The 109,601-nt window shown below is 64.9% G+C and carries 113 protein-coding genes, 3 tRNA genes and 3 pseudogenes (1 of these 119 running past the window's edge); 59 read left to right on the top strand and 60 right to left on the bottom strand.

Going from position 1 to position 109,601, the window contains the following annotated elements; all coding sequences use genetic code 11:
- A protein-coding gene (locus K3172_RS14650; protein WP_221591366.1) for a ferredoxin:protochlorophyllide reductase (ATP-dependent) subunit N crosses the window boundary here: on the bottom strand, positions 1-934 show its 5' portion. The gene continues 347 nt to the left of window position 1, outside the view; only the first 934 of its 1,281 coding nucleotides appear in the window; its start codon is at positions 932-934; its stop codon lies off the left edge, out of view.
- Positions 931-1,458: a 2-vinyl bacteriochlorophyllide hydratase gene (gene bchF / locus K3172_RS14645; protein WP_221591364.1), complete on the bottom strand. Its 528-nt coding sequence runs from the start codon at positions 1,456-1,458 to the stop codon at positions 931-933. Before bchF ends, K3172_RS14650 begins: the two co-directional genes overlap by 4 nt.
- A 210-nt stretch (positions 1,459-1,668) precedes the next feature.
- On the opposite strand from bchF, the gene K3172_RS14640 reads away from it, so the two are divergent.
- The 7 genes from K3172_RS14640 to K3172_RS14610 all read left to right on the top strand — a co-directional run bounded on the left by K3172_RS14640 (position 1,669) and on the right by K3172_RS14610 (position 8,203).
- Entirely contained in the window at positions 1,669-2,550 is an 882-nt protein-coding gene (locus K3172_RS14640; RefSeq protein ID WP_221591362.1) for a cobalamin B12-binding domain-containing protein, read from the top strand.
- 15 nt (positions 2,551-2,565) lie between these two features.
- On the top strand, positions 2,566-3,987 hold the full coding sequence (gene ppsR, locus K3172_RS14635) for a transcriptional regulator PpsR (protein ID WP_221591360.1): 1,422 nt from the start codon (positions 2,566-2,568) through the stop codon (positions 3,985-3,987).
- 67 nt (positions 3,988-4,054) lie between these two features.
- Positions 4,055-4,960 (top strand): chlorophyll synthase ChlG, encoded by a 906-nt coding sequence (gene chlG / locus K3172_RS14630; RefSeq protein WP_221591358.1) that lies wholly within the window; start codon positions 4,055-4,057, stop codon positions 4,958-4,960.
- Positions 4,957-6,264, top strand: a complete 1,308-nt coding sequence (locus tag K3172_RS14625) for a BCD family MFS transporter (protein WP_221591356.1) — start codon at positions 4,957-4,959, stop codon at positions 6,262-6,264. Before chlG ends, K3172_RS14625 begins: the two co-directional genes overlap by 4 nt.
- Positions 6,261-7,457, top strand: a complete 1,197-nt coding sequence (locus K3172_RS14620; RefSeq protein WP_221591354.1) for a geranylgeranyl diphosphate reductase — start codon at positions 6,261-6,263, stop codon at positions 7,455-7,457. Before K3172_RS14625 ends, K3172_RS14620 begins: the two co-directional genes overlap by 4 nt.
- Positions 7,454-7,936, top strand: coding sequence for a TspO/MBR family protein (locus K3172_RS14615; RefSeq protein ID WP_221591352.1), 483 nt, complete (start codon positions 7,454-7,456; stop codon positions 7,934-7,936). Before K3172_RS14620 ends, K3172_RS14615 begins: the two co-directional genes overlap by 4 nt.
- Positions 7,937-7,945: 9 nt before the next feature.
- Complete coding sequence (locus K3172_RS14610; RefSeq protein ID WP_221591350.1) at positions 7,946-8,203, top strand: hypothetical protein; 258 nt, start codon at positions 7,946-7,948, stop codon at positions 8,201-8,203.
- Positions 8,204-8,222: 19 nt separating this feature from the next.
- Here the strand turns inward: K3172_RS14610 and pufC are convergent, their stop codons facing one another.
- From pufC to K3172_RS14560, 10 genes are all read right to left on the bottom strand, one after another.
- Positions 8,223-9,287, bottom strand: a complete 1,065-nt coding sequence (pufC, locus tag K3172_RS14605) for a photosynthetic reaction center cytochrome PufC (protein ID WP_221591348.1) — start codon at positions 9,285-9,287, stop codon at positions 8,223-8,225.
- Positions 9,284-10,258 (bottom strand): photosynthetic reaction center subunit M, encoded by a 975-nt coding sequence (gene pufM, locus K3172_RS14600; RefSeq protein ID WP_221591346.1) that lies wholly within the window; start codon positions 10,256-10,258, stop codon positions 9,284-9,286. Before pufM ends, pufC begins: the two co-directional genes overlap by 4 nt.
- Before the next feature lie 14 nt (positions 10,259-10,272).
- The gene (gene pufL / locus K3172_RS14595; protein ID WP_221591345.1) at positions 10,273-11,097 is read right to left on the bottom strand and encodes a photosynthetic reaction center subunit L; all 825 of its coding nucleotides are present in this window, start codon (positions 11,095-11,097) and stop codon (positions 10,273-10,275) included.
- Between the two features lie 101 nt (positions 11,098-11,198).
- Complete coding sequence (pufA, locus tag K3172_RS14590) at positions 11,199-11,384, bottom strand: light-harvesting antenna LH1, alpha subunit (protein WP_221591344.1); 186 nt, start codon at positions 11,382-11,384, stop codon at positions 11,199-11,201.
- Positions 11,385-11,452: 68 nt separating this feature from the next.
- Positions 11,453-11,608 (bottom strand): light-harvesting antenna LH1, beta subunit, encoded by a 156-nt coding sequence (gene pufB / locus K3172_RS14585; RefSeq protein WP_147090368.1) that lies wholly within the window; start codon positions 11,606-11,608, stop codon positions 11,453-11,455.
- A 130-nt stretch (positions 11,609-11,738) separates the two neighbouring features.
- The gene (gene bchZ / locus K3172_RS14580; protein WP_221591343.1) at positions 11,739-13,190 is read right to left on the bottom strand and encodes a chlorophyllide a reductase subunit Z; all 1,452 of its coding nucleotides are present in this window, start codon (positions 13,188-13,190) and stop codon (positions 11,739-11,741) included.
- Positions 13,187-14,710, bottom strand: a complete 1,524-nt coding sequence (gene bchY, locus K3172_RS14575) for a chlorophyllide a reductase subunit Y (protein ID WP_221591342.1) — start codon at positions 14,708-14,710, stop codon at positions 13,187-13,189. Before bchY ends, bchZ begins: the two co-directional genes overlap by 4 nt.
- A gap of 3 nt (positions 14,711-14,713) precedes the next feature.
- The gene (locus tag K3172_RS14570) at positions 14,714-15,700 is read right to left on the bottom strand and encodes a chlorophyllide a reductase iron protein subunit X (RefSeq protein ID WP_221591341.1); all 987 of its coding nucleotides are present in this window, start codon (positions 15,698-15,700) and stop codon (positions 14,714-14,716) included.
- Positions 15,697-16,632, bottom strand: coding sequence for a chlorophyll synthesis pathway protein BchC (gene bchC, locus K3172_RS14565; RefSeq protein WP_221591340.1), 936 nt, complete (start codon positions 16,630-16,632; stop codon positions 15,697-15,699). Before bchC ends, K3172_RS14570 begins: the two co-directional genes overlap by 4 nt.
- A gap of 118 nt (positions 16,633-16,750) precedes the next feature.
- Entirely contained in the window at positions 16,751-17,884 is a 1,134-nt protein-coding gene (locus tag K3172_RS14560) for a methyltransferase (protein WP_221591339.1), read from the bottom strand.
- A gap of 61 nt (positions 17,885-17,945) precedes the next feature.
- Between K3172_RS14560 and crtD the strand changes: the two genes are divergently transcribed.
- Entirely contained in the window at positions 17,946-19,505 is a 1,560-nt protein-coding gene (gene crtD / locus K3172_RS14555) for a 1-hydroxycarotenoid 3,4-desaturase CrtD (RefSeq protein WP_221591338.1), read from the top strand.
- Positions 19,506-19,528: 23 nt separating this feature from the next.
- On the top strand, positions 19,529-20,341 hold the full coding sequence (locus K3172_RS14550) for a hydroxyneurosporene dehydrogenase (RefSeq protein ID WP_345725674.1): 813 nt from the start codon (positions 19,529-19,531) through the stop codon (positions 20,339-20,341).
- On the opposite strand, the gene K3172_RS14545 is transcribed toward K3172_RS14550, so the two are convergent.
- From K3172_RS14545 to K3172_RS14525, 5 genes are read right to left on the bottom strand one after another with little or no spacing between them, the layout of a single operon-like run.
- On the bottom strand, positions 20,291-20,476 hold the full coding sequence (locus K3172_RS14545) for a hypothetical protein (protein ID WP_221591336.1): 186 nt from the start codon (positions 20,474-20,476) through the stop codon (positions 20,291-20,293). The two genes, K3172_RS14550 and K3172_RS14545, sit on opposite strands and share 51 nt — an antisense overlap.
- 2 nt (positions 20,477-20,478) lie before the next feature.
- Positions 20,479-21,366, bottom strand: coding sequence for an alpha/beta fold hydrolase BchO (gene bchO / locus K3172_RS14540; protein ID WP_221591333.1), 888 nt, complete (start codon positions 21,364-21,366; stop codon positions 20,479-20,481).
- Positions 21,363-23,039, bottom strand: a complete 1,677-nt coding sequence (locus K3172_RS14535; protein WP_345725673.1) for a magnesium chelatase subunit D — start codon at positions 23,037-23,039, stop codon at positions 21,363-21,365. Before K3172_RS14535 ends, bchO begins: the two co-directional genes overlap by 4 nt.
- Positions 23,036-24,037, bottom strand: a complete 1,002-nt coding sequence (gene bchI / locus K3172_RS14530; RefSeq protein WP_221591331.1) for a magnesium chelatase ATPase subunit I — start codon at positions 24,035-24,037, stop codon at positions 23,036-23,038. Before bchI ends, K3172_RS14535 begins: the two co-directional genes overlap by 4 nt.
- A 49-nt stretch (positions 24,038-24,086) precedes the next feature.
- Positions 24,087-25,364: a DUF3422 domain-containing protein gene (locus K3172_RS14525; protein ID WP_221591329.1), complete on the bottom strand. Its 1,278-nt coding sequence runs from the start codon at positions 25,362-25,364 to the stop codon at positions 24,087-24,089.
- A gap of 195 nt (positions 25,365-25,559) precedes the next feature.
- Between K3172_RS14525 and K3172_RS14520 the strand changes: the two genes are divergently transcribed.
- From K3172_RS14520 to K3172_RS14495, 6 genes are all read left to right on the top strand, one after another.
- The gene (locus K3172_RS14520; protein ID WP_221591328.1) at positions 25,560-26,975 is read left to right on the top strand and encodes a TolC family protein; all 1,416 of its coding nucleotides are present in this window, start codon (positions 25,560-25,562) and stop codon (positions 26,973-26,975) included.
- The gene (locus K3172_RS14515) at positions 26,972-28,738 is read left to right on the top strand and encodes a type I secretion system permease/ATPase (RefSeq protein WP_345725672.1); all 1,767 of its coding nucleotides are present in this window, start codon (positions 26,972-26,974) and stop codon (positions 28,736-28,738) included. The genes K3172_RS14520 and K3172_RS14515 overlap by 4 nt, the downstream gene beginning before the upstream one ends.
- Positions 28,735-30,111, top strand: coding sequence for an HlyD family type I secretion periplasmic adaptor subunit (locus K3172_RS14510; protein ID WP_247718256.1), 1,377 nt, complete (start codon positions 28,735-28,737; stop codon positions 30,109-30,111). Before K3172_RS14515 ends, K3172_RS14510 begins: the two co-directional genes overlap by 4 nt.
- Positions 30,112-30,186: 75 nt before the next feature.
- On the top strand, positions 30,187-30,561 hold the full coding sequence (locus tag K3172_RS14505; protein ID WP_221591326.1) for a hypothetical protein: 375 nt from the start codon (positions 30,187-30,189) through the stop codon (positions 30,559-30,561).
- 4 nt (positions 30,562-30,565) lie between these two features.
- Entirely contained in the window at positions 30,566-31,141 is a 576-nt protein-coding gene (locus tag K3172_RS14500) for a TIGR04282 family arsenosugar biosynthesis glycosyltransferase (protein ID WP_221591324.1), read from the top strand.
- Positions 31,138-31,860, top strand: a complete 723-nt coding sequence (locus K3172_RS14495; protein WP_221591322.1) for a glycosyltransferase — start codon at positions 31,138-31,140, stop codon at positions 31,858-31,860. The genes K3172_RS14500 and K3172_RS14495 overlap by 4 nt, the downstream gene beginning before the upstream one ends.
- On the opposite strand, the gene K3172_RS14490 is transcribed toward K3172_RS14495, so the two are convergent.
- Positions 31,857-32,861, bottom strand: a complete 1,005-nt coding sequence (locus tag K3172_RS14490; RefSeq protein WP_282098642.1) for an SDR family oxidoreductase — start codon at positions 32,859-32,861, stop codon at positions 31,857-31,859. The genes K3172_RS14495 and K3172_RS14490 overlap by 4 nt on opposite strands.
- 87 nt (positions 32,862-32,948) lie before the next feature.
- Between K3172_RS14490 and K3172_RS14485 the strand changes: the two genes are divergently transcribed.
- Genes K3172_RS14485 through K3172_RS14475 form a run of 3 tightly spaced genes read left to right on the top strand, consistent with a single transcriptional unit; the run spans position 32,949 to position 35,916 of the window.
- Positions 32,949-34,367, top strand: coding sequence for a dihydrolipoyl dehydrogenase family protein (locus K3172_RS14485; RefSeq protein WP_221591320.1), 1,419 nt, complete (start codon positions 32,949-32,951; stop codon positions 34,365-34,367).
- Complete coding sequence (locus K3172_RS14480; protein ID WP_221591318.1) at positions 34,367-35,353, top strand: radical SAM protein; 987 nt, start codon at positions 34,367-34,369, stop codon at positions 35,351-35,353. The genes K3172_RS14485 and K3172_RS14480 overlap by 1 nt, the downstream gene beginning before the upstream one ends.
- A 47-nt stretch (positions 35,354-35,400) precedes the next feature.
- Positions 35,401-35,916: a DUF421 domain-containing protein gene (locus K3172_RS14475; RefSeq protein WP_221591317.1), complete on the top strand. Its 516-nt coding sequence runs from the start codon at positions 35,401-35,403 to the stop codon at positions 35,914-35,916.
- Here K3172_RS14475 and K3172_RS14470 read toward each other — a convergent pair.
- Positions 35,913-36,599, bottom strand: a complete 687-nt coding sequence (locus tag K3172_RS14470; RefSeq protein WP_221591315.1) for a queuosine precursor transporter — start codon at positions 36,597-36,599, stop codon at positions 35,913-35,915. The genes K3172_RS14475 and K3172_RS14470 overlap by 4 nt on opposite strands.
- A 148-nt stretch (positions 36,600-36,747) precedes the next feature.
- Between K3172_RS14470 and K3172_RS14465 the strand changes: the two genes are divergently transcribed.
- From K3172_RS14465 to K3172_RS14455, 3 genes are all read left to right on the top strand, one after another.
- Positions 36,748-38,067 (top strand): NupC/NupG family nucleoside CNT transporter, encoded by a 1,320-nt coding sequence (locus K3172_RS14465; RefSeq protein ID WP_221591313.1) that lies wholly within the window; start codon positions 36,748-36,750, stop codon positions 38,065-38,067.
- Between the two features lie 11 nt (positions 38,068-38,078).
- A complete protein-coding gene (locus K3172_RS14460; RefSeq protein ID WP_221591312.1) occupies positions 38,079-39,020 on the top strand; it encodes an isopenicillin N synthase family dioxygenase in 942 nt (313 codons plus the stop codon).
- 258 nt (positions 39,021-39,278) lie between these two features.
- Positions 39,279-41,903 carry a TonB-dependent receptor gene (locus K3172_RS14455; protein WP_221591311.1) on the top strand — a complete coding sequence of 875 codons (2,625 nt, stop codon included), beginning with the start codon at positions 39,279-39,281 and terminating at the stop codon, positions 41,901-41,903.
- 94 nt (positions 41,904-41,997) lie between these two features.
- On the opposite strand, the gene K3172_RS14450 is transcribed toward K3172_RS14455, so the two are convergent.
- A complete protein-coding gene (locus K3172_RS14450) occupies positions 41,998-44,742 on the bottom strand; it encodes an ATP-binding protein (RefSeq protein ID WP_221591310.1) in 2,745 nt (914 codons plus the stop codon).
- A 130-nt stretch (positions 44,743-44,872) separates the two neighbouring features.
- Between K3172_RS14450 and K3172_RS14445 the strand changes: the two genes are divergently transcribed.
- Positions 44,873-45,595: a TonB family protein gene (locus K3172_RS14445; RefSeq protein WP_221591309.1), complete on the top strand. Its 723-nt coding sequence runs from the start codon at positions 44,873-44,875 to the stop codon at positions 45,593-45,595.
- On the opposite strand, the gene K3172_RS14440 is transcribed toward K3172_RS14445, so the two are convergent.
- From K3172_RS14440 to K3172_RS14415, 6 genes are all read right to left on the bottom strand, one after another.
- On the bottom strand, positions 45,588-48,143 hold the full coding sequence (locus tag K3172_RS14440; protein WP_221591308.1) for an HWE histidine kinase domain-containing protein: 2,556 nt from the start codon (positions 48,141-48,143) through the stop codon (positions 45,588-45,590). The two genes, K3172_RS14445 and K3172_RS14440, sit on opposite strands and share 8 nt — an antisense overlap.
- Positions 48,140-48,682, bottom strand: a complete 543-nt coding sequence (locus tag K3172_RS14435) for a biliverdin-producing heme oxygenase (protein WP_221591307.1) — start codon at positions 48,680-48,682, stop codon at positions 48,140-48,142. Before K3172_RS14435 ends, K3172_RS14440 begins: the two co-directional genes overlap by 4 nt.
- A gap of 154 nt (positions 48,683-48,836) precedes the next feature.
- A complete protein-coding gene (locus tag K3172_RS14430) occupies positions 48,837-49,148 on the bottom strand; it encodes a polyhydroxyalkanoic acid system family protein (RefSeq protein WP_221591306.1) in 312 nt (103 codons plus the stop codon).
- On the bottom strand, positions 49,148-49,903 hold the full coding sequence (locus K3172_RS14425) for a hypothetical protein (RefSeq protein WP_221591305.1): 756 nt from the start codon (positions 49,901-49,903) through the stop codon (positions 49,148-49,150). The genes K3172_RS14430 and K3172_RS14425 overlap by 1 nt, the downstream gene beginning before the upstream one ends.
- Positions 49,904-49,907: 4 nt before the next feature.
- Positions 49,908-51,116 carry a toxic anion resistance protein gene (locus tag K3172_RS14420; protein ID WP_221591303.1) on the bottom strand — a complete coding sequence of 403 codons (1,209 nt, stop codon included), beginning with the start codon at positions 51,114-51,116 and terminating at the stop codon, positions 49,908-49,910.
- Between the two features lie 141 nt (positions 51,117-51,257).
- Complete coding sequence (locus K3172_RS14415; RefSeq protein WP_221591302.1) at positions 51,258-53,012, bottom strand: fatty acyl-AMP ligase; 1,755 nt, start codon at positions 53,010-53,012, stop codon at positions 51,258-51,260.
- A gap of 132 nt (positions 53,013-53,144) precedes the next feature.
- On the opposite strand from K3172_RS14415, the gene K3172_RS14410 reads away from it, so the two are divergent.
- The 4 genes and pseudogenes from K3172_RS14410 to K3172_RS15785 form a co-directional block, all read left to right on the top strand.
- Entirely contained in the window at positions 53,145-53,726 is a 582-nt protein-coding gene (locus tag K3172_RS14410; protein WP_221591300.1) for a regulatory protein RecX, read from the top strand.
- Positions 53,696-54,211, top strand: a complete 516-nt coding sequence (locus tag K3172_RS14405) for a DUF192 domain-containing protein (protein ID WP_247718255.1) — start codon at positions 53,696-53,698, stop codon at positions 54,209-54,211. Before K3172_RS14410 ends, K3172_RS14405 begins: the two co-directional genes overlap by 31 nt.
- Positions 54,212-54,272: 61 nt before the next feature.
- On the top strand, positions 54,273-54,671 hold the full coding sequence (locus tag K3172_RS14400) for an NADH:ubiquinone oxidoreductase subunit NDUFA12 (RefSeq protein ID WP_221591299.1): 399 nt from the start codon (positions 54,273-54,275) through the stop codon (positions 54,669-54,671).
- Between the two features lie 2 nt (positions 54,672-54,673).
- Positions 54,674-55,075 (top strand): annotated as a pseudogene (locus K3172_RS15785) (DUF2155 domain-containing protein); the annotation flags it as partial.
- A 35-nt stretch (positions 55,076-55,110) separates the two neighbouring features.
- Here K3172_RS15785 and aat read toward each other — a convergent pair.
- On the bottom strand, positions 55,111-55,905 hold the full coding sequence (aat, locus tag K3172_RS14390; protein ID WP_221591298.1) for a leucyl/phenylalanyl-tRNA--protein transferase: 795 nt from the start codon (positions 55,903-55,905) through the stop codon (positions 55,111-55,113).
- A gap of 85 nt (positions 55,906-55,990) precedes the next feature.
- Here aat and K3172_RS14385 point away from each other — a divergent pair.
- Both K3172_RS14385 and K3172_RS14380 read left to right on the top strand, forming a co-directional pair.
- Positions 55,991-56,066: transfer RNA gene (locus K3172_RS14385), tRNA-Trp, on the top strand.
- Between the two features lie 54 nt (positions 56,067-56,120).
- Complete coding sequence (locus K3172_RS14380; RefSeq protein WP_221591297.1) at positions 56,121-57,008, top strand: LOG family protein; 888 nt, start codon at positions 56,121-56,123, stop codon at positions 57,006-57,008.
- Positions 57,009-57,015: 7 nt separating this feature from the next.
- Here K3172_RS14380 and thiD read toward each other — a convergent pair whose 3' ends face one another.
- From thiD to glmM, 3 genes are read right to left on the bottom strand one after another with little or no spacing between them, the layout of a single operon-like run.
- Entirely contained in the window at positions 57,016-57,813 is a 798-nt protein-coding gene (gene thiD, locus K3172_RS14375; protein WP_221591543.1) for a bifunctional hydroxymethylpyrimidine kinase/phosphomethylpyrimidine kinase, read from the bottom strand.
- Positions 57,810-58,034: a DUF1272 domain-containing protein gene (locus K3172_RS14370; protein WP_221591296.1), complete on the bottom strand. Its 225-nt coding sequence runs from the start codon at positions 58,032-58,034 to the stop codon at positions 57,810-57,812. The genes thiD and K3172_RS14370 overlap by 4 nt, the downstream gene beginning before the upstream one ends.
- Positions 58,034-59,371 (bottom strand): phosphoglucosamine mutase, encoded by a 1,338-nt coding sequence (gene glmM, locus K3172_RS14365; RefSeq protein ID WP_221591295.1) that lies wholly within the window; start codon positions 59,369-59,371, stop codon positions 58,034-58,036. Before glmM ends, K3172_RS14370 begins: the two co-directional genes overlap by 1 nt.
- A 173-nt stretch (positions 59,372-59,544) precedes the next feature.
- Between glmM and K3172_RS14360 the strand changes: the two genes are divergently transcribed.
- Positions 59,545-60,156 (top strand): superoxide dismutase, encoded by a 612-nt coding sequence (locus K3172_RS14360; RefSeq protein ID WP_221591294.1) that lies wholly within the window; start codon positions 59,545-59,547, stop codon positions 60,154-60,156.
- Positions 60,157-60,219: 63 nt separating this feature from the next.
- On the opposite strand, the gene K3172_RS14355 is transcribed toward K3172_RS14360, so the two are convergent.
- The 3 genes from K3172_RS14355 to K3172_RS14345 all read right to left on the bottom strand — a co-directional run bounded on the left by K3172_RS14355 (position 60,220) and on the right by K3172_RS14345 (position 62,237).
- On the bottom strand, positions 60,220-61,395 hold the full coding sequence (locus K3172_RS14355) for an AI-2E family transporter (protein ID WP_221591293.1): 1,176 nt from the start codon (positions 61,393-61,395) through the stop codon (positions 60,220-60,222).
- A 63-nt stretch (positions 61,396-61,458) separates the two neighbouring features.
- Complete coding sequence (locus tag K3172_RS14350) at positions 61,459-62,067, bottom strand: sigma-70 family RNA polymerase sigma factor (protein WP_221591292.1); 609 nt, start codon at positions 62,065-62,067, stop codon at positions 61,459-61,461.
- Positions 62,067-62,237 carry a NepR family anti-sigma factor gene (locus tag K3172_RS14345; RefSeq protein ID WP_221591520.1) on the bottom strand — a complete coding sequence of 57 codons (171 nt, stop codon included), beginning with the start codon at positions 62,235-62,237 and terminating at the stop codon, positions 62,067-62,069. Before K3172_RS14345 ends, K3172_RS14350 begins: the two co-directional genes overlap by 1 nt.
- A gap of 180 nt (positions 62,238-62,417) precedes the next feature.
- Between K3172_RS14345 and K3172_RS14340 the strand changes: the two genes are divergently transcribed.
- Complete coding sequence (locus tag K3172_RS14340) at positions 62,418-64,109, top strand: CHASE domain-containing protein (RefSeq protein WP_247718253.1); 1,692 nt, start codon at positions 62,418-62,420, stop codon at positions 64,107-64,109.
- A gap of 84 nt (positions 64,110-64,193) precedes the next feature.
- Here the strand turns inward: K3172_RS14340 and K3172_RS14335 are convergent, their stop codons facing one another.
- Positions 64,194-64,985, bottom strand: a complete 792-nt coding sequence (locus tag K3172_RS14335) for a response regulator (protein WP_221591290.1) — start codon at positions 64,983-64,985, stop codon at positions 64,194-64,196.
- A gap of 185 nt (positions 64,986-65,170) precedes the next feature.
- On the opposite strand from K3172_RS14335, the gene K3172_RS14330 reads away from it, so the two are divergent.
- Entirely contained in the window at positions 65,171-65,875 is a 705-nt protein-coding gene (locus K3172_RS14330; protein ID WP_221591289.1) for a Crp/Fnr family transcriptional regulator, read from the top strand.
- A 244-nt stretch (positions 65,876-66,119) separates the two neighbouring features.
- Here the strand turns inward: K3172_RS14330 and K3172_RS14325 are convergent, their stop codons facing one another.
- Complete coding sequence (locus K3172_RS14325) at positions 66,120-66,551, bottom strand: response regulator (protein ID WP_221591287.1); 432 nt, start codon at positions 66,549-66,551, stop codon at positions 66,120-66,122.
- Between the two features lie 117 nt (positions 66,552-66,668).
- On the bottom strand, positions 66,669-67,826 hold the full coding sequence (locus K3172_RS14320; RefSeq protein ID WP_221591286.1) for a GNAT family N-acetyltransferase: 1,158 nt from the start codon (positions 67,824-67,826) through the stop codon (positions 66,669-66,671).
- Between the two features lie 160 nt (positions 67,827-67,986).
- Between K3172_RS14320 and K3172_RS14315 the strand changes: the two genes are divergently transcribed.
- On the top strand, positions 67,987-69,081 hold the full coding sequence (locus K3172_RS14315; RefSeq protein ID WP_221591285.1) for a fatty acid desaturase family protein: 1,095 nt from the start codon (positions 67,987-67,989) through the stop codon (positions 69,079-69,081).
- A gap of 99 nt (positions 69,082-69,180) precedes the next feature.
- On the opposite strand, the gene K3172_RS14310 is transcribed toward K3172_RS14315, so the two are convergent.
- From K3172_RS14310 to K3172_RS14275, 8 genes are all read right to left on the bottom strand, one after another.
- Entirely contained in the window at positions 69,181-69,441 is a 261-nt protein-coding gene (locus K3172_RS14310) for a hypothetical protein (RefSeq protein WP_221591284.1), read from the bottom strand.
- A 63-nt stretch (positions 69,442-69,504) separates the two neighbouring features.
- Positions 69,505-70,023 carry a GNAT family N-acetyltransferase gene (locus tag K3172_RS14305; protein ID WP_221591283.1) on the bottom strand — a complete coding sequence of 173 codons (519 nt, stop codon included), beginning with the start codon at positions 70,021-70,023 and terminating at the stop codon, positions 69,505-69,507.
- Complete coding sequence (gene lptG, locus K3172_RS14300) at positions 70,020-71,117, bottom strand: LPS export ABC transporter permease LptG (RefSeq protein WP_221591282.1); 1,098 nt, start codon at positions 71,115-71,117, stop codon at positions 70,020-70,022. The genes K3172_RS14305 and lptG overlap by 4 nt, the downstream gene beginning before the upstream one ends.
- A gap of 9 nt (positions 71,118-71,126) precedes the next feature.
- Positions 71,127-72,359, bottom strand: coding sequence for an LptF/LptG family permease (locus K3172_RS14295; RefSeq protein ID WP_247718251.1), 1,233 nt, complete (start codon positions 72,357-72,359; stop codon positions 71,127-71,129).
- Positions 72,360-72,443: 84 nt separating this feature from the next.
- The gene (locus K3172_RS14290; RefSeq protein WP_221591516.1) at positions 72,444-72,950 is read right to left on the bottom strand and encodes a DUF427 domain-containing protein; all 507 of its coding nucleotides are present in this window, start codon (positions 72,948-72,950) and stop codon (positions 72,444-72,446) included.
- Between the two features lie 4 nt (positions 72,951-72,954).
- Entirely contained in the window at positions 72,955-73,317 is a 363-nt protein-coding gene (clpS, locus tag K3172_RS14285; protein ID WP_221591280.1) for an ATP-dependent Clp protease adapter ClpS, read from the bottom strand.
- A gap of 206 nt (positions 73,318-73,523) precedes the next feature.
- Positions 73,524-74,342 carry a phasin family protein gene (locus K3172_RS14280; protein WP_221591278.1) on the bottom strand — a complete coding sequence of 273 codons (819 nt, stop codon included), beginning with the start codon at positions 74,340-74,342 and terminating at the stop codon, positions 73,524-73,526.
- 107 nt (positions 74,343-74,449) lie between these two features.
- Entirely contained in the window at positions 74,450-76,327 is a 1,878-nt protein-coding gene (locus K3172_RS14275; RefSeq protein WP_221591277.1) for a PHA/PHB synthase family protein, read from the bottom strand.
- Positions 76,328-76,462: 135 nt separating this feature from the next.
- On the opposite strand from K3172_RS14275, the gene K3172_RS14270 reads away from it, so the two are divergent.
- The 7 genes from K3172_RS14270 to K3172_RS14240 all read left to right on the top strand — a co-directional run bounded on the left by K3172_RS14270 (position 76,463) and on the right by K3172_RS14240 (position 81,437).
- Positions 76,463-77,647: an LL-diaminopimelate aminotransferase gene (locus K3172_RS14270; RefSeq protein ID WP_221591275.1), complete on the top strand. Its 1,185-nt coding sequence runs from the start codon at positions 76,463-76,465 to the stop codon at positions 77,645-77,647.
- Positions 77,648-77,740: 93 nt separating this feature from the next.
- Positions 77,741-78,460, top strand: coding sequence for a winged helix-turn-helix domain-containing protein (locus tag K3172_RS15590; protein ID WP_345725671.1), 720 nt, complete (start codon positions 77,741-77,743; stop codon positions 78,458-78,460).
- A gap of 25 nt (positions 78,461-78,485) precedes the next feature.
- Positions 78,486-79,280, top strand: a complete 795-nt coding sequence (locus tag K3172_RS14260) for a crotonase/enoyl-CoA hydratase family protein (RefSeq protein ID WP_221591272.1) — start codon at positions 78,486-78,488, stop codon at positions 79,278-79,280.
- An 84-nt stretch (positions 79,281-79,364) separates the two neighbouring features.
- A complete protein-coding gene (locus K3172_RS14255) occupies positions 79,365-79,799 on the top strand; it encodes a hypothetical protein (RefSeq protein ID WP_221591270.1) in 435 nt (144 codons plus the stop codon).
- A 104-nt stretch (positions 79,800-79,903) separates the two neighbouring features.
- A complete protein-coding gene (locus tag K3172_RS14250; protein ID WP_221591268.1) occupies positions 79,904-80,212 on the top strand; it encodes a hypothetical protein in 309 nt (102 codons plus the stop codon).
- The gene (locus K3172_RS14245; RefSeq protein WP_221591267.1) at positions 80,209-80,757 is read left to right on the top strand and encodes a hypothetical protein; all 549 of its coding nucleotides are present in this window, start codon (positions 80,209-80,211) and stop codon (positions 80,755-80,757) included. Before K3172_RS14250 ends, K3172_RS14245 begins: the two co-directional genes overlap by 4 nt.
- 62 nt (positions 80,758-80,819) lie before the next feature.
- Positions 80,820-81,437 carry a hypothetical protein gene (locus tag K3172_RS14240; protein ID WP_221591265.1) on the top strand — a complete coding sequence of 206 codons (618 nt, stop codon included), beginning with the start codon at positions 80,820-80,822 and terminating at the stop codon, positions 81,435-81,437.
- Between the two features lie 112 nt (positions 81,438-81,549).
- On the opposite strand, the gene K3172_RS14235 is transcribed toward K3172_RS14240, so the two are convergent.
- The gene (locus K3172_RS14235) at positions 81,550-82,329 is read right to left on the bottom strand and encodes an acyl-CoA thioesterase (RefSeq protein ID WP_221591512.1); all 780 of its coding nucleotides are present in this window, start codon (positions 82,327-82,329) and stop codon (positions 81,550-81,552) included.
- Between the two features lie 124 nt (positions 82,330-82,453).
- On the opposite strand from K3172_RS14235, the gene K3172_RS14230 reads away from it, so the two are divergent.
- From K3172_RS14230 to K3172_RS14195, 9 genes and pseudogenes are all read left to right on the top strand, one after another.
- Positions 82,454-82,527, top strand: a tRNA-Cys gene (locus K3172_RS14230).
- A 20-nt stretch (positions 82,528-82,547) separates the two neighbouring features.
- Positions 82,548-82,623 (top strand) — tRNA-Thr (locus tag K3172_RS14225).
- A 202-nt stretch (positions 82,624-82,825) separates the two neighbouring features.
- Positions 82,826-83,050 (top strand): annotated as a pseudogene (locus tag K3172_RS15840) (Arm DNA-binding domain-containing protein); the annotation flags it as partial.
- A gap of 36 nt (positions 83,051-83,086) precedes the next feature.
- A pseudogene (locus tag K3172_RS15835) lies at positions 83,087-83,350 on the top strand (phage integrase central domain-containing protein); the annotation flags it as partial.
- A gap of 48 nt (positions 83,351-83,398) precedes the next feature.
- Positions 83,399-84,103 carry a tyrosine-type recombinase/integrase gene (locus K3172_RS14215; protein WP_425594715.1) on the top strand — a complete coding sequence of 235 codons (705 nt, stop codon included), beginning with the start codon at positions 83,399-83,401 and terminating at the stop codon, positions 84,101-84,103.
- Positions 84,104-84,294: 191 nt separating this feature from the next.
- Positions 84,295-84,663, top strand: coding sequence for a response regulator transcription factor (locus tag K3172_RS14210; protein ID WP_221591260.1), 369 nt, complete (start codon positions 84,295-84,297; stop codon positions 84,661-84,663).
- A gap of 32 nt (positions 84,664-84,695) precedes the next feature.
- Positions 84,696-85,685, top strand: a complete 990-nt coding sequence (locus K3172_RS14205; protein WP_221591258.1) for a YaiO family outer membrane beta-barrel protein — start codon at positions 84,696-84,698, stop codon at positions 85,683-85,685.
- A complete protein-coding gene (locus K3172_RS14200) occupies positions 85,682-86,707 on the top strand; it encodes a HEAT repeat domain-containing protein (RefSeq protein ID WP_221591256.1) in 1,026 nt (341 codons plus the stop codon). Before K3172_RS14205 ends, K3172_RS14200 begins: the two co-directional genes overlap by 4 nt.
- Positions 86,704-88,137, top strand: coding sequence for a glycosyltransferase family 2 protein (locus K3172_RS14195; RefSeq protein WP_221591255.1), 1,434 nt, complete (start codon positions 86,704-86,706; stop codon positions 88,135-88,137). The genes K3172_RS14200 and K3172_RS14195 overlap by 4 nt, the downstream gene beginning before the upstream one ends.
- Here K3172_RS14195 and K3172_RS14190 read toward each other — a convergent pair.
- From K3172_RS14190 to K3172_RS14140, 11 genes are all read right to left on the bottom strand, one after another.
- Positions 88,134-88,412 carry an Hpt domain-containing protein gene (locus K3172_RS14190; RefSeq protein WP_221591253.1) on the bottom strand — a complete coding sequence of 93 codons (279 nt, stop codon included), beginning with the start codon at positions 88,410-88,412 and terminating at the stop codon, positions 88,134-88,136. The two genes, K3172_RS14195 and K3172_RS14190, sit on opposite strands and share 4 nt — an antisense overlap.
- The gene (locus K3172_RS14185) at positions 88,409-88,777 is read right to left on the bottom strand and encodes a response regulator (RefSeq protein WP_221591252.1); all 369 of its coding nucleotides are present in this window, start codon (positions 88,775-88,777) and stop codon (positions 88,409-88,411) included. Before K3172_RS14185 ends, K3172_RS14190 begins: the two co-directional genes overlap by 4 nt.
- Entirely contained in the window at positions 88,774-90,897 is a 2,124-nt protein-coding gene (locus K3172_RS14180) for an ATP-binding protein (protein ID WP_221591251.1), read from the bottom strand. Before K3172_RS14180 ends, K3172_RS14185 begins: the two co-directional genes overlap by 4 nt.
- Positions 90,898-91,491: 594 nt before the next feature.
- Complete coding sequence (locus tag K3172_RS14175) at positions 91,492-92,172, bottom strand: trypsin-like serine peptidase (protein ID WP_221591250.1); 681 nt, start codon at positions 92,170-92,172, stop codon at positions 91,492-91,494.
- Positions 92,173-92,250: 78 nt separating this feature from the next.
- Entirely contained in the window at positions 92,251-92,562 is a 312-nt protein-coding gene (locus K3172_RS14170) for a hypothetical protein (protein WP_221591249.1), read from the bottom strand.
- The gene (locus K3172_RS14165) at positions 92,562-93,047 is read right to left on the bottom strand and encodes a MarR family winged helix-turn-helix transcriptional regulator (RefSeq protein ID WP_221591248.1); all 486 of its coding nucleotides are present in this window, start codon (positions 93,045-93,047) and stop codon (positions 92,562-92,564) included. The genes K3172_RS14170 and K3172_RS14165 overlap by 1 nt, the downstream gene beginning before the upstream one ends.
- Positions 93,044-93,466: a JAB domain-containing protein gene (locus tag K3172_RS14160; RefSeq protein ID WP_221591247.1), complete on the bottom strand. Its 423-nt coding sequence runs from the start codon at positions 93,464-93,466 to the stop codon at positions 93,044-93,046. Before K3172_RS14160 ends, K3172_RS14165 begins: the two co-directional genes overlap by 4 nt.
- A 155-nt stretch (positions 93,467-93,621) precedes the next feature.
- Positions 93,622-94,059: a hypothetical protein gene (locus K3172_RS14155; protein WP_221591246.1), complete on the bottom strand. Its 438-nt coding sequence runs from the start codon at positions 94,057-94,059 to the stop codon at positions 93,622-93,624.
- Between the two features lie 39 nt (positions 94,060-94,098).
- Positions 94,099-94,434, bottom strand: coding sequence for a hypothetical protein (locus K3172_RS14150; RefSeq protein ID WP_221591245.1), 336 nt, complete (start codon positions 94,432-94,434; stop codon positions 94,099-94,101).
- Between the two features lie 36 nt (positions 94,435-94,470).
- Entirely contained in the window at positions 94,471-94,980 is a 510-nt protein-coding gene (locus tag K3172_RS14145) for a helix-turn-helix domain-containing protein (protein WP_221591242.1), read from the bottom strand.
- 43 nt (positions 94,981-95,023) lie between these two features.
- A complete protein-coding gene (locus K3172_RS14140; RefSeq protein WP_221591240.1) occupies positions 95,024-95,194 on the bottom strand; it encodes a hypothetical protein in 171 nt (56 codons plus the stop codon).
- Positions 95,195-95,366: 172 nt separating this feature from the next.
- Here K3172_RS14140 and K3172_RS14135 point away from each other — a divergent pair, with 172 nt between their 5' ends.
- Together K3172_RS14135 and K3172_RS14130 are read left to right on the top strand one after the other, a co-directional pair.
- Entirely contained in the window at positions 95,367-95,663 is a 297-nt protein-coding gene (locus K3172_RS14135; RefSeq protein WP_221591238.1) for a hypothetical protein, read from the top strand.
- 574 nt (positions 95,664-96,237) lie between these two features.
- Positions 96,238-96,582: a hypothetical protein gene (locus K3172_RS14130; protein WP_221591236.1), complete on the top strand. Its 345-nt coding sequence runs from the start codon at positions 96,238-96,240 to the stop codon at positions 96,580-96,582.
- Positions 96,583-96,709: 127 nt separating this feature from the next.
- Here the strand turns inward: K3172_RS14130 and K3172_RS14125 are convergent, their stop codons facing one another.
- Both K3172_RS14125 and K3172_RS14120 read right to left on the bottom strand, forming a co-directional pair.
- Positions 96,710-97,390 (bottom strand): hypothetical protein, encoded by a 681-nt coding sequence (locus K3172_RS14125; protein WP_221591234.1) that lies wholly within the window; start codon positions 97,388-97,390, stop codon positions 96,710-96,712.
- Complete coding sequence (locus K3172_RS14120; protein WP_247718262.1) at positions 97,387-97,830, bottom strand: RNA polymerase sigma factor; 444 nt, start codon at positions 97,828-97,830, stop codon at positions 97,387-97,389. The genes K3172_RS14125 and K3172_RS14120 overlap by 4 nt, the downstream gene beginning before the upstream one ends.
- A gap of 128 nt (positions 97,831-97,958) precedes the next feature.
- Here K3172_RS14120 and K3172_RS14115 point away from each other — a divergent pair, with 128 nt between their 5' ends.
- Together K3172_RS14115 and K3172_RS14110 are read left to right on the top strand one after the other, a co-directional pair.
- Positions 97,959-99,182, top strand: a complete 1,224-nt coding sequence (locus K3172_RS14115) for a S8 family serine peptidase (RefSeq protein WP_221591233.1) — start codon at positions 97,959-97,961, stop codon at positions 99,180-99,182.
- Between the two features lie 102 nt (positions 99,183-99,284).
- The gene (locus K3172_RS14110; protein WP_221591232.1) at positions 99,285-100,136 is read left to right on the top strand and encodes a hypothetical protein; all 852 of its coding nucleotides are present in this window, start codon (positions 99,285-99,287) and stop codon (positions 100,134-100,136) included.
- Between the two features lie 271 nt (positions 100,137-100,407).
- On the opposite strand, the gene K3172_RS14105 is transcribed toward K3172_RS14110, so the two are convergent.
- Positions 100,408-101,802 (bottom strand): alpha/beta hydrolase, encoded by a 1,395-nt coding sequence (locus K3172_RS14105; RefSeq protein WP_221591231.1) that lies wholly within the window; start codon positions 101,800-101,802, stop codon positions 100,408-100,410.
- A 167-nt stretch (positions 101,803-101,969) separates the two neighbouring features.
- On the opposite strand from K3172_RS14105, the gene K3172_RS14100 reads away from it, so the two are divergent.
- From K3172_RS14100 to K3172_RS14085, 4 genes are all read left to right on the top strand, one after another.
- Positions 101,970-103,397, top strand: coding sequence for a serine hydrolase domain-containing protein (locus K3172_RS14100; protein ID WP_221591230.1), 1,428 nt, complete (start codon positions 101,970-101,972; stop codon positions 103,395-103,397).
- A gap of 247 nt (positions 103,398-103,644) precedes the next feature.
- Positions 103,645-104,157, top strand: coding sequence for a pyridoxamine 5'-phosphate oxidase family protein (locus tag K3172_RS14095; RefSeq protein ID WP_221591229.1), 513 nt, complete (start codon positions 103,645-103,647; stop codon positions 104,155-104,157).
- A gap of 74 nt (positions 104,158-104,231) precedes the next feature.
- Positions 104,232-105,242 carry an amidohydrolase family protein gene (locus tag K3172_RS14090; RefSeq protein ID WP_221591228.1) on the top strand — a complete coding sequence of 337 codons (1,011 nt, stop codon included), beginning with the start codon at positions 104,232-104,234 and terminating at the stop codon, positions 105,240-105,242.
- Between the two features lie 649 nt (positions 105,243-105,891).
- The gene (locus tag K3172_RS14085; RefSeq protein WP_221591227.1) at positions 105,892-106,062 is read left to right on the top strand and encodes a hypothetical protein; all 171 of its coding nucleotides are present in this window, start codon (positions 105,892-105,894) and stop codon (positions 106,060-106,062) included.
- 910 nt (positions 106,063-106,972) lie between these two features.
- Here the strand turns inward: K3172_RS14085 and K3172_RS14080 are convergent.
- The gene (locus K3172_RS14080; protein WP_221591226.1) at positions 106,973-107,782 is read right to left on the bottom strand and encodes a ParB N-terminal domain-containing protein; all 810 of its coding nucleotides are present in this window, start codon (positions 107,780-107,782) and stop codon (positions 106,973-106,975) included.
- Between the two features lie 197 nt (positions 107,783-107,979).
- Between K3172_RS14080 and K3172_RS14075 the strand changes: the two genes are divergently transcribed.
- The 3 genes from K3172_RS14075 to K3172_RS14065 form a co-directional block, all read left to right on the top strand.
- Complete coding sequence (locus K3172_RS14075; protein WP_221591225.1) at positions 107,980-108,237, top strand: DUF3489 domain-containing protein; 258 nt, start codon at positions 107,980-107,982, stop codon at positions 108,235-108,237.
- A complete protein-coding gene (locus K3172_RS14070; RefSeq protein WP_221591224.1) occupies positions 108,230-108,634 on the top strand; it encodes a DUF2924 domain-containing protein in 405 nt (134 codons plus the stop codon). The genes K3172_RS14075 and K3172_RS14070 overlap by 8 nt, the downstream gene beginning before the upstream one ends.
- A partial coding sequence (locus K3172_RS14065) for a recombinase family protein (RefSeq protein WP_221591223.1) occupies positions 108,634-109,601 on the top strand: 968 nt, incomplete at its 3' end. The genes K3172_RS14070 and K3172_RS14065, both read left to right, overlap by 1 nt.

Here is a 109,601-nt window from a genome sequence, read left to right as displayed (position 1 = left end):
CTTCGAGCTGCGAATCGGGCAGGAAGGTGATCCGCTTGCCTGCGAGCCGCTCGCGGCTGTGTTCGATCGCCCGCTTGGCGCGTTCGCGGCCGGGCGCGATGACGCGGTTGAAGTGCATTTCGTCAATGCCGAAGGCGAGCGCGGCGGCGTGGAGCCAGTCGGTCGTGCCTTCCGCACCGAAGGGGAAGAGTGCTTCGAGCCGCTGCGCCCCGCGATCTTCGAGCGCGCGCGCAGTCTCGGTCAGGAACGGCTGGGCGAGGAGGTAGCGCGTGTCCGGGCCGACGGCGGGCAAATCGGCGGCTTTGCGCGCCGGAAGCACGCCGACCCGCGCGATACCGAGTTCGGCGAACAGGCGCAGGAACTGGTCCTCGACGATGTCGGGGAGCGTGCCGACGATCAGGAGTTCGCCGGCCGAGCCACGAGCCAGGGTCGGCATCTCGGGCACCAGTGCAGCGAGGCACGCATCTTCGCCTTCGGTGAAGGTCGTCTCGATGCCGCTGCCCGAATAGTTGAGTATGCGGACCCGGTGGGCATGTTTCGCGCCGAGTCGCTGCGCCGCCTTGGCGAGGTCGAGCTTGATCACTTCCGACGGACAGGATCCGACGAGGAACAGCGTGCGAATCTCCGGTCGGCGGTCGAGCAGGCGGGTGACGACGCGGTCCAGCTCCTCCTGGCAATCGGCCATGCCGGCAAGGTCGCGCTCCTCGATGATCGCCGTGGCGAAGCGCGGCTCGGCGAAGATCATCACGCCGGCGGCGCTCTGCAGCAGGTGGGCGCAGGTGCGCGATCCGACGACGAGGAAGAAGGCGTCCTGCATCTTGCGATGCAGCCAGACGATTCCGGTGAGCCCGCAGAAAACCTCGCGCTGGCCGCGCTCGCGCAGGACCGGCGCGCGATCGGCGCCGCTGGCGGGGACAGGGGCGAGGGGGGTCATGCCGCCACCAGCGGCTGGGCCGCCTGCAGGCGTGCGGCGCGCAGCTTCAGCAGGAATTGCCCGGCGTTGACGACATAGGAGGCATAGGCGGCCAGCGCGACGAACATGCGTTGCTCGACCGAGCCGTAGCCGCCGAACAGCATCACGAGGTAGAGCGTGTGCAGACCCAGCACGAGCATGGAGAAGACGTCTTCCCAGAAAAACGGCCGGGCGAACAGCCAGCGGCCGAAGACCTCCTTCTCCCAGATCGAGCCGGTGACCATGATCGTGTAGAGGACCAGAGTCTTCACGATTACCGACAGGTCGGCAGCCACTTGGCCATCGCCGGTCGAAAGGTAGCGCAGGACGAGCGCCAGGCTGATCAGGAAGACGAGGAACTGTAGCGGGGCGAGCACGCCCTGAACGATGGTCCAGCGCGACTCGTCACGACGTCGGCGCTCCTCCGGTGTGTAGAGCGCCTGTGCCTGTGTCCCACGACCGGGGTTTTCCTCTCCGGACGAGGGATGCTGTCCATCCCCTGCCATCGCTAGCGTTTTACCTCCGCTGGACTGAAGGCAGACTACGCCCGCTTTTGAGCAAGTGTCAATCAATCTTGACGTTCAATAAAATTGACAGCCCGGGGTTTGCCACAGGTCATTGAAAGGCCTAGGGTCTCCTGACCTGCGTGAAACGACTCGAAAACATGTCCACTCAGGTTGACGCGATCCGCGCCGGTTCCAGACGGGGAGTGCTGGATGGCCAAGGACTATACTGACGGAGTATCGGCGCTCCGCACCGACACGGCGTTCAACGCCGCCCACGCAACTCGCCACAGTTCGACACATGTCTCGCTCGGAGGATTGGTGGAGGGTGAGATCATCCCCCGGCTGCTGATGGCGCATCGCGACGATTGCCCGCGGGCGGCCATGTGCGCGCCGAACGGTGGAGCACCCGGCTGTGCGATCGATTGCCAAGAGGCGGCGCGCTTCGCCGTCCTCCCGCTTCGGCTAGAGGCAGACGAATTGCTTGCCGAGGTCGAGACATTCCTCGAGCGCGGCGTTCCGGTTCAGACGATCCTTGTTGACCTGCTGGCCCCTTCGGCCCGTCGCCTCGGCGAATTGTGGGAGGACGACGCCTGCGATTTCGTCGAAGTCACCATGGGCCTGTGGCGCCTGCAGGAAGTAATGCGCGTGGTCGCTCTGCGCTCCCCGCCGGTGACCCGTGCGGTCGAGACGGTGCCGACCGCCCTGTTCGCCCCCATGCCAGGGGATCAGCATAGTTTCGGGGCGCTGATGGTCGAGGAAATCTTCGCCCGCGCCGGCTGGCAGAGTGAGGTCCTGTTCGAACCGAAGCGGCAGGAGCTCCTCGCGATTCTGGGCGAAAGAGCTTTCGACCTCGCAGGATTGACCGTCACGAACGATTGTCCTAGCGGCCTCATCGCCGATCTCGTGTCGGCAATCCGTTCCGTTTCGCGCAATCCTGCGATCAGGATCATTATCGGCGGCAGGGCGATCAACGCCAACCCCGGTCTCGCCTCGCAGGTGGGGGCTGACGGAACTGCATCCGATGCCTGTTCGGCACTGGCGCTGGCGGAGCGGATGATGGCGGATACGAGGCCGCTCGTCGGACAAGTCTAAGAGCCGGAGGAGCGTTTGCTCACGCGCAAACACAGTATCGAGGGGAGGGCCCCCTTCGGCGATTCCGCCGATGTGCTGGGTGCGCTCGACCTCGAAGCGGCGACGCGGCTCGCCATGGTGGCGGGCGATATCACCCTTATCGTCGACGATACCGGCCGCATCCTCGATGCCTCGGCCAACCCCGACGAATTTCCCGGTTTCGGCGACTGGGTCGGGCGCGACTGGCTCGACACGGTGACGGTCGAGAGCAAGCCGAAGATCATGGAAATGCTGGCGGGCGCGCGCAAGCACCAGACGCAGCACTGGCGGCAGGTCAACCACGTCGGGCCCGATGGCGACGTGCCGGTCAAATATGTCGTCGTCCCGGCGGGCGAGAGCGGCAACCACATCGCTTTCGGCCGCGATTTGCGCGAGACGGCAGCGGTCCAGCAGCGGCTCTTGCAGGCGCAGCAATCGCTCGAGCGCGACTACCTGCGCATGCGCCGGCTCGAAGCACGCTACCGCATGCTGTTCGATCTGTCGTCGGAAGCGGTTCTGATCGTCGCGGCCGACGGCTTCCGGATCAAGGAAGCCAATCCCGCCGCCCATCGCGTGCTGGGGACAAGGGAAGGCAAGGTCGAAGGCGGCAAGCTGCTGTCGCTGTTCGGCCGCTCCTCGCGCGAGCCCTTGATCGCCTATCTCGGTGCGGCACTCACGTCCGGCTCGGTTTCGCCGTTCTCCGCGGTTCTGCAGGAGGGCGGGGAGACGGTGTCGGTGAGCGCCACCGGGTTCCGGCAGCAGGGCGGCCAGTTCCTCATGCTTCGCCTCGCGCGGGACGGCGATCCGACGCGGCCCGAACACCGCGCCGCGCTGGACGTCCTTGAGGCCATGCCCGACGCCTTCGTGCTGACCGACGACTCGCGCGCGATCCTCGCTGCCAATCTCGCTTTCGTCGAACTGATCGGGGCGGCGAGCATCGACCAGATCCGCGGGCGCTCGCTGGGCGAGTTCGTCGGCCGGCCGGGCATCGACCTCGACCTGATCGACGGCCAGCTCGCCAAGCACGGCTTCGCGCGCAACGTGACCACCGTCGTCGGCGCCAACCAGTCCATGCCGGGCGAACCGGTAGAGCTGTCCGCGGTGCAAACCGACGGCCCGGCTGCCCACACCGGTTTCGTGATCCGTCAGATCGGTCGCCGCCTGCGCAACCTCGCCCCGGTGGTGCAGGACGAGCCCAGATCGGTGGAACAATTGACTGAACTGGTCGGGCGCATGTCATTGAAGGAGATCGTGCGCGAAAGTACCGATCTGATCGAGCGGCTCTGCATCGAAGCGGCGCTCACCTATACCTCGGACAACCGCGCCTCGGCGGCGGAAATCCTCGGCCTGAGCCGGCAGAGCCTCTATTCGAAATTGCACCGCTACGGGCTCGGCAATCTCGAGAGCGAGGCGGAGTAGCCGCTTACCCCGAAAATGGGTGTCAAAATGATTTGACGCACCCCGGTGTCAGGCATAGCCTCGCGCCATGGGTCAATCGGCTGTCTCGACCTCCCGCGCGGCATTTCCCGCAGCGCGCGACATCGTCGAACTTCTGAAGCCGATCACCTGGTTTCCCCCGATGTGGGCCTTCATGTGCGGCGTGGTTTCTTCGGGCGCGGCGTTCGGCGGTCGCTGGCCGTTCCTGATCGCGGGGATCGCGCTGACCGGCCCCTTGGTCTGCGGCACCAGCCAGGCGGTCAACGACTGGTTCGACCGTCATGTCGACGCGATCAACCAGCCCGAACGACCGATTCCCTCGGAGCGGATCGGCGGGACCTGGGGCCTGCGGATCGCGATTGCCGGAACCCTGCTCTCGATCCTCGTGGCGGCCTTCGTGGGTTTCTGGGTGCTGGCGGCGACCGCGCTGGGGCTGGCCTGTGCCTGGGCCTACAGTGCGCCCCCCTTCCGCTTCAAGGCGAGCGGCTGGATCGGACCCGCGGTGGTCGCACTTACCTATGAAGGACTGACTTGGTTCACCGGCGCCGCGGTGATGGCCGGAGCCCTGCCGCGCAGCGAGATCCTGCTCACCCTGCTGCTCTACAGTATCGGCGCCCACGGCATCATGACACTGAACGACTTCAAGGCGGTCGAGGGCGACACCGCGACGGGCCTGCGCTCGCTGCCGGTCACGCTGGGCGTCGCCCGCGCGGCCCGACTGGCCTGCGCGGTGATGGCGCTCGCGCAGGTCGGCGTGATCGCGCTCCTCCTCGTGCTCGGGCTGGGCACCTCGGCGATCGCAGTGACGATTTCACTCGTGGCGCAGCTCGCACTGATGCGCACGCTGCTGCTCGACCCGGCACGCAATGCGCCGTGGTATGCGGCGCGCGGGGTGACGCTCTATGTGCTCGGCATGCTGGCAGCGGCGTTCGGCCTGGGGGGATACATCGGATGACGGGCTTCGGCTGGACCGCAATCGTGCGCCTCGGGCTGGTGCAGGCTTCGATCGGGGCGATCGTCATGCTGGCGACCTCGCTGCTCAACCGGCTGATGGTTGTCGAATACGGCCTCGCCGCCGCGATCCCGGCGGGGCTCGTCGCCTGGCACTATGCGGTCCAGCTGACCCGGCCGATCTGGGGGCAGGGCTCGGACAAGGGCCGCCAGCGCAGCCCATGGATCCTCTTCGGCATGGCGCTGCTCGGGCTCGGCGCAGTCGGCGCGGTGAATGCGACGATCCTGCTCGACGGTCACCGGATCGGCGGGCTAGTGCTTGCGATCGTGTCCTTCACGATGATCGGGGCCGGGGTCGGCGCGGCGGGCACTTCGATGCTGGCCTTGCTGGCCTCGGGCGTCGCCCCCGCACGCCGCGCGGCGGCTGCGGCGACCACCTGGATAATGATGGTGGCAGGAATCGTGATCTCGGCTGCAACCGCGGGAGCCTTGCTCGAGCCCTATTCCGAGACGCGCCTCGCGCTGGTCGCCAGCGGTGTCGTGGCAGCCGCGCTGGTCGTCACATCGCTGGCGCTGTTCCGGCTCGAGCGGCGGGGGATGCCGGTTGTGTCCGACGAGAAGGGCGGACCGGTCCCGGATTTCCGCGAAGCCCTGGCAGAAATTCTCGGGGAGCCTGCAGCACGGCGTTTCACCGTCTTCATCTTCGTTTCGATGCTGGCCTATTCGATGCAGGACCTGATCCTCGAGCCCTTTGCCGGGCTGGTCTTCGGGATGACGCCCGGCCAATCGACCCAGCTGGCCGGCATGCAACATGGCGGCGTGCTTGTCGGCATGATCGTGTCCGGCATCGGCGGCAGTGCCTTTGCGGGGCGGTTGCCCGGCGAACTCAGGAGCTGGATCGCCATCGGTTGCCTCGGCTCCGCGCTCGCGCTCGCGGCACTGGCGATCGGCGCGCGGGTCGGGCCGGGCTGGCCGCTGGTGCCCAATCTCTTTGCGCTGGGCTTCTTCAACGGCCTATTCGCGGTCGCCGCGATCGGCGCGATGATGGGGCTGGCCGGCTCCGGCGAGCGCACCCGTGAGGGCGTGCGCATGGGTGTGTGGGGCGCGGCGCAGGCGATTGCCTTCGGCATGGGCGGCCTGCTCGGCGCCCTCGGCGTCGATGTCGCGCGGCGCGCGCAGGGCCAGGATGCGAGTGCCTTCCAGCTGATCTTCGCGGTGGAGGGCGCATTGTTCCTCGTTGCCGCATGGCTGGCATTGAGGGTGGCGGCGCGCGCAGCGCCGCGCATGGCGGGAGCGAGGGGAACATGAGCGAGACGATCTACGACGTCATAGTGATCGGCGGCGGGCCTTCGGGCGCGACAGCGGCCTGCGACCTTGCGGGCGCCGGGCACAAGGTCCTGCTGCTCGACCGCGCGGGGCGCATCAAGCCCTGCGGCGGGGCTGTGCCGCCGCGCCTGCTCGAGGATTTCGATGTGCCCGAGAGCCTGCTCGTCGCCCGCGCCCGCTCGGCGCGGATGATCGCGCCGTCCGATCGCACGGTCGACATGCCGGTGGGCGAGATCGGGTTCGTCGGCATGGTCGACCGCGACCAGTTCGACGAATGGCTGCGCGAGCGCGCCGCCCATGCCGGGGCCGAACGCCGCAAGGGCACCTTCGAGGCGATCGAGCGCGATGGCGGCACCGGCCCGCTGGTCTGCTACCGCGAGGAGCGGGGCGGGGAAATCGTCAAGGTCCGTGCCCGCGTGGTGATCGGCGCCGACGGCGCGCGTTCGGGCGTGGCGCGGCAGGAGATCGCGGGCGGCGGGAAGAACCCCTGCGTCTTCGCCTATCACGAGGTCATCCGCTCGCCCGCGAGCACCGAACAGGGTTTCGACGGCGACCGCTGCGATGTTTTCTACCAGGGCAAGCTTTCTCCCGACTTCTACGGCTGGGTGTTCCCGCATGGCGAAACCGCCAGCGTCGGCGTGGGCAGCGCGAACAAGGGCTTTTCGCTGCGCGGCGCGGTCAAGACCATGCGCGGCGATCTCGGGCTGGAGGAATGCGAGACCGTGCGCTGCGAGGGCGCCCCGATCCCGCTGAAGCCGCTCAAGCGCTGGGACAACGGCCGCGACGTAATCGTGGCGGGCGACGCGGCGGGCGTGGTCGCGCCGGCCTCGGGCGAGGGAATTTATTACGCCATGACCGGCGGACGCATCGTCGCGCAGGCGGCGGCCGGGTTCATCGCCAGCGGCAATCCGGCGGCGCTGAAGACGGCGCGCAAGCGCTTCATGCGCGAACACGGCAAGGTGTTCTGGATCCTCGGGATGATGCAGTATTTCTGGTATTCGAGCGACAAGCGGCGCGAGCGGTTCGTCGATATGTGCGCCGATCCGGATGTCCAGCAGCTGACCTGGCAGGCCTACATGAACAAGCGGCTGGTGCGCGCGAAGCCGATGGCGCACCTGCGGATATTCCTCAAGGACACCGCGCACCTGCTGGGCCTGAGGCCGCTCGCCCAATGACGCGCAGCTGGGTGATGCCCGTCGCGATCGCAGCGGTCGCGGCACTGGTGACGGCGATGATCGGGGGGACGATCACCGATCTCGGCCCGTGGTACGACGGCCTCGCAAAGCCTGACTGGACGCCGGCGCGCCCGGTCTTCCCGATCGCCTGGACGACGATCTTCACGCTTTGCGCCGTGGCCGGTGTCGCCGCCTGGCGCGCTGCGCCGAAGGCGAAACAGGCGGACACGGTCATCGGCCTGTTCGCGCTCAACGGCTTCCTCAATATCGGCTGGAGCCTGCTGTTCTTCCGCCTCCAGCGACCCGACTGGGCGTTTTACGAGCTGGTCCTGCTGTGGGTATCGATCCTCGTGCTGGCGATCTATTGCGGGCGCCTGTCGAAGCTCGCGGGATTTCTCCTGCTCCCCTATCTCGCCTGGGTGACGGTGGCCGGCGCTCTCAACTGGCAGGTCGTGCAGCTCAACGCGCCTTTCGGTTGAGCGGCGCGTATGGACGCCTTCTTCTCGAGCGGGCACGCGGTCGATGTCGTCCTGCTGGTGCTCGCGCTCGAGGCGGTGGTCCTGTGGCGGCGCGGCTGGCGCGGCGGGGACATCACGACGACGCTCCTGCCTGCCGCGCTCATGCTGCTCGCCACTCGCGCCGCACTCACGGGCGCGTCATGGGAATGGATCGCCCTGCCGCTGGCGGCGAGCTTTCCGGTTCACCTGCTCGATCTGAAGAAGCGCGAAAGTCGGCGCCGGAGCTGAGCCCCGGCGCCCGTACCGGTCAGGGCGCGACCGTCGTGGTGGTCTCTTCGCCCTCGGCCGGTTCTTCGGCCACGGCGGGTGCCGCGACCATGCCCCACAGCGCCGGATAGTCCTTTGCCATGGGATAGCCGCCCAGCGGCTTGTTCTGGCCGCGGTGACAGGTGGTGCAGTTGACTTTCAGCGGATCGCCCAGCGGACCCTTGCGATGTTCGGGGAACACCGGCGCCAGCGGGGTGATGTATTCGAAGTTGATCGAACGCACCATGTCGAGCCCGTACCAGGCCGTCCGGCGTGGCGGGTTGCTGGACGACCATGACTGGAACGAGTTGGCGTTGTGGCAATAGGTGCAGTTGACCCCCAGCGCCTGCGAGATGTGCATCATCATGGCATAGGTTTCTTCCGCCTCCATCGTCGAGGTCGTGTTCTCGGGCGACGGGAAGCGGCCCTTAGAGACCACGCGCGCTGCCTCCGCATCCATGCCGCCGAGCAGGTAGCGCGCGACCGCCGCATTGGGCAGCGACGAATAGGCCGAATTCGACACCGGATCGTTCTGGCCGTGCGTGTTGCCGACGATGGTCTTTTTCGCGCCCGTTTCGGGCAGCGCCCAGTTCTCGGACGGCACCGCCTCGCCGCGGTGGCAGGTCCAGCAGGTGACGCCGGTCTGCCCGACGTGGTCGGTCCAGCTCTGGTTGAGGTTGCGGTTCATCGCGATCATGCGCCGCGCCACGACCTTGGTGTAGATCTCGTCCGAAGCCATGTTCGCCGGGTTGTGGCAGTAGTTGCACCCTTCGGCCGGCGCGACCCAGGCGGTGATCGCGGCCATGGTGTAGTTGAATTGCTCTTCCGACACGTCGCCGAGCACCTGCAGGTTCTCGTATACTTCGCCCGCGCGCCGTCCGTCCGTGCCGGGCGGATCGTAGGGCGGGGCCGGCACGTCCTCGGCAGCGGCCGATGCCTTGATCATCACCGTGTTCATGCCGGTGCCGCGATAGCCGTTCTGGTAGCTTTCCTTGGGCGCCAGTTCGCAGGCGGCGAGGACGAATGGCAGCGAGGCCGCCAGCGAAACAGTGAGTATCCGCTTCATTCTCCCACACTCCCAAGGCCTGCGGGATCGACGATCCCTGTGTCAGGATAGGCCGGGGCGTAGTAATGCTGCTGCGCCCACAGGTACCAGTTGTCGACCACCGTGCCGGTCAGCAGGATGCCGATCCCGCCGGTCAGCGTGGTCAGCACCGCGAACCACCAGGCCCAGCGGTGGATCGATTCCATCGTGGCGTTGAAACCCATCGTCCAGCGCCAGAACAGCGCGGCGCGTTCGGACGCCGTGCCCCGGTCGGTGATCTGCTCGATTTCGCGCTCGCCGCCGTAGCGCCCTACCGCCAGGATGGTCGCCCCGTGCATCGCGAAGAGCAGGGTCGAGCCGTAGAGGAAGGCGATCGAGAGCGCGTGGAACGGGTTGTAGAACAGGTTCCCGTACCGGATCGAGAAGGCCGCGGTCCAGTCGAGGTGGGGGAAGATGCCGAAGGGAACCGCCTCCGCCCAGCTGCCCATGAAGAACGGCCGGATGAAGCCGAGCACGAGGTAGAGCCAGATTGCCGCGAGGAAGGCCCAGGCGACATGCGTGCCCATGCCCAACGCGCGCGCCCGGCGATAGGTGCGCACCCACCACAACAGGATCGAGGTGGTGAGGAAGAAGCCGGCCATGATCCACCAGCCGCCTTCGGCGAGCGGGACGAAAGGTGTGAAGCCGTATTCCGGCCCCGGCGGCTCGAGCGCGAGCCACGGGAGCTGGCGGACGAACTGGATCGGGTCCCAATTGACCGAGGCGAGCATGTTGAGCCCGATGATCTCGATCGCGAAGAAGCCGAAGATCAGCGCGATGACGCCGGTCCAGCCGAGGTAGATCGGGCCGAGCTGCGCCTGGCCGATCTTGCCCGCCCAGTAATTCCAGCCGGTCTCATGGATGCGGCGCTCGTCGCTTTCCGGCAGGGGAATGCCCAGCTCGGGAGCGGCCTTGAGCTGCACCTGGGTGAAGATGTTTTGATAGCGAGCCATCGTCTAATCCCTCCTCACGACCAGATCGGCAGGTTGAGCCACCAGGTCCACCATTCGGGCCAGCCCTTGGTCCACAGCGGGCCGCTGATGATGATGCAGACCGCGCTCCAGAAACCGGCGTTGAGCGCCAGCAGGAGGCCGAGCCGGTGGATGCCCAGCGTGCCGATCGAATAGCCGATCAGATCGCGGAAGAAGGTGTCCTCGTACTCCGGGCTCTTCACGTCCTGACCCGGGGCCGGGTTGACCGCGGAGAGCACCAGCGATCCGTGCAGCGCCAGGGCGAAGGTCGTCGTGAAGAAGAACGACACTGCCAGCATGTGCGCCGGATTGTAGTGGAAGTGCAGATACTGGTAGCCGGTGTTGGAAACCCAGTCCAAGTGGCTGAAGATCCCGTAGGGGAAGCCGAAGTGCCATCCGCCGAGAAGGACGGGACGGATCACAACCAGCGAGAAATAGGCGAAGATGGCGAAGCCGAAGGCAACGGGTACGTGGTATCCCATGCCCAGCTTGCGGCATATTTCCACTTCGCGCAGCGCCCAGGAGGTGAAGGATATTAGCGCGCAGACCGTGATGACCTGCCAGAATCCTCCCTCGCTCAGCGGGGCGAAGCCGAGGCCGTAACTCAGGTCCGGCGGTGCGATCGAGATGAGCCAGGGGTTCCACGTCGGCCCCTGCGATGCGGCATAGAGGATGAGCGCCGTCCCGAGGGAGGCGAAGATCGCCGTGACCACGCCGAAGAAGCCGACATAGAAGGGGCCGACCCAGAAATCGAACAGGTCGCCGCCGAGCAGCGTCCCTCCGCGCACGCGATATTTTCGCTCGAAACTCAAGAGCGCCATAGCTCTATCCTCCCCCGCCACGGACGGGCGGGCTCAAAATGTCCCACATCGAACCTCGGGAGGCGGCGAGGGTAACCCGCCGCCCCTCGCACAGTTCGCGGTCAGGTGGCCGCAGGTGCGGCCGCGACTGCCGTGGCCCGGCCCTGGGCCGAGTTCGGACCGTCGAGCCAGTTGAAGGTGTCGGTGCTGAGCAGGATGAAATGGATCACCAGCGCCAGCACGAAGAGGAAAGCGAACAGAGCGACGAGGGCCCTGCGCGGATCGAAAATAAGCCACGTTCTCCACATGGTGTGTGCTCCTTGTGCAAGTTTGACCGGAACCGCGACGGCGGACGCCGCGGCAGGCGGTTATCGAGTCAGAGCCAAGGCTTCCACATCCACACGAGGATGTGTGCAACCACTGCAACGGCGGTGAAGCCGATGAAGCTGCTCATGAACAGTTTGTGGAATTCCTTCGCTTCCTCCGGCGTGAGGTAGGTCCTCAGCCCGAGACGATCGTCGGGATCACTCATAGCCCTGTCTCCAGTTCTGCTTGGTGTGCGAGAGGCGGTTGGCCTCCTTCGGTATCCGCACGGGGGAATCCCGCGCAGATGGCGTGGCCCGCGCCGGGTTGGACCCGGTGGGCGATCTGGGTGCGGCGGCTCATGCGCCCGCTCCTTCGAGCAGCGCGTCGGCCAGCCGTTCGGCGGTGACGCAGGTTTCGCCGGCCTTGCGCGTGGCCCGTTCGGCGGCATCGCGCAGGCGCTTGGCGGCGGAAATACGGATCAGCACCGGCTGCGCTTCGACCAACTGGTCGAGCTTGGCCTTGGCTTCCTCGTCCCAGTCGAGCTCCTCGCGTGCCGGGGTCGGGTCGACCTCGTCGAGCTGGGTGCCGAGCGGGAGGATGTGGAAGAGCGCGTCGAACAGCGCGTTGCACACTTCCTGCACGAGGTAGGTCGCGCCGGAATAGCCCATGAAGGGCGTGCCGGTGTGGCGGCGGATGGCCGCGCCGGGAAAACTCGCCGGGATATAGACCCCGCGCGGCCCGAGACCACCGGCGCACTCGGCCATGTACATCCGCTCGTTATAGCTGCCGAACACGATCAGCGGCGGGTTGGCGTGGATTGCCTCGCGCACTGCGGCATTGTCCGGCTTGACCCCGGCGCTGCGCGAAAAGGCGAAGCTGCAGGGCAGGCCCATGTCCTCTTCGAGGAACTTGCGGATGCCGCGCGCATAGGTTTCGTTGGCGACGATGCCGAAGCTCGCCGTGCCGAAGAAATCCTGCGTGACCGAGCGCCACAGGTCCCACAGCGGCTTGATCGTGGTGTGCTTCTCGCGCGTGATGAAGGGTTCGGGATCGAGCCCCAGCTCCTCGCCCAGCGCGCGGAGGAATTTCGTGGTGCTGTCGAGCCCGACCGGGGCCTGGAAATAGGGCCGCTCCATCAGCTCGCATAGGTTCCGCCCGTATTCGCGATAGAGGCAGACGTTGGCTTGCGCATCGGCGAGGCGGCGCACGTCCGCCAGGTGGCTGCCGAGCGGGAAGACCATGCCGACTTCGGCGCCGATGCCTTCGATCAGGCGGCGGATTTCAGCGAGGTCGCTCGCCATGTTGAACATGCCGTAGGCGGGGCCGATGATGTTGACCTTGGGCTTCTCGCCCTCCTTCAACGCCTTGCGCTCGGGAACCTTCTTCGGGCCGAATTCGGTCCACAGCCAGCTGAGCGCGCGGTCGGCGCTTTCCCACTGGTCCTCGTCGATCGTGCGGGGCAGGAAGCGCTTGATGTTGGTGCCTTCGGGCGTGACGCCGCCGCCTATCATCTCGGCGATCGAGCCGGTCACCACCACGGCGGGCAGTTCGGGGTCGAGCGTTTCCCAGGCGCGCTTCATCGCGCCCTCGGTGCCGGTCTTGCCGAGCTCTTCTTCGCCGAGGCCGGTGACGACGATCGGCAGTTCGTGCGGTGGAAGTCCGTCGGTATAGTGCAGCACGCTGGTGACGGGCAGGTTCTCGCAGCCGACCGGCCCGTCGATGACGACCTGCAGGCCCTTCACCGCGGTGAAGACATAGACCGCGCCCCAATAGCCGCCGGCCCGATCGTGATCGAGGACGAGCGTCATGTGCCCACCGCCTCGGCCGCCTTGCGGGCCGCTTCGTTGAGCGCGGCGTATTTCTTCTTGAACTGCGGCCGGTCCTGCGGAGTTTCCTCCCACACGCCCGCGGCATGCTCGGTCCCGACGCCGTCGAAGAAGGCGCTCATCCTTGCCATGCGGTCTGCGTTGGCGAGCGCGCCGTTGATGACCTGTGCAAGGCTGCCTGCACCCGCCGGACCCATCAACGGGCGGGCGGAAATGAGATTGGTGAAGTAGAGCGCCGGGATCGCGCGTTGCTTGGCATGCTGGACCACCGGGGTGGTGCCGATGGCGAGATCGGGGCCGAATTCCTCGACCGCGGCGATATCGTCCTCGAGGCTGGCGCGGTAGTTGACGCGCACGCCCTTCGCCTCGAGCCATTCGCGATCGGGTTCAGACCAGCGCGTCTTGGGGCAAGCGGTGCCGACATAGGGCACATCCGCGCCGCTTTCGATGAGCAGGCGCGCGACCAGCAGTTCGGAGCCTTCATAGCCCGACACGGTGATGCGTCCCTTGACCGGATTGGCGGCGAGCGCCCCGCGGATCGCGCCGGTGAACATGTCCTTCGCCGCGTCGATCTTCGCCTGCGCCACACCGACCGAGGCACCGATGGCGTCGAGCCAGGCTGCGGTACCTTCCGCGCCGACGGGCGCAGAGCCGACGATCGAGCGCCCCGCGGCCTCGAACTCGCGGACCGCGGCGGTGTAGAAGGGGTGGATCGCCGCGACGACCGAGCAGTCGAGCGCCGAATAGAGCTCGCGCCACTCACGCGTTGGAACGACCGGGCCGGCTGCGAGCCCCAGCGGCGCGAGCATCTGCCCGATCCCGACGGGGTCGGCCGGGAACATTTCGCCAAGCAGGGTCACGGTTGGCCGGTCCGGTCGGTCCTGCGGCGCGGCGACGGGACCTTGCTCCGCCTCCTCGCGCGCATAGGCGAGCATGGCGCCCGCCAGAACGTCCTTGGCTTCGGCATGGGTCGGGATTCCGAAGCCCGGGACGTCTATCCCGATGATGCGTACCCCGTTGATCTGCTTCTTGAGCAGCCGCAGCGGCACGCCGCTGGCGGTGGGTACGCACAGATTGGTGACGACGATCGCGTCGTATTTCTCCGGATCGGCGAGCCCTTCGACCGCCTCCTTGATGTCCTCGAACAGCTTGCCGGTGACCAGCGTCTCCGAATTGAACGGGACGTAGCCCACCGTCCGCCGCGCGCCGTAGAAATGCGAGGTGAAGGTGAGGCCATATACGCAGCAGGCGGAGCCGGACAGCACGGTCGCGGTGCGCCGCATCCGCAGGCCCACCCGCAGCGACCCGAAGGCCGGACACATGCTCTGCGGCTGGTCGTGCGGTCCTTTGGGGTAGTCCTGTTCGTAGCGGTCGAGTATTTCGCTCTTGCCCGCCTTGCGCGCGGCCTCGCGCAGCGTGTCGCCGCTGGCGCAGCCACCTTCGTCGGCCGAGCCGAGGTCGAGCGTGTCGCGCTCGCGCACAGGGGTGCCGAGATCGGTCATGCGCTACACCTCGTCATAGATGACCTCGAGGCTGGGCTTGGGTTCGAAGCTGCCGCCGCGCATATCGGCCTGGGTCGCCGGGACGAGTTCGACGTCGCCACCGGTGTCCTCGGGAGAGAAGAGGCCGAGCAGCCCGTCCTGATCGAGGGGACGTGGCTGGCGCGGCGGCGCCTCGGCGACATTGGTGGCGAGCTGCTCGAATAGCCCGCTCCACTGGCCGCCAGGCTTGCCAATGATCTGGTAGTTGGCCGACTTGCGACGAATGTCCTCGTCCGCCGGGATCGCGGTGAGCACCGGGATGTCGACCGCCTTGGCGAAGCCCTGTGCCTCGCCCGTGCCATCGTCCTTGTTGATGATCATGCCGGCGACGCCGACATTGCCGCCCATCTTGCGGAAGTATTCAACTGCCTTGCAGACGTTGTTGGCGACATAGAGCGACTGTAGGTCGTTCGAGCCGACCACGATCACCTTCTGGCACATGTCGCGCGCGATCGGCAGGCCGAAGCCGCCGCAGACCACATCGCCGAGGAAGTCGAGCAGGACGTAGTCGAAGCCCCAGTCGTGGAAGCCCAGCTTCTCCATCAGCTCGAAGCCGTGGATGATGCCGCGCCCGCCGCAGCCGCGGCCGACTTCGGGTCCGCCGAGTTCCATCGCGAAGACGCCATCGCGCTGGAAGCAGACATCCTCGATGCTCACCTCTTCACCTGCCAGCTTCTTCTTGGAACTGGTCTCGATGATCGTCGGGCAGCTCTTGCCGCCGAACAGCAGCGAGGTGGTGTCGCTCTTGGGATCGCAGCCGATCAGCAGCACACGCTTGCCCTGCTGCGCCATCATGTAGCTTAGGTTGGAAAGGGCGAAGCTCTTGCCAGAGCCGCCCTTGCCGTAGATCGCGATGATTTGCGTTTCCTTCTTCACCTCCCCCGTGTGGACGGGATCGGGGTCGATCGCGGCCTCTTCGCGCAGGGCGGTATCGGTTTCGAGCATGGTCATGCGGCTTCTCTCCAGTCGAGCACCATCTTCAGACAGTCCGGATCGAGCAGGGCGGCGGGGTAGGCCTCTTCGGCCTCCGCCGCTGGGCGGATATCGGAGACGAGCCCCGACAGGTCGAGCGCGCCGGCATCGATCATGGCGCGGGTCGAAGCGAGATCGTCCGGGCCCCATTCGGCGGACACGCGCATGCGTGCCTCCGCCTGGAAGGCCGGGGCGAAAGCGAAATTGAGGCGGTTGGCGTAGAAGCCCGCGAGGACGATCTCGCCGCCCTTGTCCAGCTTCCCGATCAGCGTGTCGAGCCCGTCGGCATAGCCGCTGACGTCGTAGATCGTGCGATAGTCGCGGCGCTCGTCATCCTTTGGGGCGATGCAGTTGTAACCCCGTGCCCCGGTCCGGCGGCATTCCTTGTTGTCCCAGACGACCGGCGCTGGTGCGCCGGCGGCAATGGTGAGCCGTGCGAGGAGCCGGCCGAGCACGCCGTGGCCGACGATCAGTTCGGGCGGGTTGCCGGCAGCCAGCGCATGATGCGCGGTGGCGGCGAGAGCGAAGAGAATGCCGTCCGGCCCAAGCGACTCGGCGATCGGGAAGGCGCGGGCGGAGGGCACCACCAGCTTGTCAGCGGTGCCGCCGAACAGGCCCTTCGCCTCGGTGTAGCAATTGGCGCCGGGAACGAAGACCCAGTCGCCGATCCGGTCGGCGGCTTCGGGGCCGGCATCGATCACGCGGCCGACCGATTCGTAGCCCGGCACGAGCGGATAGCCCATGCCCGGAAAGCGCGGCATTTCGCCGGTCCAGAGGAGTTTCTCCGTCCCGCTGCTGATACCGCTCCAGTGGATTTCGACGACGAGGTCTGACGGGCCGGACTCGGTCAGTTCCAGCGTCCGGAGCGCGAGCCGCCTCGGTGCATCTACTATGACCGCCAATGCATCCATCCCCAGGCCCATCCCCTTTATTGTCTGGTTGACCCGGCGCAGGCACCAAGGGCACCTTACGCAGCGTCAACTTAGACGAACGCGCCTAAGTGTCAATCCAGCATGACAATTGTATCTGTCAGGCTGTCGCGACAATAAGGGAGGTTATCACCGGAAGGTCGGTGCCGATCCTGCGCCAGTCGGCGAACCCGGCCGCCGCGAGCATCTGGCCGGTTTCCGCTGCGCTCCGGGGCCTGCCGCTGCGCATGGCCCACAGGTAAAGCCCGAAATAGGCATCGCCCATCTTCTCCGCCCCGGGTGTCTGAGCCATCGGTTCGGCGACAATCAGCCTCGCGCCGGGGGCGAGCGAGGCGCGGATATTGCGAAGCAGGACCATCACCCTGTCGTCGTCGTGGTCGTGCAGGATGCGGACCAGTGAAACGGCATCGTAGCCGCCGGGAATGGGATCGCTGAAAAAGCTCCCGGAATGACGGGCAATGGCATCGGTGCCGCTGGCCGTCGCCTGCGTGACCTCGGGCAAGTCGAATATGCCGAGTCGCAATCCCGGGTGCCGCACGGCGACGGCTTCGGCGAAAGCGCCCGAGCCGCCTCCGACATCGAGCAGGGATGCGTGGCGGCCGAAATCATAGGCTGCAAGAACTTGCTCGGCGACCAGCGCCTGGGAGCTGGCCATCAGTTCGCTGTATTCGCGGGCTTTCCCGTCGAGGTCCTGCGAGTCGCCATTGCGCCCGACATAGCTCCAGAAAGCCGACAGCGCCGTCGCATGCGAGCGATCGTCGCGCAGGAGGGCGAGCGGATCGGCGAGGTCGGCGTAGAGGAGCCGGTGGTGGCGGATCATCGCGCGCGCTCCGGCATTGCCATGCAGTGCGGCGCCCTGTTCGCCGAGCATCCAGCAATCCGGCTCGACCTCTTCTGCGAGGTCCAGAGCCGCCGCGGCGCGCAGCAATCGCTGCGCTGCCTGCGGGCCGAGGTCGCAGGCATGCGCCACATCGCCCACGGTGCGTGGGCCCTCCTCGAGGTGGTCCAGCAAGCCGCTTTCGACCGTCGCCAGCAGCGTTTGCGTATAAGTGAAACCCGCCACAAGATCGAATAGCTGCGCCGATCGCCTGCGTGCGATTGCGCGCGTCAGCGGGTTGCTCGCCGCCGTTCGCTGGAAGGTGCTGCTGCCGATCAGGCGGTTGCGCCAGGCGACCCAGCGCTGCTTCAGTCCGGCTCTCCGCTGGCCGGCGCTTGCTGGTGTATCTCGCGCCATATGTCCAAAAGATTGGACAGATGCTATGTAAACGTCAATTGCTATCGGCGGAGGATGCCGGGTGTCAGGACGCGTTGTCATCGTCGGAGCGGGAATGGGCGGGCTGGCCAGCGCCGTCCGCCTTGCCGCGGCGGGGCACGATGTCACGGTGGTCGAGAAAGAGGAGTATGTCGGCGGGAAGGCCCGGCAGATCGCCGTGGACGGGGAAGCCATCGACGCCGGACCGACCGTCTTTACGCTGCGCGACGTGTTCGACGATATCTTCCGCGCGGCCGGCCGCAGGCTCGACGATTATGTTTCCGTCCGGCCCGCCGCGATCCTCGCGCGGCATGCCTGGGACGGCGAATCGCAGCTCAACCTCCACGCCGATCCGATCCGCAGCGAGGAAGCGATCGGCGACTTCGCCGGAGCCGCGGCCGTGCGCGGTTATCGCAGCTTCAGGCGCGAGGCCGCGCGCATCTATGGCATTCTCGAGAACAGCATGCTGCGCGCGGGCAAGGTTTCCTGGCCGCTGCCGCTGATGTGGCGAATCGGCCTGTGGCGCATGGGCGACCTGATCGCGATCCGCCCCTATGAAAGCCTCTGGACAGTGCTCGGCGAACATTTCGCCGACTCGCGCCTGCGCCAGCTGTTCGCCCGCTATGCGACCTATTGCGGCTCTTCTCCCTTCGCGACGCCCGCCACGCTGATGCTGATCTCGCATGTCGAGGCGCAGGGCGTGTGGCTGATCGACGGCGGTATGAGTGCCCTTGCCAACGCCCTGCGCCAGCTCGCCGAGGAGAAGGGCGCGCGCTTCGTGCTTGGCGAGAGGGTCGAGCGGATCGAAGTTACGCGCGGCCGCGCTTCGGGGGTGATCCTCGCCAATGGCGAGCGGCTGGCGGCCGACGCAGTCATCGCCAATGCCGATCCCGCCGCGCTCGGCTCGGGTGCTTTCGGTGCGGATGCTGCCCAGGCGGTGCCGCCGATGAAGCCCCGCAACCGCTCGCTCTCGGCGATGGTCTGGCTCGCCCATGCGCGGACCAGCGGCTTCCCGCTGACCCGGCACAGCGTATTCTTCTCGCCCGACTATCCGCGCGAATTTGCCGACATCGCGGCCGGCGCGCCGCCGACCGACCCGAGCGTCTATGTCTGCGCGCAGGATCGCGACGCCTCGGGCCGGGGCGAGTGCGACACGCGCGAGCGGCTGCAGATCATCGTCAACGCGCCCGCCAATGGCGACACCCACAGCTATGCCAACGAGGAGAGAGAGCGATGCACACTGGCGATGAGGCGCACGCTCGCGCGCTGTGGGCTGGAGCTGGAGGAACCGCTTCCGCATGCACTGCTGACGCCGAACGAGTTCGAGAGCTTTTTGCCCTCGACCGGGGGAGCGATCTATGGACGGGCCTCGCACGGCTGGGCGGCGTCCTTCCTCCGGCAGGGCACGCGGACGCGGATCCCTGGGCTCTATTGCGCGGGTGGAAGCACCCACCCGGGGGCGGGCGTGCCGATGGCCGCCTTGTCCGGACGGCTGGCCGCGCTGCAGGTCGCGAAGGACCTCGCTTCGACGAGGCGGTTCCACCCGGCGGTTATGCCTGGTGGTATGTCGATGCGCTCAGCGACGACGGAAGGCACGGGCTGACCATAATCGCCTTCCTGGGCAGCGTGTTCTCGCCCTATTACAAGAAGAGCGGGCGGCCCGATCCGCTCGACCATTCGGCGCTCAACGTCGCGCTCTACGGCCCGCGAGCACGCTGGTGCATGACCGAGCGCGGACGTGCGGCGGTCGAGCGCGATGCCGACACTTTGGCGATCGGGCCGAGTTCCGTACGCTGGACCGGCGATGCGCTAGAGATCGCCATCGAGGAGCGCGACAAGCGGCTCGGCATCCCCTGGCAAAGGCGCGTGCGCGGAACGGTGCGAGTGATCCCCGAGGCGCTCAACCCGACCGCTTTCGCACTCGATCCGCAAGGTCGCCACCGCTGGCATTGCCTTGCGCCGCGGGCGCGGGTCGAGGTGGCGATGGACCAGCCCGGCCTGAGCTGGAGCGGGAGCGGCTATCTCGACTCCAACTTCGGCAGCGAGTCGCTCGAAGAGGGCTTCCGCGTCTGGCACTGGTCGCGCGCGCATACCGCCAAAGGTGGCGTGGTGAGCTATGAAGGGATTCGCCGAGACGGGTCGCCCTTCGCCAGCGCGCTGCGCTTCGCGAGCGACGGCACGCCGCGGCAGGCGGAACTGCCGATGGTCGCGCCCTTGCCGAATACGCTGTGGCAAATGGAGCGCAAGACGCGCGCCGATCGCGGCCATGCGGGCGTGATCCGGACCTGGGAAGACGCGCCCTTCTATGCGCGCTCGACGCTGCATTCGCGGCTCTTCGGCGAGGATGTGGTCGCGGTGCAGGAAAGCCTCGATCTCGACCGTTTCGCCTCACCGATCGTCCAGTTCATGCTCCCCTACCGCATGCCCCGCATCGCGTGAGGACTGGTCTTTCGCTGCCTTGTCCTTCGCGATCTCGCGGTTGACCGACCACAGCTGGTAAAAGCCGAAACCGAGCGCGACGATCGCGGTAAAAACGATCTCGACCCAGCCGAAGTGCTCTGAAAACTGGTCCATGCTCAAGCTCCCTCCGCATGCAGGATAGCATGCTCCTCGGCGACGCGCAGGATGAGCGCCGTGGCAAGGTCGGGCCGCTCCTCATGCGCGAGGTGGCCGAGGCCTTCGAACCGCTCGAAACGGCAAGCGGGCAGCAGGGTGCAAGCCTCTTCCGCGGAGTCGATCGGCACCGCATTGTCGCGCGTACCATGCGCCAGCAGCACCGGCGCGGCGATCGACGGCAGGCGCTCCTTGAGCGTCTCGAGATCCCAGCTCGCCATCATCGCGAGTGCGCCGGCGCAATGCTCGCTATTGCCGAGCAGCGTCGCATAGCAACGCAGGCCCTCGGCATCGATCTGCGAGTTGGTGGCGCGCGGGATGAACCGCGCCACCTCGCCGGAACTGCGCGCAATGCGGGCGAAGATCGAGGGCACGAAGGGATTGACGAACAGCACCTTGGCGAGCGCGGGGAACAGTCGCGCGGCGAGGCCGGGGAAGGGCATGAGCGCCGCGCTCAGGCCGACCACCGGTGTGCCGCTGGTGCGCGCAAGCTCCAGCGCAACCGCTGCACCGGCCGAATGGCCCACGATGATCGCCGGGCTGAGCGCAAGCTGTTCGAGCAAGGCCTCGACCGCTGCAGCAATGCGCGGCAGCGTCGGCCCGCTGCGCACGCGCCCCTTGGTAAAGCCGTGGCCGGGCAGGTCGGGCGCGACGACGGTGAAATGCTCCGCGAGCGATCCAAGCATCCCGCGCCAGCTATGCGCCGAAGCGCCGGTCCCGTGGAGCAGGAGCAGCACAGGCCCTGTGCCCTCGACCTGCACATGCCAACGGAGACCCGCGGCTTCGACGAAACGGCTCGCCTCGCGATGCGGCCAGTCGCGGCCTTCGCGATCCCAGCGCAGCGCGCTCATGCGGCTTGCGGTGCGGGGCGGGCCGCCTCGACCGCGCGTTGCAGTGCGGTGGCATCGGCCATGGGTAGGGGCAGGTAGCGCGCCTGCATGGTCCGCGCGAGCGCCTCGGCTTCGGGTCGGGGGCGGGGAGCGATGTCGACCACCAGCGCGGCGAACCCGATCCGCGCGACCGCGCTAGCCGCCGCTTCGGCATCCTCGCGCGCCTGCCCCCGGCCCGGCGTGCCGTCGCCTGCGATATTGGCGCTGCCGTCGGTGAGGAAGACGAGGAAGGGCGTGGTGCCGCGCGTGGCGATGGTCTCGGCAAGCTTGCGCGCGGTGGTGATCCCCGTCGCCAACGGAGTGCCCCCGCCGCCGGGCAGTTCGGCCAGTGCCCGCCGTGCGCGGGTGAGCGAGCGCGTCGGCGGCAGCAGCAGCTCTGCCCCGGTCCCGCGAAACGCGACCAGCGCCACCTCGCTGCGGGTGACATAGGTCTGCGCGAGCATCAGCTCGACCGCGCCCTTGGCTTCGGCCAGCCGCGCCATGGCAGCCGAGCCCGAGGCATCGACCGCGAAGATCGTGACAGCCGCCGCGCGCTCCTCGAACCGGCGGATGCGCAGGTCGGACTTGCGGATCAGCAGGCCTTCGGGCGGATCGTCACCATGCTCGCGCCGCCGGAGCGGTTGCCAGGGCACCGCCGCGCGCAGCGTGTCGATCAGCGCTAGCCGTGCCCCGCCGCGCGGCATGCCGGGCCGCGCGCCGAGCGGTTTGCCGCGCAGCTTCGATTTCGCCTTCTTGCCGCCACCGCTCCCACGCGCCGTGCGCCGTGCAGCCCCCTCGGCAAGCCGCGCCAGCAGGTCGGGCGGGATGGCCGCGAGGGCGGCTTCGAGGACCGTGTCTTCGGCCTGCCGCATTTCGCTGTCACCGGCCCCGCCTTCGCTGGAATTCTCTTGTGTGCTCTCGTCTCGCTGGTCCTCCGGTTCCTCCTGCGGCGGCAGCCGGGTCGCTCGGGGGGCGAGGACGAGTCCCGCGGCAATTTGAAGGTCCTGTTCCTCGACATTGGTGCGCCCTTGCAGCGCCGCATGAGCGCGCGCGGCGACCAGCGCAAACAGCAGCGCGCGGACCGAGGATATGCCGAGCAGTTCGGCCGTTGCGGCCAGCGCGGTCAGCGCCTCGCCATCGGCGGGCTCGACCCGGGCGATCGGAACCGGTTTCCGTTTGGGCGCAGCTCTGATCTCGCGCACGTTCGACAGGTCACAATGAAAGGCCACCCGCTCGACCAGCGAGGGTGGTGGGCCTTCCTCGCCACTCACGCTGTCGTCGAGCAGGACCAGTCCGAAGCCGCGCTCGCCATCCATCGCCTGCGCCAGCCTGCCGGAGATTGCCGTAAGCAGCCGCTCGGCCATCGGCACGAGCAGCACCCCGCCGCGCGCCTCTTCGAGCAGGCCGGTCTGACGGATGGTTCGCCCCGAAGCGAGGCTGGCCGCGATATCCACCCCGCCGAGCAGGCGCTCGTCATCGATGTGCGCGGGCAGGCGGCGCACGGGCAGCCGCGCCTTGAGCCGCTCGACCAGCGCATCGCGCGCCGGGCCCGCGCCGCGCAAGACCAGTCCGCCCAGCGCATCCGGGGCCAGCATGAACAGCTCCAGCGCGAGCGCGGCGTCGCCGAAGCGGTCCGCTCCGGCCGGGTCGCTCACCCGAACAGCTCGGCGATGGCGCGGTCGATGCGGACGGTCGATCCGGTCTCGTCGAGGACGTCGCGGCGCAGCCGATGGCGGAGCGCCATGGGCGCGACCGCGATCATATGCTCGCGCGTAACCGCTCTCGCGCCTTTGAGCGCCGCCAGCGCCCGCGCGGCGCGCATAAGCGTGAGTTCGCCGCGCAGGCCGTCCGCGCCGACCGCGCGGCAGAGCCCGGCCATGTCGGCCATCGCCTCGTCCGGCACGGTCAGCGTGGCGAGCTTCTTCTGGCCGCGCGCGATCTGCTTGAGGACCTTTTCGTCCTCGGCTTTCCAGTCAGCGGCAAAGCCTTCGGGATCGGCTTCCTGCGCGGCGCAGCGGCGCATGATCTCGACGCGCTGGTCGATTGCCTCGGGCGTGCGGACCTCGACCGAAAGGCCGAACCGGTCGAGCAACTGGGGCCGCAGTTCGCCTTCTTCGGGGTTGCCGCTCCCGATCAGTACGAATTGCGCCCGGTGGCGGACCGACAGCCCCTCGCGTTCGACGAGGTTCTCGCCCGAAGCAGCGACGTCGAGCAGCAGGTCGACGAGGTGGTCCTCGAGCAGATTGATCTCGTCGATATAGAGGAAGCCGCGATGGGCCTTCGCCAGCAGGCCGGGCTCGAACGCCTTCTCGCCCGCGCGCAGCGCCCGCTCGAGATCGAGCGCGCCGAGCACACGGTCCTCGGTCGCGCCCAGCGGCAGGTCGACGAAGGGGACCGCGGCCTTGCGGTTGCGGCCCGACGTGCAGGGATCGGGGCAGCTGCCGCGCTCGTCCGGTTTGCAGTGGTAGCGACAGTCCTCAACCGTCGTCATCGGAGGCAGCAGGCCGGCGAGCGCGCGGGCCGCGGTCGACTTGCCAGTGCCCCGGTCGCCGAACACCATCACTCCGCCAATGGCGGGATCGACCGCGGCGACCAGCAGCGCCTGCTTCATCTCGTCCTGTCCGACGATCGCCGAGAAGGGGAACCGGGCCATGTGTCAACCAGTCTGGACGCGTCGCGGCGTCAGGACAAGCAGAAAGCGGCTAAGGCTCTCGTTTGTCTGCCAGAACCCGTTTCTTCACCGCCCACATGGCGAGCCAGACCGCGACGACCGTAGGGATGACGAGCCATCCGACGATCGCCTTGGAACTGGCGGGAAGCGCGCCGTCGGGCAGGCCGTCCAGGAACATCTTCACGAGACCGAGCAGGTAATAGCTCAGCGCGACCACCGACAGGCCTTCTACCAGTTGCTGCAGCCGCACCTGCATCGAGATGCTGCGATCCATCGAATGGAGCAGGTCGGCATTCTGGTTCTCGATCCGCGTGTCGATCCGGGCGCGCAGCAGCGAGGACAATTGTTCGGCACGGATCGCCAGTTCGCGCACCCTCTCGGTCGTGGCGACACAGGTGTTCATTGCCGGGCGGAAGCGCCGCTGGGTGAAATCGTCGAGCGAGGCGAAACCCTGGATCGGCTGGGCATCGAGCTGGTCGAGCCGTTCCTCGACCAGTTGCGCATAGGCCTTGGTCGCATCCATGCGGAAGCCGATCGCGGTGGAGATCCCGGCGAGGTCGAGCGACAGGTCGGACAGCGCATCGAGCAAGGCGTCGTCACGCTCGGTGCTGTGCGCGACCCGGTCCGACAGGTCGCGCAGCCGCCGCTCGGCCTCGTCCAGCCGGGGCCAGCATTCGCGCGCCACCGGCAGGCCGAGCAGGGCGCGGTTGCGGTAATTGCCGAGTTCCTGCAGGCGCTGCAGCGTGCGGGTGAGATCGCGCGTGTCGGTGCCGTTGGCGGCAACCAGCAGGCGCCCGAAGCCGTCGTTGCGGATGCGGAAATCCGACCACATGCGCAGCGTCCCGCCGCCGACCTGGCTGGAGACGAGTTCGTCGCGATTCCAGTCGGTCAGGCCCATGATCCGCAAGGCTTCGGCATCATCGCGCGCGACCCAGATGCGCGTCGCGCGGACGATGTCGCCCGGCAGGTCCTGTGCCCAGGCGAGCGCGGCCTCCAGATCGGGGTGGGCATGCGGGTCGAGGAAGGTCTCCTCGCCGGCGTCGGAGAGGAAAAAGGCAAGGCTGCTGCCCTCGCTGTGCCGCTCCCACGAAAAGCGCAGGCCTTCGGCGAGGCTGCCCGAGCGGTGCGAGGGGTTCTGGCGCGAATCGAGCGCAATGGCCCGCGCCTCGATCGCCTGCTCCGCCCTGCTCACCACCTCTTCGCTTCCGGCGAGCACCCACTGCACGATCAGGCAGGGCACCGGCACCGGCGGCCAGCGGCGCAGGTGCATCTCCGCGACCGCGCGTTGCCTCAGCTCGTGGTTCTGCATTCGGGCCTCCCGTCGTTCGAGGGAAGTTGATGCGCGGTCTTATGGGTAAAATTGCAGCGCTGCACAACAAGTCCGCGCCCGACCTATTAAGCGGACTGCAAGTCATCGCGTGCGAAAAGGCGATTTTCTTTCACAAACAGGTGTCTTGGGCAGTTCTTGCTGCTAGAGGCCCTGTTGGACGGACGGGGTTTCAACGTGAAGCGGATTCTGGGATCATTGGCGTGCGCCGCCGCGGCTTGCGGCGTGCCTGTCGGCGCGCAGGATATCGCGGGCGATCTGCCGCGCGTCGGGGAAGCCACCGACCTGCCCGAAGCCGATGTCGATCCGCTGGCGGTCGATTTCTCCAGCGACCCGATCCTGGCGCTGGCCGATACCGCGGCCGACCCGGAGCAGTTCCGCCGCATCGTGGCGTCTTCGCTGCAGGCCAACGCCTCGCGGCGCGAGGCCGACGCGCGGGTCGACCTGGCCGAAGCGCAGGTCGACGAGGCGCAGGCCGGGAACATCCCGACCGTCGATCTCGGCATCACCTCCTACAAGACCATTGCGCGCGATTTCGGCAACGACCCGTTCAACCTGCTCGAACGGTCGCGTCCGCGCGAACGCACCGACGCGACCGCCGGGGTCGAATACACGGTGTTCGACTGGGGCGCCGTCAACGGCGTCATCCTCGCGTCGCAAGCGCGGCTCCGCGCCGCCGGATACGAGCGTGATGCGGCGGTGACCGGGCTGGTCAACGATGTCGTGACCAGCTGGTACAGCGTCTTCGCCTACCAGTCGCTGGTGCGCCTCGCCGAGGGTTACCTCGCGGCGCAGGACGGGATCGACGAAGCGCTCGACAAGCGTGTCGCGCAGGGCATCTCCGCCCCCGCCGACATGGCTCGCGCCGCTTCGCTCAGGGCCGATGGCGAAATCCGCCTCGCGCAGTTCCAGCGCCGGCTGGCCTCGTCCGAGGCACGGTTCCGCGAGCTGACCGGGGTCACTCCCCCGCCGCTCCTGCAGCGCCCGCCGCTGTTGGAGGAGGGCCGCATCAGCCGCGACTATGCGGTCATGGCGGCGAGCGACACGCCCGAGGTCAAGGGCGCCGAGGCGCTCGCACAAGCCGCGCGGATCGAAGTGCGCAATTCCTGGGCGCGCCAGGCACCCAAGCTGACCGCGCGGGTGGACGCCGGTCGTTACGGCCTGCTCGAGGGCGAGGAAGATTACGACGTCCGTGGCAGTCTCAACCTGCGCTATCGCCTGTTCGGCGGCGCGCTCGCGCGCGACGCGCAGGCGCGGGCCCGCGCGGCGGCAGCCGAAGCCACCGCCGACCGCATCCAGCAGGAGGCGGAGCGCGATGCCGCCGTGACCTGGGCCGACGTACAGGCGCTCGAACGCCAGCTGGTCGCGCTTGAGGCGTCGTACAAATCCGCCCGCCAGACTCGCGACGTCGTTTTTCGGCGCTTTTCCTCGCTCCGCGGCACGCTATTCGATGTCGCCGACGCGCAGAGTGCCTATCTTGCCGCCTCGATCGCCTATATCGAGGGCCTGACCCAGCTCGACGCCTCGCGCTATATCCTGCTGGCGCGCACGGGGCGGTTGCTGGAGCAATTCGAAATGGAGGAGGGGCTGTGAGCGAAGAAGCGCTCGTCGGCATGCCGCCGAAGCGGCTGGCGGACTGGCTGGTGGAGCCGATCCGCGCCAATTGGCGGACCTATTCCAAGGTTGCCATTGCGGCGACGCTGATCAACATCTTCGGCCTGGTCACCGCGCTGTTCACGATGACCGTTTACGACCGTGTCATCCCCAACAGCGCCTATACCTCCCTCTGGGCGCTGTCGATCGGCCTTGCGATCATCGTTGTCGCCGATTTCGCGCTCAAGCTGCTGCGCGCCTATTTCGTCGACCATGCCGGCATGAATATCGACAAGGACATCGGCGAAACGGTGTTCGAGCGGCTGATCGAGATGCGTCTCGAACTGCGCAAGGGTTCTACCGGGCAGCTGACCGGCCTGATGCGCGAACTGGAAACGCTGCGCGATTTCTTCGCTTCGGCGACGCTTGCCGCGGTGGTCGACGTGCCGTTCATCTTCATCACGCTGATCGTCGTCGCGCTGATCGGCGGCTGGGTGGTGCTGGTGCCCGCGCTGATGGTGCCGCTGGTGGTGCTGGTCGGCATGGCGGTCCACCCCACGCAGCAGCGGCTGGCCGCCAAGGCGATGGACGAGGGCCTGCTCAAGCAGTCCGTGCTGGTCGAGACGATCGGCAGCATCGAGGCGGTCAAGACCGCCGGCGCGCGGCGCCTGTTCGAAGACCGGTGGGAGCGGGCGCTCGACAGCCACGCGCACACCTCGCTGCGGCAGCGGCTGATCTCCAGCATCGGGACCACTTTCGCGACTTCGGCCGGGACCATTTCCTATGCCGGCGTGGTCATTGTCGGCGTGTTCTCGATCGCCGACAATCGCCTGACGATGGGCGGGCTGATCGCCTGTTCGATCCTCGCCGGGCGCGCCATCGCGCCCCTCGCGCAGATTTCGCAACTGGTCGCGCGGATGACCGCGACGCGCACCGCCTATCGTCAGATACGCGCGCTGATGGACCGTCCGCCCGAGGGGCCGGGGGCCGATGCCATCGTGATCGACCGCACGCGCGGCGAAATCGAGCTGCGCAACGTGACCTTCCAGTATCCCGGCGCGGCGACCAAGGCGCTCGACGGGGTCAGCCTGACGATCCGTCCGGGCGAGCATGTGGCGCTGCTGGGCCGTGTCGGGTCGGGCAAGTCGACCCTCGCGCGCATGATCCTCGGCCTCTATCCGCCGCAGGACGGCATGGTGCTGTTCGACGGGATCGACATCGCCCAGCTCGACCCCAATTCGCTGCGCCGTTCGGTCGGCTCGGTGTTGCAGGAGCCTGCGCTTTTCTCGGGCACCATCCGCGAGAATATCTCGCTCGGCCGCGAAACGGTCGACGACGAGGAAATGCTGCGCGCCTCGCGCCTGTCGGGCACGGACCTGTTCGCCAGCCGCATCCCGCGCGGCTACGATTTGCGCCTGGTCGATCGCGGCGAGGGGCTTTCGGGCGGCCAGCGCCAGTCGATCGCCATCGCCCGCGCACTCGCCGGGCGGCCGCCGGTGCTGGTCATGGACGAGCCGTCGAGCGCGATGGATGCGCAGACCGAAGCCGACCTGATCGGGCGGCTGAAGGACGAGCTGACCGACCGTACGCTGGTCGTGGTGACCCATCGCCAGCCCCTGCTGGCACTGGTGGACCGCATCATCCTTGTCGATGACGGCAAGATCCGCGCCGACGGCCCGCGCGACGCCGTGCTCGCCAAGCTGGCCGAAGGCGCCAGTGGCCGGGTGACGACGACGGCCGTGCAGGGAGGCAAAGGCAAATGAGCGCGCGCCAGGACGCCCCCGAAATGCCGGAAGACCAGCAGCCCGAACCCATGCCGATGCCGATGCCCGTGCCGGAGGAGGAAACCCGGCTCGAACGCATCATCGAAGGCCTCGAGCCACGCCGCGTATCGCGCTGGCTGTTCTGGGGCATCGTCGGCTTCTTCGTGATCTTCTTCGTCTGGGCCTCGCTGGCGGAAATCGACCGCACGGTGCACGGGCAGGGCCGGGTCATTTCGAGCAGCGAGTTGCAAATCGTCTCCAGCCTCGAAGGCGGCGTGGTCGAAGAAATCTTCGTCACCACCGGCCAGAAGGTCGAAGCGCTCGACCCGCTGCTGCGGCTCGACCCGACCGAGACCGGATCGACGCTGGGCAGCACCAGCGCGACCGCGGGCGCGCTCGAGATGAAGGTCGCGCGGCTCGAGGCCGAAGTGGCCGGACGCAGCCCGCGCTTCCCCGCCCCGGCGGATGAAGAGGCAGCGCGCCAGCGTACCATCGAACAGGCGCTATATTCCTCGCGCCAGGCCAATCTCCAGAGTGCGCTCGAAGGCTCGCGTGCTGCGCTGGCGCGCGCGCGCCAGCAGGTGACCGAGGCCGAACGGCAAGCCGACTCGGTTTCCAGCCGGGCCGCCGCCGCGCGCTCCGAAGCCGACCTGCTGCGGCCGCTGGTGGAACAGGGCATCGAACCGCGGCTCTCGCTGGTCCGCGCCGAAAGCCAGGCGACCAGCGCCGAGGCGGAGCTTGCCGGGGCACGCGCCGCGATCGGCCGGGCGCAGGCGCAGGTGATCGAGGCGCAGGCCAATCTCGACCGGACGCTGCGCGACTGGCGCGCACAGGCGGGAAGCGAGCTCGCCGTGGCGCAGGCGGAACTGGGTTCGCGGTCGGCCGCGCTGCCCGCTCTGCAGGAACGGCTCGAGCGCACCACCTTGCGGGCGCCGGTCACGGGTACGGTCAACCGCGTGCTTGTGAATACGCGCGGCAGTGCGGTGGGATCGGGCCAGGCGCTGGTCGAGATCGCGCCGACCGACGACGCCCTGCTGGTCGAGGTCCGCATCCGCCCGCAGGATATCGGCACGGTGCGCATCGGGCAGGACGCGAAGGTCGGGATCACCGCCTTCGACCAGACGATCTACGGCAGTCTCGATGGCAAGGTGGTCACCATCTCGCCCGACTCGATCGTCGATGAGCGGACCGGCGACATCTACTACCTCGTCCGCGTGCGGACCGAGGCGGATGTGATCGCGCTGAAGGATCGCGACCTCGAGATCGGCAACGGCATGATCGCCGACGTCAGCCTGCTGGGCGACAAGCGCACGGTGCTGCAATACATCCTCACTCCGCTGCGCCGCTTCAGCGACCGGGCTTTCCGCGAGTAGCTTGCTCAGCCGCCGTTCAAATCCCCTGCTCCAGCAGTCTTGCGCTGGACGGATTGGGACGCGAGAAGGATGGCGATGACACAGGCGATACTCGGTGCGATGCTGTTGGCGGCAACGGGATGTGCCGGGACACAGACGGGAGAGGTTGCGTTGGCCGACAAGGCGCAGTGCGCGATCGAGGGCAAGGAACTCGACGGACTGTCGCACGCGGCGATCTGTGCTGCCGCGCGCGAAGGGTTCGAAGCGGCAGGCGGCGATCCGGCGACGCCGATCCGGCTGCGCGTCCTATCCGCCTATAGCCTGGAAGGTGCCGCGCTGCACGGTTCGGGCGAACCGGCGGTCGAACTGACCTTCGATGTGATGGACGCAGGCCTGACCGAAGACATGGTCCGGGGCTTCGGCCGCGACCTTGCCAACCAGCTTGCCCGCACCGCCGAGGGCAACCAGTAGCGGCGTGACGGCACCGAGGCTCAGCATTTTCGCGCGTCTGCCGGTTCCGGGGAAGGCGAAGACTCGGCTCATCCCCGCGCTCGGTGCAGAGGGCGCAGCACGGCTCTATGCGCGGCTGCTCGCCCGGACGGTCGAGGAAGCCAAGGCGAGCGGGCTCGATTTCGAACTGCGCGTGACGGGCGGCGAGATCGCGGCCTTCCACGCGCTGTTCGGTACCGACGTTGCGGTGGTCCATCAGGGCGATGGCGATCTCGGCGCGCGCATGGCGCGGGTCGAAGGGCCGGCGCTGATCATCGGCAGCGATTGCCCGAGCATGAGCGCGGCCTTGTTGAAGGCCGCGGCTGGCGCACTTGACGACCGCTCGGTCGTGATCGGACCGGCGATCGATGGCGGGTATTACCTGATCGGATTCAGCGAGCCGCTGCCGTGGCTGTTCGACGACATGGAATGGAGCACCTCGACGGTCTTTGAAGAAACCCTGAAGCGGCTGGCGGCGCACCGGCTGGGGCCGGCGGTCCTGCCCGAACTGTCGGACATCGATACGCCCGAAGACCTCGCGCAATGGCCCGAGTTGCAATGAGCGTTAGCATCGTGGTCCCGGTCCTCGACGAGGAAGCGGCGCTGCCCGCGCTGATCGCGCATCTGGCCGCGCTCGAACCGCAAGCCGCCGAAATCCTGCTGGTCGACGGCGGCAGCGGGGATTCGACCGTGTCGCTTGCCGAAGCGGCGGGTTGGCGCGTGCTCGCCAGCGAGCGGGGCCGGGCGCTGCAGGTCAATCATGGAGTCGCGCAGGCGACGGGCGATCTCGTGTGCATCGTCCACGCCGATACGCTGCCACCCAAGGACATGGTCGGGGTGATCGAGGCGACGCTGGCCGACACGCGGGTTGCGCTCGCCAGCTTCACGCCGCTCATCAAGGGGCCGCACAAGACCCGCTGGTTCACCACGGCGCACAACTGGATCAAGACCTGGTACGCCCCGCTCATCACCCGGCCGCACCTGTTCGTCCGCGGCGTGCGCCTGCTGTTCGGCGACCATGCGATGTTCTTCCGGAAGGCCGATTTCCTCAAGGTCGGCGGCTGCACCCCCGGCGATGCGGTGATGGAAGAGGCGGACCTGTGCGTGAAATTCGCGCGGCTGGGCCGGATCCGCATGGTGCCACGCTGGGCGGTGACCTCGGATCGCCGGATCGCCGCCTGGGGGCCGCTCAAGGCTAACTGGATCTACTTCAAGGTCGGCATGCTCTGGGCCTTCGGCCTGCGCGACCGGATGGCGAAGCACTATCCCGACGTGCGCTAGGCTGCAGGCAGGAAGCCGACCGCGATGCAATGCTCGATCAGCCGGCGGATATAGGCTTCGCCGGTATCGGGGCAGGCGAGACCGGTGACCTCGCGAAAGGCGCTATCGTCGAAATGCGGATCGCGCTGAAAATAGCTCGCATAGAGGCCAGCGATGCGGTTGAAGAGCCGCCGTTCGAGCGCGGGCAGGGTGGCGGGATCGAAATCCTCGGGTTGAACCAGTTGTGGCTCGTGAAAATGCGGGAATTCGCCGATGGCGCCGGTGAAATGCTCGACTGGCAAAGGCTGGCCGGAAACCAGATGAAACGTGCCACCTGCCGCTGTGTCCATCCGCTCGGCCAGCGCGACGATTCCCGCCGCCACATGGTCGATCGGCACGAAATCGAGCGTCGCGCCCGCACGCGCGGGCATGTGCCGGACGCGGCCTTCGGCGATCAGCTTGAACGCGGCATAGGTCGTGTCGAACTGGCGGATTGCGCCGGTGGCGTATTCGCCGACGACGATCGAGGGCCGCGCTACCGCCCAGCGCAGCCCACTCGCCCGCACCTTCCGCTCACCCGCCGCCTTGCTCGCTTCATAGCCATTGGCGAAGCCGCTGTCGGGCAACGGCTCGTCCTCGCGGATCGCGCCGTCGCGCTGGCCACAGACATAGGCGGTCGAGACGTGCAGAAAGTCCATCCCGTCCGCTTCGGCCAACGCCAGCGCGTTGGATGTGCCTTCGACATTCACTAGCTGGTAATCGGCCTCGTCCAGATCGAAGCGTACCGTCGCAGCGCAATGGATCAGCAGGTCGTGGGCCTCGGCGACCCTGCCAGCGAGCTCGTTATCCCACCCGAATTGCGGCTTGGACACATCGCCTTGCAGAGCCTTTGCCGGGACGAGCCTGCCGTCATTTGCGAGCACATCCGGATTGCGATGCACCAGCGCCGTCACGCGGTGCCCCGCCTTCACCAGCCGCGCGCAGACCTCGCCCCCGACCAGACCGGCGGCACCCGTAACCAGTATGCTCGCGATGACGAATGCCCCTCAACAATAGCGCGGGTTGCGAAGTGGTTCGCTTCCTAGGCGATTTGGGTTACGGGACAAGCGATGAAATTCACCCATGACGTGATCGTGATCGGCGGCGGGGCCGCAGGGCTGACCGCTGCCGGAGGCTGTGCGCTGTTCGGCCTCGAGGTGGCGCTGATCGAAGGCCACAAGATGGGCGGCGAGTGCCTCAACAACGGCTGCGTGCCGTCGAAGGCGCTGCTCACCGCGGCCAAACGTGCAGCCGAGGCGCGCGAGGAGAAGCGGTTCGGCGTAACGCTGGCCGCGCCGCAGGTCGACTGGTCGGGTGTGCACCAGCATATCCGCGATGCCATCGCCGGGATCGAGCACCATGATTCCAAGGAAACCTTCGAGGAGATGGGCTGCGAGGTGTTCCTCGATCATGCCCGCATCACCGGCAGGCAGACGGTGGAGGTTGGCGGACGCACGCTGCGCGCGCCGCGGATCGTGATCGCAACCGGGTCCGAGCCCCTCGTGCCGCCGATCCCCGGTCTGGACGGCGTGCCCTACCTGACTAACGAGAACCTATTCGACCTGACCGAACAGCCCGGCCACCTCGTCATCATCGGCGGCGGGGTAATCGGCATGGAAATGGCGCAGGCGTTCCGCCGCCTTGGCAGCGAAGTCACCGTCATCGAGCCCGACAGGCCGATGGGGCGGGATGATCCGGAGTCGGTCGACGTAGTGATCGACGTCATGAAATCCGAAGAGGTCCGCTTCATCACGGGCAAGGCCGAGAAGGTCGAAGCCGATGGCGACAAGGTCCACGTCTACACCGATGGCGGCGAATGCGTCACCGGAACGCACCTGCTGATCGCGGTAGGTCGCAAGGCGCGGGTGTCCGGCTTCGGCGCCGAAGAGATCGGCATCGCCACGGGCCGCAACGGCTTCGCCACCGACGCGCGCCGCCGGACCTCGGTCAAGGGCATCTACGCTATCGGCGATTGCCGCGAGGGGCCGCGGCTGACGCATGTGTCGGGCTATGAGGGGTCGAACGTCGCGCTGGAGATCGTCACCGGCCTGCCGACCAAGGTCGATTTCACCGCGCTCCCGTGGGTCACCTATACCGAGCCCGAAGTCGCGCAGATCGGTCTGACCGAAGCCGAGGCACGCGACAAGCATGGCGACGCCGTGACCGTCGTGAAGGAGGAATTCTCCGAGAACGAGCGCGCCGTTGCGGAAGGCTACACCAAGGGTCACATGAAGATGGTGCTCAAGGGCAAGAAGGTCCTCGGCGTCAGCATCGTCGGGAAGAACGCGGGCGAATTGCTGCTGCCGTTCACCCAGACGATCAGTGGCAAGAGCAGCACCTTCGCGCTCGGCAGTGCGATCATCAGCTATCCGACCCGCAGCGAAATCTCGAAGGCCGCCGCCTTCAGCGCGTGGGAGCCGACCGTCTTCGGTAGCCTGCCGAAAAAATATGCCGGCCTCGTCGCGAAGATTCGCCGGACCTTCGCCTGATGGCGATGCGCAGCAAGAGCCGCACTGCGCCTGCGGGGCCGTCGCCTTTCGCGGTCGAAGCGGCTGCCTTGCCGACCGAAAAGTTTGCCGACCCGCAGGTCACCGCCAAGGGCGAACCGCGCGCGCATGTTGCCCTGACCCGGCTCGACACGCTGTGGCTCAACACCGGGACGCTGTGCAATCTCGCCTGTGCGACCTGCTACATCGAGAGCAGCCCGACCAATGACGCGCTGCTCTATCTGCGCGCGGCCGATGCGATGCGCTTTCTCGACGAGGCGCAGGCGATGGGTACCCGCGAAATCGGTTTCACCGGCGGCGAGCCGTTCATGAATCCGGACATGCTCGGAATGCTGGAAGATGCCCTCGCGCGCGGGTTCGAAGCGCTGGTGCTGACCAATGCGATGAAGCCGATGCGCCGCCATGAAACGGCACTGCTTGCCCTGCGCGAGCGGCACGGCGACCGGCTGACCCTGCGCGTCAGCCTCGACCATCACACGAAGGCGGTGCATGAAGGCGAGCGCGGTGCCCGCAGCTGGGAGCCCGCGCTGGACGGATTGCGCTGGCTGTCGGCCAGCGGCTTTTCCATCGCCGTCGCCGGGCGGCTTCTGCCGGGGGAAGGCGAAGCAGAGGCGCGCGCAGCCTATGCCGAGCTGTTCGAGCGCGAAGGCATTGCAATCGATGCGTCGAACCCCGCGCGTCTCGTCCTTTTCCCCGAGATGGACGCCGACAAGGATATTGCCGAGATCACGACCGCCTGCTGGGACATCCTCGGCAAGTCGCCTGCCGATATCATGTGCGCCAGCAGCCGCATGGTCGTCCACCGCAAGGGGCAGCCCGGACCGCGTATCGTCGCCTGCACGCTCATCCCCTACGATCCCGGGTTCGATCTGGGCGAGACACTGTCGGGTGCTGCGCGGGAGATTGCACTCAACCACCCCCACTGCGCGCGTTTCTGTGTGCTGGGCGGAGCGAGCTGTTCAGCCTGACGGGCGGTTGCCCGGGAAGGATTGTCGCGCCCGTTCGTTGCCGGGACATGTTCTTCGCAGAAACCTGGCTCGATATCGCCGCCCGCGGCGTGGTCCTCACGACACTGGCGCTCGTCTGGATCGTCCTGCTAATCCGGATCGTAGGGCTCAGATCGCTGTCCAAGATGACGAATTTCGATTTCGTCATGACGGTCGCGCTGGGCTCGCTGCTTGCGGGTGCCAGCCAGGCGAGCGAATGGACGGGCTTCGCTCAGATCATGGTGGCGATTGTCGCGCTCTTCCTGCTTCAGGTGACGGCTGCCTTGCTGCGGCGCAAATCGGAGGCCGCCCAAAGCGCGATGGAAAACAAGCCCGTTTTCCTGATGCGCGACGGGGTGATCGACGAAAAGGCGCTCGCCCGGACCCGCGTCGCGCACAGTGATCTCATCGCCAAGCTGCGCGAAGCCAATGCGCTGCATTTCGACGAGGTGCGCGCGGTCGTTCTCGAAGCGACCGGCGACGTCTCGGTGCTGCACGGGGAGCGGCTGGATCCGCGCGTGGTGGAAGACGTCGAGAGTGCCTAGGCCGAGGCGTCGAGCCGCTTGGCGAACGCCACCCCGGCGGTGATCAGGAACGGTACCAGCACGAGGCTGAGCGCCACCTTGGCCAGCACCTGGCCGATCAGCAGATTGGTGATGTCGAACAGCCCGTAGAATGCGAGCGTAACGAAAATCACCGAATCGATCGCCTGGCTGAGCGCGCTGGCGATCGCCCCGCGTACCATCAGCGAGACAGTGCCCCCTTCGGCACTTCCCCTCAGGCGCGAGAAGATCCAGACGTTGAGCAGGAGCGAAACGAGATAGGCCGCCGGGCCCGCCATCCACACGCGCCACAAGGTCGCATGCACCCGTTCGAATGCGGCCAGATCGTCGCCCCGGAACTCGACCATTTCGGTAGAGGCAGGAAGGTTAAGCACCAGCTGCATGAGCAGGGACGCGATCAGCAGCGGGACGAAACCCCACCACACGATGCGCTTCGCCAGTTTCTCTCCGTAAAGTTGCGCGATCGTGCTGGAGATGACCACCAGCAGCAGGAAGGCGAAGATGCCGGCTTCGACGGCGAGGTCCGTCGGGTACAACTGCACTTGCTTGTACGCGAGCACGCCCGCCAGCACCGTCATCCCGCCATAGAGCAGCGTATAGACGAACAGGCCGCGCGGCATGGCGGCCGCCGCAAGGCGGGTTTCATTGGCGATGGCGTCCGACATGCGGTTTCCTTGCAGGTTGTTCAAAGGCTGGTGCTGACTGGGCCGCGAAAATTGACTAAGCGCCCGCCACGCGCAAGACAGCGCCTGATTTCATCCGCAACTTGTCCCGCCACGAACGGGGTCGCGCTAATCCGGGGGACCGAACCGCATGCCGCCAATACTGATCAATATCGTCGGCATTCTGGCGATCCTGCTGATCGCCTTCCTCCTTTCTGTGGGCAAGAAGCGCATCAAGCTGCGGATCGTCGGGGCTGCCTTTGCCTTGCAAGCGCTGATGGCGTTCCTCGTGCTCGGCACCAGCGGGGGCAGGGCGGTGATCCAGGGCATGGCGAACGGCGTCGCGGCGCTGCTCTCCTATGCCGACCAGGGCACGCAATTCCTGTTCGGACCGAACGAGACCAACCCGCTGGCCAACACCTTCGCGCTGGGCGCGTTGCCGGTGATCATCTTCTTCGCCGCGCTGGTTTCGATCCTCTACCACCTCGGCATCATGCAGCGCGTGGTGCGCTGGGTCGGCGGGGCGATCGGCTTGGTGACCGGGATCAGCAAGGTCGAGAGCCTCGGCGCGGCGGCGAATATTTTCGTCGGCCAGTCCGAAAGCCCGCTGGTCGTGCGCCCCTATCTCGCTGCGCTCGCGCCCTCGCGCCTGTTCACGCTGATGAGCGTCGGCATGGCCGGTGTCGCGGGCACGATCCTGGCGGCCTATGCGGGCCTGCTCGGCAACGATTACCTGCCGTTCCTGCTCGCCGCGGCCTTCATGTCGGCGCCGGGTGGCATCCTGATGGCGAAGATCATCATGCCCGACGAAGGCGAGGCTTCTCCCGAGGCGGAAGGCGAGCTGGCCCTCCCGAAAACCCGTATCAGCGGCGACGGGCCGGCAGCGATCACCGAAGGCGACAAGCCGCACGAGGTCGAGGTGGCCGAGACCTTCGAGGAGGGACACAAGCCCGCCAATGTGATCGAGGCTGCGGCGCAGGGCGCGCAGACCGGCGTCAAGCTGGCCGTGGCGGTGGGGGCGATGGTGCTGGCCTTCGTCGCGCTGGTGGCGCTCGCCAACGGCCTGCTCGGCTGGGTCGGCGGGCTGTTCGGCTATGGCGAGCTGAGCTTCCAGATGTTGCTTGGCTGGGTCTTCGCTCCGGTCATGTACCTCATCGGCATTCCGTGGGAGCAGGCAGGCGCGGCGGGCGGATTGTTCGGCACCAAGATCGTGCTCAACGAATTCGTTGCCTTCATCGATCTCGGTGCGATGGATGCCTCTGCGCTATCGGAACGTAGCCGCGCCATCATCACCTTCGCGCTGTGCGGCTTCGCCAATTTCAGCTCGATCGCAATCCAGATGGCGGTGACCGGCGGCCTTGCGCCCAACCAGCGTCCCGTGATCGCGCGGCTCGGGCTGAGGGCGCTCGCCGCCGGCAGCCTAGCCAATCTGATGAGCGCCGCACTGGCGGGCCTCTTCCTCCCGTATTAAAGGGCGCGTCCATGACCGAATCGAAATCCGAAATCGCGGTTGTGTCGCTGGCACAGCCGCTCGAGAGCATTGCCGACGAACTGGGCCGCAGCTTCGAGGAATATGGCTTTGCCGTTATCCGCGACCACGGCATCCCGCAGGACCTCATCGACCGCGCGGAGGCGATGTCGAAAGCCTTCTTCGCGCTGCCCGACGAAACCAAGCGTGCCTACCATATCCCCGGTGGCGGTGGAGCGCGCGGCTACACCCCCTTCGGCACGGAAAAGGCCAAGGACGCCAAGGTCCACGACCTCAAGGAATTCTGGCACGTCGGGCGCGAACTGCCTGCGGGTCACGACCTCGCGCAATATATGGCCGACAATGTCTGGCCGACGGAAGTCGAGGGCTTTCGCGAGACCTTCACCGAGCTTTACTCTGCCTTCGAGGAAGCCGGTGGCCGCGTGCTCGAAGGCATCGCGTTGCACTTGGGCCTGGAGCGCGACTTCTTCGCCGCAACGGTCGAGGACGGCAATTCGGTGATGCGCCTGCTGCGCTACCCGCCGCTCGAGGGGGCCGAGGCCGAAGGCGCGATCCGCGCCGCTGCGCATGGTGACATCAACACGATCACCTTGCTGCTGGGTGCTGAAGAGGCGGGTCTCGAGCTCCTGACCGCACAGGGTGAGTGGCTCGCCATCGATCCGCCGGAAGGCGCGCTGGTGGTCAATATCGGCGACATGCTCGACCGGCTGACCAACGGGCAGCTGCGCTCGACGACCCACCGTGTGGTCAATCCGCGGGGCGAGGCGGCTTACCGCGCGCGCTATTCGATGCCGTTCTTCCTGCACTTCCGCCCGGATTACGTCATCGAAACGCTGCCCCAATGCATCGATCCGGAGCATCCGGACGATCACCCGGCTACCATCTCGAGCCACGAGTTCCTGTTGCAGCGCCTGCGCGAGATCAATCTGGCCTGATCGTGCTGCAGCGCAGCATCATTGGTGTGGCAAAGTTGCAAAGCGGGACTATTTTTTAAAAAGTTGCCGTTTTGCAACACATGCAAGACACTGAGATTGTTATCGTTTTCTGATGTCTTGATGCACTGCGTCGCGGCGACGCCACGGTTGTCTTGACTCTGTCACAAAACCTCCGCTTGGCGGCAACGTACCCGGAATAACCGGGCGCAGCTTCTCCCAAGCACAGATTCATTCGGACACGTTAAGGGGTCTCCTCTCATGAAGTTCAAATATCTCCTGGCTGCTTCCGTAGTCAGCACAGCCAGCGCAATGGTTGCCGCTCCGGCCGCCGCGCAGTCGACCGGCTCGGTCGATTTCGAAGACGATGTGATCATCGTCAGCGGCGCCCGCGAAACCGGTGTCGGCGGCGTCGAAATCCCCGACACGCCCAAGGCGAAGCAGGTCCTCGACGAGGAAATCATCCGCCGCCAGCGTCCCGGCCAGACGGTCAACGACATCGTCAACCTCGTCCCGGGCGTCAGCTTCCAGAACAACGACCCCTGGGGCTCGTCGGGCGGTACCTTCACCATCCGCGGCTTCTCCTCGGATCGCATCTCGCAGACCCTCGACGGCCTGCCGCTGAACGATTCGGGCAACTACGCGCTCTACACCAACCAGCAGGTCGACCCCGAAGTGCTGGAGCAGGTCAACGTCAACCTCGGCGTGACCGACGTCGACAGCCCGACCGCTTCGGCCGTCGGTGGCACGATCAACATCCGCACCCGTGAGCCGAGCGACGACTTCGGCATCACCGCGACCCTGTCGGTCGGTGACACTTTCCCGAGCGGAGACGATTCGGGCCGTTCGCGCCTCTACATGCGCGGCTTCGGCATGATCGACACCGGTGACATCACCGGCTTCGGTACGAAGGCGTTCTTCTCGGCCAGCTACACGCGCTACAACAACCCGTTCAACAACTACGGTCGGGTCGACAAGCAGCAGTACAACGGTCGCATCTGGCAGGACATCGGCGACAATGGCGACTTCGTCTCCGTGTCGGGTCACTACAACCAGAACCGCAACAACTTCTTCGGTTCGTTCGCCCTCGACGCGTTCCCGCAGACCAAGGCCGACCGTTTCTACACGGTGCAGAATGCCGACGGCGACATCGATTTCCCCTGCACGCTGCCCGAAGGCACGCTGTTCGGCGGCGGTGGCGTCAACGGCGTTTCGGAGCGTTACAGCGACTCCGGTTCGACCGGCGACTGCGGCGCGACCTTCGACCGTCGTTACAACCCGTCGAACACCGGCAACATCCGCGGCGCATCGCGCTTCACCTTTGCCGACAACCTGGTCCTGACGGTCGATCCGAGCTACCAGTACGTCAAGGCCAATGGCGGTGGCGTGGAAGATCTTCGTGAAGGCTTCCGCAACGTCGGCGGCGTGGACTACACCGGCTTCATCGGCGGCGGCTACTACTTCGGCCGCGACCTCAACGGCGACGGCGACCTGCTCGACAGCATCGCCGGTACCGATCCGAGCCACACCGAAACCAACCGTTTCGGCGTGATTGCGTCGCTCGCTTACGAGATCAGCCCGGAACACCGCGTCCGTCTCGCCTACACGTGGGACCGTGCGCGTCACCGCCAGACCGGTTCGACGACCTTCCTGCTGCCGAACGGCGAGCCGGCCGACGTCTTCCCGATCAACGATCCGCTGGAAACCTCGGACGGCTTCGTGCTCAACAAGCGCGACCGCCTGTCCTATGCGATCCTGAACCAGATCTCGGGTGAATATCGCGGTGAATTCGGTGCGCTGACGGCCGTCCTCGGCTTGCGTGCGCCGTTCTTCAAGCGCGAGCTGAACCAGAACTGCTTCACCACCACGCCGGACGCCGGCCGCGGCTTCATCGACTGCCTGGGCGACCAGGATACGACGGCCTATGAAGCAGCCAACCCCGACTACGCGCTGCCGCAGTCGCGTACCTACAAGTACGACAAGCTGCTGCCGAACGTGGGCTTCACCTATGCCCTCGGCGATGCGTCGATCTTCGGCAACTATGCCAAGGGCCTCTCGGTCCCCGGTACCGACCCGCTTTATGCGTCGCTGTACTTCCCGGCCGACACCGCGGGCGTGCAGCCGGCACCGGAAACGACCGACAGCTTCGACCTCGGTCTGCGCTGGCAGTCGGGCAACATCCAGGCCCAGCTGGCCGGTTACTACACTATGTACGACAACCGCCTGGCGACCGCTTACGATCCGGAACAGGATACGGTGATCTTCCGTAACCTCGGCCGGGTCGATAAGTACGGCCTCGACGCCTCGATCTCGTGGCGCCCGACCAACAACGCCCTGCTGTACGTCTTCGGCTCGATCACCGAATCGGAGATCAAGGAAAACCTGCTCGCCGGCACCTGCTCGGAAGACCAGGCTGAAGACGGCGTGTACGGTTGCCAGAACGAAGGCGACGACGCCTTCTTCCAGCTCGCCGGCAAGAACGAGAGCGGCGCACCGACCTGGTCGGTGGGTGCTCGCGGCCAGCTCACGTTCGGCGACTTCGAGTTCGGCGCCCAGGTGAAGCACACCGGCAAGCGCTATGTGAACGACGAAAACCTGCCGATCCTCCGGTACGTGGATGGTGACGATTTGGATACGTTCCCCGACCAGTACGTCGAAATCTACGGCGCGACTGCCAAGGGCTACACCACGGTGGACCTCGACGTGCGCTGGACCTTCGCCGAGAACCCGTTCGGCAAGGACGTTGCGCTTCAGCTGAACGTGACCAACCTCTTCGACGAACTCTACGTCGGCGGTTTCGGCGGGTCGCTCGACCAGCTGCAGACCCCGTTCGTGCAGATCGGCCCGCCGCGCGCGGCGTCGCTCTCGCTGATCTTCGGCTACTAAGCTGACAAAGGCATCGGGGCGCGAACCCCGGGCCGATGCAAACTAGGGGGCGGCTTCCTGCGGGAGGCCGCCCTTTTTGCTGGGGGGGCGGAGACTAGGCCGCCTGCAGCAGCTCTTCGGCGAGCTTGCGGCGGACCTCGGGGGTCACGCCGGATTTAAGGGCCCGTTCCAACGCGGCGGCCCTGGTGCCCAGTTCCTCCTCGCCGAACATCCCCGCCGTGCCGGCCAGCTTGTGGACCGTGCGGGCCAGTTCCTCCACCGCAGTGCCGTCGAGTGTGCCTCCGCGGATCGCTTCGGAGACGGCCTCGATCGCTTCGCTGCGCCGCAGCTGCCACCGCTCGTCGAGTTCGGCTTGCCGCACCTGCGTAGCTCCTTGGGACGGTGCGGGAGAAGGCATCGGACTTTCGTCGGATGCGACGATGCGCATGGGTAGCCAGCGCGCCAGGGCTGCGGCGAGATCCTCGAACACCAGCGGCTTCGCAAGATGCGCCTGCATCCCCGCTTCGCGCGCGGCGGCGACATCCTCGGGATAGGCATTGGCGGTGAGCGCCACGATCGGCAGCGCGTTGGCCGAGATCCCGTCGGCGCGGATCGCGCGGGTCGCCGCATAGCCATCACAGCCCGGCATCTGGATATCCATCAGCACGAGGTCGAATGGCGCGCCGGCGTAATGTGCCTCGCAGGCCATCTCGATCGCGGCGACGCCGTCCTCGGCGATCGCGACATCTTGCCCGAGGTCCTCGAGCATGGCGGTGACGAGCATCCGGTTGATGTCGTGGTCCTCTGCCAGGAGGATGCGGCCGCGGCGCGGAGGCGCACGATCTACCGCGCGCCGCCGATTGCCGCTCGCCTTGCGCCGGTCTTCCACTTCCAGCACCGGCAGACGCAGGGTGAAGCGCGAACCGACGCCGGGCATGGAGTCGACCGAGAGCGTGCCGCCGAGCAGCTCGGCAAGCTGGCGCGAGATGCTGAGTCCGAGCCCGGTGCCGCCGAAGCGCCGCGTCGTCTCGCCTTCGGCTTGGACGAAGGGATCGAAGATATGGTCGAGCCGGGCCCCGTCGATGCCGATGCCGGTGTCCTCGACCGAGATCGCGAGACGCGAATCTTCCCGCATGACGACCACCTCGATGCCGCCGCTCTCGGTGAATTTGACGGCATTGCCGATCAGGTTGAGCAGGACCTGTCGCAGCCGGAGCGGATCGCTGGCGACGAGCGGCGGGATGTCGTCTTCGATCCGGCAGGTGAGCGCAATTCCCTTGCGCTCCGCCTGGGCAAGGTGAAGCTCGACGCAATCCGCCGCGAGTTCGCCGATGGCGACAGGCTCGCTCGTGACCTTGAGCTGGCCCGATTCAATCTTCGAAATGTCGAGAATGTCGTTGAGCAGCATCATCATGGAGCGTCCCGAGCGCTCGATCAGCTCGGCGTAGCGTCCGGCTTCGCCACCCAGCTCCATACGCTGCAGCAGCTCGGCAAACCCGAGCACTCCGTTCATCGGCGTACGGATTTCGTGGCTCATATTGGCGAGGAACTGCGCCTTGGCCCGGGCCGCGTTCTCCGCATGGTGCATCGCCTGCTTCAGTCGGCGCTCGAGGATGACGCGGGCGGTTACGTCGCGGGCCGAAACGACGATGCCTTCGTGTTCGCCCGTCTCGACGTTCTGGGCGACTGCGCAGTCGGCTTCGATATAAATCGCCTCGCCGCTCTCATCGTCGAGATAGCGGCGATAGGTCAGCCGCTCTTTGAGCGCCACGCCGGAATTGAGGCGGCGTTCCACCTCGACGATCGCTTCGGAGGTTTCCGGATGGAGCCGATCGGCGATCGGTCGCCCGATGAACTCATCGGGCGGCATGCCGAGCACGGCAGTGGTCGAGGGAGAGGCATAGGTGCAGATACCCTGCGGATCGACGCGCAGGATGGCATCGGTAAGGTTTTCCGCAAGCAGGGCCAGTTCCGCCTTCTGCCGGACGAGCTTGTCTGCGATGCGCTCGCGGGTGGCCAGGATGGCGGAGATCGGCAGCCCGACGACGAGGGCGGAAGCGAGAAAGGCCTCGAGGACGAGCAATTGCGTCGTCGTCGAATAGGCCACGAGATTGATCGGACCGAGCCCCAGCTCGGTACAGACCAGCGCGATGATTGCGACCTTGATCGTCGAAAAAGCCGTCCCGAGGCTCCCGAGCCGGAACGCATGGGCGACGACGACCGGCGGAATGAGGAACAGCAGCGGATAGGCCGTCTGCGTGAAGACGGCCAGCGTCGCGCCGGTTCCGCCTGCCGTGAGCAGGGTCCATTCCGTGACCTCCCGCCGCGTCGGTCGGCGGCGCGCGCGCCAGGCGTCGATGGCGATCATGACACTGGGGGCGAGGACCAGCATGCTGAGCGCGTCCGACGTAACCCACTGCGCGAACAGGGCGAGCATTCCGAGACCGGGTTGATGGAGCGCGATGACGGCGATGATACCCGAGGCGATCGGTCCGCAAATCGCGGCGGCTACGACGAATTTCGTGAGGTCCGAAGTGTCCTCCATCAGCGGCTCGCCTTCGCACCATCGCCGTGCAAGCGCCACCGCGAGCGCGATTTCGGTCGTGTTCGCCAAGGCCAGCAGGAGCGCTTGCACCGGTGCATCGCCGGCTGCGATGTTTGCCGCAATATTGCCGGCCGCCATCGCGATGAGGGCGATCCCTTGACCCTGAACGCGGAAGCGGAGCAGCAGGCCGACGGCAATGGCATTCGGCAGCCAGACGGCCGCGATGCGCCCGCCGCTGCGGGTCAGCTCGATGCTGAACAGGGCGAGCACGAAAAAGCCGAGGCCCGCGGCAAGGCACACGATGGCCAGTCTCATGCCGCTGGCACCCGCTCCCGAGGTCTGTGCCGCCCTTCGTCCCATTCCGACCACGCCCAACTCTCCTAGCTGCTGCAAGCCCTGGACCGGCACTGCGGAACACAGGCCGTGCCTGGGTCGTTTCAGGCGCATGGTGGAGGAAGCAACGCGCTACGTCGCAGTAAAGAAACGGCCCAATCCGTGGGTTATCCTGCTGATAGTGCTGATTCATTTGGGAATCTTCTACGTGCTGATACGTAGTCTCGCCCCGACGGTGGTCGCCTCGGTAGAGGACACGGTCGTGTCCGCCTTCACCGTGACCGTCACTGCGCCCGACGAACCGGAGGAACAGGCGCCCGAACCCGAGGGTGCCCAGGGCGATCCCGGGAAGGACGCCGTCGCGAAGCCGGTCACGGCTCCGACGCCGAAGATACCGGTGCGCCGCGACGACCCCGCACCACGGGCCGCATCGACCGGAACGGCGGATACGTCAGGCGCGCGCGATGACGGCGACGGGACCGGCGCGGCAGGTTCGGGTCTCGGCACGGGCAGCGGCAATAGTGGCACGGGCCGTGGAGGCGGCGCCGTGACGAAACCCGAAATCATCTCGGGCACGCTCAACTCGGCGCGCGATTTTCCTGTGCCGCCCGGCGGCAGGGAAGCGCGCATCGGTACATCGGTGATAGTCAAGGTCACGGTGCTGCCCGATGGCCGGGCGACCAATTGCTCGGTCTACCGGCCGAGCCCCTTTCCCGACACCGATGCGGCGGTGTGCCGCCTGGTGGTCGAAAGGCTGCGCTTCCGGCCCGCGACGAATGCCGCGGGCGAGCCTGTCGCCGCGCCGTTTTACTACCAGCAGCGCTTCTTCAACTGAGCGGTTCGAATGCGGTGAGGACGCGGACGAGTTCCTGACGACCGTAGGGTTTCGTCAGCAGGCCGCTGGCTCCCAGCTCTTCCAGCCGGTCCTTCATCTCGCCATAGCCGGTTGCAAGCCAGAACGGCACGCCGAGACTCGCGAGTTCCTGCGCGACCCGTTCGCTCGATTCCTTGCCGAGATTGTAATCGAGAATGGCGAGGTCCGGAGCCTCTTTGCGGATCGAATCGAGCGCAGTAGCCACGCTGCTTTCGACGCTGATCTTTCCGACACCCAGATCGCGCAGGCAATCCTCTGTGTCGAGGGCGATGATCATGCTGTCTTCGACGAGCAGGACGTGCTGGGGCAATTCGCCAATCTCCTCGGGCAGGTTGGACTTCGTGCTTGTCGGGCTGGGTGTGGTGCCCCGGCTCTTCCACTCCACGAAACGTGCGGGCACGCAGAAGCGGGCCTTTACGCCTTCGAGCCGGTATTCGACCGAAGCCTCCCCATCGAGTTCATAGGGGATCGAGCGATCGATGATGGTGCTGCCGAAGCCCCGCCGCTGGGGCGGTTTGACCGGCGGTCCGCCGCTTTCGCACCAGTCGATCACCAGGTCGCCATTGTCCTGACGGGCGACGTCGATCGACAGGCTGCCGCTCGAATCGCTGAGCGAGCCGTATTTTGCGGAATTGGTGATCATCTCGTGCATCACCAGCGCGAGCACGGTGTACGCCTCCGGGGAGATCATGGCTTCGGGTCCGCGTAACTCGACCCGGTCGGTCTTGCCGGCCAGATAGGCTTGCGCTTCGCTCTCGATCAGTTCGGACAGCGGTGCCGCGCTCCAGTTGCCCTTGGTGATGTTGTCGTGCGCCATCGCCAGCGAACTGATCCGTCCGCCGATGATTTCGGCAAAGCTCTCGATATCCTTCGCCTCGCTACGGGACTGGTTGATCAGGCCGCGGATGAGGTTGAGGATATTGCGCACCCGGTGGTTGAGTTCGGCGATCAGAAGTTCCTGTTGCTGCTGCGATCGGGCGCGTTCCTGCATCGCCTCGTCGGTCACGCGCAGGATGATCTCGAGCAGGGTGATCCGCAGGCTTTCTGCAATCTGGCGTTCGATCTCGGTCCAGGGCGAAGCCCGACCCTCGACCGTTTCCTGCCAGGCTTCGAAGCTCTTGCGCGGGGTAAGCCGCGCGCCGTTGGGACCGAATTCGAGCGGCTTTTCCGGGTTCCCCGCCCAGGTCACCACCTGGGTCAGCGGCTTGCGCCACAAGACGAAATAATCGCGCGGCGTCCGCGAAATGGGAATGACGAGTGCGCCCGCCGCACGGTCGGCGAACAGGGAGGCCTTGGGCAGGCGCTCGGCCAGGGCATGGGTCGCCAGCAACCGGCTGGTCGCCGCTGCATTGAGCGAGGGAAGGATCGCGCGAAACTCTTCCTCGTTGGGGGCGGCCCCGCGGTTGTCGTAGACGTCGTCCATGAAGATGCTGGCACCGTCATGGGCGATGACCTGCTGGATCAGGGGATCGAGCGTGGGGAGGCTTTCGGAGAGGGAGACGCCCGCCGCGATGTCGCGCATCAGGCGGTCATGCACCATGCGCCCCTGCTCGCGCACGGAGGCCTGTTCGCGGGAAATCGCGCGGTCGAGTGCCAGCGAAAACAGCTCCGAAAACAGTTCGATTGCGGTGCGCTGCGAATAGGGCAGGACCTTCGGGCTGTAATGGTGGCAGGCGAACAAACCCCACAACTTGCCGCCGATGATGATGGAGACCGACAACGAGGCTCCGACACCCATGTTGCGGAGATACTCGATATGGATCGGCGAGACCGCTCGCAGCGTGCTCATGCTCAGATCGAGCGGCTCGCCGTCGAGCGAAATGCCCGGTTCTATCGGTACGGGTTCGGCATCGACATCGCTGATGATCCGGAAGCGGTTACGCACGTAAAGCGCGCGGGCCTGGCTGGGAATATCGCTCGCCGGATAGCGCAGGCCCTTGAAGCTTTCGAGATCGGGGCGTTTCGCCTCGGCGATGACTTCGCCGGACAGGTCGTCGTGGAACCGGTAGACCATCAAGCGGTCGATCTCGAGGCTGTGCCGCAGTTGTCGCGCTGCTTCCTCGACGAGGCCGCCGACATCGTCGTATCTGTCGAGCCTGCCCATGACAGGGCGCAGGGCGGCCAGTTGCCGGTCGATATCGCCCGCGACATGGCGCTCGATTTCGAGAACCAGGAAATTCCCCGAGGCATGGAGGGCACAGTCGAATACCGTCCCATCGCCGAGCAGGTCGACGCCGAACAGCCGTTTTACCTGATCGGTAAGCCCGATCATCGCAGCGAGGCTGCGGAGGCGCTGGATCGCCCCATCGGTCAAGAGGCGGTTCAGCGGCATGCCCAGCTCGACCGGCTCCTCCCGGCCCAGCACCTGCGCGCAATTTTGCGAATAATGCGCGACGAACCAGTCCGCATTGACGGCGATCAGCGCCCCAAACGGCTGGATCGCGCCGAGTTGGTGGATGGGTTCGCGATCGCAGCTGCCGAGATCGACTGTTGTTGTGGCGGTGCTCATGCCGCCAGTCTCGATGTCATCAGTTGGTAGCTTGTCAGAAAGGTGATGAACATGCGGCGCGCGCCGGTGATAGCGTGTCCGGCGGTCTCGGCGTCGAACTCTCGTTCGATGCGGGGGCGGAATTCGGCCCAGAACTGCGGCATGGCAGGATCGGACAGAAAACGGTCGGCCACGGCTTCGCCGCGCTTGCGACGGCGTTGGAGAATGGCGCGATTGCCGAGCGAGGAGCCGGCCAGCGCCCAGATTACGCCCAAAGCCTCGCGATGGTCCTGCGGATGGAACGGCAGCATAGCAGCAGCTGGCTCTGCGCCGAGCTCTGCCAGATCCATGGCGATCAAGGGGGACTGCAAGGGCGGGACTGCCTCCGTCGACAAACCCCCCAGCCAGCTTTCCGCTGGCGCCCGCGCGGCATGCTGGATCTCCATGAAAATTCGGTAATCACCCTCGACAGCGAGCGGCGAGAGGTGCGCGTCGAGCGCATCATGCTGCGCCCGTGTGGCAGATTTCAGCATATCCCTGAGGCAGCGCGACGCGGCCATGAATTTCCCCCGACTTCCCGACTGGTCGCGCTATCCGCAATAGCCTAACCCGTCTGCGACACGAGAAGGAAAGTCACGCCAGTCTTTTGAAACACCGCAGTCGCGCGCGGGTTCCCTGAGTATCTCGCTTCAATCGATAAATCGGCTTGCGGGGTCAGCCGCCGCTGCGATCGGTAAGCATCTTCTGGCCTTCGGACCGGATCGCCTTCGAAATCATCGGTTCGACGAAGGACAGCGCCGGCGGCAGGTTTACCTCGAACACGACCTGGCCTTCCTCGACGATCACCTGCCCGTCGATGCCCTGGCCCATGGCTTTGACCGAGAGGGTCATGTGATCCTCGTCCGGCCAGCCGGTCGTCACGTCGGCCATGCCACCTGGTACGAAGTTCGCGATCTCGTGACTACGCGAGCGCAGGCGGCGCCGGACTTCTTCCTTGGGCAGGTCGTGGGCAATGGGGACGCGCATCAGCTTTTGTGCTCCAGTTGGGGGCTGGTTTCGGCGCCTTCGCCGAACTTGTAGTCTAGGTAACGATGCTTGATCGCCAGGTCGTCGAGCGAGCCTTCGGCCAGTTGCCGGGTGATCGAATCGATCTCGCCGCTGATCTTGGCGAGGCTGTCGGTCAACTGCTCGTCGGGCGTGGCGCCCGCGCGCTTCTCGGTCCGCAGATGAGGAGGGATTTTGCGGTAGCTGTCGATCATGCCGGGCAATTGCTCGCCCACCAGGCTGCGGACTTCACGGGCCTTCGGATGGTTCTGGTCGACGCCCTCGAGTTGCAGCCCGAGCGCATCGAGTTGCACGCCCATGTCGCTGACGATCTTCGCCGCAGGCGGGGGCAGGGCGGGCCGCTGGGCCTCGAGCCAGAGCTCGGTTCGGCCGACCATCTGCTGGACATTGCCCTTGTTGATGTCGGCGCGCTTGGGGACCTTGACCTTCTGCGTCAGGACCCCGCCGAACAGCAGCGCCATCATCAGGAACGCGATCATCACGCCCCAGAACCCGATCCCGTTGAGGATGGCCCCGGCAATGCCCGCCGCCACCCAGATGCCGACCAGCCCGATTGCCAGTTGCACCAGCTTCTTCGTCAGGTGCTTCGACCTGATCTTCGCCGACCCCGCCCCGATCGACGGTTCGCGACGGTGACGCCCGCCCAAGCGGTTGTCGTCGCGGATCACGCGTGCCTCGCGCATGATCCGGTCACTGTCGCGGGTCAGGTCGCCCATGGGTTTAGCCTTCGATGCTCAGCAGGCTGCTTTCGCTGACCTGCTTCTGCGCCTGCGCCTGCCCTTCGGCGCGGGCGATGTATCCCTTGGACTTCTCGACCTCGCTCGAAAGCAGGGTGACGGTCTGCTTCATGCTGTCGAGCGCGCGCAGCTTGAAGGCGTCCACCTCGTCCATCGTGTCGTAGATGTTCTGGAAGGCCCGTTGCAGCGTTTCCAGCGGGATCGTGCTGGCGGCGGCCTGCTCGTGGATCTTGCCGGTCTGGTCGCGCAGCATGGTGCTGGTGGAATCGATGATGCCCGCGGTCGTCTCGTTGAGCGCGGTGATCTGGCCCAGGACCAGCCGCTGGTTGGTCATCGCCTCGGCCACGGTCACCGCCGTGCGCAGCGCGCCGACGGTGGTGGTGCTGGCTCGGTCTACGCCCTTCACCAGCTCGACATTGTTCTTCTTCACGAGGTCGAGCGCGAGATAGCCCTGCACGCTCACCGCCATCTGGGTCAGCAAGTCCTGCGTGCGCTGGCGGACATAGAACAGCGCGGTCTCGCGCACGGCCTTCGCCTTGGCCGGATCGGTCGCGTCGAGCTCGGCGGCCTTCTCCTCCAGCTTGCGGTCGAGCGTGTTGGAGATGTGAATCATCTGCTCGAGATTACCCATCGCCTCCCACAGCTTCTGCCGTTCGACGTCGATCGCGGCATTGTCCATGATCAGCTCGTCCTTGCCGCTGGCGAGGTTGCCTAGGATCGACTGGATATGTGTCTGCGCGCTCTGGTAGCTGCGGAAATAATTGGTCAGCTTGTTCCCGAAGGGGATGATGCCGAGGATCTTGCGCGTGCCCGACAACTTGCCGCGCTTGCCCGGGTCGAGGTCCTCCACCACGCGGCGCAGCTCGGCTAGGTTGGCGCCGACGCCTTCGTCCTTGTCCATCGCGCGCACGGGGCGGTCGAGGAAACGGTTGGACATGCCGGCCGCCGCCATGATTTCCTTGCGGCCCATATTGGTCAGCTGGTCGACCTTCTTGCCGAATTCGGGCGAATTGGCGTCCGAAGCGATAAGGTCGGCGACGAAGCCGTCGACCTTGGTTTCGAGCTTGCTCTTCACTTCGTCCGACACGGGCACGAGACCCACGGCCTTTTCAGGAGCCACGGCGGGCACCGGGTCGGGCGGCGTCAGGTCGAATTCGGTTGCGGTCGCAGTCTGCGTCTTGCTGTCGCTCATGATCGCGCGGGTCTCCCAATGGCAGGCGCTGGTTATCTACCACCTGTATTAGGATCGTAAGACACGATCTTCAAGGCAGCTTCGCATTTCTGCGCGCCTTTCGGAATTGGGCAAGCCTTTTCGGCCGAAAAGCGATCGAAATCAGGCCGCTTCGAGCAGGTTGATCGGCTCGATCTCGCCCGACAGGTAGAGGCGCTTGGCCTTGGCGCGGCTGAGCTTGCCCGAGCTGGTGCGGGGCAAGGTGCGCGGCGGTACGAGTTCCACGACGCAGCTCATGCCGGTCACCCCGCGCACCTTGTCCGCGATCTGGTCGCGCAGCTTGATCCGCTCTTCGGGGTCGGACACGCGGCAGTGGACCAGCACGGCGGGCGCTTCCTCGCCGTCGGGCGTGTCGATCGAGAAGGCGGCGATGTCGCCATGGTTGAAGCCGGGCAGCTGTTCCACGGCCCATTCGATGTCCTGCGGCCACAAATTCTTGCCGTTGATGATGATCATGTCCTTCGCCCGGCCGACGATGAACAGGTATCCATCGGCCATGTAGCCCATGTCGCCCGTGTCGAGCCAGACGTCCCCGTTTTCCTTGGCGACGAGGCAGTCGCTGGTCGCTTCCTCGTTGCGGAAGTAGGAGTGCATCACGCTCTTGCCGCGGCACCACACCTTGCCGATCTGGTGATCGCCCTTGGCAATGCCCTTCTCGTCGCGGATCTCGACTTCCATGCCCGGGATCGGCTTGCCGCAGTTGACGATCGCGCGGTAGCGCGCGGGCTTGCTGAGATCGCGGGGGCGGCCCGACAGGCGCTCTTCCTCGACCAGCTCGACGCGGATGCCTTCGCCCGGCGGCATTACCGTGACCGCCAGCGTCGCTTCGGCGAGGCCGTAGCTCGGCGTGAAGGAGTTCGCCTTGAAACCGGCTTCGGCGAAGGCGTTCACGAAGCCCTGCATGACGTCGGGCCGGATCATGTCCGCGCCATTGCCCGCGATGCGCCAGCGTGACAGGTCGAAGCGGTCGCCGACATGGCTCTGGCTGGAAATGCGGCGCGCGCAGATGTCGTAGCCGAAGGTCGGCGAATAGCTGAGCGTCGTGCCCTTGTTGCGGCTGATGAGGTCGAGCCAGGCGAGCGGACGCCGGGCAAAATGTTCGGTCTTGATGTAGTCGATCGAGGCCTGGTTCGCGATCACCGAGAGGAAGCAGCCGACGAGGCCCATGTCGTGATACCACGGCAGCCAGCTGACCACGCGGTCGTTCTCGCGGAACTTCATCGACAGCGAATGGCCGCGCAAATTGTGCAGCAGGGCTTCATGCGTGACGGCGACGCCGGTCGGGAAACGCGTCGAGCCGGAAGAATACTGGAGATAGCAGATATCGTCCGCCTGCGCTTCGGGCAGGTCGCATTCGGGATCGGGACGCAGGGCGAAATCTTCCCAGCTCTGGCCCTCGCAGCCCTGACGTGCGGCAGCGGCGGCGCCCATCTCCCCGATCTCGCCCGGATAAATCAGCATTTTCGGATCGCTGCTCTCCAGCTGCACGGCGAGCTGGTCGATATAGCCTTCCTTGCCGCCGAATCCGGTGGGCAGCGGAAGCGGGACCGGCCACACGCCGGCGTAGACGCAGCCACAGAACAGCGCGGCGAATTCGGCGCAGGTTTCTGCGATCAAGGCCACGCGGTCGTTCTTCGCAATCCCGGCAGCGGTCAGCTGGCGGGCGACCTTCAGCGCATCCTCGCGCATCTGGGCGTAGGTGTAGGCGCGCACCAGCGTCCCGCGCATGTCGTGGAAATTCAGGCCTTTGGCGCTGCGGGCGGCGTAGTCCACCGCCTCGGTGAAGGTCGCGAAGTCCGAAAAGCGACGGGGGAGGTCGCAATCGTTCGGCGTCGGCGTCAATGCGGCGTCGGTCATAATTATGTAGCGATACCCGTGGATAGGGTGGGCTGTCAGGCCACCCTCATGAATCCCAAACGACGCCCATCTGCGTGTGAGCGTCCGCACAGTCTTTCCCAATCGATAAGGACTGTGGCAGGAATATGGCCGATGGCTCACGATGACGCAACGTCCCGGCGCAGAAAGCGCACGCCTAGGCCGCTCGACAAGGGGCGGCTGGAGGAGCTGGCGCTCGCTTATGTCGCGCGTTTCGCCACCAGCGCGGGCAAGCTGGAAGCCTATTTGCGGCGCAAATTGCGCGAGCGCGGCTGGGACGGCGAGGACGAAGCGCCGGTCGCGGATCTGGTCGCGCGCTTTGTGGAAAAGAATTACGTCGACGACGAGGTTTACGGGCGGGCCAAGGCGCAGGGTTTGCTCTCACGCGGCTATGGCGCAAGGCGGGTCGAGGAGGCGCTGCGGGCCGCCGCCATCGGCGAGGACCTGCGCGGAACGCTGGCGCCCGGCGAATCGGAACGGCGCGAGGCGGCCGTCGCGCTGGCACGCCGGCGGAGCTTCGGGCCGTATGGCGCACCGTTGCCACGCGATGCCGAGGCCGCTCGCAAGCTGAGGGAAAAGCGGCTTGCCGCGATGCTGCGCGCAGGCCATGACTTCGACGCGGCCCGGCGGGTGCTGGAAGCCGCCACGGTCGAGGAGCTCGAAACATGGGTCGCGGAATCACAGAACGGGGAATGATGCGGCGCGGGCTTGGCCTGTGCGCGGGCGCGCTGCTGGTCGCCTGTTCCCCGCAACCCGCGGCAGAGGCAAGTCCCGCCGCCGAAGCGACCGAGACGACCGTTCACCCGGTCTCCGGCCTCAAGGTCATTCCGCTGACCGTGACCGGGCGGGGTGGCACGCACAGGTTCCGCGTCGAGGTTGCCGACACGCCAGAAGCGCAGCGCAAGGGCCTGATGTTCCGCACCGAACTCCCCGACGGGGAAGGGATGATCTTTCCCTACGATGGCACGACAGCGCAGAGCTTCTGGATGAAGAACACCCCGCTGCCACTCGATATCATCTACGTCGGGCCGGACGGCCGGATCAGCAATATCGGAGCCATGGCGGAGCCCTATTCGCTCGAACCGGTCTATTCGGTCGGGCCGGTGCTGGGCGTGCTCGAATTGCGCGGCGGCCTCGCGGCGGAACTGGGTATCGAGCCCGGCGACAAGGTCGAATGGTGAGGGGCGTTTTCCCGCAAGCGAATGCTTCCACCGCGCGCGCGAATCCGCTAACGGCCCCCGCATGAGCATCCTCGGCAAGATTTTCACCTGGTGGGACGGCGCCACGATCGGCACCCTCCTGTGGTCCTCGCGCAATGGCGAGCATGTCGGCACCGACGCGCAGGGAAACAAGTACTACCGCTCGAAGAAGCGCGGCGAAGGCCAGCGCGAGCGTCGCTGGGTGATCTACGAAGGCGCGAACGATTCGAGCCGTGTGCCCGCCGAATGGCACGGCTGGCTCCACGGAGCAGGCGACGACGTACCCGAAAGCCATCTGCCGCCGCCGCGCATCTGGGAAGTCGACTACACCCCCAATGCCACCGGCACGGCGGCTGCATACCGCCCCGCCGGCGCGCTGGAGCGGGGCGGCAAGCGTGCCCGCGCGACGGGCGACTACGAAGCCTGGTCGCCGGACGCGTGACCATGCGGCGGGCGCTGGCGCTCCTGTCCGGTGTGGCGCTCCTGGCAGGATGTCAGGGCGAGGTCCCGGAAACGCCGGACGCGGTGGAAACCGAAATTCCGGAAGACCTGCAACAGGTCGAAATGCCGGAGCAGCCTGCCGAGGAGGCCGGTGTCGGCACGCCGATGGCGGAGCGGGTGGCGACCATCGGCCTGCTCAACAAGCGCAACAATGTGAGCCAGGAGCTCGAACTGAAGCCCGGCGAGCAGCGTCGGATCGGCGACGTGATCGTGCGGCTGCAGGCCTGCGAACAAACCGCGCCGTGGGAAATGCCCAAGGAAACCGGCGCCTTCGTGCAGGTGCTGGTGCGCGAGCGTGGCAATGCGGACCAGTTCCGACGGATCTTCTCGGGCTGGCTGTTCAAGAATTCGCCGAGCTTGAACGTGGTCGAACACCCGATCTACGACGTCTGGGTCAAGGACTGCGCGATGAGCTTCCCGGGCGAAGAGGGCGGCTCTGCCCGGGGCGAAGACCGGGGCGAACCCGCTCCCGCCGCTGCGCCTTCTCCTGCGGCGGCTGCACCAGCGCCTGCCGCCGAAGCTCCCGCGGCCGCGGAAGAAGCCGCCGAGTAGCGCGCCATCGCGGCGGGTATCGAACAGCGCGGCTGTCCCATCGCGCCCGACAACAGCTCGAGATAGCCCGCCTGGGGTAGCGCCATCGCGCCCATCGTGGCCAGGTGGTCGGTCATGAACTGGCAGTCGAGCAGCCGGTACCCCGCATCGCGCATGGCCGCGACCAGCCAGGCGAGCGCCACCTTGCTGGCATCGGTCGCCCGGCTGAACATGCTTTCGCCGCAGAACACCCGGTCGAAGGCCACGCCATAGAGCCCGCCGGCCAGTTCGCCGTCCAGCCAGCATTCGATCGAGTGTGCATGGCCGGCGTGGTGGAGCGCATTGTAGCTGGCTTCGATCCGGTGGCTTATCCAGCTCTCCGCATGTTCCTCGCGCGGCTGGGCACAGGCGGCGATGACGCCCGCGAAATCGCGGTCGCAGGTGACGGTGAAGCGGTCCTGCCGCAAGGTCTTCCTGAGGCTGGTCGAAACCCGGAAGCCGTCGAGCGGAATCACCGCCCGCTCGCGCGGCTCGACCCAGTAGACTTCTGGATCGCTGCGATGGTCCGCCATCGGGAACACACCCGCGCGATAGGCCCGCAGCAGCAGGTCGACGGGAATCACATTGGCGGCGGGGGCGTGCATCGAAACCGCCCATACCAGTTCGCGCAGCCATGCGATATGCGCCTTGCCAAGCGCGCGCGCCCATACTAGAGCGCGCCCTCGCTGCAGGGGTGTAGCTCAGCTGGTAGAGCATCGGTCTCCAAAACCGAGGGCCACGGGTTCGAATCCTGTCACCCCTGCCATTTCCCTTCTTCAATGACTTGTGGCCTGCGCACGCGCGGCCTATCGCGCGGGCCATGACAGAAGAAGAAAAGCGTAAAGCCGAACTTGCCGACCGCAAGTTCTACCCGGCCGAAACCGAGGCCGAGTTCGAAAAAAGCCACAAGACGGAAACCCCGCAGACGGCCCACCCCGCCTATCGCCTGGCGTTCCAGGACCAAGACTTCCTGCTGCGCGAGGAATTGCGCCCGGTGCGCTTCCAGCTCGAGCTGCTGAAGCCGGAGATGTTGCTGGAAGAAGCCGGCGTAGGCTCGACACTGGTCATGTACGGGTCTGCCCGCATTCCCCCGCCCGAAGCCGCCGAAACCGCGTTGGAAGGCGCGAAGGACCTGCCGGATGACGAGCGCAAGGTGGTCGAGAGCCTCGTCGCCAAGAGCAAGTATTACACCGAGGCCTACAAGCTGGCCAAGCTGGCAAGCGAAAAGTCGGTCATCGAGAACGGCAAGCGCCAGTTCGTCGTCTGCTCGGGCGGCGGCCCGTCGATCATGGAAGCGGCCAACAAGGGGGCGAGCGATGCCGGTGCGGAAAGCATCGGGCTCAACATCATCCTGCCGCACGAGCAGGCGCCCAACCGCTACGTAACGCCCTACCTCGCGCTCAACTTCCACTATTTCGCGCTGCGCAAGATGCACTTCCTGCTGCGGGCCAAGGCAGTCGCCGTGTTCCCGGGCGGATTCGGTACTTTCGACGAGTTTTTCGAACTGCTGACGCTGATCCAGACCGGCAAGATGAAGCCGATCCCGATCCTGCTGTTCGGCAAGGAGTTCTGGACGCGCGTGGTAAACTTCGAGGCGATTGCCGAGGAAGGCACGATCTCCAAGAAGGATCTCGAGCTGTTCCACTGGTGCGAAACGGCGGAGGACGCCTGGAACTACCTGTGCGAATTCTACGAGCTGGGTTGCTGAGGGCGGCCTAGCTGCCGCTGCGCACGGCCTGGTGGCCGAGCGGGCCATGTCCTTCGCCGAAACCGGGCGCGTTCTCGATCGCGGCATAGATAAAGGCGCGGGCAAGCCGCACCGCATGGGTGAGCGGCTGGCCATGCCCGAGCAGCGTCGCCAGCGCCGCCGACAACGTGCAGCCGGTGCCGTGCGTGTGGCGCGTGTCGATGCGCGCGTGACCGAAGCTGCCGATCTTGCCCGAGGCGGAAACGATACGGTCGATGACTTCGCCGCCTTCCCCATGCCCGCCTTTGGCAAGGATGATGGTGTCGTGCTTCGCGGCGAGTTCGCCCGCGACATCGTAGATATCTTCCTCGGCCAGCGTCTCGCGACCGGTCAACGCCGCAAGCTCGGGCAGGTTGGGCGTGACGATCGTCGCGATATCCATCAGCGCGCCGAAGGCGGCGATGGTCGCCTCGCTGGCGAGCCCGGCACCGCTGGTCGCGACCATGACCGGATCGAACACGATCGGCCCCGCGAAGCTGTCGAGCCGTTCGGCCAGCAACATCGCGATCTCGGGCGAGCCGAGCATGCCGATCTTGACCGCATCGGCGCCGATATCGTCGAGGCAGCTGGCGACCTGGTCGAGCACCAGGTCCGGGTCCATCACTTCCACGCCCTGTACGCCGCGAGTATTCTGTGCAGTCACCGCGGTGATCGCGGTCATGGCGTAACCGCCGAGCATCGTGATCGTCTTGATATCGGCCTGGATGCCTGCGCCGCCCGAGGAATCGGATCCGGCGATCGAAAGGATGCGCGGCGGTGCACTCACGCCGTGTGCTTTCGCGTCGTCGAGGGCGGGTATTTCTCGTGCAGCGCCTTGGCGCGCGTCGGCCGGTCCATCAGTTCGCCGCCGCAGTTGGGGCAGATGTCGTCGAGCGCATCGGCGCATTCGGCGCAGAAGGTGCATTCGAAGCTGCAGATGAAGGCGCCGGGCGCTTCGGCGGGGAGGTCCGTGCCGCAACGTTCGCAATCGGGGCGCATTTCGAGCATCAGGCGGCGTCCCTCACAGCATCGCAGATCCGATCGACCACGGCTTCCACCTGCGCGGCATCGTCGCCCTCTGCCATGACCCGGATCACCGGCTCGGTGCCCGAGGGGCGGATCACGAGACGGCCCTTGCCCTCGAGTTCCTTCTCGGCGTCGGCGATGACGTGCTTCACGGTCGCATTCTCGAGCGGGGCACCGCCCGAATAGCGCACGTTCTTGAGCAGCTGCGGCACCGGATCGAAGACATGCAGCAGCTCGCTCGCCGGCTTGCCCGAGCGCACGAGGCTGGCGAGTACGCGCAGCGCCGCGACCGAACCGTCGCCGGTGGTGGCATGGTCGAGCAGGATCATGTGCCCCGACTGTTCGCCGCCGACGTTGAAGCCGCCTTCCTTCATCCGCTCGAGCACGTAGCGGTCGCCCACCTTGGCGCGCTCGAGCGTCAGGCCGATGCCCTGAAGATACCGTTCGAGCCCGAGGTTCGACATGACCGTCGCCACCACGCCGCCGCCTTTCAGGTCGCCGCGCGCCTGCAGGCGGGTTGCAATGAGCGCCATGATCTGGTCGCCGTCGACCGCCTGGCCCTTCTCGTCGATCACGATCAGGCGGTCGGCATCGCCGTCGAGCGCTATGCCGATGTCCGCGCCTTCCTCCACCACGCGCGCCTTGATGGCGTCGAGCGCGGTGGACCCCACGCCGTCGTTGATATTGGTGCCGTTGGGCGTGACGCCCATGGCGACGACTTCGGCACCGAGTTCCCAGATCGCCGAAGGGGCCACCTGATAGGCCGCGCCATTGGCGCAATCGACCACGATCTTCAGCCCGTCGAAGCGGATGTCGTTCGCCACCGATTGCTTGATCGCGTGGATATAGCGGCCGCGCGCATCGTCGATCCGCCGCGCGCGGCCGATGCGTGACGCCTCGACCAGCAGCGGCTCTTGCTCGAGCAGGAGCTCGATCGATGCTTCGGCCTCGTCCGACAGCTTGAAACCGTCGGGGCCGAACAATTTGATGCCGTTGTCCTCGAACGGGTTGTGGCTGGCGGAGATCATGACGCCGAGATCGGCGCGCATCTCGCGCGTGAGCAGGGCGATGGCCGGCGTCGGCAGTGGGCCGGTCATGATCACGTCCATGCCCACGCTGGTGAAGCCGGCCACTAGCGCGCTTTCCATCATGTAGCCCGACAGGCGCGTGTCCTTGCCGATGACGACGCGGTGCCGATGCCCGCCGCGCACGAAATAGGTGCCGGCTGCCTGTCCGACCCGCATGGCCGTGGCCGCGGTCATCACACCCTGGTTGGTGCGTCCGCGAATTCCGTCGGTACCGAAGAACTTTCGTCCCATGTCGCTCTCGTCGCTCCTGCCTGATTGGCGTTCCGGTCTGGGGCATGGCTCGCGAAAGAAACCCCGTCCACCCCTTTTCGCGCGCGAATTATCGACTAGGTGCAACCCATCGCAGCGCCACGCGTTGCAACAAGCGAACCTAGAGATTCCAAAGCCAGACATAGGGGACCCCCATGGCATTCGACCTGATCGATCTTCCGTATCCCGATACCGCGCTTGAGCCCGCCGTTTCGGCGAAGACGCTGTCGTTCCACCACGGCAAGCACCACAAGGCGTATATCGACAAGACCAATGCCGCGATCGAGGGCACCGACCACGCCGACAAGACGCTCGAAGAGGTCATCGCTGCGGCGCGCGGTTCGAACCAGGGCCTGTTCAACAATGCGGCGCAGAGCTGGAACCACGGGTTCTACTGGCATTCGATGGCGGAAAAGGAAACCAGCGCCTCGGACGAGCTCAAGAGCATGATCGACAGCGCCTTCGGTTCGGTCGACGATCTCAAAGCCAAGCTGGCCGAACGCGGCGCAGGCCATTTCGCCAGTGGCTGGGTCTGGCTGGCCGTGAAGGACGGCAAGCTGACGATCAAGGAAACCCATGACGGCGACACGCTGGCCGACCAGGGCGAGTTCAACCCGCTACTCGTGATCGACCTTTGGGAACACGCCTACTACCTCGACCACCAGAACGCCCGCCCGGCCTATCTGGACGCGGTGAACGGCAAGCTCAATTGGGCTTTCGCCAGCGAGAACCTGGCCCGCGGCAGCACCTGGGCCTATCCGGCCTGAGGCTTTGCCAAGCCATGAAACGGCCCGTCACGCTCCGGTGCGGCGGGCCTTTTTCGTGGTCGCTCAGTCGGCCGGTTCTTCGTTCTCGATGGCGAGGACTTCGGTGCCGAACAGCGGCTCGCCGAAGATGAAGCCGACCAGGTTCGGCCGTCCGACATGGTCGAACAGCGCAGTCAGCATGAGCAGGATGGGGACCGACAGCAGCGCACCGAATACGCCCCACACCCACGAGAAATAGGACAGGGCGATCAGGATCATGACCGGGTTCATCGTGAAGCGCGCCCCGAGGATCGACGGGGTGATCACGTTCGCCTCTATCGTGTGCAGCGCGAGATAGGCGAGCGCCGGAATCATCCCGAGGAAAATCGTGTCGGCCGTGCCAATGCCGAACAGGCCGAGCAGGGTGATCATCACGATCGGGCCGATATACGGAAGGAAGTTCAGCAGCGCGGCAAGGCCGCCCCACATAATCGGCGCATCGACGCCCAGCGCCCATGCGCCAAGCGCGACGACCACACCCACCAACGCGTTGATCCAGCCCACAGTGAGGATGTAGGAGGCGACCCGTTCCTGCACTTCGCGCAGTACGCGCGCGGCCTTGATGCTGGTGCCGAAACTGGTGCGCCCGAACAGCAGGTGCTGGCGCATGCGCACGCGGGCCTCGATCAGGAAATAGGCCATCAGCAGTGTCAGCACGGTTTCTAGCACGAAGCTGGGGGTGGCGAAGGCCAGTTCCTCCAGCAGGCTCGGGCTCGCCAGCACGACTTCGCGGCCACCCCCGCGGCTCATCAACGAGGCGAGTTGCTCGTTGATCTGGGCCACCCAGGCGAACTGGCGCTGCACCTCGCCGAAGCGCTCCATCACCTGATTGACCATCGCCGGCACGTCGTCGAACAGCGCGACCGCCGGCTGGAGGATCAACGCGAGGGCGAGGAGCAGGATCGCGAAGAAAACCAGCAACGCGACCAGCGAGGCGAGTGCATTGGGTAGGCCCCAGCCGTTGAGTTTGTCGGCCAGCGGCGAGAGGATGACGGTCAGCACCAGCGCGGTGACCACCGGCAGGAACACGACCGAGCCGATCGACAGGACGAAGGGCAGGGCGAAGAACAGGCCCAGCCCGATCAGCAGCACCAGCGAGGAAATGAGGCGCAGTTCCTGCTCGGCGAAGGCCAGCCTGCGCGAACGCGGCAGGTTATCGTCGACATGGTCGAGCGTGGCAGGAGGCTCTGGCGTGTCCATTACGACCTATCTGCCGCGCGCGGCGAATTGTGACAAGCGGGTGAGCGCCTCGGACTTCGTGCTTCAGCTCCGCGCGGCGATGCCGTTGCCGGCCGCCACTTCGTCGAGTTCTTCGAGGATGGCGCGGTGCGCGGCATCGTCGTTGATCGAGCGCTTGGGAATCGACCCATCCTCGAGCATGGCCGTGAGCGCGGCGCGGGCGCGGCCCACGCGGCTCTTAATGGTTCCCACGGCGCAATCGCAGATCGTCGCCGCTTCCTCGTAGGAAAAGCCGCCCGCGCCCACCAGCAGCAGAGCCTCGCGCCGTTCGGGCGGCAGCGTGAGCAGTGCCCGGTGCATGTCGGACAGGTGGATCGGTTCTTCCTGCCCGGCGGGTGCCGTCAGGATCCGCTCCGCCACGGTCTCGTCATATTCGCCGCGGAAGCGATTGCGACGCATGTCGGTGAGATAGGCGTTGCGCAGGATCACGAAGGTCCAGGCGCGCATGCTGGTGCCCGGCTGGAAGCGCTCCTGCGCGGCCCAGGCCTTGAGCAGCGCTTCCTGCACCAGATCGTCAGCCATGTCGGCGCGGCCGCACAGGCCGCGCGCAAAGGCGCGCAGATGCGGCACCACCTCGGTGAGTTCGCGCTTGAAGTCGGCCTGTTCGGAGGCCGTTCGCTGTTCGCCTCCCATCAGTCCTTCGCATCCAGTTTGGAGAGAAGGTCCTTGAAGGCGTCCGGAAGCGGTTCGTCCACGACGGAATCGTAGAGCTGGCGCAGGCCCGAAGCCCATTCGGGCTTGGCCTGTTCCTTCTTCGCCGCTTCGCCGTCCCTGTCCGGTTTGCCTGGCCTTGTAGCTGTCATGTCGATCAAGAATTACCCTCGAATATCGCACGGACCGGTGGTCCCGATGCCGATCCGGTGCGACGAGTTACATGTGTGTGGATGCGCAACGCGCCAATCCCGCGCAGGTTCCCGAGCTCGCACGTACGCGCGGAACCAAAGCCGCTCCGCTTCATAGTATGGGGCACAGGAGAACAGACCTTGAGGGGCCGGGCGCTGGTAGCCGAAGATCTTGAACGCAAGGGAAAGCGCCGGCGCTGGCTGGCCGACTACCCGCGCGCGATCCCCGTGCTGATCTTCTTCCTCGTCATGGCGATCACCATCACGAGCGTTTTCGCGATCGAGCGGGGCGAGGACGAGCGCGAGGCAGCAGAAATCAACCGCAGGGCGCAGGCGATGGCATCCGCGATCGAGCGCCGCGCGTTCACCAGCTCATCTTACCTTCGCGCCGGTTCGGCCTTGCTGACCACGCAGGACGAGATCTCCCCGGACTTGTTCCGCCGGTTCGTCAGCGAGCTGCGGCTCGACTCGGACTATCGCGGCGCCGAGGGCATCGGCTGGGCGCCGGTCATCAACCTCGGCGAGGTGCCGGCCATGGAGGACAGGCTGTCCGAGGGCCGTGTGTCGCGCCTGACGATCCGGCCGACGCTCGACGAGCGTCCGCGCGGCATTCTCGTCCCGATCGTGTACCTCCAGCCCGATACACTGCGCAATCGCCGGGCTCTGGGATTCGATATGTATTCCGAGCCGGTACGCCGGGCGGCGATGGACAAGGCCGAACGCGATGGCTTGCCGACTGCCAGCGGGAAGATCGTGTTGGTGCAGGAAGGGGGCGCAGGGAAACCCGGCTTCCTCATCTACATGCCGGTCTTCGAAAGCGAGGGGCCCGGCCGCGCCCTTAAGGGATTCATCTACAGTCCGTTCAATGCCGCGCAATTCCTGTCGTCTGCGGCCGAACTCATCAGCTACGACGGTGTCTCGGCACGCCTTTATGATATCGAAGATGGGCGGCGCGACCTCCTCGCCGAACTTCCCGGCTGGTTGAACGGCACGAAGATCGTCGAGCGTCATCTGAGATTGGCCAACCGCGACATGCTGCTGGCAGTGTCATCTGGCCGCGAGGAAGCCCTGTCGACCATGTCGATGATCACGCTGCTGTTCGGGCTCGCGGTCGCCAGCCTGCTGATGCTGATCGCGCGGCTGCTGACGCAGCAGGCGCTGGAGGACGGGCGATCGCTCGCCTGGTTCGCGCAGCAGAACTCGATCCGCGATTCGCTGACGCGCGAGCTCAACCACCGGGTGAAGAACACGCTGGCGAACGTCCTGTCGATCGTTTCGCTGACCCGCAGGCGCGCGACGGATCTCGACGAGTTCGCCGAGGGCATCGACGGGCGCATCCGGGCGCTGTCGGCAACCCATGATTTGCTCACCCAGTCCGACTGGGGCACGACGCCGATCCGCTCTGTGGCCGAAGTCGAACTGGCTCCCTACGCTGACGACGAGCAGCACGATCTTGTGCTCGACGGTCCCGATGTGGAGCTGGCGCCCAACGATGCACTCAGTTTCGGGCTCGCCTTGCATGAGCTGGCGACGAACGCTGCCAAATACGGTTCGCTAAGCGTTGCGGGCGGCAAGGTCTCGGTGCGCTGGAGCCCGGTCAACAAAACGCTGGTAAAGGTCGAATGGACCGAGAGCGGCGGCCCGGCGGTCAGCAAGCCCAAGCGGCGCGGTTTCGGCACCGAGCTCATCGAGAAGATCGTCGCGCACGAGCTGCGCCATCCGGTCGAGCTGGTGTTCGACGAGAAGGGCGTACGTTGCACCCTGCTGGTTCCGGTACGCGAGCCGAGCGAGTTCGTATTGCGCCAGGGACCGGGTGGAGCGCGCGGGCACTAGGTTCAGTACCCCAAGCGAGCAGCGCATAGAAAAAGGGCCCGCCGTTTCCGGCGAGCCCCTTCCATTCCTTTAGTGTAGCGCAGTTCAGCCCAGCGGGCGGCTCGAACCGAAGAACAGCGCCTGGCTGATCGCCGCGCGGACCGTCTGCTCCTGGAAGGGCTTGGTCACGAGGTAGGTCGGCTCCGGCCGGTCACCGGTGAGCAGGCGCTCGGGATAGGCGGTGATGAAGATCACGGGCACGCTGCTGATCGCGAGGATATCGTCGACCGCATCGAGGCCCGAAGAGCCGTCGGCCAGCTGGATATCGGCGAGCACGAGACCGGGCGTCTGTTCGGCAACCACTTCCTGCGCCTGCGTCCGGGTGGCGGCGGTCCCGCACACTTCATGGCCGAGCGAGGTGACAAGGTCTTCGAGCTGCATCGAAATGAGCGGCTCATCCTCGATGATGAGGACGCTGGTCGAGGACTCGCGATCGATCTCGCTGACCGCTTCCTGGACCAGCTTTTCAATGTCCGCAGCGGGCATTTCCATGATTTCGGCGGCCTGTTCGATCGAGAAATCCTCGAGCGTGGTCAGCAACAGGGCCTGGCGGTTGAGCGGAGTGATCGACTTGAGCCGATCCTGTGCCGCGCCTTCGTGACCGTCCGCGCCGACCGGTTCGGAAATGTCCATATAGGCGCTGGACCAGACCTTGTTGAATGCCCGGTACAGCGGCACGCGGCCACCTTCGAGCGACTGTTTCAGAGCTTCGTCGGCCAATGCGGCCTCCAGCGTGGCCCGGACGAAGGCATCGCCCGTCGCCTGCGAGCCGGTTAGCGCGCGGGCATAGCGGCGAAGATACGGTAGATTGCGGGCAATGTTATCACCAAGCGACATAAGACCCCTTCAGGTTGTGTGCGCGCATGGAACGCCTTGTTTGCTCGTTGGTTCCTGAATCTTGGGCCTCGTGCAGATTGCGGTCGACAAGACCGGCGAAGGGCTGGCAGAGCTAGCGGGCGCAACGACGGGAGATTCAAGCCGTGCATGACGTGTCCGCCCCCTATCCATGCCGCGAATGCCCCTTGACCGCCTGCCCGGGCCTGCGCCCGCTCGAGCCGCGCCAGCTGGCCTATATGGAAGGCTTCAAGGATGGCGAAACCGCGCTCGAGAGCGGCGATGTGCTCATCGATCAGGGCGAGCAGAGCCACCGTCTCTACACGGTGATCGAAGGGGTGCTGATCCGCTATCGCACGCTCGACGACGGTCGGCGGCAGATCGTCAGCTTCATGTTTCCCGGGGACCTCGCCGGATTGCAGGGCGCGTTCGACGAGCCTGCGAGCCATTCGGTTGAAGCGCTCACCGAAGCGCGGCTGTGCCGGTTCAAGCGCCATGATTTCGTCGAGCTGATCGCAACCCATCCGCGCCTCGGCTACGACATGACCTGGCTCGCCGCGAAGGAGGAGACTGCGCTCGAAGAGCATATCGTCGCCCTCGGCCAGCGCAGCGCCCGCGAACGGGTGGCCTATCTCGCGGTCTGGCTGCTTGATCGGGCGCTGGCGACGGGAATCGCGGCGCGGGACAACGTGCTCCACCTGTCGATCAAGCAGAGCCAGGTGGCGGATATGCTCGGCCTATCCCTCGTCCACACCAATCGCACGATGCGGCAGCTTGAGCGTGAAGGCCTGGTGGTCTGGAAATCGCGCGAAATCTGTGTGCCCGACATGGATGCAGCCTGCGAAGTGGCGCAGTTTTCCGGTCAGGGAACGTCGCTTAGGCCATTCATTTAAAACGGTTTTTCGGGGAAGGCGAAAAAGCGCAAAAAAAATTGCATAGGCGGGGAACCGCTTTTCAGGACAACCATTTAGTCTATGTCACCGCCGAGACCCCCCTCCCGTCCAAGCGGCTGGTGATACGATCCCGAAAGGCCTCCAACGGAAACCCCGTTGGAGGCCTTTTTTCTTGTTGTCCATTGCTCGCCGGCGCGCGGCGCACTTGCGCGAGAACGAAGGCGGGAATGCGGGGTGGAAGGGGTTAGCGGAGACGGCCGCGTAGGCGCGAGATGATGCCGCGGCGCTTGGGTTCGCGCAGCAGGTCGACCAGCGTTTCGGTATCGTAGGGCTTGGTCAGGATGCAGCCGAGTTCGGCGATTTCTTCGGGTATGTCCTGCGGCATGCCGGTCGAGAAGACGATGCGCGGCGTATCGGGGCCGAGCGTCCTGACGAGTTCGGCGATCGCCCAGCCGTCGTCGCGGTCCGCGAGGTGGACGTCGAGCACGATCGCTTCGGGCTGCAGGCTGCGTAGAGCGGCCAGGGCCTGGTCGGTCGAGGTGCTGATCTGCACCGTTTCGACCCCGGCATCTTCCAGCGCCTGCTCGATCGAGAGGCCGAGCACGGCATCGTCCTCCACCACGAGGACGCGGCGGGGAAGGGGCTGTGTGGCAGGTTCGGCTTCGGGCTTGGACATGGTGCGGTTCGGGAAACGCCGGAATGGCGTCGCTAAAGATCAAAAGCCGCTGGGCCATCAGCGTTCCGGCCGGTGCCGACAATTCTCCCGCCGTGGCCCGCAGGCAACAGTGCGCGATTACAGCGGTTTGCGATAGATCGCGTATTCACGGTTCACCGCGCTGCCGATCGCATCGGCAATCGCCATCATTCCCTGGTTGTCGTCCAGTACCCAGCCGATCTCGGCGCGCCGGGTGCCGTATTCCGCCACCGCGTTGCGACGGATATGCTCGATCATCATGAAGGCGAGCTGGCTGGCTAGCCGCGAATTGTGGAGTTCCTTGAGCACGCCCATCAGCGGCACGCGCATGTCGACGTTCGCGGGTCTTCTCAGCCAGCGCAGCATGCGCACCCAGCCGAACGGCAGCAGCTTGCCGTCGATCCGCTTGAGCACGCCGTTCACGTCGGGGAAGGTGAGCATGAAGGCGACGGGCCGGCCGTCGAGTTCCGCGATCATGTTGAGGTTTTCGCGGATGATCGGCTTCAGTTTCTTGCCGGCATAGGCGATCTCGTCCGGCGTGAAGGGTACGAACCCCCAGTTCTTCGACCAGGCATCGTTGAGGATGCCCAGCACGATCTGGACTTCGGCATCCCAGCGGGACTTGTCGACATAGCGGATGCGGATCCGCTCGTTGCGCTCCCCCGACTGGACGATGCGGCGGATCAGCGGCGGAAATTCCTTCGTCACCTCGAGATCGTAGGTGAGGAGCGTCTTCGCGAGCGTGTAGCCCGCGGCTTCGATCCACGCGGCATAATGCGCCGGATGATGGCCCATCATGATCATCGGCGCATGGTCCTGCCCCTTCACGAGCAGGCCGGGCTCCTCCCAGATCGACATCGAGATCGGGCCGAGCACATGGGTCATGCCCTGCTCGCGCAGCCATTGCTCCGCCGCCGCCAGCAAGGCCCTGGCGACCCCCTCGTCCTCTGCGTCGAAATAGCCGAACATGCCTGTGCCCAGACCCATGCCCTGCTCCGGCGGCAGTTCGAGCGCGAGACGATCGATATGCGCCGAAATGCGCCCGACATCTCGCCCGCCGCGCGTGGCGACGAACAGCTGGTGACTGGCATGGCCGAAGAAGGGGTTCTTGTCCGGGTTGACCAGCTCGAGCTGCTCGGAGCGCAATTGCGGCACTGCATGCGGCTCGCGCGCGGCGAATGCGCGGCCGAGGTCCACGAAGCGCGCGCGCCCCTGCTTGCCGCTGACCGGCTCGATCCCTATATCGCTCGCAGACACCAACGCACCTCTCGTTCAGCCTGCGTTAGCCCGTTGTGTGCTGAATGATCTTTGTCAAGGAATGACCCGCGGCCTTCCGCTACCCCGATCACTATGATCGCAAGCGACCGCTGTATTCCAAGCCCCTTTTGCGATAGGGGACCCCCAAGGAAACCGAGACATGACCGCCCACCAGACCATGCCTTCTGACGACTTTGTCGCGCGCCGCGATGCGGGCGCCGGCTGGCATGCGCAGATGCCCGACGACAAGGCCATGCTGCGCGCCGCGCGCGACCTGACCAAGGACATCGCCGAGGCGCGTGCGGCTATCTACTGGTCCGACATGATCGGTTCGGCCCTGCTTGGCTATGCCGCTATCGCCGGCGCGGTCCTCGTCGACGGCACGTTGGCGAAGCTCGCCCTCGGTCTCGTGGGCTCGCTCGCCTTCTACCGCGCGCTGATGTTCATCCACGAGCTGACGCACATCCACAAAAATGCGCTGCCGGGCTTCCGGCTGGGCTGGAACCTGCTGGTCGGCATCCCGCTGCTGGTCCCCTCCTTCATGTATGAAGGTGTCCACACGCTGCACCACAAGCGCACGCAGTACGGAACCATCGAGGATCCCGAATACTTGCCCCTCGCGCTGATGAAGCCGTGGAGCCTGCCGGTCTTCGTGCTGGTGGCGCTGCTGGCCCCGGTGGGCCTGATCATCCGCTTCGCGCTGCTCGTGCCCCTCGGGGTGATCATCCCGCCGGTGCGCAAGTTCGTGTGGGAGCGAGCCTCCTCGCTCTCGATCAATCCCGATTTCCGCCGCCGCGCGCCGGATCCCGATTTCGGCAAGCGGGTGCGCTGGCAGGAGATCGCGGGCATGGTGTGGGCCTGGGTGCTCGTATCCAGCGTGTTCTGGCTCGGCTGGGCGCCGCTGCTCACAGCCGGGGCGATCCTGTCGGTGACGGCGCTGCTCAACCAGCTGCGGACGCTGGTGGCCCATCTGTGGGAGAACGAGGGCGAGGCGATGACCGTCACGGCCCAATTCCTCGACAGCGTCAATGTACCGCCACCGGGTCTGGCTGCCGAGATCTGGGCGCCGGTCGGGCTGCGTTATCACGCGCTGCACCACCTGATGCCGTCGATGCCGTATCATTCGCTGCCGGAGGCGCATCGCCGCCTCGTGCGCGAGCTGGGCGGGGCTTCGACCTATCACGGGGCGAACCACAAAGGCATGCTCACGCTGGTCGGGCGGATCGCGCGCAGCACGATGACGCCGCGCGGCTGAGACCAATCGCGGAAAGACCACGAAAAAGGCCGCTCCCCTCGGTGATCGGGAGCGGCCTTCGTTTTTCGCCGGACGCACTGTCCGGAGAACGCGTCGGTATCAGTCGACGTTGACGTCGGCCTGTACGCCGTCTTCGCTGATCGTCGCGTCGACGTCTGCACCGTCGATCGTCACCCTCGAACCGTCTTCGCCGTCGACCGGAACCGGCTCGGCAACGACGGTTTCGGTAGCGGTCGGCGTGATCACGGTGGTGTCCGTGCCGTCGGTTGCGGCCGTGTCGTCGGCGGCAGGTGCATTGGCTTCGGCGCAGGCGGCAAGCGCCAGGGCTGCGGCCAGCGTCGGGATTGCGAACTTCTTCATGCCGTATCTCCTTTGTGGCAAGATTGTGGCATCAATGCCGGAAGAGGGCAGACGGTTCCCGTTTCACCCGAGAAAACGGATCATCACGCAGCGCCGCTCGCGCGGCAGGCCGCGCGCGACCGCCGCTTCGAGCGACTGGGCGAGGTGCGGACGGCTGTCCAGCTCCTCCAGTTCGACGTAGCCATGGCGCGCATAGAAGGGCGCGTTCCAGGGAATATCGAGATAGGTGTTGAGCGTGATCGCGCGCAGGCCGCAGTTGCGGGCGTCGACGGCGAGCGCTTCGAGCAGCGTCGCCCCGATCCCGCACCGCTGGTGCGATCGTGCGACGCTGAGTTCGTGCAGGTGCAGCTCGCGCCCGACCGGCGCTGCCGCAGCAAACCCCACCACCCGCTCCGCTTCATGCGCGGTAAGGCAGTGGCCCCTGCGGATCAGCTTGCGATACGCATCCGCGCTTTGCGACGGCGGGAGGGAAACACCCTGGAGCGAAGGCTCATCGCGCAACAGGTTCGCCGCATCCTCCTCGACCGCATGGAAGCCTTCCGCATCCCCGGGCCGGGCGAGGCGGATGTGCCACTCGCTCATTCCTCGGTCCGGACGAGCACGGTCTCACCGATCAGCACGAACAGCAGGAAGGGTGCCCAGGCGGCGAGGAACGGGGGATAGCCCCCGAAGCTGCCCATCGCCAGCGCGGCATTGTCGACCACGAAATAGGCGAAGCCCAGCGCCATGCCGATCACGGCGCGCAGGAACAGCTGGCCCGAACGGGCGAGACCGAAGGCGGCCACCGCACCCAGCAGCGGCATGAGGAAGGCCGACAGCGGGCCGGATATCTTGTGCCACCACTTGGCGCGCAATTCCGCCGTGCGGCGCCCCGCCGCTTCATAAGCGGCAATCGAGCCCGACAGCTCCCAGAACGGCTGCGCTTCGGGATCGACCCAGGCGAGGTCGATCTGCGCCGGTGTGAGGCCCTGGCCCACCACCATGCCGTTCGGTTCGTCGGTCACCGCGTTCTGCACGCTGAAGCGCGTCACATCCTCCAGCCGCCAGCCGGGATTGGCGTAGGTCGCACGCGCCGCGTCCACCTGCTCGACGATCGTGCCGTCGGGGTTGCGGGCGTACCAGGTGACGTCGCGCATGACGATCCGCTCGCCCGAGCCGGAGAGGTTGGCCGCGGTCAGCACGCTCGTGCCGTCGCTCAGGTACACGTTGGCGCGGATGTCCGTCTCTTCGGGCACCGCGCCATATTCGACCGCTTCCCACGCCTTGAGCGTGGCGGTGGCGCGGGTGGTGATCCGCTCGTTGAAGCCGAAGCTGATCAGCGAGACCATGCCCGCCGTCAGCAGCAGCGGCGCCAGCACCTGGTGTGCGGACAGGCCGGCCGCCTTCATCGCGATCACCTCGCTGTTCTGGTTCAGCGCCACCAGCGTGATGAGGGTCGCAAGGAGGACCGAATAGGGCAGGAAGCTCTGGATCAGCTGGGGGATGCGCAGGCCCGCATAGGTGAGGAGCTCGCCCTGTCCGTTGCCCTCGACCGCGAGGATTTTGCCGCTGTTCGACAGCAGGTCGAGCATCATCAGGACGAGGACCAGCATGAAAAGCATCGCCAGGATGCGCACCACGAACAGCTTCGCGAGATAGAGCGTCAGCGTGCGCGAGGGGAAGAAATCGAGCTGCATGGGTCGTCCCTATTCCGCCGGCGCTGCCGACAGGTCGATGCCGAGCGGGCGGCGGCGCCTGCGGAACAGCTTGCTCACGCGCTTCGAGAGCTTGGCGAACCAGACCTCCAGCGCGCCGATCGCCTGCCCGCCGGGCACATAGGCGACCCGCCAGTACATCCAGACGATCAGCGCCGCGAACAGCACGAAGGGGCCCCACAGGGCGAGGATCGGATCGATCCGGCCGAGCGCGGCGATGTCCTCCCCGTACTGGTTCACCTTGTGATAGGCGACGACCATGATGATCGACAGGAACACGCCGAGCGCGCTGGTCGATCGCTTGGGCGGGATGCCCAGCGCCACCGCGAGCAGCGGCAGCAGCGCCATCATCACCACCTCCACCAGCCGGAAATTGAAGCTCGCCTGGCTGGCGTCGCGCTTGGCGTCGGGGCTGTCCGCGCTCCAGCCGATGCGCAGCAGTTCGGGCAGGATGTATTCGCGCTCGGCATCGCCGCGGTCACGGAACGCCTCGATTGCGGGCAGGTCGATCGGCAAATCGTGGCGGGTGAAGGTGAGGACGCGCGGGGTGTTGTCGCCGCTCTGCTGGACGATAGTGCCGTCGGTCAGCCGCAGGATGATGGTATCGGGGCTGTCGCTCGTGGCGAGGAACGCGCCCTCGCTGGCCGAGATCGACAGCACCTCGCCCTTGTCGTTCGCCACGCGCGCGAAGATGCCGCGCAGCTGCCGCCCTTCGTCTTCGCTCTGCTCGATGCGCAGCGCCATGCGGTCGGCCAGCTGGGTGAATTCGCCCACCTTGATCGACGCGCCCAGCGCGCCCGACCGCAGTTCGTATTCGAGCTGCTCGTAATAATAGCGGCTGATCGGCTGGACGTAGAACACCAGCGCCACGTTCACCGCCATCAGCAGCGCGGTGATGATGTACGGCACGCGCAGCAGCCGTCCGTAGCTCATGCCGACGGCGCGGAACACATCGAGTTCGCTGGTCGTGGCGAGCTTGCGGAAGGCGAGGAGGATGCCGAGCAGCAGGCCCAGCGGGATCGCGAGGCTGGCATATTCGGGCACCAGCGCCGCGAGCATCTGGAAAACGACGCCGACTGGCCCGCCTTCGACCGAGACGAATTCGAACAACCGGCCCATCTTCTCCAGCGTCAGCAGCGACGCGGCGACGAAGAACACGCCCATCATCGGCACGATCACGAGCCGGAAGATATAGCGGTCGATGGCGGGGAGGAAATTGAACAAGGGTTTGCGCCGGTCTCTCTTCTCGCTTCGGCCCCTAGCGCGAAATTCGGCGCAGGTCATGCCCCTTGGCGTGCTGCGGCGAAATCACCAGAACCGGCTGCCCGGAACGCCCTTGAATGGCCCCGCCTCGCGCGAGGTGATCCAGCCTCCGTAGAACTGTCCCGGCTGGGGCGTCACCTGCTCGCCATCGACGGTCACGTGATCGAAGGGCGCGGCATAGAAGGCGATGTGATCGGCGACGCCGGCGAAAGCGGGCGTGGGATCGGGATAGGACCAGCCGACGCCTGCCAGGGTCTGCCCGGCGATCGTGACGTCCCAATAGCGGGCCTGACCCTTCCATTCGCACAAGGAACGCTGCGGATTGGGCGACAGGCAGGCCATCGCGATGTCGCATTGCGGGATGTAGTATGTGGGCGGGTGGCTCGTCTCGAGCGTGCGCCACGCGGCGCGGGTGTCGACCAGCGTCACGTCACCATGACGGATCAGGATATGGCGACGGGTCGGCTCGGCAATGGCCGGGCGGGGATAGTCCCAGACGCTTTCCTGCCCATCCGCGACCGGATCGGGTTCCGGATGGCCGGGAAAGGCGATCGGCCTAGGCCTTTTCCAGCGTGCACTGGAGCGGGTGCTGGTTCTGCCGGGCGAAGTCCATCACCTGGTTCACCTTGGTCTCCGCGACTTCGTAAGGGAAGATGCCGCACACTCCGACACCCTTCTGGTGGACGTGGAGCATCACCCGCGTCGCCTCTTCCATGTCCATGCGGAAAAAGCGCTTCAATACGATCACCACGAATTCCATCGGCGTGTAATCGTCGTTCAGCAGCAGCACCTTGTACTGGCTCGGCTTTTTCGGCTTGGTCCGCGTCTTGGTGGCGATGCCGACCTGGCCTTCACCGTCGCGGGCGCCATCATCGCCTTCGGCGGCGCGGGCGGGGAGGGAAGTCAGGCGATCGATCATTGCAGGGCCATTATCGTAACGCATCAGCAATTCGCAAGGCGCGAACGGCATCTAAAGCCGCAGGCGGGTTAAGAAAGCGCTCAAGCGCGACGTGTCGCAGACGAAAAATAAGGCCGGATGGCGCAATGCCATCCGGCCCCGTTTGTCCAATCACCGGGCAAGGGAGAGAGGAGAGAGCCCGGCGGATTGAAACGCGTGTGCCTCGCTTAGGCGGCCTTCGAGAACTTCTCGGCAGCCAGGCTCATGCGAGTCGAGATCGGAGCGAAAGCTTCGTTCGCGAGCTTGAGCATGGCTTCGGTGTTCTTCGAGGTGGTCGAAACCATGGCGTCGAAGTTGCGACGGGCGAGTTCGCCCTGCAGCTGGAACAGCTCGGTCGGCGACTTCACGGCAGCCATCTTCTTGACGTCGGCCTGGACGGTTTCGACGGCACCCTTGGCTTCGGCGACATAGGCGCGGCCCATGTCCTGCATGCCCGAAGCGAGGATCTTGCCCGATTCGACGAGGGCTTCGAAATTGCCCTTCTGGAATTCGACGGCGTCCTTGGTCAGTTCGGTGCCCTTGTCATAGGCAGCCTTGGCACGGGTCTGCGCGTCGGCAGCCAGTTCCTTGGCCTTGGCGGTGTAGTCGGTGGTCTTTGCGGTCTTGGCAGTGGCCATGATATTTTCCTTCAGCTTGGAAATCGGGGAAATCTTTGCGGTGGTCGCCTTCTTCGGGGCGGCCGCAGTCTTCTTGGGAGCGGTCTTCGCAGCGACCGGCTTCTTGGCCGGGGCCTTCTTCGCGATGGCCTTCTTGGCAGGCGCCTTCTTGGCGGCGGCCTTCTTCTTGGGCGCAGCCTTGGCGGGCTTGGCCGCGACGGCTTCTGCCACCTTGGCGGCCTTGGCCGGTGCGGGCTTGTCGGCTTCGACAGCCTTTTCGACGGCCTTCTCGTTCACCGTCGCCTTGGCGGCATCGGCGGTCTTCTTTTCCGCGGCCTCGGCGAAAGCCTTCTCGGCGGCGGCATCGATCTTGCTCTGGCTGTCAGCCATGGGAACCTCGCTTTTGTTGCACTGCACAAAATAGGCATTGCAACTGCGAAGTCAAGGAAATTTTGTGCACTGCACAATAAACGGCGACGAGCCGTTATTTCAGCGGGTTAGCGCGTGGCGACGTAGCGTCCTGGGGCGTTCTCGATCACTTTATCCCCCTTGCCGCCGGGCTTGCGCTTGCCGGTTGCAGCCACGGTTTCGCCGTCCTGTTGGCGCAGCCAGTCGATCCAGTCGGGCCACCAGCTGCCCGGATGTTCGACCGCGCCGTCGCGGAATTCCTTGAGCGAGCGGGGGGCGCCATCGTTGAGCCAGTACTGGTACTTGCCCGCATCGGGCGGGTTGACCACGCCGGCGATATGGCCCGAGCCTGCAAGGACGAACCTGATGGGCCCCTTGAAGTGCTCGGTGATCTTCCAGACGCTTTCGGCCGGCGCGATGTGATCTTCCTTGCCCGCCTGCACATAGGTCGGGGTCTCGACCAGGCCGAGATCGACGGGGGTGTTGTCCACGCTCAGCGCATCGGCTTCGACCAGGCGGTTGTCGCGATAGAGGTCGCGCAGGTATTGCTGGTGCCACTTAGCGGGCAGGTTGGTGACGTCGCCGTTCCAGTGCAGCAGGTCGAAGGCCGGGTAGTCCTCGCCCAGCAGGTAGTTGTTGACGACGTAGTTCCAGATCAGGTCGGTGCCGCGCAGCAGGTTGAAGGTTGCAGCCATGTAGCGCCCGTCGAGATAGCCGTCGGGGCTCATCGCCTTGATCAGGCCGAGCTGGCCTTCGTCGATGAAGTTGAGCAGTTCGCCCGCCTTCTCGAAATCGACCTGCGCGGTGAAGAAGGTCGCGCTCTTGACCTTGTCCTGCTGGCCGCGGCGGTGGAGCAGGGCGAGCGTGGCGGCGAGCGTGGTGCCGGCGACGCAATAGCCGATCGCATGCACGCTCGGCACGGCGAGCCGTTCGCGGATGTGGTCGATCGCATCGATCTGCGCGCGCACGTAATCGTCCCAGATCACGTTCTTCATGCTGGCATCGGCCGATTTCCAGCTGACCATGAACACGGTCACGCCCTGGTCCACGGCCCATTTCACGAAGCTCTTCTTCGCGTTGAGGTCGAGGATGTAGAAGCGGTTGATCCACGGCGGGAAGATCACCAGCGGCGTGGCCATCACCTTGTCGGTGGTCGGCGCATACTGGATCAGTTGGTAGATCGGCGTTTCGTGGACGACCTTGCCCGGCGTCACCGCGATATTCTCGCCCAGCGTGAAGGCGCTGGCATCAGTATGGCTGAGCTGCCCGCGCCTGAGGTCCGCCAGCAGGTGCTCCATCCCCTTGACGAGATTGTCGCCCCGGCTTTCCAGCGTGCGTTCCAGCACGACCGGGTTGAGCAGCGGGAAGTTGGCCGGGCTCGCCGCCTCGGTAATCGCCTTGGTGGTAAAGCGCAGCTGCTCGCGCTTGTCTTCGCTCAGCCCTTCCATGCGGTCTACCATCTCGGTCACGCGCTGGGCGAGGAACAGGTAAGTCTGGTGGATCAGCGCGAAGGCCGGATGGGCCTTCCAGCGCGGATCGGCGAAGCGGCGGTCTTTCAACGGCAGTTCGGGATCGGCAACCGGCGTCCCTGCCATGTCGCCCATGCCGTATTGCGAGAGCACCTGCTGCCACAGCGCCATGCCTTCCTGCACCAGCGCCTGCTGTTCGGCCGGGTTGGCGAGCGGCATCTGGCGGAACCAGTCCTGCGCCATCTGCGTCCAGCGGGAGGGGTCGAAATAGCTCGCCAGCGCCTGCGGGTTGGCGAGCTGTTCGGCCTGGTATTCCAGCCACATTCCCTGCAGCTTCGCCCCGACTTCGGCCCAGTGCTGCGCGTCTTCGGGCTTCATCATGGCGCCGTCCGGCATTCCCGCACCGATCGAACCCTGGAACGGCGCGAAGAGCGCGCGGGCGAGCTTGGCCGGCGCTTCGTACATGTTGGTGAAGGGATCGGGGCTCGTGTCGGTCATCGTCGCTCCTCAAATCGGACAAGCGCGGGTTTCCCGCCTGTTAGGATATTCCGCGCGTGCTTGCACCTAGGCCGTTGGCGCATGCAGTATGAATAGGTAATCAGCGTGACTCGTCCAACGCCCTGTGGAGCCTAAATGTCCGACGAATTTTACCGTATCAAGCGCATGCCGCCCTATGTCATCGCCGAAGTCAATGCGATGCGCCACGCGGCACGCCAGGCGGGACGCGACATTATCGACCTCGGCATGGGCAACCCCGACCAGCCGCCCCCGCAGCATGTGATCGACAAGCTGTGCGAAGTCGCGGCCAAGCCGACCGCGCATGGCTATTCCCAGTCCAAGGGCATTCCCGGCCTGCGCCGCGCGCAGGCGAACTATTACCAGCGCCGCTTCGGGGTGGAGCTCGATCCGAACAGCGAAGTGGTCGTGACGATGGGCTCGAAAGAGGGCCTGTCCTCCATGGCCACCGCGATCAGCGCGCCGGGCGACGTGATCCTCGCACCAAGCCCGGCCTATCCGATCCACACCTACGGCTTCATCATCGCCGGCGCGACCATCCGCAGCGTGCCGACGACGCCCGACGAGCGTTACTGGAAGGCGCTCGAGAACGCGATGGCATATACCGTGCCGCGGCCGACGGTGCTGGTGGTGAACTATCCCAGCAACCCCACGGCAGAGACGGTGGACCTCGCCTTTTACGAGCGGCTGGTCGACTGGGCGCGCGAGAACAAGGTCTGGGTGCTGTCGGACCTCGCCTATTCGGAACTCTATTACGACGGCAAGCCGACCCGCTCGATCCTGGAAGTGCCGGGCGCGAAGGACGTGGCGGTGGAATTCACCTCCATGTCCAAGACGTTCTCCATGGCCGGCTGGCGCATCGGCTTCTGCGTCGGTAACCAGCAGCTGATCGCCGCGCTGACGCGGGTGAAGAGTTATCTCGATTACGGCGCCTTCACCCCGATCCAGGCGGCGGCCTGCGCGGCGCTCAACGGGCCGCAGGACGTGGTCGAACAGAATCGCCTGCGCTACCAGCATCGCAGGGATGTGATGGTCGAAAGCTTTACCCGTGCCGGCTGGCCGATCCCCTCGCCGCCCGCGAGCATGTTCACCTGGGCGAAACTGCCACCCGGCTTCGAACACATGGGCAGCCTCGAATTCTCCAAGCAATTGCTCCAGCATGCCGAAGTTGCGGTGGCGGCGGGTGTAGGTTTCGGCGAGGAAGGCGAAGGATACGTCCGTATCGCCATGGTCGAAAACGAACAACGGATTCGCCAGGCGGCGCGCAATGTGAAGAAATTCCTTACCGAACACGCACGCTAAAACAGGATATCGCCGGACCGGTATTTTCCGATCGTCCGGAAACAGGCCGACTCTGCGTTTCGTTCTTGGCAACGGAATGGTTAATGCGCGCGCGTGAGCCTGCCTTCATTCCACTGGCTGTCGCGCAGCGATTCCGTGCCGCCGCGCTGGGACCTGCGCGCGATCGGCTGGTCGCTCCTGCCTGCCGTCCCTGGATTGGGGGACGAAGGCCGCGCACCCTGCCTGCTAGACTGGCGGAGCGGCTCGCGCATCGCGGACTGGTGCTGCATCCGTTGTCCGGCGTCGGTCGTGGCGGTCGGCGTTCCGCTATCGTCCGAGCGGGCCGAACTGCTCGCCGCCGGGCTGGGCGACGCGGTGGGGCCGGCGATCGACCGGGTCGAGCTCGCCGCGCGGCTCGGGCGGGTGGAAGACCATGCCGCGCGCCTCCCGCGCACGCGGCGCGCAGGGCCGCTCGCGCTCGACCTGTTCCAGCGCGATGCGCGGCATGGCGAGACCTGGCTCGGCCTCCACCCGCGCGAGTTCGCGCTGCTCTGGCGGCTGGCCGAAACGCCCTGCGCCCGCGTTTCGCGCCGCGACTTGCTGGCCGATGTCTGGCGAACGGAGCATGTGCCCGAAACCAATTCGCTCGAGGTCCACGTCTCGCGGCTGCGCGCCAAGCTGGCGATCGCACATTGCGCCTGGCTGGTCCGCACGCATCCCGACGGCGGATACCAGCTTGGGCGTGACCGCAACGGGCAGTTCCGCGAGCTCGGCCAAGGGGCGCGCGAAGCGCTGGACAGGCCGGTTGCGATCGGCAACTGTGTTCCCGACTGAGCTTCTGCGAGAGGAATGACGAGCAATGCAGCCGAACGAGCGTGTTTCGATCGAACTGGGCGACAATGGCGTGGCGCAGGTGCGCTTCACCCGCGGCGACAAGATGAACGCGCTCGACCCGGCGCAGTTCGAGGCGATCCTCGAGGCGGGCGAGGCGCTGCGCACGATGGAAGGCCTGCGCGCCGTCGTCCTCTCGGGCGAGGGGCGGGCCTTCTGCGCCGGGCTCGACCTGTCCAGCATGGCGTCGGGCGGATCGAACCCGCAGGCAAAGCTCGCCGAGCGCACCCACGGCAATGCCAACCGCGCGCAGGAAGCGGCGATGACCTGGCGCAAGTGCCCGGTGCCGGTGATCGCGGCGGTCCACGGCGTGTGCTTCGGCGGCGGCCTGCAGATCGCGAGCGGCGCGGACATCCGCGTGGTCCATCCCGCCACGCGCATGGCGGTGATGGAGATGAAATGGGGGCTGGTCCCCGACATGGGCGGCTATGCCCTGTGGCGCGGCCTGGTGCGCGACGACGTGCTGCGCGAGCTGACCTACACCAACCGCGAATTCACCGGGGCGGAGGCGCAGGTGCTGGGTCTGGCCACCGAAACCTCCGACGACCCGCTCGGCCGCGCGACCGAAATCGCCACCACCATCGCGACCAAGAACCCCGACGCGATCCGCGGCGCCAAGCGCTTGTTCAAGGTGATGCACGAGGAAGGCGAGGACGCCATCCTGATGGCCGAAAGCGTCGAGCAGGACGGGATCATCCGCACGCCGAACCAGGTCGAGGCAGTGATGGCGGAAATGGAAAAGCGCGCGCCGCGGTTTGGTTAGCGCGCCGCTCGGCTGACAACAGATGGCGGGCTCCGCAAGAAGCTGCTAGTTCCACCCAGATTGCATTTCAGGGACGCGTAAAAAATGCTGGGTTCGGTTTTGGCAGCGGCACTGACCGCCGCTGCCCCTGCGACGGATAGCGAGGTCGATGAGGCGCTGATGCGCTCCTATCTTTCTGCGGTCCTTGCGAGGGATACGGCCTTTCTCATGGCGAATTCCCATCCCCAGGTCACGTACGACCCTGACTTCCGGGCGAGGCAGACGCCGAGCAACCTCGAGGACAGTGTCGAGGCGATTCTAGAGAAAATCAGGGATTGCGACGTGGGGGCGCTCATGCGCAACCGAGGATCGCTAAGCTACACCGTCAACTGGTGGTGCGGCTATTACGACGAGCCTGCTGGGGCACCCTTCGAGGGGGCAGGCGCCACGCTACGCGTGCGCGACGGTCTGGTCGAAATCGGCAATTTCAGCTGGTCGGGCCCTTATCCTACGTGGACGCCGAGGCGTGTCGGTCGATAACCTGGTGAGAGACGTGCCCGTGCCGGAGATGCGGGAATGTTGCGGGGCTGCGCGGTGAGCGAGGCCGGCGAGGCAAGGCGCCTGTTCATCGGTCTCCCACCCATATGCGAAACCCGTCCGATTTCGAACTGGCCGGGCGATTTTACGATCCGTCCCTGAAGCAGGAGGTTTACAGCCAGAGGATCAGGACGCTGAATCGCCTGACGCTGCTTCCCGGTGCCGAAGATGCGCTGGCCTTCTATCTGCTCGACTACGCGCCATGTCCGATCTTCGATGGACGGCTGGTGGATGCGATCTGGGCGGCGAAGCTGACCGGATTGATGTTCTCGCCGCTGCACCGGCCGCAGAAGGGCGATGCCAAAGAAAAGTACATCCAGACCTATAATTATTGGACGGAGCAGGGCGCGTTTTGACCGGTCCGATGCCCCGGCAGAATGGTCTGCGTTCGATGGCGATCAGGTCGGCATCGCTTGTCGCTGCCGCGATCCTGCTGTTTGTCGCGGGCCGGCTCGTTCTCGATTACCTGCCGCGGTTCGGGCTGCCGCCTTGCGAAAGGCCCGACTGGCTCTTCCATACGCTCCGCGGCCTCGTTGCGGTGCTGATCGTCATCGGTATCGGCGCGCAGCTCCGCTTGCAACGCGATCCCCACGTGCGCCGCCTGGCGCTCGCATTGGCAGTTCCGCTTGCGGCGCTTGGCGTCCAGGAAGCCGCCAACCGGCATGAAGCGCGCCAGCAAGGGCAATGCAAAAGCCGGACCCTGGCGCAGGCGATACGGATCTGCCAGGCCGATCCGACGCACTTTCGCCTCGGGGAAAGCGATTATGGGGCCCGCGTCCTCACGCTCGTGCCCCCGGGTACCACCGGCCCTGCCTGGAATTGTCTCCAGAGCTGGGCGACGTACCGGAACGACATCTCGCTCGTGGCCGACGAGGCAATGTACCGCTCGCGCAAAAACTGAGTCACGCTCGTCGGGGCCGAAGCCACTTTCCTACTCGCGCCGAATTTGGCTTAACCTCGCGGATGACGAACCATCCGCACCCCTCCTCGTTCGCGCATGACGGCGATCACGCTGCCGATGCGCTCCCCGCAACCATCGAGAACGCCGACGCGCCCGAACCCGCGCGCCACGACGGCTGGACGCCCGCGCGGCAGGCAGCCTTCCTGCGCGAGCTGGCCGCGACGCACAATGTTTCTGCCGCAGCGCGCGCCGTGGGCATGGGGCGGCAGTCCGCCTACAAGCTGCGCGCGCGGCTGCACGGCACGCCCTTCGACAAGGCGTGGGAGGCGGCGTTCCTCTCCCGTTTCGACGTGCTGGCCGAGGCCGCGCTCGAGCGCGCGCTCAACGGCGTGGAGGTCCCGCATTTCTACAATGGCGAACTCGTCGGTACCTCGCGCCGCTATGACGAGCGGCTGACGCTGGCGCTGCTCGCCATGCGCAAGAGCTTCGTCCGGCCGCCCCGCGCGCGCCGCGATCCCGCGACCGCCTTTGCCTCGGACGAGCTTGCCGCGTTGGCCGATCGGGTCGAGCGCGGTCCTGTGGACTGGCTCGAGGAGGAGCAGCAGGAACTGGACGCGCGCTATGACGCCGCCGCTTGTGACAGCTCCGGAGCCGGGGAGGGGGCGGGGGGCTCCCGATGACGCCTCGCCCGGTGAACCGGACGAATTTGGCGAATGATAACAGCGTCTTGAGGGTTTCTAGCGGCAGGCGACAGGGTGTCGCCCTTGTCGCCAAGGTGTCGCCCGGATGGCTTTACCCGAACACCGCCACGCTCTGCATCCCGTCGAGCACCTGCCGGCCGTCCGCATTCCACAGCCGCAGCCGCTCGCTCGAATAGCCGGCATCGGCATGCTGGCTGGCGTTTTCGGACAGCCACCAGCCGTCGCGCGTTGTCGGCGCGGTGTCGAGCAGGTTGAACGACCAGTTGATCGAGCTGATCGGCCCCTGCCGTTTCATCGCGCGCATGGCGCCCGGCGGCAGGACGTCGCCCAGCAGGATCAGCTCGCTGACGGGATCGAGCCCCTCGCGGTCGGTGAGCCGCGCCCAGCGACGCACCACCGGCTCGCCCGGCCCGCTGAAATCCTGCGCGCGGCGGATCTCGAAATTGTTCTGGATGAAGGCTGGGCCCTTGCCGGTCATCGCGGTCTCCGCCTCCTCGGGCGGGCCGGGCCAGTCGGCGACCGGCGCGGCGGGATGGACGGCATTGGGCTCGCGCGCGGTGCCGAACAGCCAGAAGGCGGTGAGGGTGCAGTGTCCCTCGCACCAGATCTCGCTGCGCACCTGCGCGACGTTGCGCCCCTGGCGCACGATCTCGCGCTTCAGCTCGACCTCCGGCCCGGTCGGCGCGACGAAGGCCACCTGGCCTGCGCGCAAGGGGGGCAGGTCGGGAAAGGCGCGCACCGCGGCAAGGTAGGCGATCAGCGCCGATGCCCCGCCATAGAGCGTGCGGCCCTGCAGCCAGTTGTCGAGGTTCTCGAAGCGGGTCGCACCGCCCTCTGCGGCGATCGGGTCGATCAGGTTGGCAAGGCTCATGCCGCCGTCATTGCGGCTCTGCCGCCGCGCGTCCAGACTGACGTTACGTAAAGGTGCCACGTGGCGATTGCCAAGCCTGCACAGAATCGCTAGTGCGCCGCTTCCTTCCCGAGAGGGAGGGCGAGGCCCGATGGCGGAGTGGTTACGCAGAGGACTGCAAATCCTTGCACGCCGGTTCGATTCCGGCTCGGGCCTCCACTTCCCGCAATCGGGAATGTGCCGCTTTAGCTCAGTTGGTAGAGCACATCATTCGTAATGATGGGGTCACAGGTTCGAGTCCTGTAAGCGGCACCACCTATCCGTTTCTGGATATCCCCAAAAGTCTTGAATTTCAGCCGTTTTTCGGTGATAGTTTGGCTCCCGGCGGCGGTGCACGTCTCTGCTGGTGTCCCCAGAATTCAGTGTTTTTGGGGGCACTCGCCGCGAAAGCGGGCTGAGGTGCCCTCAAATGGCTCTTAAAGCATGAGAAGTTAAGGCATATTCGCCTGCTACAAAGACCTATCGCAGAAGCGATGAGAACTGTCTCTATCTTGAGATTCGTCCCAACGGCTCAAAGCTTTGGCTTCTCCAATACCGTGTGGACGGCAAGGAAAAGCGGCTGGGGCTGGGAAGCTATCCGGCCATAAGTCTGGCTGATGCTCGAAAAGCAAGAGACGAAGCTCGCGCGACCATCCAAGCCGGTGGCGATCCCTTGCATGATCGCAAGATGTCGAAAATCTAGCGGAGAGTTGGCGCAAGGCACACATTCCAATCGGTCACCGAGGATTTTATCGCCACCAAATTGGAAGCGAATGGCAAGGCAGAATCGACAATCAACGAGGCGCGATGGTTCTTTGCGCACCTGTCCGGCGCGATTGGGAAAAGGCCCATTGCGGATATCGAGCCAGCCGAAGTGCTGGCGGCGCTTAAGGTCATCGAGCGGCGGGGGCATCGCGAGACGGCTGTCCGGACGCGTAATTTTGCCAGCCGCGTTTTCCGCCACGGCGTAGCAACCACAAGATGCAAGAGCGATCCCGCTCATCTCCTGTCCGATGCATTGGCGGCTCCGGTGGTAAAGCACCATGCTGCGATGCTTGAAGCTGCGCCCCTAGGCGAATTCCTCAGAGCCAAAGACGACTACATGGGCGGGCCGATTGTAAAGCTGGCCATGCAGCCTAGTCCGCACATGTTTTTGCGTCCTGGCGAACTGCGCCAAGCCCACTGGGAAGAGGTGAATTGGGAAGAAGCGCATTGGACCATTCCGGGCAATCGCACAAAGCTGCGTCGTCCTCATACGGTGCCATTATCTAGCCAAGCACTCGCCATGCTTTGCGAGCTAGAGCAGCATTCCGGTGGCTTCGAGCTGATGTTTCCTGGCCAAAGGTCGCACAGACGCCTGATGCGCAAGCTCGCGCGCGAACGCGAGGGCATGATGCTCATCACAGCGTGGCAGGTTTCAGAACATGAAAGGGCGTGTATCCCCGTTGCATACGTAACGGATTGTGGCAACCATTGGGAGAGGTCAGGACTTGAGGGAATCCTGCGATGCTCCCACTTGCGGTTCTGGCGCCCCCGCTGGTGCCCCCAGTTCTTCGAGCCTGATTGGGGTCGTTTGATTTTAGCTGATCTCGAATCTAGTTTGCAAATGGCGCAATTCCTAGACTGCTGCGCCGTAGTTAGCCTATTTGACCTTAGTTGTATCTGGGGAATGGCGGTGCTGTCAGTCGCATCGCAAATTGTCTCGGAAAGAACGGCAGCTTTGCGCCCTAATCTCGGTCATTTAGGTGCCAGATGAGAATGCCTGAAACCAGACCGACAGATTTGCATCGGCAACTGCCCTCGCCAACGTCTGATCACGGGGACGAACCTCCCACTATTGAGGCTCGGAAAGAAAAGCGAAATTGCTCATCTGCGCAATCTCTTCGCTTAGAGAATTATTAACCAAGACTTTGCTACCCCCCGCGGGAGTTTCCAAGGGTCCCGAAAATGGCAAGAGTCCTGGTCGCCGACGACGAACGATTGCTCAGAGAGTTGCTCGACTATCGGCTGCGTCAACGTAACTTCGAGACAGTTCTCGCCTGTGATGGGCGCGAGGCGCTGGAATGCCTCGAGTCAAGCGCCCCCGATGTGGTGATCCTCGACATGATGATGCCGGTCCACAATGGACTGGACGTGCTGCGGAGAATGCGATCGTCGGATCGTTATGCGGAAACTCCGGTGATCATGCTGACTGCCCGGCGTAGCGAGAAGGACATCGTCAGCGCACTCGAACTTGGCGCCGACGACTACCTGGTCAAACCCTTTATGCCGGAAGAGTTGCTTGCACGCCTGGCCCGATTGCTGAAAGCGGCGTGATGAAAAGCCGCCTAACGCGATGTGCCGCCGTCATGCTCATCGCAGCCGGAACAGCGGCGACAGCGCAGTCACCGAATGGCTACGAACAGGCCGTCGATGCGCGACGAGCTGGCGACCCGGCCAGCGCAATTGCCTTGCTGCAAGACTGGGTGATCCGGAATCCAAACGACGTCGATGCTCGTGTCCAGCTCGGTTACGCATATCTTGCGCTCGACCGGCTCAACGAAGCACAACGCGAATTCGAGACAGTGCTCGCGCAGGCCCCGTCTTATCGCGATGCGAGTGAAGCCCTCGAGCAAATCTCCCGCCGCCGCGCAGCCCGTCCGGCGGGCAGCGGCTTTGTGTTGGCGGACGGTGCAATCTCGGGAGTATCCTCAGGCTTGCAGGATTGGCATGAAGCGGGCCTCACGCTTGTCGCACCGCTGAGTGCGGTCGATACCATTGAAGTGCGCGGCACTTGGTACGAACGCTTTTCGCTCGTAGATATCGAACTGGGCACCCTCATTACGCATCACGCAGGCGAAGATCTGTGGCTACGCGCAGGGGCAAATGCCACCCCGTCAGCGGATTTTCGACCCGAAATCGGGCTTAGCGCAGGGCTCGATTATCGGCTTCGCCGAGGTCCCACGGCGACGATTGCAGGTTTCGATGCCGCTTGGCGAAGCTTCCCGACGCAAGACGTCTGGAATCTGGCCCCATTCGTGACCCAGTATTTCGGCTCCGAAGGCGAGTTCTCGGCGACCGCACGAACGAACATTCTTGCCGCCGACGGCGACAGCCTGCGAGTTGGAGGATCGGTCCGTGCGGATTACGCACCCGGCGACAGAACTCGCGTGTTCTTTGGTGCAGCTGCGGGTCCGGACACTGATGTCGGCGTCGTGACGGACACTTTCTCGCTCTTCGGGGGCGGAGAAATCCCGCTTGGCGACAAATTGTCACTGACCGGAAGCCTCGCCCGGGAATGGCGCGATGGCCCCGCAGACCGGACCGAATTCCGTGCAGGGCTAAAGGTCGGGTTATGACCTCGCTTCTCATGCTCTGGGAGATATCTCTCCTGCTGTGCATGATTGCCGCGGGGGCGCTTTGCGTCCTGGTGCTGGCGCGCGTTCTTGGCGAGCGCAAGGATCGGAAGCAGGAAGACCTCAGGGCGGAATTGCTTCCCGCTTTGCTGGGCGACGACTTTCCCGCGCAACGGTTGACGGGCACGAGGCTCGATGTCGCCGCGACGTTGACTAGCGAACTAGCGGAGATGACGCGAGGCACCGAGCGTGAGGCTCTGCTCTCGAGGGCCGACGCGATGGGGGTACCCGAGCTGCTGGTTCGCCGACTGCACTCGCGGTCGGCTCAGACACGCCTGGTGTCAGTCGAGACACTTTCCCTGTTTGACGACCAGATCAACGAAACCTGCCGCGCACTCGACGACCGGAATGCCGATGTGCGCCTCGGAGCGGCCTTGGCCCTGGCCCAACGTCCGGACGCGCCGTCACCTGAAACGCTCGTCGAAAAGCTACGAATGGGCTCGGAGGAGCATTCGCTGTTGCTCGTTTCACTGATGAGCGATCTGGTGGATCGTGACCCCGGGTCTGTCGCCGCCCTGCTGTTCGAGCGAAATATCCCTGTCGAAGCCAAGATCGCGGCAACGGATGCCCTGGCTCAAGGGGGCGGAGAATATGCCCCGCTCCTGGCCTATATGGCTCGCGAGTCTTTCGGTGAACCTGATCTCCAGCCGCGTATCTATCGTGCACTGGGCCGAAACGGCCATCCGGCGGGCGCCGATGCCATTGCCGCTGGTCTCGACAGCCCCGAATGGACCGTCCGCGCGGCCGCCGCGGAGGCAGCAGGCAGGATCGGCGCCGCCGAGGTCTCGGACAAGCTCGGCCGGATGCTGGCCGACGAGGCGTGGTGGGTTCGCTTGCGTGCGGGCGAAGCACTTTTGCGATTAGGGCCGCGTGGCATCGCCGCATTGCGGGAAGCAGCCGAGGCAGCAGATCAAACGGTTCGCTCGACCGCACTTGCGATGCTGGCCGAAGGACGCGCAACATGAATTGGCTCGCCCTGTCCGATCCGGCGGCTTGGATGGTAAGCGCTGCGCAGGTGATTGCCTCCGTCGTCATCATGACCGGCGTGCTGCAAACGCTCTTCTATTTCGTCCAACTCGCCTATGCCGGTGCTGCCCTGGCAACCAGGCCACCGGTGGCCCGGACAGCCACACTATGGCGGCGCTACTCAGAACAGGCCCCATCGATCTCGGTGCTTGCACCAGCTTTCAACGAGGAACTCAACATCGTCGAAAGCACGCGCAGCCTGCTCGCACTACAATATCCCGACTTCGAGGTGATCGTCATCAACGACGGGTCGAAAGATGGCACATTGCAGCGCATGATCGACGAGTTCGGCCTCTCGCAAGTCGAACGCTTTGTCGATCGAAGTGTGGAACACGCGCCGATACGCGGCTTCTACGCTTCCCCGGATTACCCCCGTCTGCTGGTAGTCGACAAGGAGAACGGCGGGAAGGCGGATGCGCTGAACGCAGGCATCAACTGCTGCCGGACCTCGCTGTTCTGCGCCATAGACGCCGACTCCATTCTCGAGAGCGACGCCTTGCTTCGCGTGGTCCGGCCGTTCGTCGACGAGCCTCACCTGACCATTGCTGCGGGCGGTACGATCCGAATCGCAAACGGCTGCAAGGTCGATTCCGGCCGCATTTCGGACATCCGCCTGCCGGGGAACTTCCTCGCTCTGGTACAAATCGTCGAATATCTTCGCGCCTTCCTCATGGCGCGGTTAGGCCTCGGCAAGATGCAGGCGCTGACCGTTATTTCGGGCGCTTTCGGTCTGTTCCGCCGCCGCCATGTGGTCGAGGTAGGCGGCTATAGCCATGGCACGGTGGGCGAAGACATGGAACTGGTGCTCAAACTGCACAGGCTGATGCGCGACCGCGAGCTGCCATACCGGATCGAATTTATCGCAGAGCCGGTTTGCTGGACCGAGTGCCCGGACAGCGTCGCCGTCCTGTCGCGCCAGCGGGCGCGTTGGCAGCGCGGCGCCTTGGAATGTTTCGCCAAGCATCGGGACATGCTGTTCAATCCGCGCTATGGAAGGATCGGCTTCGTCGGCTTCTCCCAGATCCTGCTGGTCGACGTGCTCGGGCCGCTGATCGAGGTCGTTGGCTACGTGCTGGTCCCGCTGCTCTGGGCTCTTGGCCTGTTGGCACTACCGTGGCTGCTCGCCTTCCTCGCGGTGACATTCACCCTTGGGATTTTTCTTTCCGTCGCCACGCTCGTTCTCGAAGAAATCCAGTTGCGTCGCTTTCCCAAGATCGGCGAGCTCCTGGTGCTTGCCGCCGTCGCGGTGCTGGAAAACTTCGGCTATCGCCAGCTCTCGAACGTCTGGCGTTTACAGGGCTGGTGGCAATTCGTGCGCAAGCAGCAAAGTTGGGGCGCAATGACCCGCAAGGGCTTCGCAACCAGCTAGGACCCGCTCGAAGCTGCGCGTAAAAGGGCATCTAGGCGTTTCAAAGCAGCCGCAGGATCGCCGCCACTTTCGATCGCCAGTTCGAGGGCCAAGGCAGCATCGCCGATCGCAGCGAATCCGAGCATGGGAGCCGTTCCTGCCATGGCATGCGCCCGATCGCGCACGGCCTGCCAATCTCCTTGCGAACTGGCACTCTCCATCACAAGACTCTCGTGCTCTGCAGCGGCGGCGAACCGGGCCGACAGGGCGGCAAGCTTGTCTTCGATGTCATTCATGCGATCAAAGCTCGCACTTGCCCGGATAGGGTCATAGGATCGAATGGCTTGGCGATGACGCCACGCGCGTCGAGTGTCGAAAAATTCTGCAACTCGCTGCGCTGTGCCCTTGCAGTGACGAAGATCACAGGAACGCTTTCAAGCTTAGGGTCATCTCGCATTCGCTCCAGCAGTGTCGGACCGTCCATTCCCGGCATCATCACGTCGAGGAGGGCGACGTCGGGAACATACATGGCAAGGTAGGCGAGCGCCTCTTCTCCCGAGCTAGCGGTAGCGACTACGAAATCGGGATCGAGACCAAGTGCCAGTTCCGCGATCTCCCGTATGTCGGGTTCGTCATCGACGTAGAGTACTTCGATTGTCATGCCGCCCGCCGTCGCTCCCCGACAAGCAAAAGAGTCGTGTCGACGAGATCCGACACACTCGTGCGGCTCTTGATCAGCACACGGTCGACACCTTCAGCGGTCCGCATGTCATCGTATGCCGTGAAGGTGAGGATCGGCATCGCTTCTCTATGCTTTCGCAGCTCCGCAATCATATCCAGGCCGTTTTCATAGGCGAGTCCGATGTCGAGGATTGCGGCGGCCACGTCCGATTTGTTCAGCACTTCCCGAGCCTCAGCCAAAGTATGGGCGGTCATGACATGGGCCTTGCCTTCGAAGGCACTGGCTACCACAGCGAGCGTGTCGTCGTCGTCGTCGATGTGCAGGACGGAGGGCAGATCCTGGTCCAAGTCGGTCCGACCGTCAGTACGTTCGGCGCTGACAGAGGGGATGTCGACGTGGAACACCGTCCCGCCGCCCTGGCGGTCATCGAAACCGACGTCGCCCCCGTGCCGGCGAGCGATCTCGCGAGCGATTGCCAATCCAAGACCCGTGCCACCTTTGAGCCGCGAATCCGATGCGTCGGCCATTGCGAACTTGCCGAATATCCTTGAGCGGAATTCCGTTGGAATCCCTTGTCCTCTGTCGCGCACCTCGATGCGGACGTGACCCCCATCATGCGTCGAGAATATCTCCACTTCGCCACCCTTGGGCGTGTGCTTGACGGCATTCGACACGAGATTGGTCAGCAATTGCTCGAGCTTGTCCGGATCGCCAACGACGCATTGCGGCCATGGCGGGAGCACGGTCGTAAGCGTCACGCCATGCTGATCTGCAAAGCCGTTCATCGACGAGACCGTCCGGCCTATGAGTGGGCCGACCTGCATCCGCCGAAGGTCGAACTCCATCTTGCCGGATTCGATTTTTTCGATGTCGAGAATATCGTTGATGAGACGAATGAGGCGATCGCAGTTGGACTTCGCGATCTCGACCAGTCGTTTCGCCTTTTCCTCCAGCGGCCCGGCGGCGCCGCCCTCGAGCAGCCCCAGCGAACCGCCAATCGAGGTCAGCGGAGTCCTGAGTTCATGGCTTACGGTTGAGACGAACTCCGTCTTCATTCTCTCTGCACGCTTGCGGTCTGAAATGTCTCGGATTGCAGCCACATAGTTCTTTTCGGTTTCGCCGTGGATCATGCTGATGGCTACTTCGGTATCGAAGGTCGTCCCATCCGACCTCTTGCCCGTGAATTCCTGCCTGCGTCCAGCGCCATGCTTTCCGGCGACGCCGACAGATTGCAGCCATGCCATGCTCTGTTCCATGGAATACGGTGTTTCCAAAAGAACCATGTTATGTTGTCCGAGGAGCTCTTCTTCGGAATATCCGAAAATGCGGCTTACGCTGGGGTTCATGCGCAGTATCCGACCCCGCCCGTCGAGCAGCATAACGCCGTCTACCGTACCGGCGAAGAGCGCCTTCTGCCGATCGCTGAGACGTTCCGCGCGATCCATGGCCTCGCTGCGCATCCGGAACGACCGGTTCACGATCATCGTGACCATCGCGAGCAACAAAGCGAGTCCGATCAGCATAGCCGTGACGGACCTTTCCAGCATAGCTCGCGAGGCAGAACTGCGCTCAGTGAGTTGCGCCAGCTTCGCGGCTTCATGAGCATCGAGATCGGCCAGTTCGCGGCGGATCTCATCCATGAGCGCCTTGCCGTTGCCGGTTGCAACTCGCTCCCGCGCCTGACGAATTCGCCCGGCCCGCACATCCGACACATTCAGCGCTGCATTCGCCAGCTTTGCGTCACTGAGTTTGCGCAATCGCGCGAGCGCGGCATGAATCTCTGGTTCCCCTTGATCCTCGATCGCGGAAAATAGACTTTCCCGGCGCAGTAGCGCTATGTTGTAGGGTTCGAGGTAGCGATCGTCCGCCGTGATGATGAAGCCTCGCACACCGGTCTCCACGTCGGCATGGGCGATCAGTATGTCGGCAAAAAGGTCGCGCTTGGCGTCCGTGCGTTCCGAGACATCCCGAAGCTGCGCAACGGCGCGGAATTCGGCATGCATCGCAAGGAAAACCCCGACGAGAATGAGCGGTACGAGTGCCAAGGTTGCGATCGTGGCACCGCGCCGCAACCAAACTTTACTCGGACGAAATTTCATGCGCGCACATTTCCGCTGATCGCGGATTGGATATGCGGCACTATTGGTTAATTTTGAGTGTCACTTCCCAGTTGAAGCCGCGCATTTGGGCGCTAAGAAATGGTCCGCTTGCCGAGGAAATGAGCCGCAACCGGACGGTCTGCAATCGGCCCCTTTGCAGATTCTGGCATATCTTGCTTGCAGTCCTAGTGCTTCGTAGCGCACCAAAACGCAAGGTTGGCGGAAAGTATAGCAGCTGGAGTATTTGCCAAAATTCGTTCGATACTACGAAGCCCTTTGCGGCACTCCTGCTCCATCACCCGTAAGACATCGTTTAAGAACGATGTTTTGATTTTGCAGAATCACTACGGTCCTGCGCCTTTCTGCCTGCGATCTGGTCAGTCGGAGACTGGCACAGAGCCCATTAAAGCGCAGGATACCCCAGCGTTCTCTGCCGCGCATTTCCGAGGTACCAGATTCGCGAGACGGTGTAGCGTGGCGGAGTGGCGGGGATCCGCGGCCCGCGTGGCGGAGCGGCGGATGGCGGCGGCGAGGGTGTCTGCGGTTCTCATGCGAATCGTGATGGCACGGCGCCGCGCCTGTAGGAAAACGGTTTCAGTCACCCGCCATGCGCTGGCCCAGCTTGCCCACGAAGACGGGCCCGCTAGGCTGGCCCTCGTTCGAACCTGCGTGCACGCCCAGCACCACCAGCGCCCCGGCTTGCCGGGCGGTGATCGGGGCTCCGCTCCAGCCCGGACGGGTGGGGCAGTCGTGGAAGGCGAGCACGCTGGTCTCCCGTTCGGTCCACGCGGTGCAGTCCAACCGGGCAAGTCGCTTGCCGCGTCCCTCCCTGACTTGCCGGTAGAGAGTGACGGTCTGCTGGCGAAAGCGGTTCGAGCGCAGTTCCAGACGCGCGGGCAGTGCGGTCTCAGGCGCAGGTGTTGCAAGATCGAAGATCGCCCAGTCGACAGCGAAGGAGGCGCTTCGGGCTCCAGCGGGTCCCCCGATACGGCGGACGCGCAACCGGGAAGTGAAGGCCGGATGGCCTTCATCATCGAACAGAGTGAAGTGACACTTTTCAGCCGGGATATGGATCGGGCCTCGCGGTTTCTTCAGCGTGCCGAAATGGCCGACGCCGACCAGCGTGGAGCGGTCGCCGACGAGCGTGGCGACCGTTTCCAGCGTCCAGCCCGAGCCGCGGCAGACGAGCTGGCCGACGGGCGCGAGGCGCGGCTCGTCCTGTGCGTGCGCCGGAACCCCTGCCGGGCCGGCGAGCGCAAGCGCGACGGAGAGCATTGAAGCAAGGCTGCGAGGCGGGCGAGGGGCCATGGCCCGAGCGTGGCCGCCCGTCGCGACCGGCGAAATTCAGGATAACTACCTAGTCGCGCGTGCGGACGCGGGCAGCCGCTTACGCAAAGCTACGTATGTCCGGGCGAGCCGCCCGCCCGTATACCGCAAGCCGGGTCGGTTGCCGTGCGCGTTTCCAGCCTCGGCGGCCGGCTCCACCTCCCGCGTCCATTCCGGGCTGGTCAGGCTGCACTTGACGACGAATCGGTCGCCGACCTTCGCCTGCCACTGCGCCATCAGCGCCTCGACCCCGGCCTCGTCCCGGCACTTCGCCAGCGAACAGCACCTGCCGATTACCGTGCTGGTGTCGGGTTCGACGATGAAGAGATAGCCGTCCATCAGCTGTCACCTCGCGGGGAGGGGGTAGAGGCGTCTGCCGACTTGCGCTCGGCCCGTGCCATGGCTTCGAGCGCCTGCAGCAGCAGCTTCGAGGCCCGGCTCGTCAGCGAGACGAGCGACCGACGGCCGTCGGCGGGATCGGGCCTGCGCGAGATCAGACCTTCGGCCGCAAGCAGATCGACGTACCGCAGCGCCGTGCTCATCGGGGCGCCGGACGCCTGGCACAGGCTGGTCACCCCGATCTCCTTGCCTTCGAGTTCGTTGACGAGCAGGTCGACCAGCATGTCCCACACGGGTTCGCCCAGGAGTTCGACCGGCATGACCCGGTTGCGCGCCGCTCGCCGGGCGATCTCGCGCCGCGCGATGGCAAGGTGCTCGGGCGCGTTCGAAGCTGGGCCCTCGCATTCGGATGCCGCTCGCGGACCCGCAAGCGCGAGCAGGCGCTGCGCGATCGATCTCAAGTCGTCGCTTTCGCTATGGTTCATAGATGGCCCCTGTCCGCGCAGCTCGTCACGGCCGCGTCGGTTACGATGAAATGATCCAGCAGCGTGATGCCGAGCTGCCCTGCCAGCTTTGCCAGTGTGCGGGTCGTGCGGATGTCCTCCGCGCTCGGTTCGGCCGAACCCGACGGATGGTTGTGCGCGAGCACCACGATGCGCGCGTCGAGGTTCATCGCCCGACCGAACAGGCTGCGCGCGCTCAGCAGCACGCCATTCTCCGGCCCCTCGCCCAGCACCTCCTCGCTCAGCAGTCGCCCGTCGGCATCGGCGAAGAAGGCGACCATGCGTTCCTGGCGCAACCGGCCGATCGAATTGCGCAGATGATGCTCCAGCGCGGAACGGTCTTTCGTCAGCGCCGTCCGCCGAACCTGTTCCCGCAGGCCGTCGGCAAGCAGCTGGCGCATGGCGAGGAAGGCTTCGGGCCAGACTTCTCCCGGAAGGGCGCATTGGCGCAGCTCGGCATCGCTGGCCGACGTCAGACCGGCAAGGCTGCCGAACCGTCGCAGCAGGCGGCGCGAGAGGGTGGCAGGATCGGGATGGAGCGGCGCGAGCAGCGCCGTCAGATGGCTCCACCCCGGCGTTCCCGGCGCCAGTGCAGCAGCGTCCCCAGTCCCGTCAGCACGATCGCCACCCAGACCGGCCAGCGCTCCATGATCGAATAGACGAACGGGTTGAGCGGCACCGCGGCGAACTTCACCAGATGCGCGCCGACCGCGACCAATTGGGCTGAGCCTACCCATATCGTCCACCAGCGGTGGTAGAGCAGGATGACGCACACGACCCCGGCGAGTGCCGCCAGGTCGAGCGCGAAGTGGAACAACTGGACGCCGCCATAGGTGTCATCGGACCAGCGACCGAGCAGGATCGCCTGCGCCACGTTGAGCAGCATCATCGCAAGATAGATGCTCGCGATCGCCTTCTCGGGCCTCCCGCCGGCGCGCAGGGCGCCGGCGAAGACCACGAGGATGAGGATCACCTGAATTGTAAAACGCAGCATGGCTCATGCCCGTGGGCCTCCGTCCGGCGAAGCGCAAGCTCAGGCAGCGATCGGTGCGATCTGCCCGGTGGTGAAGACCTTCTTTTCCGGGCAGGTGGGTTCCTCGGTCGCCCCGGTCTCGCGGGCGAGGTCGAGCAGCTCGCCATGGACACGCATGGCTTCCCCGCGCACGTCCACCAGGCCGCTGTTCATCTTCAGCAGGCGGGAGAAGGTGCGTTGCGCCTGGGCCGGCGAAGCCGCCCCGACGTCGCGCTGGGCGAGCGCGGCGGTGTGCAGCAGGGCGGAGCAGGCGACCAGCGCCTCGGCGATGGCGTCCTCGGATTCGCGCAGCTCGCGGCCGATGCGGACGGTGGCGGTTTCAAGGGTAAGCGACATGTGTGTTCTCCTGGCTCGATAAGGACCGAGGAGACTTCAGACGCCGACGAAATCGCTCCAGACGCTGGCGGACGTGACGAGAAGCACGACGACCGCGAGCAGGGCAATGGCACCCGCAAGCAAGAAGAGCAGCTTGCCTGCGGGGCCGAGATCCTCGGGACTTAACCTCGGCCGCACCGCCGGGCTTTCGCGGTCCCAGCTCGCCCGCCCGTCGAAGGACAGGGCATCGGCAAGAGGCAGCGAGAAATCCGGCGGTTGCGGTGCCGCTCTTGGAGTCATGACTGCAGATTCGGCTACTATGGTCGGGTCGTCTATGGGCCGATCATAGTCTTGCGACCAAGCCGCGTAATGCCTGGCGATATCGACGCGGGGCATCATCTCGAGCTTCGCGCGAATCCCTTCGATCCGCTTGTCGATCGTGACCGGGGACACGCCCAGCTCGAGCGCGATCTGCTTCGAGGTGTAATGCCGGCAGACCAGGCGCAGCGCTTCGTGCTGCTTGTCCGTCAGCGACGCGAACACGTCGTGGATAAGGTGCGGCCCCATACAGGGCGTTTACCTTTGTAAAATGTAAAATCCAAGCGCTCGTTCAGGAGGCGCGGGGCTCTTCCTTCTGCAGGCGATCGAGGGCGGCGGACAGGTCGATCGCGGCACGTCGATAACCATGCTCGTCGCAATAGCGCAGCGCTCGCTCGATCGCCGCGATCGCATCCTCCCGGCTCTGGCAGGCAGCTTCGGATTGAGGCGGCGACGTCGACATGATGCGCGTTGTTTTTCCCAGACTTGCAGGCCTCGCGCTTCTCCGCGCGCATGATTAAAATCCGGTTTACACCGGGCTTGGGTGAGACCGCAAGCGGAGCATTCGGCACTCTTCTTTGCGCGGCGAAGCGCGGGCGGCCGCCCGGACAGAGCTTCTTTCCAGACTCGCCCCATTGACCGATGTTCTCTGGATGTTCCATCGCGTGCGCATGGGGCGCTTCCGACTCGATACCGTTCACGACTTCGCCCGGCGCGGCTACAACCTGCGGGTCGAATGCAGGCGGTGCCAGCGCGTGATGCTGGCGAATGCGGTGCTGCTGCAGATCGAGCTGGGTGCGGCGCGGTCGAAATGGCCGATCGAGCGCGTGCAGGCCTGCCTAAAATGTCGCGGTTGCGGACATCGCGGGGCGCTCGTGACGGCTTGCCGGATCACTTGCCGCTCGAATTTTTGTCCGACATCAAACACCTAGAACGAGGTGCACTTCGCTTTTTCTGACTTTGGCTCTGACACTGTGAGGTCCCTTAGTTGTAAGTCCGCTTCGTGATGTCGGCCGCCAGTAAGCAGACTGTCCGCCAACGGCCCCTTTGCAGACGCTCGGTTCAAGCCAACTCTAGGGACAGCTTTGGGGCAGATTGCGGACAGTCTGGTACCGGACGAGGTGAGAGGGGACCCGGTCATTACTCGAAAACACATTCGATGCATGTCTCGACTTAGTGTCGTCAGTAGTGCGGTAAGTTGAACGCCCGACCTCATCAGAACACGGCTCGCGTGGAAGTGATTCAGCGACTCGTTAGGAAGCCCATCTGGAGCTCAGCAGACTGGTCGCCCGCGGCAATGATCTCCCCAGTTTCAAGCGCCGCCCGATTTCAACTGTGCCCGCCGCCAACCGAAGGGGCTTTGCCCGCCTTTCCGTCGCACACTGCACACCTTTGCGAGTGGATCGAGTGAAAAATGTCGTGGGGCGTGGATTAGATCGCACGGCCCCCTCGTTCTCATTTCAAGCGGGTCGCCGAGGTGGCCCTGCCGACAAAAGGAGACTTGGAATGAAAAAGCTTACCTTCGTTTCGCTGGCCACTATCGGCCTTGCCACCGCTGCTACCGCCGCCGCCCCGATGCTCTACGAGGAGCAACTGGCCCGCGCCGAGGAAGCGCAGATCATCGACAGCCCGATCGCGGGTATCGAGAACAGCCGCTGGTTCGACTATCGCAACGACATTGGCGAAGCGCAAAAGGAGCTGGTGAGCGACCTGCGCCGCGCAAGCGACCTCGAGGACCGCCGCGATGCGTGGGAAGAATATGCCCACGAACTCAAGCACGAGCGCGTCGATTACATCGAGGACATGGCCGAGAAGGGCTATCGCTACGGCACCGTCCGCATCGTGGACTGACATGCCCGTCCCCCTGCCAATCCCTCCTGATTGACCCGGCAGGGCGACATCCCGGAAGGGACCGGAAGCTTGACGGCTTCCGGTCCTTTTTCGTTTGGAACGGGGTCATTGAAGGAAGGTGGGCGCCCTATCGGCGCCAGCCGTTAGCCTTCGCTTCGGCTTCGGCCTGGGCATCGAGTGCGGGTCCCTCGGCCATTTCCTGCACCTGCTCGAAAATCTGATTGGTGCTCGCCTGCCGGAAATCGGTCGAACTGTTCGCCGCGTATTCGACGTCGGCACGCTGCTCCCATCCGCTGGCGGTCTTGCAGGAAATGCCCGAACGGCCCGGCACGGTGTAAGCGCGGCACAGTTCGTCCTTGCGGTTGCGGAAGGAGAGGAGGATGCGCGTTTCGGCGTCGGCGGCCTGATCGGCGACCAGCTGGTTGTCGAGCGACGCCACGAGTTCCTCGTCGAGCGAAGACCCGCCACGTGGGAGGAACAGCGCGAGCGCCAGCGAGGCTGCGAGGGCGGGACCTGCGACCCAGCCCCAGCGCGGAATGCGCCGCCTGGCCTCGACCCGTTCACGCGCGGCGGCGAAATCGACGACCTCGGCTTCTCTCGGTTGAAGCAGGGCTGCCAAGGCTTCCGGCACCGGCTGTTCGGCGATCGGCGCGAAATGACCGGCGAGCTTCGCCTTGAGCGCGCGGTGCGCCTCGACCTCCAGCGCCAGCGCGGGATCGGCCGCGATCGCGGCAGCGACCTCGGCCTCGCGTTCGCCCGACAGTTCGCCGTCGGCGAAGGCGGCGAGGTCCTCGCGGGTAATCGTCATTGCGTGTCTCCCAGCAGCCCGAGCAGCGCATCGCGCCCGCGCACGAGGCGCGAATTGAGCGTGCCGACCGGACAGCCGACGATCTCGGCAGCCTCCTTGTAGGCATAGCCCTCGACCATCACGAGCAGCACGGCTTCGCGCTGCTCTTCGGGCAGCTGCTGCATCGCGCGGTCGACCATCGACAGTTCGACCGCCGATTCCTGTGCTCCATCGCTGCCGACCGACAGGCCGGCATCGGGATCCACGAAGGTCTCGCGGCGCCGCGTGGTGGCGCGGCCCTCGTCGATCCAGAGATTGCGCATGATGCGATACATCCAACTGTCGAGCCGCGTGCCCTCCTGCCACTTGGACCGGTTGGCGAGCGCGCGCTCGAGGCTCATCTGGCAAAGATCGTCACCGTCGGCGGGATTGCCGCACAGCCCGACCGCGAAGCGCCGCAGCCGGGGCAAGAGTGCCAGCAGGTCCTGCTCGAACGATGTGCTCAGCGTCTTTGCCTTCCACGGATTAAACGAGCGGGCCCGCGCGTTTCATCCATGCTTAATCGAATTTCCTGTTAGGGACACAGCCGATGCACCGGATTATCCTCATTCCCGCCTTGCTGGCGGTGCTCGCCGCGCCGCTCGCTGCGCAGGTCGCGCTGCCGGGCGTGTCCGTTCCGCGCGTCGGTGAAGTGCTCGAGCCCGTGACCGACACGCTGGACCGGACGCTGGCGGAGACACAGCGGCTGGCGGACCGGCTCGCGCGCGACCGGTTGCGCGATATCGAGCGGCTGGTCCGGCGTAATCGCGACATCATCGAGCGCGATGCCCGCGGCGAGGCTGCGAGGCGCGGCGAATTGCTGGTGATGGATGCGGCGGCAGGCGATCTCGCAAAGGCATCCGGCCTCGGCTTCGTCGCCTTGGGGAGCGAGTCCATCGATGGCCTGGGCCTCTCGGTCACGCGGTTGAAGACGCCCGACGACCTCACGCTGGCGCAGGCGGAAGAACTGCTCGCGACGCTGCTGCCCGGCGCAGTAGTCAGCGCAGACAATCTCCACTTCCAGTCGGGCAATGCCGCGGGCGTGGTCCTCCCGCTGGCCAGTGCCGGCCCGGCAAATGGCACGTCCGTACCGGTGGGCATGATCGATGGCGCACCTGGACCCTCGGTCCCCGTTGCGGCCATGCGCGGTTTCGCGAAGGGCGCCCCAACGCCGAGCCACCACGGCAGCGCGATCGCCTCGCTGCTTGCCTCGGCAGGGGTCGGTCCGGTGCGCGTCGCCGATGTCTATGGCACCGACAAGGCGGGCGGCAATGCGCTCGCCATCGCACGCGGCCTCGGCTGGCTGGTGGCCGAGGGCAGCCGGGTGGTGACGATCAGCCTGGTCGGACCCGAAAACCCGGTGCTGGCCCACGCCATCGCCGCCGCGCAGCGCAAGGGTGTGATCGTGGTCGCGGCGGTCGGCAATGACGGTCCTGCGGCCCCCCCCGCCTATCCGGCGAGCTATGCGAATGTCGTCGCGGTGACGGCGGTCGATGGCAAGCGCCGCGCGCTGATCGAGGCGGGCCGGGCGCTGCATCTCGACTATGCAGCCCCGGGTGCCGATATCACGGGGCGCAATGCCAAGGGTAAACGCATCAGGCTGCGCGGCACCTCCTTCGCCACCCCGCTGGTTGCGGCCCGCGTGGCGCAGGCCATGGGCGCGGGACGGACGTGGCGCACCACGCTCGACGGCGAGGCGGTCGATCTCGGCAAGAAGGGTGCCGATCCCGTCTATGGCCGCGGTCTCGTCTGCGGCACCTGCACGGGCCGGTAGAAAAATTTCCCGTTCGATGGATTAAGCCGCGACGGCGATCCGTTTTCCTTTCGAAGCAGGCGCATGACCCTCCAGCGCCCGCCGACACGAAAGGACCATAGAATGAAAAAGCTTCTCCTCGCCGCTTCGGCGCTCACCCTCTTCGCCGCACCGCAGGCGCATGCCCAGCTGCTTTCGGGCGCCGGCATCGGCCAGGTCACCGGGACCGTCACCGGCGCGACGCGCGGGGTTACCACGACGGTGCGGTCGGCCACCCGCGGCTCGCTACGCGGCGATGCGCGGAGCGAAGGCAGCCAGTCGGTCGATCGCGAAAGCGGCTCGGTCGCGGTAACCCGCTCGCTCGATACCGGCCTCGAGGCCACCACCAACCAGCTCCTCGATACACCCCTCGGCAGCGCCAGCGGCTCGGCTTCGGGTAGCGGCAGCGCCTCGGGCACGGGCAGCGCCAATGCGCAGCTCGTCGGCACCGATGCCGTCCGCGGGCTTGCCAGTGAAGCGACCGGTCGTGCGACCGACACCGCGGCCACCGTCCGCAATCTCGCCACCCCGGCCGTCAGCGCCGCGCGCGATCGCGCCACCGGAACGCTCGGTCAGGCTGGCGCGCTAGCCGGATCGGCGAGCGGGACGGCGACCGGCTCGGGCATGCTCGGCAGCAACATGCTGGCGCTTGCCGGAAGCGGCGCTGCCGAGGGCGAAGGTGCGTTCGTCGTTACCCCGGACATGCCGGTCATCGACCCGAACGGCGCGCCCATCGGCGAAGTCCGCCAGATCGTCGCCGACCGGACCGGCCATGTGCGCCAAGTACTGGTCGAAGCGCAGGGTCAGCAGTTCGCCGTTCCCGCCACCAACCTCACCGGCAGCGGCAATGCACTGGTGATGGGTGAAGGTTCTGCCTCGGGCGCGAGCAAAGGCGTGCCGCCAGCCGAAGCCGATGGCGACCAGCCAGCCCAATAAGTCAACGAGTGCCGGAGGAGGGGTGGTCGGGCCGTTGCCCGGCTACCGCTTCCTTTTGCCTTCTCGATCACCAGAAATGAAAATGCAGTGCCAAGTGGGATGGCGAGCCGCATCCCGAGCGGCTGAGGGATGTCGACGAGTTTGTTCGACGAAACCCGAAACATCCATTTCGAGTGCAGAGCTGACGTCCGCATTCCCCTCTGTTGATGGCGCTTTCACCGAGCAGCAATGCCAAGGAGCAGACGGGCAGCTAACGACCCGATTGCGGACGTTACTGCTCTGAAGGCGACGCCGTCGTGACCTCGGTGACGAAGCTTGGCGCCTTCATCTGCGAGACGCATTTATCGTCCACAAGCTCAATCATCGCGGCTTCGAAGAAATCAAGGATCAATGGGTCCAGGCACTCTTCGATACCCGACATACCATCAAAGACATGACCGCTTCGCGGAATGACGATGTGTTTCGCACCAGTAAGAGTGCGCGCGGCGTTATCAGCTAGAACTGGAGGGGTTACGGGATCCCGCTCTCCGGATATCAGCAAGACTGGGACGTCTGAATGTACTGGCAACAAATGTGACTCATTCGGTTTCTGACTCGGCCAAATTGAACAGGCCTCGGCTTGGCGTCGCAGACGATAATCTCCGAAGACAGTAGTTGCCGCTTCCGCCCTGGCCGCAGACAAATCCATTAGTGATATTCCTTCGGAACAGATCACCGAAAGGAACATCCCGTCTGCGTAAAGGCTCGGTCCACGAGGTCTTGTCGCCTCATAGAACGGCGAGAGATCCCTGGCAGCTGCTCGGTCCAAAATGAGTGGAACCATTCGGGCGCCCTGCGGCGTGTACATCAGTGACCGCAGCTTCTCGAAAAATACTTCGACAGGCGGAGCCCCATCAATGGTCGGCAGGTTCTCGCGAACCAGCGCTATGTCTTCATTTGGTTCGAAGGACGCGGCACAAGCGGTATCGGCTCGACAGTCCTCGATGAGCATATCCAATGCGCTCTGCCCTGCTGGTGCGTGCATCCTTGGCGGGGTTGCATCCGCAGGAGATACACCCATCAACACGGCCGCTCGGACACGGTCTGGATGTGTCGCCATGTAACGCAGGGCAACGGTCGTTCCATATGAAAGAGCGAAAATGTTGAGCTTCTCGTAGCCCAGTGCGGATCGGACGTCATCGAGGTCAGCAACGGCCTCGGCAGTACCATACTTTGTCAGATCCGCCGAGACTTCCAGGGATCTGCGGCATCGCTCGACAGCATCAACCGGCAAAAAGGGTACATAGGCGTTATCGGGATCAGAAAGCTCAGGACATGTCAGCGGGTTCGAGGAACCAGTTCCCCGTTGATCTATCAGGACGATATCCCGCTTGGCCCGGTACGCTGATCCGAACGTCGCGTAGAATTCCGCGTTCTTTGTCGAGGGAAGGCCGGGGCCTCCATCAATGTCGAATATCGGCGGATCGTGGGGCTCGTCGGACAACGCGGGAAGGACCACAATGTTGAGCGAAATCGTTCGCCCCTCTGGAAGATTTCGATCTTCGGGAACATCGATGGTGCCACATCTCGCAATTTCAGCGATGCGCTCGTCGGTGCAGGGTCGCGGATGGAACCCAGAATGTAAAGCCGTTGCAAGCAGCGCAGAGACGAATGTGAAGCCGGCCATTCATTTTCTCCCTCTGGTCAATTGCCAGTGCATCGATTGGCAGGGAATTCACATTTTCCAGTGTCCATTCCACTCACTTCGCGACCGAATTAGGAGTATAAGGCGTCCTCGAAACGGGCAACCATTGAATCGACCTGGAGGCAGGGATTGAATTGTGAGGAAGCTACATGGCTTGGATGATTAAATGGGGGGTCGCGTTAGGTGCAATGTTCTACGTCACAAGCGCGCAGGCACAGACCTTGTCGGAGAGTGCCCTTCAGGCGATCGACGAGGTCGCAGCCGAAGCGTCTACCGCGAGAGCAATGCCGGGTCTTGCCATTGCCATCCGCGGCCCCGATGGTTCCATCACCTTCCGCGGATATGGTCAGCGAAAAATCGAGACCGCCGAAGCAGTTGATGAGACCTCGATTTTCCGTCTCGGTTCGATCTCTAAACTGGTCACATCTGCCGTGGTCATGAAGCTTCTCGAAGACGGAAAGCTCTCTCTTGATCAACCTGTTCGCGAGATCTTGCAGGGGAAGTACGGGTCAAATGAGATCCATGCTTCGGTCACCCTTCTCCATCTCCTCAATCATACTTCTGGTCTGCCCGATTATACTCGCCAAGAACTAGAAGACGGTGTGTCGGAAGGTTATTTTGACCGCGATCGCCTCATATCGGTTTTGCGGCGCCCATCAGAAAATCGAGCCGGTGAGGTTTGGCGATATTCCGACGCCAATTATTCCCTCGTCTCCGTCATTATCGAACACGTCACCGGCCTATCCTACGATGACTACATCGAGGATGTTTTCGCCCCGGCTGTAGGCCTTCAATCCCTGCGAGCATGCGACACTTCCCAAACGAACAAGGTGACTGGATACTTGGCAACCCAGAGCGGATTTGTGCTCGAACCCGCTTATGAGGTTCGGGGTCTGCAGGGGTCTGGTGGACTATGTTCGACCGCTTCGGATCTAGTCGGCCTTCCCGCTCAGTTGATCGCCGGACACTGGATCAAGCCCGAAAGCCTGATCCGGATGCTGGAAAGCACACAGTTGGAAGGGGGCGTCGTTGTCGATTACGGCTTGGGTGTGCGGGGCGGCATTCTGGGCAATAATGATGCATGGGGGCACACTGGCGGGGGCTTGCACGGGGCATGGGCAACTCTCGCCCACTACCCTGCTAGCGGTTATAGCATAGCAGTCGTTGCCAACGGAACTGGCAGCGGATTGGATGCCAGCGTTATTCATGCCAGAATAGCGCGGATCTTACTCAACCCCAGCGATCTCGATGATCTGACGCTGAGCGAGGACGAGCTGGAGGATCTCTCTGGCGCCTATGCTCGAGGCCCCGTCGTCTCCTGCATTTTCGTCAGCGATGGCAAATTGTTCCGCAGACGTGCTGAAGGCAACGCGCCGGCGGTGCCGCTGTTGGCGCAAGACAAACTGATATTTGGTCGCAGCGACTACCCACTCGATCGCATCGTCTTCCAGGGGGCTGACGGCCCATCGCCAGCTTTTCTGATGTATTATGATGGCCTATTTGCAGAACACTGGGTCCGAGAGGTCGCCACAGGCAGCGACACTGGATGCAAGGCGGCCAGAAGTCTCAATGAGTAGACATGAGCATTTAACCACCAAGTTCGCGACAATTCTGCAGGAACTAACGCGTGTCAGAAGCTGGCGGTCATTAATCGACCCGATCGCGGACATCGCACGCTAAGGATTTACAGTACCTATCTTTGTCCTGTCGATGTAAGAACCGACACTCATTGGATGGATGTCTCTTGGAGGTCCCATGGGTGTAAGACGCAGAGACCTACTTTCGGTTGCGCCTTTAGCGGGGCTCGCAGGTGCCATTCCTGCAATGGCGAATGAAGCTTCGCGCGAAGCTTCTGCAAGTGACCTTTATCGCGTGGACGAACCAGCACTCATCATGGCAGCAGCCCGAGCCATAATTGATGAAGATTATGTCGGCGTATTGGTGACCATCGATGAGGATGGGATGCCCCGCGCACGTCCAATCGGTGTAGCTGACCCTAAAGATGATTGGAGTCTGTGGATGGCAACTCGTCGGGGTAGCCGGAAGACACTTCAAATAATGGCAAATCCGAAGGTTGCCCTCCATTTTGGGTTCGACGATACCGCAAACAATCATGCGGAGAGTTTCTACGCCAGCTTTACAGGCTTGGCTTCGGTGCATACGGATCCTGAAACCATTTCGACCCATGGTCTCAGCGAGAAGTACCGTTCGAACTGGCCCGACTATCCCAACGACCTGGCCTTGATCCGCCTTTCACCAAAACGGCTGGAAGTTATGGGCAAAGGTATCTGGCCTAATGAGAGCCACTGGCAGCCGCAGGGAATTTTCCTGCCATGATAGATCGCTGGGGAGCATCTTGGGCTGTGGTCGTTCCGGTAGAGAGAAATTCCATCCGACGTGGAGGCGTCTCCATGCGCAAATTGATCTCGTTTTTTGCATTGGTAAGCTCTGGAGCGCTATCGGCACAAGGTCCGGCCCAACCCATAATCGACATGCATATGCATGCCTGGTCGCTAGATGAGTTTGGCGGCGACCCACCACCCGGATGCTTAGGCGCGCGCGGGATCGACATGCATGGTGTGGACCCTGCCAAGCCTTTTGACTTCATGGCGCAGGCGACGTGCAAGGAAATGGTCGAAGCGCCTAAGTCGGATCCAGAACTACTTGAAGAGACACTCGCGCAAATGCGGCGATTCAATATCGTCTCAGGGGTGATTTCAGGTGAGCGCGCAATTGTTGCGAAGTGGCTGGCCGCCGCTCCCGAAATGTTTATCCCTGCGGAAAACTTCTTCGATGGCTCAGGTCTTCCTGATGAGGGTAGAGTGGCACTGCTCGAGGCACAGTTCGAGAGCGGCGAGACAAGTGTGTTTGCTGAGATCACTGCGCAATATCGTGGCCTTCCGCCCGATCATCCCAGCCTTGCGCCATTCTATGCGATGGCCGAGCGACTCGACGTCCCTGTTGGCATACACATGGGCTACGGTGCGCCAGGCGGACCTTATTGGTTATACCCCAGGTATCGCGCCTCACTTGGCAATCCGATGCTTCTTGAGGAACTCCTCACCCGCCACCCCAAAATGCGAGTCTATGTCATGCATGCAGGCATGCCACTGACCGACGAGATGATCGCGATCCTTTACTCGCACCCCCAAGTCTATGTCGACATCTCCGCTGATAATGTCGGGGTGAACCGTGCCGAGTTTTGGGCGCATCTGCGCCGGCTCGTCGAAGCAGGCTACGGCAAAAGAATAATGTTTGGCAGCGATCAGATGGTCTGGCCGCAAGCCATCGAGGTGGCCGTGGACAGTATCACGACGGCTCCTTTCCTGACCGAAGAGCAAAAGCGCGATATTCTCTACAACAACGCGGCAAGATTCCTTCGGCTCTCGCAGCAGGAGATTGACCGCCATCACGGGCGGTAACGACTGCGTACCAGCCATCTGACGACGCTTTCACCGAGTTAGCTGCCGGCCAAGAGCGGACAGTCAGCTACCAAACCCGAAAGCGGACATTGGCTTGCGCTTGAATAGTGTCAGCCCCTTGACCGGCCCCTTTGCGTTGCATCGGTAGGCTAGGAACGATCGCACGATGCGCCCATTGGTAAAGTGGCGGCGATGCGCTTCTCGCCGCAGAAAAAATGAAGGGCGGTCGCCGCCACTATGGCTCTAAAAAACGATGATGATGATGACTGGCCACCCCGGAACAGAGGCGGCGAGTCTCTACTTTTATGGGCGGTTGGCCTGAGCGCTCTTATGCTTGTTCTTTCAGCCATCCTTCTGATTTGATGCGGTTTTGACGCCGATTTTGGATGTGAGCGCCAGCGTGTTAAGGTCGCCTTAAACGCCGAGCCCATACGGTCCGCACACATCGTCAGATTTGACGTCCGGCTCTGATCGCAGCAGTGCCGGTTCCTCCCCCCTGGCTTGAACTGCATCAAGCGCATCCTGATTTGGGGAAGCCATTATGGAACTTAAGCTACGACACTTGGCGGAATGCGCCCGAGATGTGGCCAGACTGGCAGATGACCTCGTGGCATCAGAAAGTAGCAATCACTCTGAATTGCACAGTGCGATGGTAAAGTACCGCACAGCGGCCATCGCATACATCGCGCATCCTTCGGTTGGTGACTACGTCCGAGCGGACGCGAGGCGCTACACTGGCGAGGCCCGCGAAGCCGTCGAGCGAATTGCCGACCTCATCGACAGTCTTTGCGAACTCGACGAGCAGGGCATCGCCGCTTGAGATAGGGGGCTGTGGACCAGCGTTTCTCGTCGTTGGTCCGGATTCCGTCGACCATGACGCCGAAGTGCGATTGCCGGCAGCGGGCATTGGTACAGTGGCGCCTCCCCTTGCTAACAATGAGCTCTTTGGGTTCGCAACCAGGAATGACCTGCCAGTTATTAGTGGGGCATTCCCGCAAGACACCATTTTTTCTGGGCTGTGGGGGCTTGCTTTTGCAAACGGCGTCCGCTTCCTACCCACTCTGAAGCCGCTTTCAGCCAACTTGCGATGTGGCAGAGCCGGCTGCCCAAATTGTATATTTACGACATGGCAACATTTCGGCTCGAAGTAAGTCGGCTGGATAACAAGCGCTTGGCGACGATGCGGGCGCGAGGCAGCGAGGGGTCGCTAGTCCGATGATTTATCGATATAAAACTATCTGCCATGATCAACTTGATGGCCTCACGAAGAGGTTTTGCGATACCTACCGCGCACTGATGCGACCCCACGGTGCTGCGCTTTTCGTATCTGAGAGCAGGCGCGGTGAACTGGTAGTATTGTTGACCCAACACTACAGCGATATCTTCGAGCGTATTTCGCCAGGCTCATGGGAAAGCCTGTATGACCCCGACACATCCATCTATCGTTTCCTGGCAGGAGATCGTGGCGCGGGTCCAAACACTGGACACGGCTACATTTCCCCATTGGCAGTTAACTTCTCCGCCCAGTAAGAAAGCAGAGGGACGGCAGGCCACTTGGTGCTTGTGCGACCCGGCATCCGAGAGCAAGACTCTGAGAGTGGCCTGTTGTCCTTACACGGTCTAACCAATGACCGCGTTCCACCGATCAGCCACTGCTTTCACCGAGCTAGCAGGATACTGGGAGCGGATCGGCGGCTAACGACCCGATTGTTGCCACTGAGATGATGGCGTCAAATAAGATCAAGCTCGATCCGACAGGCAACGCCATCTCGTGCGAAATCGAGGTTCGCCGAGCCATGGGAATCAAGCGCTCTCGCTATAAGGGTAGATCCAAATCCCTTGTTGCGCTCGGGATCGACTGCAGGTCCGTTGTGCTCGGTCCAGACAATGATTGCAGAGTTGCCTACCTCGCGAATTCGCACTTCGACATGCCCAGTGACATTCGAAAGAGCGCCATATTTTATCGCATTCGTGATGAGCTCATGGAAGACAAGCGCGAGGCCTTGGCTGCCTGATGAAGTGAGATCCGGCTCACCTGCAACACTGATGCGGACCCTGTCTTTCAATTCTTTGAAAGCCGAAAGTTCAGTTTCTTCGACCTCGGACAGAACGACGTCGATCTCGCCGGGACTGAACCCCGTGAGGCCGAGGTCTATATCGATCTCGGGAAGCGAGAGTTCGGCCAGCTCGAGCTTGAGGATCTCGGTGTCCCAACCTGCATTGAGCGCAATCTTGTTGTCAGCGAGCCGGAGCGCCTTCTTCTGCGGTTCGGTGAGACCATCGAGCGTGATCACAGGGACCTTGTCTAGGCCCATCTTTTTTGCCGCACGCAGTCGTCCATGGCCGGCGATCAGGTTCCCATCCGGATCTGCCAGGACCGGATTGGTGAACCCGAACGCGCGGATAGACTGCTCGATTTGCGCGATTTGTTTCCTCGAGTGGGTGCGCGCATTGCGCGGGTCGGGATCGAGGTCGCCCGGCGTCTTGTAGACGACTTCGAGTGTGCGATCGGCATGGAAGGATGGCGGGGGGGGATGCATTGCTCATAACAGGAACATAGCATGCTCAAAGCAGGATTCGAAGGTGGGCGCCGATTACGGTCTGTGGATTGTGGGGACGGAGAGATTTAGACTGGACTGCCCCCGCATTCCGAGCATTGGTGTCCACGCGCCCGGCGAGCCGGGCTTGTCCCGGTAGCGGCGGCCATTTCCGGCCCATGCGTAAACCGGAGACTGACATGACAAGCACAACCAAGGCAACCAGCGCGAACGCAACGACGACTGCCAAGCCTGCCAGCAAGCTCGACACGCTCGAGAAGCTCCTGAAGCGCAAGACCGGCGTAAGCATTGCCGATATGACCAAGGCCACCGGGTGGCAGCAGCATTCGGTGCGGGGCGCGATGGCAGGTGCGATGAAAAAGCGCGGCCATACCATCGTCTCGGAGAAGATCGATGGCACCCGCCGCTACCGGATCGAGGAGCCCAGCGGTGAGTAAGGCTGTCGAGACCCTCGTTGCCGAGATCGAGAGCCTCGACCTCGATGGCCTGCGCGCATTCTGGAAGGAACGCTTCGGCGTCCCTCCACCGCTCCGCTCCGAGCCGATCATGCGACAACTGCTCGCATGGCGTGTGCAGGCGCAAGCAATGGGCGGTCTGGATAGCGAGACCCGCAAGGCGCTTGCTCGGTCCGGCACAGTCCAGCCTGAAGGCAAGCACCTCGGTGTCGGTGCGCGGCTCACCCGCATCTGGAAGGGGCGCGAGGTCACGGTGGTAGTCGAGGAGCAGGGTTTCCGCTGGGGCAGCCAGTTGTTTCCAAGCCTGTCCGCTGCAGCGACCGCAATAGCGGGCACCCGCTGGAACGGACCGCGCTTCTTCGGATTGCGAGACGCTTGATGGGCAGCAAGCTCAAGCGCTGCGCGATCTACACCCGCAAGTCTTCAGAGGAAGGTCTCGACCAGTCGTTCAACAGCCTCGACGCCCAGCGCGAGGCCTGCGAGGCCTATGTCCTCAGCCAGACCAGCGAAGGCTGGAAAGCGCTCCCCGATCGCTACGATGACGGCGGGTTCTCAGGGGGCAACACCGACCGTCCCGGCCTCAAGGCGCTGCTCGCCGACATCGAAGCGGGGAAGATCGACATCGTGGTCGTCTACAAGATCGACCGTCTTACCCGCTCCCTCGCCGACTTCGCGCGCATCGTCGAGGTGTTCGAAAAACACGAGTGCAGCTTCGTCTCGGTAACCCAGTCGTTCAATACCACCGGCTCGATGGGCAAGCTGATGCTCAACGTTCTCCTGTCGTTCGCGCAGTTCGAGCGCGAGGTGACCGGCGAGCGCATCCGCGACAAGATCGCAGCTTCCAAGGCCAGGGGCATGTGGATGGGCGGCGTTCCGCCGCTGGGCTATGATCCGCCGACCGATGGATCGAGGACACTCAAGCTCAACGATGACGAGGCCGAGCGCGTGCGGCACATTTTCACTCGCTACCTCGAGCTTGGTTCGGTCCACGCCCTGCAGCGTGATCTTGAAGCACGCGCGATCCATTCCAAGCTACACGTGACTGCGAAAGGACGCCCCATGGGCGGGCTGCCATTCAGCCGCGGGGCTTTGTTCCACTTGCTGCGCAACCGGGTGTATCTCGGTCAGATCACCCACAAGGGCGAAATCTATGAAGGCGAGCATGCAGTGATCGTCGACGCCGAAGTGTTCAACCAGGTGCAGGCCAAGCTCGATGCGCAGGTTCGGCGGCATAGCAACAAGGCCAGCGCCCGCAGGATCAAGGCTCCACTCATGGGCAAGCTTTTTGATGCCGCTGGCGAGCCTATGAGCCCGACCACGTCGCGCGGCAAATCGGGGCGGTCATA

Origin of the sequence: Qipengyuania proteolytica, from assembly GCF_019711565.1 — a bacterium.
Classification (GTDB): domain Bacteria; phylum Pseudomonadota; class Alphaproteobacteria; order Sphingomonadales; family Sphingomonadaceae; genus Qipengyuania; species Qipengyuania proteolytica.
Note: the sequence above shows the minus strand (reverse complement) of the source record. Positions and strands in the feature narration are given on the sequence as shown.

Excerpts from the sequence above, each read along its gene's own strand:
- bchF (WP_221591364.1), bottom strand. The coding sequence starts at position 1,458 with ATGGCAGGGGATGGACAGCATCCCTCGTCCGGAGAGGAAAACCCCGGT.
- K3172_RS14640 (WP_221591362.1), top strand. The coding sequence starts at position 1,669 with ATGGCCAAGGACTATACTGACGGAGTATCGGCGCTCCGCACCGACACG.
- chlG (WP_221591358.1), top strand. The coding sequence starts at position 4,055 with ATGGGTCAATCGGCTGTCTCGACCTCCCGCGCGGCATTTCCCGCAGCG.
- K3172_RS14625 (WP_221591356.1), top strand. The coding sequence starts at position 4,957 with ATGACGGGCTTCGGCTGGACCGCAATCGTGCGCCTCGGGCTGGTGCAG.
- K3172_RS14620 (WP_221591354.1), top strand. The coding sequence starts at position 6,261 with ATGAGCGAGACGATCTACGACGTCATAGTGATCGGCGGCGGGCCTTCG.
- K3172_RS14615 (WP_221591352.1), top strand. The coding sequence starts at position 7,454 with ATGACGCGCAGCTGGGTGATGCCCGTCGCGATCGCAGCGGTCGCGGCA.
- K3172_RS14610 (WP_221591350.1), top strand. The coding sequence starts at position 7,946 with ATGGACGCCTTCTTCTCGAGCGGGCACGCGGTCGATGTCGTCCTGCTG.
- pufC (WP_221591348.1), bottom strand. The coding sequence starts at position 9,287 with ATGAAGCGGATACTCACTGTTTCGCTGGCGGCCTCGCTGCCATTCGTC.
- pufM (WP_221591346.1), bottom strand. The coding sequence starts at position 10,258 with ATGGCTCGCTATCAAAACATCTTCACCCAGGTGCAGCTCAAGGCCGCT.
- pufL (WP_221591345.1), bottom strand. The coding sequence starts at position 11,097 with ATGGCGCTCTTGAGTTTCGAGCGAAAATATCGCGTGCGCGGAGGGACG.
- pufA (WP_221591344.1), bottom strand. The coding sequence starts at position 11,384 with ATGTGGAGAACGTGGCTTATTTTCGATCCGCGCAGGGCCCTCGTCGCT.
- pufB (WP_147090368.1), bottom strand. The coding sequence starts at position 11,608 with ATGAGTGATCCCGACGATCGTCTCGGGCTGAGGACCTACCTCACGCCG.
- bchZ (WP_221591343.1), bottom strand. The coding sequence starts at position 13,190 with ATGACGCTCGTCCTCGATCACGATCGGGCCGGCGGCTATTGGGGCGCG.
- bchY (WP_221591342.1), bottom strand. The coding sequence starts at position 14,710 with ATGACCGATCTCGGCACCCCTGTGCGCGAGCGCGACACGCTCGACCTC.
- K3172_RS14570 (WP_221591341.1), bottom strand. The coding sequence starts at position 15,700 with ATGACCATGCTCGAAACCGATACCGCCCTGCGCGAAGAGGCCGCGATC.
- bchC (WP_221591340.1), bottom strand. The coding sequence starts at position 16,632 with ATGGATGCATTGGCGGTCATAGTAGATGCACCGAGGCGGCTCGCGCTC.
- K3172_RS14560 (WP_221591339.1), bottom strand. The coding sequence starts at position 17,884 with ATGGCGCGAGATACACCAGCAAGCGCCGGCCAGCGGAGAGCCGGACTG.
- K3172_RS14545 (WP_221591336.1), bottom strand. The coding sequence starts at position 20,476 with ATGGACCAGTTTTCAGAGCACTTCGGCTGGGTCGAGATCGTTTTTACC.
- bchO (WP_221591333.1), bottom strand. The coding sequence starts at position 21,366 with ATGAGCGCGCTGCGCTGGGATCGCGAAGGCCGCGACTGGCCGCATCGC.
- bchI (WP_221591331.1), bottom strand. The coding sequence starts at position 24,037 with ATGGCCCGGTTCCCCTTCTCGGCGATCGTCGGACAGGACGAGATGAAG.
- K3172_RS14525 (WP_221591329.1), bottom strand. The coding sequence starts at position 25,364 with ATGCAGAACCACGAGCTGAGGCAACGCGCGGTCGCGGAGATGCACCTG.
- K3172_RS14510 (WP_247718256.1), top strand. The coding sequence starts at position 28,735 with ATGAGCGCGCGCCAGGACGCCCCCGAAATGCCGGAAGACCAGCAGCCC.
- K3172_RS14505 (WP_221591326.1), top strand. The coding sequence starts at position 30,187 with ATGACACAGGCGATACTCGGTGCGATGCTGTTGGCGGCAACGGGATGT.
- K3172_RS14495 (WP_221591322.1), top strand. The coding sequence starts at position 31,138 with ATGAGCGTTAGCATCGTGGTCCCGGTCCTCGACGAGGAAGCGGCGCTG.
- K3172_RS14485 (WP_221591320.1), top strand. The coding sequence starts at position 32,949 with ATGAAATTCACCCATGACGTGATCGTGATCGGCGGCGGGGCCGCAGGG.
- K3172_RS14480 (WP_221591318.1), top strand. The coding sequence starts at position 34,367 with ATGGCGATGCGCAGCAAGAGCCGCACTGCGCCTGCGGGGCCGTCGCCT.
- K3172_RS14475 (WP_221591317.1), top strand. The coding sequence starts at position 35,401 with ATGTTCTTCGCAGAAACCTGGCTCGATATCGCCGCCCGCGGCGTGGTC.
- K3172_RS14470 (WP_221591315.1), bottom strand. The coding sequence starts at position 36,599 with ATGTCGGACGCCATCGCCAATGAAACCCGCCTTGCGGCGGCCGCCATG.
- K3172_RS14465 (WP_221591313.1), top strand. The coding sequence starts at position 36,748 with ATGCCGCCAATACTGATCAATATCGTCGGCATTCTGGCGATCCTGCTG.
- K3172_RS14460 (WP_221591312.1), top strand. The coding sequence starts at position 38,079 with ATGACCGAATCGAAATCCGAAATCGCGGTTGTGTCGCTGGCACAGCCG.
- K3172_RS14455 (WP_221591311.1), top strand. The coding sequence starts at position 39,279 with ATGAAGTTCAAATATCTCCTGGCTGCTTCCGTAGTCAGCACAGCCAGC.
- K3172_RS14450 (WP_221591310.1), bottom strand. The coding sequence starts at position 44,742 with ATGAGACTGGCCATCGTGTGCCTTGCCGCGGGCCTCGGCTTTTTCGTG.
- K3172_RS14445 (WP_221591309.1), top strand. The coding sequence starts at position 44,873 with ATGGTGGAGGAAGCAACGCGCTACGTCGCAGTAAAGAAACGGCCCAAT.
- K3172_RS14440 (WP_221591308.1), bottom strand. The coding sequence starts at position 48,143 with ATGAGCACCGCCACAACAACAGTCGATCTCGGCAGCTGCGATCGCGAA.
- K3172_RS14435 (WP_221591307.1), bottom strand. The coding sequence starts at position 48,682 with ATGGCCGCGTCGCGCTGCCTCAGGGATATGCTGAAATCTGCCACACGG.
- K3172_RS14430 (WP_221591306.1), bottom strand. The coding sequence starts at position 49,148 with ATGCGCGTCCCCATTGCCCACGACCTGCCCAAGGAAGAAGTCCGGCGC.
- K3172_RS14425 (WP_221591305.1), bottom strand. The coding sequence starts at position 49,903 with ATGGGCGACCTGACCCGCGACAGTGACCGGATCATGCGCGAGGCACGC.
- K3172_RS14420 (WP_221591303.1), bottom strand. The coding sequence starts at position 51,116 with ATGAGCGACAGCAAGACGCAGACTGCGACCGCAACCGAATTCGACCTG.
- K3172_RS14415 (WP_221591302.1), bottom strand. The coding sequence starts at position 53,012 with ATGACCGACGCCGCATTGACGCCGACGCCGAACGATTGCGACCTCCCC.
- K3172_RS14410 (WP_221591300.1), top strand. The coding sequence starts at position 53,145 with ATGGCTCACGATGACGCAACGTCCCGGCGCAGAAAGCGCACGCCTAGG.
- K3172_RS14405 (WP_247718255.1), top strand. The coding sequence starts at position 53,696 with ATGGGTCGCGGAATCACAGAACGGGGAATGATGCGGCGCGGGCTTGGC.
- K3172_RS14400 (WP_221591299.1), top strand. The coding sequence starts at position 54,273 with ATGAGCATCCTCGGCAAGATTTTCACCTGGTGGGACGGCGCCACGATC.
- aat (WP_221591298.1), bottom strand. The coding sequence starts at position 55,905 with ATGCACGCCCCCGCCGCCAATGTGATTCCCGTCGACCTGCTGCTGCGG.
- K3172_RS14380 (WP_221591297.1), top strand. The coding sequence starts at position 56,121 with ATGACAGAAGAAGAAAAGCGTAAAGCCGAACTTGCCGACCGCAAGTTC.
- K3172_RS14370 (WP_221591296.1), bottom strand. The coding sequence starts at position 58,034 with ATGCTCGAAATGCGCCCCGATTGCGAACGTTGCGGCACGGACCTCCCC.
- glmM (WP_221591295.1), bottom strand. The coding sequence starts at position 59,371 with ATGGGACGAAAGTTCTTCGGTACCGACGGAATTCGCGGACGCACCAAC.
- K3172_RS14360 (WP_221591294.1), top strand. The coding sequence starts at position 59,545 with ATGGCATTCGACCTGATCGATCTTCCGTATCCCGATACCGCGCTTGAG.
- K3172_RS14355 (WP_221591293.1), bottom strand. The coding sequence starts at position 61,395 with ATGGACACGCCAGAGCCTCCTGCCACGCTCGACCATGTCGACGATAAC.
- K3172_RS14350 (WP_221591292.1), bottom strand. The coding sequence starts at position 62,067 with ATGGGAGGCGAACAGCGAACGGCCTCCGAACAGGCCGACTTCAAGCGC.
- K3172_RS14345 (WP_221591520.1), bottom strand. The coding sequence starts at position 62,237 with ATGACAGCTACAAGGCCAGGCAAACCGGACAGGGACGGCGAAGCGGCG.
- K3172_RS14335 (WP_221591290.1), bottom strand. The coding sequence starts at position 64,985 with ATGTCGCTTGGTGATAACATTGCCCGCAATCTACCGTATCTTCGCCGC.
- K3172_RS14325 (WP_221591287.1), bottom strand. The coding sequence starts at position 66,551 with ATGTCCAAGCCCGAAGCCGAACCTGCCACACAGCCCCTTCCCCGCCGC.
- K3172_RS14315 (WP_221591285.1), top strand. The coding sequence starts at position 67,987 with ATGACCGCCCACCAGACCATGCCTTCTGACGACTTTGTCGCGCGCCGC.
- K3172_RS14310 (WP_221591284.1), bottom strand. The coding sequence starts at position 69,441 with ATGAAGAAGTTCGCAATCCCGACGCTGGCCGCAGCCCTGGCGCTTGCC.
- K3172_RS14305 (WP_221591283.1), bottom strand. The coding sequence starts at position 70,023 with ATGAGCGAGTGGCACATCCGCCTCGCCCGGCCCGGGGATGCGGAAGGC.
- lptG (WP_221591282.1), bottom strand. The coding sequence starts at position 71,117 with ATGCAGCTCGATTTCTTCCCCTCGCGCACGCTGACGCTCTATCTCGCG.
- clpS (WP_221591280.1), bottom strand. The coding sequence starts at position 73,317 with ATGATCGATCGCCTGACTTCCCTCCCCGCCCGCGCCGCCGAAGGCGAT.
- K3172_RS14280 (WP_221591278.1), bottom strand. The coding sequence starts at position 74,342 with ATGGCTGACAGCCAGAGCAAGATCGATGCCGCCGCCGAGAAGGCTTTC.
- K3172_RS14275 (WP_221591277.1), bottom strand. The coding sequence starts at position 76,327 with ATGACCGACACGAGCCCCGATCCCTTCACCAACATGTACGAAGCGCCG.
- K3172_RS14270 (WP_221591275.1), top strand. The coding sequence starts at position 76,463 with ATGTCCGACGAATTTTACCGTATCAAGCGCATGCCGCCCTATGTCATC.
- K3172_RS14260 (WP_221591272.1), top strand. The coding sequence starts at position 78,486 with ATGCAGCCGAACGAGCGTGTTTCGATCGAACTGGGCGACAATGGCGTG.
- K3172_RS14255 (WP_221591270.1), top strand. The coding sequence starts at position 79,365 with ATGCTGGGTTCGGTTTTGGCAGCGGCACTGACCGCCGCTGCCCCTGCG.
- K3172_RS14250 (WP_221591268.1), top strand. The coding sequence starts at position 79,904 with ATGCGAAACCCGTCCGATTTCGAACTGGCCGGGCGATTTTACGATCCG.
- K3172_RS14240 (WP_221591265.1), top strand. The coding sequence starts at position 80,820 with ATGACGAACCATCCGCACCCCTCCTCGTTCGCGCATGACGGCGATCAC.
- K3172_RS14235 (WP_221591512.1), bottom strand. The coding sequence starts at position 82,329 with ATGAGCCTTGCCAACCTGATCGACCCGATCGCCGCAGAGGGCGGTGCG.
- K3172_RS14215 (WP_425594715.1), top strand. The coding sequence starts at position 83,399 with ATGCTTGAAGCTGCGCCCCTAGGCGAATTCCTCAGAGCCAAAGACGAC.
- K3172_RS14210 (WP_221591260.1), top strand. The coding sequence starts at position 84,295 with ATGGCAAGAGTCCTGGTCGCCGACGACGAACGATTGCTCAGAGAGTTG.
- K3172_RS14205 (WP_221591258.1), top strand. The coding sequence starts at position 84,696 with ATGCTCATCGCAGCCGGAACAGCGGCGACAGCGCAGTCACCGAATGGC.
- K3172_RS14200 (WP_221591256.1), top strand. The coding sequence starts at position 85,682 with ATGACCTCGCTTCTCATGCTCTGGGAGATATCTCTCCTGCTGTGCATG.
- K3172_RS14195 (WP_221591255.1), top strand. The coding sequence starts at position 86,704 with ATGAATTGGCTCGCCCTGTCCGATCCGGCGGCTTGGATGGTAAGCGCT.
- K3172_RS14190 (WP_221591253.1), bottom strand. The coding sequence starts at position 88,412 with ATGAATGACATCGAAGACAAGCTTGCCGCCCTGTCGGCCCGGTTCGCC.
- K3172_RS14185 (WP_221591252.1), bottom strand. The coding sequence starts at position 88,777 with ATGACAATCGAAGTACTCTACGTCGATGACGAACCCGACATACGGGAG.
- K3172_RS14180 (WP_221591251.1), bottom strand. The coding sequence starts at position 90,897 with ATGAAATTTCGTCCGAGTAAAGTTTGGTTGCGGCGCGGTGCCACGATC.
- K3172_RS14175 (WP_221591250.1), bottom strand. The coding sequence starts at position 92,172 with ATGCTCTCCGTCGCGCTTGCGCTCGCCGGCCCGGCAGGGGTTCCGGCG.
- K3172_RS14170 (WP_221591249.1), bottom strand. The coding sequence starts at position 92,562 with ATGGACGGCTATCTCTTCATCGTCGAACCCGACACCAGCACGGTAATC.
- K3172_RS14165 (WP_221591248.1), bottom strand. The coding sequence starts at position 93,047 with ATGAACCATAGCGAAAGCGACGACTTGAGATCGATCGCGCAGCGCCTG.
- K3172_RS14160 (WP_221591247.1), bottom strand. The coding sequence starts at position 93,466 with ATGCGCCAGCTGCTTGCCGACGGCCTGCGGGAACAGGTTCGGCGGACG.
- K3172_RS14155 (WP_221591246.1), bottom strand. The coding sequence starts at position 94,059 with ATGCTGCGTTTTACAATTCAGGTGATCCTCATCCTCGTGGTCTTCGCC.
- K3172_RS14150 (WP_221591245.1), bottom strand. The coding sequence starts at position 94,434 with ATGTCGCTTACCCTTGAAACCGCCACCGTCCGCATCGGCCGCGAGCTG.
- K3172_RS14145 (WP_221591242.1), bottom strand. The coding sequence starts at position 94,980 with ATGGGGCCGCACCTTATCCACGACGTGTTCGCGTCGCTGACGGACAAG.
- K3172_RS14140 (WP_221591240.1), bottom strand. The coding sequence starts at position 95,194 with ATGTCGACGTCGCCGCCTCAATCCGAAGCTGCCTGCCAGAGCCGGGAG.
- K3172_RS14130 (WP_221591236.1), top strand. The coding sequence starts at position 96,238 with ATGAAAAAGCTTACCTTCGTTTCGCTGGCCACTATCGGCCTTGCCACC.
- K3172_RS14125 (WP_221591234.1), bottom strand. The coding sequence starts at position 97,390 with ATGACGATTACCCGCGAGGACCTCGCCGCCTTCGCCGACGGCGAACTG.
- K3172_RS14115 (WP_221591233.1), top strand. The coding sequence starts at position 97,959 with ATGCACCGGATTATCCTCATTCCCGCCTTGCTGGCGGTGCTCGCCGCG.
- K3172_RS14110 (WP_221591232.1), top strand. The coding sequence starts at position 99,285 with ATGAAAAAGCTTCTCCTCGCCGCTTCGGCGCTCACCCTCTTCGCCGCA.
- K3172_RS14105 (WP_221591231.1), bottom strand. The coding sequence starts at position 101,802 with ATGGCCGGCTTCACATTCGTCTCTGCGCTGCTTGCAACGGCTTTACAT.
- K3172_RS14100 (WP_221591230.1), top strand. The coding sequence starts at position 101,970 with ATGGCTTGGATGATTAAATGGGGGGTCGCGTTAGGTGCAATGTTCTAC.
- K3172_RS14095 (WP_221591229.1), top strand. The coding sequence starts at position 103,645 with ATGGCGAATGAAGCTTCGCGCGAAGCTTCTGCAAGTGACCTTTATCGC.
- K3172_RS14090 (WP_221591228.1), top strand. The coding sequence starts at position 104,232 with ATGCGCAAATTGATCTCGTTTTTTGCATTGGTAAGCTCTGGAGCGCTA.
- K3172_RS14085 (WP_221591227.1), top strand. The coding sequence starts at position 105,892 with ATGGTAAAGTACCGCACAGCGGCCATCGCATACATCGCGCATCCTTCG.
- K3172_RS14080 (WP_221591226.1), bottom strand. The coding sequence starts at position 107,782 with ATGCATCCCCCCCCGCCATCCTTCCATGCCGATCGCACACTCGAAGTC.
- K3172_RS14075 (WP_221591225.1), top strand. The coding sequence starts at position 107,980 with ATGACAAGCACAACCAAGGCAACCAGCGCGAACGCAACGACGACTGCC.